Here is a 111,176-nt window from a genome sequence, read left to right as displayed (position 1 = left end):
CTCGATCAGTTCGGCGAACAGGTCGTCCTTGCTCGGAAAATGGCTGTAGAAGGCTGCGCCGGTCAGGCCTATGGTCTTCATCAGCGCATCCACGCCGGTCACGGCAAAACCTTGTTGTTTGGCAGTGGCGCCGCTGCTGGCGAGCAGGCGCTCGCGGGTTTCGGCCTTGTGTTCGGCGGAATAGCGCATGGATGACACCGTTCTATGCTGGGTTGACCTGCCCGTGATCGTAGCATAACGTTCGTTCAGCTAACGATCGTTAGTTAATGGAGGAAGCCATGAACGAGAACAAGAAAATCGCTTTGATCATCGGTGCGGGTGATGCCACTGGCGGCGCCATCGCCCGGCGTTTTGCCCGTGAGGGGTATGTCGCCTGCGTCACCCGGCGCAGCCTCGATAAACTGCAACCGTTGCTGGACGAAATCCGCAGCGAGGGCGGCGAAGCGCATGGTTTTGCTTCCGATGCGCGACGTGAGGAGCAGGTGGCTGAGCTGGTCGAAAGCATCGAGCGCGACATCGGCCCGATCGAGGTGATGGTGTTCAACATCGGCGCCAACGTGCCTTGCAGCATCCTCGATGAAACTGCACGCAAGTACTTCAAGATCTGGGAAATGGCCTGCTTCTCCGGCTTTCTCACCAGTCAGGCGGTGGCCAGGCGCATGGTTACCCGAGGCCGTGGCACCATCCTGTTTACCGGGGCTACCGCCGGCCTGCGTGGCGCTGCCGGATTTGCCGCTTTCGCCGGGGCCAAGCACGGCATCCGTGCGCTGGCGCAGAGCATGGCGCGCGAGCTGGGGCCGCTGAACATTCATGTCGCTCATGTCGTGGTGGATGGTGCCATCGATACCGCCTTCATCCGCGACAGCTTTCCCGAGCTGTACGCCAAGAAGGAGCAGGATGGCATTCTCGATCCCGAGCACATCGCCGACAGCTACTGGTTCCTGCACGCTCAGCCGCGCGATGCCTGGACCTTCGAGCTGGACCTGCGGCCGTGGATGGAGCGCTGGTAGTCTGCACAGAGCGCATAATCACAATAACGAGCGAGTGAAACTGATGAGCAAGACGGTGGAGTTCTTCTTCGATCTGGGCAGCCCCGCGTCCTACCTGGCCCATACCCAGTTGCCTGATCTGTGTCGCGGCGCCGGCGCTGCACTGGTCTATCGGCCAATGCTGCTCGGCGGCGTGTTCCAGGCCACCGGCAATGCCTCGCCGGCGATGATTCCGGCCAAGGGGCGCTACATGATTCGCGACCTGGCGCGCTTTGCCGAGCGCTATGGCGTGCCGATGCGCTTCAACCCGCATTTCCCGATCAATACCCTGACGCTGATGCGTTTGCTGGTGGCCGTTCAACTGCATCAGCCGGAGCGCTTCGAAGACGCCTTGCAGGCGCTGTTCCGGGCGATCTGGGTCGACGGGGTGAACATGGGGGATCCGGCCACGGTGGCAGGCGTGCTGGTCGTCGCTGGTTTTGATGCGACCGCTCTGCAGGCGCAAATCGCCGAGCCGGCGGTAAAGGACGCGCTCAAGGCGACTACCGAGGAGGCAGTCAAACGCGGTGTATTTGGTGCGCCGACCTGTTTCGTGGATGGGGAGATGTTCTTCGGCCAGGATCGTCTGGATTTCGTACGTGAAGCATTGATCAACTGAGGCCTGGCACAATGGCCGGATCATTTTCCGGCCACTCGAGCAACCGATGAACCCCGAAGCACTGAAACTCCTGGTGACCCGCCGCATGCCCTACGGCAAGTATAAAGACCGGCTGATCGCCGACCTGCCGGGCCATTACCTCAACTGGTTCGCCCGCACAGGCTTTCCCAAGGGTGAGCTGGGCCAGCTGTTGGCGCTGATGCAGGAGATCGATCACAACGGCCTCAAACCCTTGCTCGACCCGTTACGCGACCGTTCGTAGCCCGGATGCAATCCGGGGACAATTTCCTATCTCTCCCGGATTCCAGCCGGGCTACGACCCTGCGTCTGGGTTGCCCTCAATGCCAGTTGCGACCGTGATCCAGCTTCTGATCCACCAGCCATTTGCCATGGGCGATGGAGGCGTGCTGGGCCTTGTTCAGGTCATCCATGAAGGCGTAATCCAGCGGCAATGTCTGGCGTTTGCTGGTATTGCCGTCGGGGTCGGTGATCTGGCATCCGCCGGCCCAGGGTGTGGGCAGGCCGGGATGCTCCATGACGCTGGCATGAATGACGTGATCGCGGTGGGTACAGGTAAGCGCGCTCATGAGGCCACCTCGTAGACCAAGGCGCCGCCCTCGGCGTCGACGCTACACCGAGGTTCCAGCCGGGAGCCGGTAGCGGCGCCGCGTGGATGAGTGGTGCGTCTGTTTCCTTACCTTAGCCCAGGTGCCGCGCTTGCGAGCGTTGCCCGACAAACGTACAGGGCCGGCATTGGCCGGCCCTGTGGGGTTGCTTCGGGCGACCCTACTCGGTGGCCTCGCGCACCTTGTCCGCATTTCTCCGTTTCGGTGCAAAACGCGCCGCCAGGCGCATCGAGACGGTCACCAGGCGCTGGTACAGTGCCGGCATGCTGCGCTGCATCCAGTCCAGGGCGTGGGCATCGGTACCGATCAGAATGCGCCGTTTGTTGGCCAGCACTCCATTGACGATGACCTTGGCCGCCTGTTCCGGCGTGGTGCGCAGCAACTGGTCATTGAACTGCTGGCGCGCCTGCTCGGCTTCCTGGCCGGTGACCTTGGCCAGGCTGTCGTTCATCCGCGCGGTCTTGGCGATGTTGGTCTTGATGCCACCCGGATGCACGCAGCTGGCGGAAACCCCGCAATCGGCCATGTCCAGCTCCTGGCGCAGCGATTCGGTAAAGCCGCGCACGGCGAACTTGCTGGCGTTGTAGGCGCTCATGCCGGGCTGGGAGAACAGGCCGAACACGCTGGATACATTGATCACGTGGCCGGCGCCGCTGGCCTTGAGATAGGGCAGGAAGGCCTTGGTGCCGTTGACCACGCCCCAGAAGTTGATATTCATGATCCATTCATAGTCGGCGTGGTCGTTGCCTTCCACGGTGCCGCCCTGCGCCACGCCGGCATTGTTGAAGATGGAGTTGACCCGGCCGAACTCGCTGACGATCTGCTCCGCCCAGGCCTCTACGGCGGCGCGGTCGGCGACGTCGACGCGTTGTCCGCTGACGGTGACGCCGAGCTTGCGGGCCTGCTCGACGGTTTCCTGGAGACCTTCGACATTGACGTCGGACAGCGCCAGGTGGCAGCCCTGGCGCGCCAGGTGATAGGCGAGGGCGCGGCCGATACCGGAGCCGGCGCCGGTGATGGCGGCTACCTTGTTCTCGAAGGATTTCATGCGCTGACCTCCTGCACATCGAGGGTGAGGGCGTTGCTCTGTGCCGGGTGAGCGGCGTGCTTGCGGCTGAAGTGATAGGCGTGCGGATCGAACTGGCGCGTCAGCATGCGATAGCGCCAGGTGAAGCCCGGCCACACCGTGCAGTTGCGACCGCTGACCGGGTGCAGGTACCAGCTCATGCACCCGCCCGAGTTCCATACGGTGCTGCCGAGGGTGCCCTGGATCTTGCGGTTGAAGGCGTCCTGCGCCTCGCGCTTGGGCTCCAGGCTCTGCAGCCGGCCTTCTTCGAGCTGCTTGAGGGCACCGAGCACATAGGTGATCTGTGACTCGATCATGTAGACCATGGAGTTGTGGCCCAGGCCGGTGTTCGGCCCCATGAGGAAGAACAGATTGGGGAAGCCGGCGGTCATGGTGCCCTTGTAGGCTTCCGGGCCTTGCGGCCAGGTGTCGAGCAGGTCGACGCCGCCGCGACCGAACACCGCGCCGCGCGGCAGCGGGTCGCTGGGGGTGAAGCCGGTACCGAAGATGATGGCATCGACTTCACGCTCCTGACCATCGGAGGTGCGTACACCGTGCGGCAGAATTTCGGCGATTGCGTCGGTGATCACCTCGACATTGGCCTGGGTCAGCGCCGGGTAGTAGTCATTGGAGATCAGCACCCGCTTGCAGCCCATGGTGTAGTCCGGGGTGACCTTGGCGCGCAGCACCGGGTCCTTGATCTGCTTCTTGATGTACAGCCTGGCGATGCCCTGGGCCATGCGTAGCAGGCGCGGGGCGAAGGCGAAGGCGATTACCCGGCTTTCGAGGATGCCGTACAGCGCGCCGCGCCATAGCTTCTGCGCCAGCGGAAAGCGTTTGAAGCGCGTGCGTTCGCCCTCACGGATGGCGCGATCCGGTTTCGGCATGATCCACGGCGCAGTGCGCTGGTAGAGATCGAGCCGCGCGACCTGCTGCTGAATCTGCGGCACGAACTGGATCGCCGAGGCGCCGGTGCCGATCACCGCCACGCGCTTGCCGGTCAGGTCATAGTCGTGATTCCACTGCTGCGAGTGGAAGACCTCGCCGCTGAAGTGCTCCAGGCCTTTGAGCTTGGGAATCGATGGGGTGGACAGGGCGCCCATGCCGGAGACCACGAACTGCGCGCTGTAGTGGTTGCCGGCGCGATCGTGCAGATGCCACAGCTCGGCGTGCTCGTCCCAGCGCATCTGTACCACTTCGGTGCCCAGCAGGGTATTGTCCTGCAACCGGTACTTCTCCCAGCAGCCCTCCAGGTAGGCCTTGATTTCCGGCTGTCTGGCGAACATCCGCGTCCAGTTCGGGTTGGGCTCGAAGGAGAAGGAGTACAGGTGCGATTGCACGTCGCAGCCGCAACCCGGGTAGTTGTTCACCCGCCAGGTGCCGGCGACGCCGGCTTCCTTTTCGAACAGCAGGAAGTCCTGCTCGCCCTGCTGCTTGAGACGGATGGCCATGCCGAGGCCGGAAAAGCCGCTGCCGAGGATGGCGATCTTGCAATGGCGGGCAGCGGTAGGGGGGGAAACGGGCGCATTCATGACCGAACTCCTGCTTGTCGTTCTTGTTGGTGTCTATATCTGTACGCCAAGTGACATCAGTTGCCGAAGCCGAGGCGCTCGCGCCAGCGGTTTTCCAGATTCTCGGTGTCGTGATCCTTGGGATGGAAGCCGGGGCGGTAGTAGTCCAGGTACGGACCGAGCAGTCTGGTGAAGAAGCCATTACGCGGGCCGAACAGCTTCTTCAGGCCGAAGCCCCAGCTGCGCCAGTTGAACAACTGACCGTCCTTGCGCAGCAGGTGAATCTGGAACCAGCCGATCACGCCGAGAAACATCACGGTGGTCAGCATCATCACCAGCGTGCGGGTGAAGTAGCCGCCGTAGACCTTCTGGTAGACGTCGTAGCACACGGCCTTGTGCTCGCTCTCTTCGATGGCGTGCCACATCCACAGTTGGTAAAGCTTCGGATCGTTCATCTGGGTGGTGAGGTCTTCGCGCTTGAGCAACTGCTCGGCCATGGTCGCGGTGAAGTGCTCCAGTGCGCAGGTGGCTGCCAGGCGTTGTTTCTTGGTACTGAAGCGGGTCGTCCATTCGAGCAATACCTTGGTGCGCAGCTCCAGGCGCTCCAGGTCGATATCATGCTTTTTGGCGTAGTCGTTGTAGGCCGCGTGCTCCTTGGAGTGCATGGCCTCCTGGCCGATGAAGGCGCTGATGTCCTTCTTCAGTTGCGGCTCGATGACCTGGTCGCGCACGGCGCGCACGCTGTCGACGAAGAACTTCTCGCCGTAGGGGAACAGCGACGACAGGTTGTTCATGAATTGGCTCATGAAGGGGTCGTCGTAGAACCAATATTTCGGTGTCTCGCTGAAACTGAAGTCCATGCGACGCACCGGAAAGCTGGGGTTCGGCTGGGGTAGGGTGGCACTGGCGCTCATCGTTCGAGTCCTCTCATGGGGAGCGGGTGCTCCCGATTGGTTGTGCGGCTCTGGGCGACACGAGCGATCGTGTCATTGAACGATGTAACTATCGGGCGTGCGGGCGCTGCGCGCCGCCAACTTAAGGCGGGTCTGATGGGCAGATGTCAGGGGAGAGGGTACGCAACCCGCCGCGCTAGACGCGGCGGATGCGTTGATGGAGCGGTTTACGGCGCGTTACGGCGAAGCTCGGCCACTTCGCTGCGCAGTGCGCGCAGCTCGTCGAGAATCGCCTGTTCGCGAGCTGCTGCGGCCTGTTCCTCGGCATTTGGCTCGTGGGTGCTCTGCATCGCGTTGACGATAACGGCGATGAACAGGTTGAGCATCATGAATGTCGCGACGAGGATGTAGGGCACGAAGAACAGCCAGGCCAGCGGATGCTGTTCCATTACCGGGCGTACGATGCCCATCGACCAGCTTTCCAGCGTCATCACCTGGAACAGGGTGTACAGGCTGGCGCCGATGTTACCGAACCACTCGGGGAAGCTTTCACCGAACAGCTGGGTGGCCATCACCGCGGCGACATAGAACACCAGCCCCATCAGCATGACGATGCTGCCCATGCCGGGTAGTGAAGCGAGCAGCGCCTGCACCACCTTGCGCATGCTCGGATTGATCGATACCAGTCGCAGTACACGCAGCACGCGCAAGGCACGCAGAACGGCGAAGGGGCCGCTGGCCGGTACCAGGGCAATACCGACGACGAGGCAGTCGAATACCGCCCAGGGATCGCGCAGCAGGCCGATGCCGCGGGCGGTGAAGCGCAGCGCCAGCTCGATGACGAAGCAGGTGAGGATGAAGGTATCGAGGATCAGCAGCGGCGTGCCCCAGTCGGCCATGATCGACGGTGAGGTCTGCAGGCCGAGGATGACGGCATTGATGATGATCAGCAGGGTGATCAGGCGCTGCATGGTGGCGCCGTCCATGAGAGCGCCCAGGCGCTGACGCCAGTCGCTGGATGGGTTCAGTTCGAGTTCGTGCATGGGAGTCTGATCAAGGTTATCGGTGATGCCGGGCATTGCCCGGCTGAATCAAGAACCCACTTCCGGGTCGGCCGGCTGGCAGGTGTTTCTGCTCAGTGATCGCCGAGGGCGAAGGCTGTCAGCGTGAAGGTAGGGATGTCGGCGTCCTGCAGTTTCTGCGAGCCGCCCAGCTCAGGCAGGTCGATGATCGCGGCGGCCTCGAAGACCGTCGCGCGCATGCGCCGCACCAGGTTGGCAGCAGCGATCAGGGTGCCACCGGTGGCGATCAGGTCATCGAAGATCAGCACCGAGTCGCCTTCGCAGAGACTGTCGCTGTGCACTTCGAGGAAGGCTTCGCCGTATTCGGTCTGGTAGGCCTCGCTGAGTACGTCCGCGGGCAGTTTGCCCTGCTTGCGAAAAAGCACCAGGGGTTTGTTCAATTCGTAGGCGATGATCGAACCGATCAGAAAACCGCGCGCGTCCATGGCGCCGATATGGCTGAACTCGGCTTCGACGTAGCGCTGGATGAAGCTGTCGGCAACCATGCGCAGGGCGCGCGGTGATTGGAACAGCGGGGTGATGTCGCGAAAGATGACGCCCGGCTTGGGGAAGTCCGGTACCGGGCGGATCAGGGTCTTGATGCTGAATTCGTCAAAGATCATCGTGGGGTCCTAATGCCTTGAGCCCGCGAAAATCGTGCGAACTCAAACGTCGAGATTGCCGCCGGCCAGAGCACACAGCTCGATTGGGTCGAGGATATGCACTTCCTTGCCTTCGGCTTCGAGCAGCTTGTTCTGTTGGAAGCGGGTAAATACGCGAGACACCGTCTCGACCGCAAGGCCCAAATAGTTACCAATTTCGTTGCGCGACATGGCCAGGCGGAACTGGTTGGCCGAGAAGCCGCGTGCGCGGAAGCGGGCGGAGAGGTTGACCAGGAAGGTGGCGATACGTTCGTCAGCGGTCTTCTTCGACAGCAACAGCATCATCTGCTGATCGTCACGGATTTCACGGCTCATGATACGCATCAGCTGACGGCGCAGTTGTGGTAGCTGCAGAGCCAGGTCGTCGAGGCGCTCGAAGGGAATCTCGCAGACCGAAGTGGTTTCCAGCGCCTGCGCGGAAACCGGATAGCGCTCGCCGTCGACGCCAGACAGGCCGACCAGCTCGCTGGGCAGATGGAAGCCAGTGATCTGTTCCTCCCCGCCATCGCTCAGGCTGAAAGTCTTCAGCGCACCGGAGCGAACGGCGAACACGGAGCCGAAGGTGTCGCCCTGACGGAACAGGAACTCGCCTTTTTTCAGCGGGCGGCCGCGCTTGACGATGTCGTCGAGCGCGTCCATGTCCTCCAGGTTCAGGGAAATGGGCAGGCACAGGGTTGCCAGGCTGCAATCCTTGCAATGGGCTTGATGCTGCGTACGCAGCTTGATGCTCTCGGACATCGTTGGGTTTCCCAGATATACACGCAATGTTCGTAAGGGTACCGCAGGGCTCGGGTGTCAGCCAGTCATATAAAGGCTGACCGAGCGCTCAAGTTTAGCCCTGGGGTGCCGATTAGACTGTAGAACCATAGTCCAACGCAGGGAGCATTGCGATGCGCATATCATCCAGCGGGCCGCTGAATAATCTGGTCCAGGGTGTTCAGCGACAATTAACCGCAGTCGAGAAGACCCCGGAGGAGATGCGCGAGGGGCTGCGTGTGAGCCTGTCCGAGTTGGGCAAGAGCATGTCGGCCAAGCCCGACAAGAACGAGGACATCGACAACAGCGATCTGCCCAAGGCGATCAAGGATCTGCTCAAGATGATCCGCGAGCTACGTGCGCAGATCGCCGAGAAACAGGCACAGATCGACGCGATCATGAGTGATCAGAGCCTGGATGCGGAGGCCAAGCGTCAGCAGATCGAGGGGCTGCAGACCGAGCTCGCTTCGCTCAACAGCGCACTGACGACGGCCAACGCCAACCTGATCAAGCTGATGCGTGAGAATGGCCTTTCCAGCGAGCAGATGCAGGCCGCCACCACGTTGGCGATGAGTTGAGGCAGTGCCCCGTGACGACGTGCATCCGTCACGGGGCGGACCTGTTCAGATCACCCGCGAGAAGCGCTGGCGCACCTGGTCGTTGAGATAGCGGTCGAACAGCATGCACAGCGAGCGCACCAGCAGGCGTCCGGCCGGACGCACCTGAATCCCTTCTGCACTCAGTTCGATCAGCCCATCGCGGTGGAGCTGCTCAAGCTCTGGCCAGAGCGCCTCGAAGTAATCACGGAATACCACGTCGTGGGCCTGTTCGATGTCGGCGAAGCGCAGTTCGAAGTGGCAGATCAACTGCTGGATCACGGCGCGGCGCAGGCGGTCGTCGGCATTGCAGTGCAGGCCGCGGCGCGTCGCCAGCTGGCCGTTGCCCAGGGTTTGCTGATAGCTGGCGATATCGCTGTCGTTCTGGCTGTACAGGTCGCCGATCTGGCTGATGGCAGAGACGCCCAGGCCAATCAGGTCGCAATGGCCGTGGGTGGTATAGCCCTGGAAGTTGCGTTGCAGCGTGCCTTCCTCCTGGGCGATGGCCAGCTCGTCATCGGGCAGGGCGAAGTGGTCCATGCCGATATAGCGATACCCGGCGCGCGTCAGTTGCTCGATGCTGTTCTGCAGCATGGCCAGTTTGTCTGCCGGACTCGGCAGATCGTCGGAACTGATGCGGCGTTGCGGCATGAAACGTTCCGGCAGGTGCGCGTAGTTGAACAGCGACAGGCGATCCGGTTGCAGGGCGATGACCTCGGCCACGGTGCGGGCGAAGCGTTCCGGCGTCTGCTTGGGCAGGCCGTAGATCAGGTCGATGTTCACCGAACGGAACTGCAGGGTGCGCGCTGCCTCGACGATGGCGCGGGTTTCCTCCAGGGTCTGCAGACGATTGACCGCACGTTGCACCTCGGGGTCGAGATCCTGCACGCCGAGGCTGACCCGATTGAAACCCAGCTCGCGCAGCAGGCCCATGGTCGACCAGTCGGCTTCGCGTGGGTCGATCTCGATGCTGTAGTCGCCGGAGTCATCATCCAGCAGGTTGAAGTGCTGGCGCAGGTGCTGCATCAGGCGGCGCAGTTCGTCGTGGCTGAGGAAGGTCGGTGTGCCTCCACCAAAGTGCAGCTGCTCGATCGGCTGGGTCCTGTCGACGTAGCGACTGATGATCTCGATTTCCCGTTCGAGCTTTTCCAGATAGGGCAGGGCGCGACCGCGATCCTTGGTGATGACCTTGTTGCAGGCGCAGTAGTAGCAGATGTGTGCGCAGAACGGCACGTGCACGTAGAGCGACAGCGGGCGTCCGGCCTTGCGGCTGTCGCGTAGCGCATGCAGCAGGTCGAACGGGCCGATATCGTCTTGGAACTGTACGGCGGTCGGGTAGGAGGTGTAGCGCGGGCCGGCGAGATCGTAACGGCGGATCAGGTCGGCATCCCACTGGATGGTGTCGAGCATGGGAAATAATCCTGGACAGGCTGTGTGGCCAGTCTAGGGATGCGCGTGGGTGGCGGCCTTGACCTGAATCAAGGGCGCGTGGGGCATCGGTTGCGTTGTCGCTGCGTAGCCCGGATGCAATCCGGGGATGCTCTGCAGGTTTCCCCGGATTGCATCCGGGCTAGGTGTCAGTGGCCCATCAGCCAGTGCTGGTGGGGGCCAGGCAGGGTCCAGATGCCGAACAGGATGACCAGCAGGCCGCCTGCCATGCGCACGCCGCGCTTGCGTAGCAGCGCGGTGATGCGCTCAGCGGCCAGCCCGGTGGCCAACAGCACCGGCCAGGTACCTAGGCCGAACGCCAGCATCAGCAGGGCGCTGTTGAGCGCATTGCCCTGGCTGGAGGCCCACAGCAGCGTGCTGTAGACCAGCCCGCACGGCAGCCAGCCCCAGAGACCACCTAGCACCACTGCCTTCGGGACGCTTGTGACCGGCATAAAGCGTCGCGTCAGCGGCTGGATATGCCGCCACAAACCGCGGCCCAGCGCTTCGATACGTGTCAGCCCGCTCCACCAGCCAGCCAGATACAGACCCATGGCGATCAGCAGCAGCGCCGCCAGCGTGCGCATGACCACCTCGGCTTTACTGCCGGCAATGGCCCAGCCGGCCAGGCCGAGGAGCAAGCCTGCCAGGCTGTAGCTGAGAATGCGCCCGAGGTTGTAGGCCAGCAGCAGTTGCAGACGCCTGCGGCGTTGCTCGGGCGGAATCGCCAGGGTCAGCGCGCCCATCAGGCCGCCGCACATGCCCAGGCAATGGCCGCCACCGAGCAGGCCGAGAATCAGCGCCGACACCAGCAGCGGTGCCAGTTCAAGCATCAGGTTTGCCCGACTTGTTGTGCTCCTCGGCCTGCTCGATGCCGGCCTTGTGCAGCGGATCTTCGTCGTCGAAAAGAATGCTGTGTGCAGGGCCGTCGAGATCGTCGTACTGACCGCTGTCCACCGCCCAGAAGAACAGCCAGATGGCGAAGCCGACCAGGCCGATGGCAACGGGGATCAGAATATAGAGGGCGGACATGCGGTCTCCGTGGTTGCGTCTGGGTAGGAGCGAGCTCTGCTCGCGAGCAGAGCTCGCTCCTAGATGTTCGGGCTACGCTTGCTTGCAGCTTATCTGCTCAGGCGCAGCGCGTTGAGCACCACCAGCAGCGAGCTGAGCGACATGCCCACCGCCGCCCAGATCGGGGTGATCCAGCCCAGGGCGGCGAAGGGCAGTACCAGGCCATTGTACAGCGTCGCCCAGGCCAGGTTTTCGATGATGATGCGGCGTGTGCGCTTGGCCAGTTTCAGGCCGTCGACCAGGCTGCTCAGACGATTCGACAGCAACACGGCATCGGCGCTGGTTTTCGCCAGGTCGGACGCCGAACCCATGGCCACGCTGATATCGGCAGCGGCCAGTACTGGTACGTCGTTGACGCCATCGCCGAGCATCAGCACGCGACGCCCTTCGCCGTGCAACTGCTTGAGCACCGTCAGTTTGGCATCCGGGGTCAGTCCACCCCGGGCGTCGTCTATGCCCAACTGGCGGGCGACTTCGCCCACCATCGGCGAGCTGTCGCCGGAAAGCAGGTGAATGTTCCAGCCCCGCGCGCGCGCTGCGGCGATCAGATCTGGCGCGTCTTCGCGCAGGCGATCGTCGAGGACGAACCAGGCCAGTGGCCCCTGCTCATCGCCCAGCAGCAGCCATTGGCCGTGCTCGCTGGCAAACGGTGGCACGGCCTGGCCACTCAGGGTGCAGACGAAGCTGGCCTCGCCAATGCGCAACAGGCGGCCATCGACGCTGCCCTGCAGGCCCTGGCCAGGATGACTATCGACGGATTGCGCAGCGCGAGGTGCCTGACTGAACGCACGGGCAATGGGGTGCTCCGAGCGGTTCTCCAGCGCGGCGGCCAGCGCCAGGCAATCGCCCTCGTCGAGATCTCGCAGCGGGTGGATGGCCTTGAGCGTCAGGCGGCCTTCGGTCAACGTGCCGGTCTTGTCCAGCACCAGGGTGTCGATCTGGTTGAGGCCCTCGAGAACATGGCCGCGCGTCAACAGCATACCCAGCTTGTGCAGGGTGCCGGTGGCGGTGGTCAGCGCCGTCGGGGTGGCCAGCGCCAGGGCGCAGGGGCAGGTGGCCACGAGCAGGGCGAGCACGACCCAGAAGGCGCGACTGGAATCGATTTCCCACCAGGCGAAACCGACCACGGCAGCGGCGATCAGGATGAACAGCAGGAACCACTGCGACACGCGGTCGGCGATTTCCGCCAGGCGCGGCTTCTCGCTCTGCGCGCGATCCAGCAGGCGCACGATGGCCGATAGGCGAGTGGCATCACCGAGGGCCTGCACTTCGACGGTCAGCGGGCCTTCGACATTCAGTGTGCCAGCAGTGACGCTGTCGCCGATGCCGCGTGCCAGCGGCAGGTATTCGCCAGTGAGCAATGACTCATCGACGCTGGATTGGCCGGCAAGGATGCGGCCGTCGGCTGGAATCAGCGAGCCGGGCTGCACCAGCACCTGCTCACCTTCTCGTAATTCGCTGAGCAGGATGCGCTGGCTCTGGCCATCGGCGTCCAGGCGCAGACAGGAGGCCGGCAACAGCTTGACCAGCTGCGAGGTAGCAGCGGCGGTGCGTTCTCGCGCCCGGCGCTCCAGATAGCGGCCGGCGAGCAGGAACAGTGCGAACATGCCCACGGCGTCGAAATACAGTTCGCCCTGGCCGGTGATGGTCGACCAGATGCCGGCGACGTAGGCGCCGCCGATGGCCAGCGAGACGGATACGTCCATGGTCAGGTGACGGGTACGCAGGTCGCGCAGGGCACCGCGGAAGAACTGGCCGCAGCAGTAGAAGACGATGGGCGTGGTGAGGAACAGGCTGGTCCAGCGCAGGATCTTGTCCAGCTCGGGTGACAGGTCGATGTTGAATTCCGGCCAGGTGGCCATGGTCGCCATCATTACCTGCATCCACAGCAGGCCGGCCACGCCCAGCTCGCGCATGCGTCGACGGTTTTCTGCGGCCATGCGCTCGGCGGCCTCGTCGGCGTGCCAGGGGTGCGCGGCGTAACCGATGCGGCGCAGTTCGGCGAGCAGCTTGCTCAGCGCGATCTGGCTGTCCTGCCAGCGCACCTGCAGGCGGTGATTGGACAGGTTCAGGTGCGCTTCTGCCACGCCCGGTACGCCGCGCAGATGCTTTTCGATCAGCCAGCCGCAGGCGGCGCAGCTGATGCCTTCGATCAGCAACTGGGTTTCGCTCAGTTCGCCCTCGTGCTGGACGAAGGGTTGCTGCACATCACTGCGGTCGTACAGCGCCAGTTCGTCAGGCAGGGCGGCGGGCAGTGCCTGCGGGTTGGCGGCGTTCTCGCTGCGGTGGCTGTAGTAATGCTCCAGGCCGCCGGCGACGATGGCTTCGGCCACGGCCTGGCAGCCGGGGCAGCACATTTCGCGGGTCTGGCCGAGCACGTCGGCACGGAACTGGCTGCCGGCGGGCACCGGCAGGCCGCAGTGATAGCAGGGAGTGGGGGTGGGCATTGGCTGGGTCAGTAGGAGGGGTTGTCACCGATCATGATGGTCTGGCCACCGGTGATGTTTTCTTCCTCGAACAGACGCCAGTTCTGGCTGCCTTCCTGGCCGAGCAACTCGACGAAGCGGCGACCGCTGACTTCATCGACCATCTGTCCACGGTACTGGCCGTCAGCCGCCGGCTGCAGGATCACGCGGCGGTCGCGCTCCGGCTGGGTCGGCGAGATCAGGTTGAGGACGATCTGCTGCGGTTTGCTATTGCCCTCAAGCGACAGGGTGGCGACACCGGTGGTGTTGTCCAGCACCAGCTCGCCATGCAGTTGCAGGCGCTCGGCCAGCTTCTCGCGTTCCAGTGACTGGTTGATGCCCTTGCCGACGTCGTAGTAGTCGTCGGAGATCAGCCCTGGCGGATTCTTGGTGGCGATGGTGAGCAGGGTCAGGCCCTGCACCACCGAGTAGCCCAGCAGGAACAGGATGAACCAGGGCCAGAACTGCTTGTACCAGGGTTTGACTGGCGATGGGGTTTGCTCGGACATGTCGTTTCCGTTGTCAGCGGACGCTTGGGCCGATGAAGCGGCTGTCGGCGTCGTTCTTGATACTGGGGTCATCCGCGGATTGTACGTGGAAGACGATGTTGTTGGCGCTCGACGGCAGCTTCTCCGGTGCGATGGACAGCTCGACCGGGAAGGAATACACCTCGCCAGCCAGGGCTCGCACTTCGCGCTTGCCTTCGTAGACCAGGCCGTCGAGACCGTCGGCAGTGATCACGTAGGTCATGTCACGCTGCGCCTTGTTCATGATCTTCAGGGTGTAGACGTTCTCGATATGGCCGCGCTCGTTCTCACGAAACAGTACGCGGTCCTTGAGCACGTCCAGCTCCACCAGCGGGCGATTGGCCACGGCCCAGGCGAACAGGCCGATCATGGCGACCAGCGCGACAGCGTACCCGATCAGGCGCGGGCGCAGCAGGTGGGTCTTGCGGCCAGACAGGTTGTGTTCAGTGGTGTAGCTGATCAGCCCCTTGGGATAGTTCATCTTGTCCATGATGTCGTCGCAGGCGTCGATGCAGGCGGCGCAGCCGATGCACTCGATCTGCAAGCCATCGCGGATGTCGATGCCGGTGGGGCAGACCTGTACGCACATCTTGCAGTCGATGCAGTCGCCGAGACCCTGCGCCTTGTAGTCGGCGTCCTTCTTGCGCGGTCCGCGTGATTCGCCGCGGCGCGGGTCGTAGGAGACGATCAGGGTGTCCTGGTCGAACATCACGCTCTGGAAGCGTGCGTAGGGGCACATGTAGATGCACACCTGTTCGCGCAGGTAGCCGGCGTTGCCATAGGTGGCGAGGGTGAAGAAGCCGATCCAGAAATAGGCCCAGCCGCTGGCTTCACCGGTGAAGATCTCGATGACCAGGTCGCGAATCGGCGTGAAGTAGCCGACGAAGGTAATCGCAGTCAGCAGCGACACACCTATCCAGATGCCGTGCTTGGCCGCCTTGCGTCCCAGTTTCTTGCCGCTTATGGGTTGTTTGTCCAGCTTCATGCGTTGGTTGCGGTCACCCTCGGTGACCTTCTCCGCCCACATGAATACCCAGGTGAAGACACTCTGTGGGCAGGTGTAACCGCACCAGACGCGACCGGCGAACACGGTGATGAAGAACAGACCGAAGGCGCAGATGATCAGCAGCCACGACAGCAGCATGAAGTCCTGCGGCCAGTAGGTGGCACTGAAAATGTGGAACTTGCGTTCGGGGAGGTTCCACCAGACCGCTTGACGGCCGTTCCAGCTCAGCCACACCGTGCCGAAGAACAGCAGGAAGAGGAGGGCGCCGCCAGCGAGTCGCAGATTACGAAACAGGCCAGTGAACGCGCGGGTATAGATCTTCTCACGGCTGGCGTAGAGATCGACGCTGGCGTTCTTGGCAGAAGGAGGGGTGACGTCCTGGACGGGAATCTGTTCGCTCATCAATGCATACCAAAGCGGTTGAGTGGCAGCCCGGGCCGATACGTGCCGGTCAGGGTCAATTCACGGTAGCTATATGGTACGCCTGAAAGACAACGCCCGGGTGCGACCAGCGGTCGCGACCCGGGCGTTCATTGACCCTTGTCAAAAGAGTCGTTATGCGATTACTGCTCTTGTGCCTTGTGCGACAGGCTGTACACGTAGGCAGCCAGCAGGTGCACCTTGTCATTGCCGAGGAATTCTTCCTGGGCCGGCATGTTGCCGTGACGACCGTAGCGGATGCTCTGCTGCAGTTGTGCGTAGCTGCTGCCGTAGATGAACGCAGCCGGGTTGGTCAGGTTCGGCGCGCCCATGACGGCCATGCCCTTGCCGTCTGCGCCATGGCAGGCGAAGCAGGTGCCGGCGAAGACCTTCTGGCCCGCTTCGATATCGGCTTCCACGCCTTCCGGCAGTTCACGACCAGCCAGCTCGGTCAGCACGTAGGCGGCGACGTTGCGTACGCCGTCTTCGCCAATGGCCGGGCCTTGAGCCGGCATAGCACCCTGACGACCCTTGAGAATGGTGGTCTTGATGGTTTCCGGCTCGCCGCCCCAGCGCCATTCGGTGTCGGTCAGGTTGGGGAAACCGTAGCTACCCTTGGCGTCGGAGCCGTGGCAGACCGAGCAGTTGGACGCGAACAGACGGCCACCCATTTTCAGGGCTTGCTCGTCCTTGGCCACTTCTTCGATCGGCATGGCCGCGTACTTGGCGAACAGCGGCCCGTATTGCTCATCGGCACGCGCCATTTCCTTTTCCCACTGGTGCACGCCGGTCCAGCCGGAGTGACGCATGGAGCCGTCGGCGATCTGCACGCCAGCAGCGAAAGGCGTTTCTTTTTCGCTGTCGACGTAGTCGTAGCCCGGCAGCAGGCCCTTGAAGTTACCCAGGCCTGGGTAGAGCGCCAGGTAACCGAGGGCGAAGATGATGGTGGCGACGAACAGCATGAACCACCACTTCGGCAGCGGGTTGTCATACTCCTCGATGCCGTCGAAGCTGTGCCCGACGGTTTCCTCGGTGGTTTCCTGGCGCTGGCCCTTGCGGGTGCCGAAGATCAGCCAGGTCAGGGCGAAGATGGTGCCCAGAGACAGAATGGTTACGTACCAACTCCAGAACGTGGTCATTGGTTATTGCTCCTGGAAGAGTCTTGATCGCGCTTGGACTCGGGCTTGGGATCGTCGGCGAAGGGCAGGTTGGCTGCTTCGTCGAAGCTCGATTTGCGCCTGCTGCTGTAGGCCCAGAGCACCACGCCAATGAAGGCGATGAAGACCACCGCCGTGCCGATACCGCGAATCATCCCGATGTCCATAGCGTCTTACCGTTTGTTCTTGATGGAAGTGCCGAGAACCTGCAGGTACGCGATCAGCGCGTCCATTTCGGTATTGCCTTTCACGGCATCACGAGCACCGGCGATATCTTCGTCGGTGTAGGGAATGCCGAAGCCACGCATGACTTCCATCTTCTTGGCGGTGTCGCGACCGTCGAGCTTGTTCTCCACCAGCCATGGGTAGGCGGGCATCTTCGATTCAGGCACGACGTTGCGCGGGTTGTACAGGTGGGCACGATGCCACTCGTCCGAGTAGCGGCCGCCGACGCGGGCCAAGTCCGGGCCGGTACGCTTGGAACCCCACAGGAAGGGGTGATCCCAGACGCTTTCGCCGGCGACGGAGTAGTGGCCGTAACGCTCGGTTTCGGCGCGGAACGGACGAATCATCTGCGAGTGGCAGCCTACGCAGCCTTCACGGATGTAGATATCGCGACCTTCCAGCTGCATTGCGGTGTAGGGCTTGAGGCCTTCCACCGGCTCGTTGGTGACGTCCTGGAAGAACAACGGGACGATCTGGGTCAGGCCACCGATGCTGACGGCAATCACCATCAGCAACGCCATCAGGCCGATATTCTTCTCGATGATTTCGTGTTTCATCAGTGAGCTACTCCGGCGGGAATCTGCGCAGCCGCTTCGTATTCAGCCGGCTTGGCGGCACGCACGGTGCGGTAGGTGTTGTAGGCCATCAGCAGCATGCCGGCGACGAAGAAGGCGCCGCCGATCATGCGCACGACATAACCTGCATGGCTGGCTTCCAGCGCTTCGACGAAGGAGTAGGTGAGGGTGCCGTCCTCGTTGACCGCACGCCACATCAGACCCTGGGTGATGCCGTTGACCCACATCGAGGCGATGTAGAGCACGGTGCCGATGGTGGCCAGCCAGAAGTGGGTGTTGATCAGGCCGATGCTGTGCATCTGCTCGCGGCCGAAAACCTTGGGAATCAGGTGATACAGCGAGCCGATGGAGATCATCGCGACCCAGCCGAGGGCGCCAGCGTGCACGTGGCCGATGGTCCAGTCGGTGTAGTGGGACAGGGCGTTGACGGTCTTGATCGCCATCATCGGGCCTTCGAAGGTCGACATACCGTAGAACGCCAGGGACACCACCAGGAAGCGCAGGATCGGGTCGGTGCGCAGCTTATGCCAGGCGCCGGACAGGCTCATCATGCCGTTGATCATGCCGCCCCAGCTCGGTGCCAGCAGGATGACCGACATGGCCATGCCCAGGGACTGCGCCCAGTCCGGCAGAGCGGTGTAGTGCAGGTGGTGCGGACCGGCCCAGATGTACAGGGTGATCAGCGCCCAGAAGTGCACGATGGACAGGCGATAGGAGTAGATCGGACGCTCGGCCTGCTTGGGTACGAAGTAGTACATCATGCCCAGGAAGCCGGTGGTCAGGAAGAAGCCCACGGCGTTGTGGCCGTACCACCACTGGATCATCGCGTCGGTCGCGCCGGCGTAGGCCGAGTACGACTTGAACAGGCTCACCGGCATGGCGGCGCTGTTGACGATGTGCAGCATCGCGGTGACCAGAATGAACGCACCGAAGAACCAGTTGCCCACATAAATGTGTTTGGTCTTGCGCTTGACGATGGTGCCGAAGAACACGAGGGCGTATGCGACCCAGACGATGCCCAGGAGGATATCGATCGGCCATTCCAGCTCGGCGTATTCCTTGGAGCTGGTCCAGCCCATCGGCAGGCTGATGACGGCGAGCACGATAACCGCCTGCCAGCCCCAGAAGACGAAGGCGGCCAGGCCGTCGGAGATCAGGCGAACCTGACTGGTACGTTGCACTACATAAAGCGAGGTGGCCATCAGGGCGCAGCCGCCGAAGGCGAAGATCACCGCGTTGGTATGCAGCGGGCGCAGACGGCCGAAGCTGGTCCACGGCAGGTTCAGGTTGAGTTCTGGCCACACAAGTTGTGCGGCGATGAACACACCTAGACTCATCCCAATGACCCCCCAGATCACCGTCATAATGGCGAACTGGCGGACCACCTTATAGTTATAAGCAGTCTGACTGATTGCTGTGCTCATGCTAGGGGTTCCACGGTTAATGGATTTTTATGGGGCAAAAATCGGCGGCAAGTATGGAGAAAGCAGGTAGCCATTGCAACGCAAGGTGCCGACACGAATAGGGTTTCAGGGCCTTTCGCGAGTCGTTAGGAACGATCTCGGAAACAGCTCTGCAGCTTTTTGCGCAACCAGTTTGCGCAGCGCTAAGAAAGGATCGCCTTAGAGTTGTGACAGATGGCGACTGAAAGGCAGCTTAGCCCAGATCAAGGAGAATGCAGGGCTATTGGTCGGCAGGTGCGACACTGAGTCGCACACATATAAGGAGGGACCGGCGACCGCGACAGGGTCGCCGGTAAAGCGGGCGTTACTTGCTCTCGCCTTGGCTCAGCTTGAGCACGTAGGCGGCCAGCAGGTGAGCCTTGTCATTGCCGAGGAAGTCACCCTGAGCCGGCATGTTGCCGCTGCGACCATAGCGGATGGTCTGCTGCAGTTGGGCGAAGCTGCTGCCGTAGATGAAGGCGCTGGGCTGAGTCAGATCCGGCGCGCCCATCACGGCCATGCCGGTGCCGGCCGGGGTGTGGCAAGCGGAGCAGAGGGTGGCGAAGATCTGCTTGCCGGCGGCGACGTCGGCCTGTGCATCTTCCGGCAGTTCACGACCGCCCAGCTCGGTGAGGACGTAGGCAGCGACGTTACGTACGCCATCTTCGCCGATCATCGGGCCTTGCGCCGGCATCACGCCAACGCGGCCATGCATGATGGTGGCCTTGATGGCCTCCGGCTCGCCGCCCCAGCGCCAGCTGTTGTCCGCCAGGTTGGGGAAGCCATAGCTGCCCTTGGCATCGGAGCCGTGGCAGACCGAGCAGTTGGAGGCGAACAGGCGTCCGCCCATCTTCAGCGCGCGCTCGTCCTTGGCTACTTCTTCGATGGGCATGGCGGCGTATTTGGCGAAGATCGGGCCGTACAGCTCATCGGCACGATCCATTTCGCGCTGCCACTGGTTGACCTGGGTCCAGCCATCCTCATAGCCCGGCAGCAGGCCCTTGAAGTTGCCCAGGCCCGGGTAGAGCAGCAGATAGCCAACGGAAAACACCAGGGTGCCGAGGAACAGCATGAACCACCACTTGGGCAGTGGGTTGTCATACTCCTCGATGCCATCGAAGGAGTGCCCCATGGTCTGCTCGGTCGGGTTCTTGTGCACTTCGCTCTTGCGGGTGGCGAAGATCAGCCAGAACAGCGCGACCAGCGAACCCACGGTCAGCAGGGTGATGTACCAACTCCAGAAGGTGGTCATGCTTGGGTCCTCGAAACGGCGGGCTTGGGCTCATCAGCGAAGGGCAGGTTGGCCGCTTCGGCGAAGGCGTCGCGGCGTTTGCCGCTGTAGGCCCAGAGGGTGACGGCGGTGAAGGCGATCAGTACCAGCGCGGAGCCTAGGCCGCGCAGGGTGCCGATATCGATTAACTCGAACATGGCGCTCACCTCTTGTTCTTCACGGCGGTGCCGAGCACCTGCAGGTAGGCGACCAGAGCATCCATCTCGCTCTTGCCCCTGACCGCGTCGCTGGCAGCGGCGATATCTTCTTCGCTGTAGGGCACGCCAAGCATGCGCAGAGCGCTCATCTTCTTGGCGGTGTCCTTGCCATCGAGGCTCTGCTCCACCAGCCAGGGGTAGGCGGGCATGATCGACTCCGGCACGACGTTGCGCGGGTTGTACAGGTGGGCGCGATGCCACTCGTCCGAGTAGCGGCCGCCGACGCGGGCCAGGTCCGGGCCGGTACGCTTGGAGCCCCACAGGAAGGGGTGGTCCCAGACGCTTTCACCGGCGACGGAGTAGTGGCCGTAGCGCTCGGTTTCGGCGCGGAACGGGCGGATCATCTGCGAGTGGCAGCCGACGCAGCCCTCGCGGATGTAGATGTCGCGGCCTTCCAGTTGCAGCGCGGTGTAGGGCTTGAGGCCATCGACCGGCTCGTTGGTGACGTCCTGGAAGAACAGCGGGACAATCTGCGTCAGGCCGCCGATGCTGACCGCCAGGATCATCACCAGAGCCATCAGGCCGATGTTCTTCTCGAGAATCTCGTGTTTCATCAGTGGGCTCCTTCTACCGAGAACTGCGCAGCGGCTTCCATCTCGGTGGATTTCGCGCTACGTACGGTCAGCCAGACGTTCCAGGCCATCAGCAGCATGCCGGCGAAGAAGATCGCGCCGCCGATCACCCGCACCACGAAGCCGACATGGCTGGCTTCCAGCGCTTCGACGAAGGAGTAGGTGAGGGTGCCGTCCTCGTTGACCGCGCGCCACATCAGGCCCTGGGTGATGCCGTTGACCCACATCGAGGCGATGTAGAGCACGGTACCGATGGTGGCCAGCCAGAAGTGGCTGTTGATCAGGCCGATGCTGTGCATCTGCTCGCGACCAAACACCTTCGGGATCAGGTGATACAGCGAGCCGATCGACACCATGGCGACCCAGCCGAGGGCGCCAGCGTGTACGTGGCCGATGGTCCAGTCGGTGTAGTGGGACAGGGCGTTGACGGTCTTGATGGCCATCATCGGGCCTTCGAAGGTGCTCATGCCGTAGAAGGCCAGGGACACCACCAGAAAGCGCAGGATCGGGTCGGTACGCAGTTTGTGCCAGGCGCCGGAGAGGGTCATCATGCCGTTGATCATGCCGCCCCAGCTGGGTGCCAGAAGGATCAGCGACATCACCATGCCGAGCGACTGTGCCCAGTCAGGCAGGGCGGTGTAGTGCAGGTGGTGCGGGCCGGCCCAGATGTACACCGCGATCAGCGCCCAGAAGTGGACGATGGACAGGCGGTAGGAGTAGACCGGGCGACCGGCCTGTTTGGGTACGAAGTAATACATCATCCCCAGGAAGCCGGCGGTGAGGAAGAAGCCCACGGCGTTGTGGCCGTACCACCACTGGATCATCGCATCGGTGGCGCCCGCATACAGCGAGTAGGACTTGGTCAAGGTGACCGGAATTTCCAGGTTGTTGACCACGTGCAGGATGGCCACGGTGAGGATGAACCCACCGAAGAACCAGTTACCCACGTAGATGTGGCTGACCTTGCGCTGCATCACCGTGCCGAAGAAGACGATGGCGTAGGAGACCCAGACGATGGTGATCAGGATGTCGATCGGCCATTCCAGTTCGGCGTATTCCTTGGAGCTGGTCCAGCCCATAGGCAGGCTGATGGCTGCCAGCAGGATCACCAGTTGCCAGCCCCAGAAGGTGAAGGCCGCCAGTTTGGGGGCGAACAACGTGGTCTGGCTGGTGCGTTGCACTGCGTAGTAGCTGGTGGCGAACAGTGCGCATCCGCCGAAGGCGAAGATCACCGCATTGGTGTGTAGCGGGCGCAGACGGCCGAAGCTGGTCCACGGTAGGTTCAAGTTCAGTTCGGGCCAGGCCAGCTGGGCAGCGATGAATACGCCGAGTCCCATGCCGACGATGCCCCAAACCACCGTCATAATGGCGAACTGGCGAACCACCCTGTAGTTGTAGGCGGAACGGGTTGTTGTGTTCATGTCTGGGCTTCCATCCACGGTTATGGCAGAGCGGCCGATAACCGTGGCGGCCGCAGGCATGAGCAAGCCACGGACACCACGGATATCGACGCGAGGCAAGCATGAGCAAAGGGCCATCTGGGTTTATTGACGCCGGTCAATGTGAGCAGGGGCTACCCTGCTTGTGGGACGAACCGCCGCAGGCGGCATTGGGCACCTTGATCCTTGCCCACGGTGCGGGCGCGCCGATGGACAGCCCGTTCATGCAACACATGGCGCAAGGCCTGGCGTCACGTGGCGTGCGCGTGGTGCGCTTCGAGTTCGCTTACATGGCCCAGCGGCGGGCGGATGGACGCAAACGACCACCCAATCCGCAGGCGCAACTGCTGCAGCAATGGCGTGAGGTACATGCTCAGGTGCGCCAACGGGTCGCAGGGCCGCTGGCCATTGGCGGCAAGTCCATGGGCGGGCGCATGGCCAGTCTGTTGGCCGACGAGTTGGGCGCTTCTGCGCTGATCTGTCTGGGCTATCCCTTCTACGCGGCTGGCAAACCGGAAAAGCCACGTGTTGCACATCTGGCCGACTTGCGCACGCCAACGCTGATCGTGCAGGGCGAGCGCGATGCCTTGGGTAATCGCGAGGCCGTTGCCGGCTACGACCTGTCGCCCGCCATCGAGCTGCACTGGTTGCAGGCAGCCGATCATGACCTCAAGCCATTGAAGGCGTCCGGCTTCAGCCATGAGCAGCATCTCGAGACGGCAGCGGGATTGATCGCGGCTTTTCTTGGCGCGAAATGACGAAGCGCTTCGTGCGCATGACCGCTGCTTCTCGCAGCCGGATTTCATCCGGGTTACGCACTTTCATTCAGACACTTTTTCCTCGCGTGGTCGGTGCAAAAGCGGTTGCGCTTGACCGGTTGGTCACGCAATGTGACGGCTAAGTGTCTGGAGGCCGCTGCAGGGCGGGCGCTGCAGGCTTTTTGCCTTCACCGCGCACTGCGCCATGGCCAGCGGCGTTTTGCTGTGCCACGCAATGGGGCGGCGTCTCATGACAGAAACATTGCGCTGCACCATTGCGGTGCTTTTTGTTTGGGTGTTGTTAGTATCTATTTGAAATTAAAGGATTAATTGCGATGGCTCGGGCCTTGCAGAGAGACCTGCAAGTCCGGGTGACAAGGAGTACGGCATGGCCCGCACCTTTTATGACGAGATGTACGACGCGAGCGGCGCTATCCGCCCGCACTACCGCGAATTTGCCCGCTGGTTGGCAGAGACGCCGGACGATCTGCTGGCCCAGCGCCGCCGAGAGGCCGACCTTCTGTTTCACCGCGCCGGTATCACCTTCACCCTCTATGGGGATGACCAGGGCACCGAGCGCCTGATTCCCTTCGACATCATTCCCCGCGCCATCCCCGCCAGCGAATGGCGCATCGTCGAACGCGGCTGTATCCAGCGCGTGCAGGCGCTCAACCTGTTTCTCGCCGACCTCTATCATGACCAGCGCATCATCAAGGCCGGCATCATTCCGGCCGAGCAGGTGCTGGCCAACGAGGGCTACCAGATGGCCATGCAGGGTCTCGACCTGCACCGCGACATCTACGCGCACATCGCCGGGGTCGACCTGGTGCGTGACGGCGACGGCAGCTACTACGTGCTGGAAGACAACCTGCGCACCCCCAGCGGCGTCAGCTACATGCTCGAAGACCGCAAGATGATGATGCGCCTGTTCCCCGAGCTGTTCGCCGCGCAGCGTGTTGCGCCGGTGGACCACTATCCGAACCTGCTGCTCGACGCGCTGAAGAGTTCCAGCCCCCTGGACAACCCCACGGTCGTCGTGCTGACGCCGGGCCGCTTCAACAGCGCCTATTTCGAGCACGCCTTCCTCGCCCGCGAGATGGGCGTGGAGCTGGTGGAAGGCGCCGACCTGTTCGTGCGTGACGACAAGGTCTACATGCGCACCACCGCCGGTGCGCGCCAGGTGGACGTGATCTACCGTCGCCTTGACGACGCCTTCCTCGACCCTTTGGCTTTCAACCCCGACTCGATGCTTGGGGTTGCCGGTCTGCTGTCGGCCTATCGCTCACGCAACGTGGTGCTGGCCAACGCCATCGGCACCGGCGTGGCCGATGACAAGTCGATCTACCCCTATGTCGGCGACATGATCCGCTTCTATCTCGACGAGGAGCCGATCCTCAAGAACGTACCGACCTGGCAGTGTCGCAAGCCGGAGGAGCTGTCCCACGTGCTGGCCAACCTGTCCGAGCTGGTGGTCAAGGAGACCCAGGGCTCTGGCGGCTACGGCATGCTGGTCGGGCCGGCGGCGAGCAAGGCCGAGATCGAGAACTTCCGTGCCCGTCTGATCGCCAGGCCGGAGGCCTACATCGCCCAGCCGACGCTGTGCCTGTCGACCTGCCCGACCTTCGTCGAGCGTGGTATCGCACCGCGCCATATCGATCTGCGTCCGTTCGTTCTGACCGGCCGCGAAACCCGCCTGGTGCCCGGCGGCCTGACTCGCGTGGCACTGCGCGAAGGCTCGCTGGTGGTCAACTCGTCGCAAGGCGGCGGTACCAAGGACACCTGGGTGGTGGAGGACTAATCATGCTCAGTCGTACTGCCTCCGATCTGTACTGGATGTCGCGCTATCTGGAGCGTGCCGAGAACCTGGCGCGCATGCTCGACGTCAGCTATTCGCTGTCACTCATGCCGCAGGACGGCCGTGGCGATGGCCTGGATGAGTTGGCCATGCCGCTGCTGATCACTGGCGCCCTGGACGATTACCTGGAACGTCACGGTCCGCTGCACGGCGAGCGCATGCTGCATTTCTTCGCTCTCGATGCGAGCAACCCCGGCAGCATCTACTGTTGCCTGCAAGCTGCACGCAGCAATGCCCATGCGGTGCGCGGGCGGATCACAGCGGACATGTGGGAGAACATCAACGCCACCTGGCTGGAGATGCGCGGCATCGCCGAGCAGGGGCTGGGACGCTACGGTATCAGCCGCTTCTGCGAGTGGGTCAAGGAGCGTTCGCACCTGTTCCGTGGCGCTACCTTCGGCACCATCATGCGCGGCGAGGCGTATCGCTTCATCCGCCTGGGCACCTTCATCGAGCGCGCCGACAACACCCTGCGCCTGCTTGATGCGCGTTATGAAATGCTCGGCGAGGAGATCGACGAGCTGGAAGAGCGCACTGCGCGCAGCTATTACCAGTGGAGTGCGCTGCTGAGAGCGTTGTCCTCGTTCGAAGCCTTCGCCGAGAGCTACCGTGGCTCGCCACGCACGCGCAAGGTCGCCGAACTGCTGCTGCTACGCCCGGATGTGCCGCGCTCGCTGCGTGCCTGCATGGAAGAACTCAATCTGATGCTCGCCGGTCTACCTGGAGAGAACGGTCGTCCGGCGCAGCGCCTGGCCGCCGAACTGGATGCGCGCTTGCGCTACACCAGCATCGACGAAGTGCTCGATGAAGGCCTGCACGCCTGGCTTACCGACTTCATCCTGCTGGTGCGCCAGCTGGGCAACACCATCCATACGTCCTACCTGGAGGTCGCATGAGACTCTCGATCAGCCATGACACCACCTACCATTACGATGATCAGGTGCGCGCGAGCATCCAGTACCTGCGCCTGACCCCGCACGACAGCGAGCGCCAGCAGGTGCTCAGCTGGCAGCTCGACCTGCCGCGCCCGGTGCATGCCCAGCTCGACCCCTACGGCAACATACTGCACGTGTTGACCTTGGACGAGCCGCACGAGTCCATCGTCATTGGCGCCCGCGGCCAGGTAGACATCGACGAAGCCTGCGAGGCCGAGCACGAGCGCCAGTCGGCGCTGCCGTTCCTGCGCTTCACCCGCCTGACCCAGGCCGACGACGCCATCCGTGAATTCGCTGCGCAGCAGAGCAAGGCACGCACGGATCGCAACGGCCTGATCGATCTGATGCATGCGCTCAATGCTCATATCGCCTATCAGCCCGGTATCACCGAAGTGGACACCAGCGCCGCCGAGGCCTTCGCCGGTCGCCGTGGCGTCTGCCAGGATCACACCCATGCTTTCCTCGCCTGCGCGCGCAGCCTCGGCGTGCCGGCGCGCTATGTGTCGGGCTATCTCTATACCGATGACGCCGAGCACCTGGCCAGCCATGCCTGGGCCGAGGCCTGGGTAGGCGACGCCTGGTACAGCTTCGACGTGACCAACTGCCTGGCGCGCCCGGAGCGGCACCTCAAGCTGGCGGTTGGTCTGGATTACCTCGATGCCTGCCCGGTGCGCGGTATGCGCCGTGGCGGAGGCTGCGAGCAGATGCACGCGCAGGTGCAGGTTGCGCCGTTGTTGCAGGTGCGTCAGCAGTAAGGCGTTATCGTAGCTCCGGCGGGTCTTGTGCCGTGGTTGCCGCCGGCTCACCCAACTGGCGGGCGATCTTGCGGAAGATCGCCGTATAGAGCGCCGAATACCGCAGCTCCTGGACCAGCCCCCAGAACTGGTAGAGGAGAACCGACAGGGCGCCGATGGTGACGGCGTGCAGTTGTCCGCTTAGCGCGCCGTAGGCGATGAAGGCGATGCCCGGCGCGATCCAGGGCAGGTGCCCGAGGATGCGTTCGAACTGGCTGTCGCTGCCGCTGGCGACCGCCAGGATGAGGGCGCGTTCTTCGTCCGTGAATTCAGGTCTTTGCATCTGTGCTCGTGTTCCAGTGGTTGGCGTGTTCGTCGAAGCCGGCGCGGTAGGGGCTGCCGACGCAGAAGCGATGACCGCTGGGCGCCTGCATCACCACCCAGGCGTCCTTGCGGGTTACGACCGTGGCACCGAGGTGTTCCAGGCGCACGACTTCATCGCTGATCGAATCGGTGTCGATGTCCAGATGGGCACGGGCTTCATGCCCCACGCGCTGGATGATCACCTGCACTTCTCCTGGCGGGGTCAGTAGCTGGATGAACGGGCTGTCGCCGTCGATTGTCTCCGGCAGCGGATAGCCGAGCGCCTGGCTCCAGAATCGGGCGTCGGCCAGCAGGTCGCCCGTGTTGCAGTCGATGACGATGTTGCCCAGCCTGCTGCGATGCATGCCGTCCTCCTAGCGGGTGATCTTGCGCTGCGCCATATGCTGCAGATAGCCGATCAGTTGCTCCAGTTCCATGGCGCTGAGGGTCTGTTCGCTGAAACCTGGCATGCGCCCCTGTGGCCAGCGCCGCAGGCTTTGCGGGTCGCGGATGTACTGGTGCAGAAATTCGCCGGTGAAGTACTCGGTCGGGTTGTGGGGAATATTCAGGTCGGGTCCGAACTCGGCGTCACCCGCGCCATTGAGGCGATGGCAGGCCATGCAGTTCTTCTGATAGGCGGCGAAGCCTGCCTGGACTTCGGCACTGGCGTCCGCTGCAGGCAGCAGGGCAGGGAAGCGCTGTTCGACCGCGGCGAGCTGGCGAATCCGGGCGACCTGGAAGGGCCACTGCTCCGGGCCGATCTGGCTGGCGGCCGGATCGGTCCAGACCAGATAGAAGGGGCCGGCGCTGGGCTTGCCCTTGGCCAGCGGTGGCCAGGGGTTTTGCGGGTCCTCGATGGCCAGCCACGCCTTGGCACCCTCGCGGGCCAGCAGGGTGGCGGCCGGCAGCTCGGCGGCGAAACCATCCAGGGCTACGGCTTGCAGATGGTCACCTGCGCTCACACCGTCCAGCAGGACGCTTATGGGCACCGCTCGGTAACGCATGGGCCGCTTGTAACTCACGTCTTCGTCTATCTCGATGTCGCGTGCCTGCGGGTGGCTGAGCAACTCGCCGCTGCTCCAGTTGCGTTGGCCGCCGTTCAGATGTATCTCGAGCTGCGTAGCCTGCGCCGTGCCGCCCAGAACCAACAGTGCAAGTAGCAGTGCCTTCACTCCTCGGTCTCCAGCAGAGGTAGCAGATCGTCATAAGCGCCGGCATTGATGACCTGGCGGTAACCCAGCGCTTCCAGGCTTTGCTTGGCAAGGCCCGAGCGGCGGCCGCTGCGGCAATAGAGCACCACGGGACTGTCCTTGTCCGGCGCGATGCTCGCGATCTGCGCAGCGATCTCCTCATGACCGATGCGAATGGCGCCAGGCAGGGCGCCAGCGGAAAATTCCTCGCTGCTACGTACGTCGATCAGCAGGCTGTCGGCCCGTTGCAGGGTGGCCAGAGCGGCAGCCTGATCGACTTCTTCGGCCTGGGCGCTAAGAAAGGTGAGCAGGCCGCTCAACAAGATGAGAAGACGCATGTCCGGCTCCAGGGCAGGGGGCTTTTGCCTATCTTTGCCCGAAGTCAGCGCGCCGTCCACAAGCAAGCGCCCGCCCTGCACTGAGCGCACCACGGCGTCGGCACAGCAGCGGGGAGGGTGGACGTTCAGCTGACCAGACGGGTCAGGTTGGGAAGGATCAGGATGAGTGCCGTGGCGAAGAGGATTACACCAGCCTGGCGATATTTCGGCTGTTTGAACATGGCCGCATGCCTTTTGTTGTTATGGGAGTGGCGTCGGGCGCCTGCATCACTGTCTGACAGTCGCTGCGTCACACCTGGGCGTTACTCTGATTCACCGTCCCGGCATGACCCGGCGACGGCTCCCTGTACCCGTTTTTTTGCACGGGTGTGGAGGTAACTCTAGGGCTGGCGTCACAGCTTCCTTAGATGGTTTGGTTGCTAACGAAGTACTGTTAGGAAGCTGAGGCTATGTACGAGGTCCTCCGCAACAATGCAGGCCTTGAGGCAGACAGCTTGCTTGCCCTTGCAGGTATCCGGTCGAGCAAACGACCGTTCGTCTGAGCTCAGCGGTCAATGGTGCTGAGCGCTTAGGTCATTGAGCGCTGATGTACCGGCGCTATGGTAGTCAGGCTCAATAAGAACAGGCGCGGCCGGTCCGTAATGTTCCGCCAGCGCCGTATCAGTCTCCGAGGACGCCATGACCGAAGCATATATTTTCGATGCGGTACGCACACCGCGTGGCAAGGGTAAGAAGGACGGCGCGCTGTACAGCGTCAAACCGGTTCAGCTGATTGCTGGCCTACTCAATGCCCTGCAAACGCGCAACGATCTGGATACCAGCCAGGTGGACGACATCGTGCTGGGCTGCGTGACGCCCGTAGGCGATCAGGGCGCCGATATCGCCAAGACCGCCGCCATGGTCGCGGACTGGGACGTCAGTGTGGCGGGCGTGCAACTCAACCGCTTCTGCGCCTCGGGGCTGGAAGCGGTGAACATGGGGGCGATGAAGGTGCGCTCCGGCTTCGAGGATCTGGTGGTGGTCGGTGGCGTGGAGTCCATGTCGCGCGTGCCCATGGGCTCGGACGGCGGCGCCTGGGTGATGGACCCGGAAACCAACATCCACACCAATTTCGTACCGCAGGGTATCGGTGCCGACCTGATCGCCACCCTGGAGGGTTTCAGCCGCGCCGATGTCGATGCCTTCGCCCTGCGCTCGCAGCACAAGGCCGCACGCGCCAGCGCCGATGGCTCGTTCGCCAGGTCGCTGGTGCCGGTGACCGACCAGAACGGCATCGTGCTGCTCGACCATGACGAATTCATTCGTGGCGATTCCACCCTTGATGGCCTGGGCAAGCTCAAGCCGAGCTTCGAGATGATGGGGCAGATGGGCTTCGACGCCACCGCGCTGCGCGTCTACAGCCATGTCGAGCGCATCGAGCACGTGCACACGCCGGGCAACAGCTCCGGCATCGTCGATGGCGCGGCGCTGATGCTGATCGGCTCGGCGGCCAAGGGCAAGGAACTGGGCCTGAAGCCGCGCGCGCGCATCGTCGCCACGGCGGTGACCAGCACCGACCCGACCATCATGCTCACCGGCCCGGCGCCGGCCACGCGTAAGGCACTGGCCAAGGCGGGGCTGTCCATCGACGACATCGATCTGTTCGAGGTCAACGAGGCCTTCGCCTCGGTGGTGATGAAGTTCATGAAGGACATGGGCGTGAGCGAGGACAAGGTCAACGTCAACGGCGGCTCCATCGCCATGGGCCACCCGCTGGGCGCCACCGGTTGCGCCATCCTTGGTACGTTGCTCGATGAGTTGGAAAAACGTCAGCTGCGCTACGGCCTTGCCACCCTCTGCGTGGGCGGCGGCATGGGCATCGCCACCATCATCGAACGAATCTGATCGGTAGGGCGGGTGAAACCCGCCATTCGTGTGCTGGCGGGTTGCACCCGCCCTACGCAGCTCCCACAGCTTTGGGAAGAGAATACAAAAATGACTGACGCCATCCGTTACGAAAAAGGCCAGGACGCTATCGTCGTCCTGACCATGGACATGCCCGGCCAGAGCGCCAACACCATGAACGCGGTGTACCGCGAGGCCATGGGCAAGATCGTCGACCGCCTGGAAGTGGAAAGGGATTCGATTGCCGGGGTGATCGTCACCTCGGCGAAGAAGACCTTTTTCGCCGGCGGTGACCTCAATGAACTGATCAAGGTCACCCAGGCCGAGGCCCAGGGCTTCTACGAGATGATCCTGAGGATCAAGGGCCAGCTGCGCCGTCTGGAAACCCTCGGCAAGCCCGTGGTCGCTGCCATCAACGGCGCAGCGCTGGGCGGCGGCTGGGAAATCGCCCTGGCCTGCCACCACCGCATCGCGCTGAACGAGAGCCACGTGCAGCTCGGCTTGCCGGAGGTGACCCTGGGCCTGCTGCCGGGCGGTGGCGGTGTGGTGCGCATGGTGCGCATCCTCGGCCTGGAAAAGGCGCTGCCATATCTGGCCGAAGGCAAGAAGGTCCGTCCGGAGGCAGCGCTCAAGGCAGGGTTGATCCACGATCTGGCCAGCGGTCGTGATGAGATGCTGGCCAAGGCCCGTGCCTGGATCGCCGCCAACCCTGCCGCCAAACAGCCCTGGGACGTGCAGGGCTACAAGATTCCCGGTGGCACGCCGAGCTCGCCGAGCGTGGCGCAGATGCTGGCCATCGCCCCGAGCGTGCTGCGCGACAAGACCAAGGGCTGCTTCCCGGCGCCGGAGAAGATCATGTGCGCCGCCGTCGAGGGCGCACAGGTCGACTTCGACACCGCGCAGATCATCGAGGCGCGCTACTTCACCGAGCTCACCTGTGGTCAGGTAGCGAAGAACATGATCGGTACCTTCTGGTTCCAGCTCAATGAGATCAACGCTGGCGGCTCGCGCCCACAGGGCTACCCGAAAACCCAGACGAAGAAAGTCGGCGTGCTTGGTGCCGGCATGATGGGCGCCGGTATCGCCTACGTTTCGGCGGCTGCCGGCATCGAAGTGGTGCTCAAGGATGTGTCCCTCGAGGCGGCGGAGAAGGGCAAGGCCTACTCGGCCAAGCTGCTGGACAAGAAGGTCGGCAAGGGCCACATGAGCGCCGAGCAGCGTGAGGCATTCCTGGCGCTGATCAAGGCCACCGACAACGAGGCGGACTTCGACGGCTGCGACCTGATCATCGAAGCGGTGTTCGAGGACCGTGCGCTCAAGGGCAAGGTCACCGCTGCCGCCGAGGCCGCAGCACTGAGCGATGCGGTGATTGCCTCCAACACCTCGACGCTGCCGATCACCGGTCTGGCTGGCGCCGTTCAGCGCCCCGAGACATTCATCGGCCTGCACTTCTTCAGCCCGGTGGACAAGATGCCGCTGGTAGAGATCATCCGCGGCGAGCAGACCAGCGACGAGACCCTGGCGCGCGGCTTCGACTACGTCATGCTGATCAAGAAGACGCCTATCGTGGTCAACGACAGCCGCGGCTTCTTCACCTCGCGCGTGTTCGGCACCTTCACCAACGAAGGTCTGGCCATGCTCGGCGAAGGCGTCAGCGCGGCGATGATCGAGAACGAGGCGCGCAAGGCCGGCATGCCGGTCGGCCCGCTGGCGATCAGCGACGAAGTGTCGATGAGCCTGATGAATCACATCCGCCTGCAGACCATCCAGGATCTGGCAGTTGAAGGCAAATCCATTCCCGAGCACCCGGCCTTTGCGGTGATCGATCTGATGCTTAACGAGTACAAGCGCCCAGGCAAGGCGGCCGGTGGCGGTTTCTACGATTACCCGGCAGGCGGCAAGAAGCACCTGTGGCCCGAGCTCAAGGCGCGCTTCGAGAAGGCCGATGCGCAGATTCCGCAGGAGGACGTGCGTGATCGCATTCTGTTCATCCAGGCCATCGAGACGGTGCGCTGCGTGGAAGAGGGTGTGTTGAAGTCGGTGGCCGACGCCAATATCGGCTCGATCTTCGGCATAGGCTTCGCCGCCTGGACCGGTGGTGCGCTGCAGTTCATCAACCAGTACGGGGTGAGGGACTTCGTCGCCCGTGCACAATATCTGGCCGAGCAGTACGGCGAGCGCTTCCTGCCACCGGCGCTGTTGCTGGAGAAGGCCGCCAAGGGTGAAGTCTTCAGATAAAAAAGTCAGGCGGGCTGCTCAGGATGCGCCATGCGCACCGAGAGCGCCGCTGGCAACTCTGCCAGGCAAGCAGAAACGGCCCGCAAGGGCCGTTTCCATTTTGATCAGTCTTCCAACTGGTCGCGAAGCACCTGACCACTCTTGCCGTCGATGCGAAACTCGTAGAGGCGGCCATCCTGTTTCAGGCCTTCGCCTTCCCAGTAGCCATCATTGTCGGCTTCGATCTTGTGCAGTTCGGTATAACCGGCTGCACGGGCCTTGCTCAGGGCATCCTCGATGCTGATCCAGTCGCTGCCGGGGCGATCCGCCAGGGCGTTTCCGGTCAGCAGCAGGCTGCCTGCGAGCAGGGCGATCAGGTTGCATGTACGCATGGGCCAGTTCCTCGTTCCATTGAAGATGCCTGGCGGAGTCTAGACCATGGCGTTTTCACGCCGCATGACACCAGCCCTGGCGGATGCACACGGCTTCGTGAATTGCCAGAATCTCGCTGTGAAGAGTCGGCATGCGCAGGGTCAGCATGCTGCCATCATCGAGCTGCAGGGCGGCCTCGGTCTCGAACTGCAGGCCGCCGTCTTTCAGGTGGACATAGGTGACGCCGTAGGCGTCATGGCTGAGTTGGCTGTGCATGGCTGCTCTCCTGCGCTTGTGTCAGCTCGGACGAACGTCGCGGGCTGCGGGGGCAGTCTGCTCGGGACGAACCGGTGCGGCGGTATGGAAGGCGGAGGCGGCAGCGAAGCTGGCGAGTGCGGCGTAAATGCTCATGATCGATTTCCTTCTGTGCAATGAGGGCGGCTGCCCGATGTGGAGATAGTCTCCCCGGGCGCGCAATCACAGAAGTGAATGGTGTGCATGATAACTATCGAGACGGCTGATAAGGCTTGGGTTCGGCACTCATGCCCTGGCTTGTCAATTTTAATTGACGACTGTGCATGGCGTTGCACAGTGCAAGCCAGGGGCAAAAGTATTTGAAAATCAGGCCCGGCTATTTCTTTGTGCAGATTCATGTGTTAAGTAAAACGCACAAATCCCCCGTCCTCCGTGTTGACCACAGGAAACCTCATGTCACTGCGTATCTGCATCCTGGAAACTGACATCCTCCGCCCCGAACTGGTCGACCAGTACCAGGGGTATGGCCGCATGTTCGAGCAACTGTTCGCTCAACAGCCGGTCAAGGCGGAGTTCAGTGTCTACAACGTGGTGGAGGGGCATTACCCGCCCGATAGCGAAAAGTTCGATGCCTATCTGGTGACCGGCAGCAAGGCCGATTCCTTCGGTAGCGATCCCTGGATTCAGACGCTAAAGGAGTACCTGCTCGAACGCTACAAGCGTGGCGACAAGCTGCTGGGCATCTGTTTTGGCCATCAACTGCTGGCGCTTTTGCTCGGCGGCAAGGCCGAGCGTGCCGAGCAAGGCTGGGGCGTCGGGGTGCACAGTTACCGTCTGGCAGGCAAGCCCGAGTGGATGAGCCCGGCGCTGGACGAGTTGCAATTGCTGATCAGCCACCAGGATCAGGTCACCCGGTTGCCGGAGAAGGCCACGCTGCTGGCTTCCAGCGATTTCTGCCCGATCGGCGCCTACCATATCGAGGATCAGGTGCTGTGCTTCCAGGGGCATCCGGAGTTCGTCCACGATTACTCGCGCGCATTGCTCGATCTGCGCCAGCAGCATCTCGGTGAGCAGATCTATCAGCAGGGCATGGACAGCCTCAAGCATTCGCAGCAGGGCAGCGCTGTGGCTGAGTGGATGATGCGCTTTGTCGCTCAAGGCAAGGAAAGCAAAGCCTGAGCCTGATTCAACCCATGAAAAAGCCCGGTTTTCCGGGCTTTTTCATGTTTGCAGAGTGGGTGCGAAGTAGGGCGAGAGCCTTTCGCTCTTATTCGGTGGCGGGCTGCTCCGGCTTCGCTTGAGGTTTTCGGTCAGATCCAGGTGATGAGCCAGTTTGTGGCAGGATTCGATATTGCGCGCCACGGCACCGGCCGAGCCTTTGCCAATACCGCCGAGTGCGAGCAGTGTGGTCAGCAGGGACAGACTGGCGAGCATCAGCAGGCGAGTGCGTTGGGTTCTGATCATGGCCGTTCACTCATCCCTGCGAGAGCGCGCCGAGCAGAGCGGGCAAATGAGTGATCAGGCTTTGCAGCGGGCCTGGTTGTTCAACGGTTGAAGTGCTTGGCTGCAAGGTGGCGTAACTCACGACCAGCACCGTCGAGGTGCTGATCAGGTACAGGCCGATGGCAGCGAGGGCGCCGTTGCGGGCAGCTTGAGAGAGGCGGGTCATGTTCTGTGCTCCAGGTCAGGAGTGGGTGTGGGCACAGAATCGTCGAAGTCATTTCGATTGAATAATGGATGCTCTGCAGAGTAACTATCGATGGATTTGATAGCAGGCGCGGGTTGCCCGCTTGCTCCGGCATCCCGCGTTACACCTCACGCAGACGCCAGTTCCTTGTCCATGCTGCTGATGCATTCGCTCATGGCCTGTTGGCAACGCTCCATCAGCGCGGGCATGTCGTCCAGGCTCAGGCCGGCAGTGGGGATTGCCGGCAGCGAGCGAATCAGGATGCGGCCGCTGTTCCAGCGATTCAGGCGCATGGCTTTGCTGTAGTTGCTCACGCACACCGGGATGATCGGTACGCCGGCCGTGATCGCCATCTGAAACGCGCCTTTCTTGAACGGCAGCAGGCCTCGGCCAAGGTTGCGCGTACCTTCCGGGAAGACCCAGATCGATGTGTCGCGATTGCGCAGGGTTTCGGTGGTGGTCAGCATCGCGCGCTTGGCGGCCACGGCATTGCTGCGGTCGATCAGCACGTTGCCGGCCAGCCAGTAGAGCTGACCGAAGAAGGGTACCCACCTGAGGCTCTTCTTGCCGATGCTCACGGTGCGCTCCGGTACCACGCGGCCAAGCACGTAGAGATCGAAGTTGGACTGGTGGTTGGCGATGATCACGCAGGAGCGCTGGTGTTCCAGCAGCGGGCGTACGTCGGTCTTCAGCTTCAGGCGCAGCAGGCACAGGGCGGGCAATGAATAGAGACGTGCGCAGAGGCGGCTGTTGTCCGGGTTGAACGGGCGGCACAGGCCGAGCAGCAAACCGAGCAGACCGGCCAGGATGAAATGCACGCCCATGAGCAGCATGCGCAAAACGAAGAGCATTGGGGGAGAACCGTCAGGGAAGGGGCGCGCAGTGTACGGGCGTTCACTCTGCCGGGCAATTGCCCGAAACTACCACTGGGCGTGCGTAACGTCCTGAATTGTCGCAGAAATTGTCGGCTTCCATGGCCATACGGAAAGGGCGCCTCACGGCGCCCTCCATTGCTACTCGGTCTCGGTTCTGGCCGGCTTGCCCGGCAGTAGGCCGTCTGCGCGGAACATTGCCTTGATACCGCGCAGCGCCTGACGGCTGCGGTCCTGGTTCTCGATCAGCGCGAAGCGCACGTGATCGTCGCCGTAGTCGCCAAAACCCAGACCGGGCGAGACGCAGACCTTGGCTTCTGCCAGCAGCTTCTTGGCGAACTCCAGCGAGCCCAGGTGGGCGTAGGCGTCGGGAATCTTGGCCCAGATGTACATCGAGGCCTTGGGTTTTTCCACCATCCAGCCGATCTCGTGCAGGCCCTTGACCAGCAGGTTGCGGCGCTGACGGTACTGTTCGGCGATGTCGCGCACGCACTGTTGATCACCTTCCAGCGCGGCGATGGCCGCTACCTGCAGTGGTGTGAAGGTGCCGTAGTCGTGGTAGCTCTTGATCCGCGCCAGGGCGCTGACCAGCTCCGGGTTGCCGACCATGAAGCCGATGCGCCAGCCGGCCATGTTGTAGCTCTTGGACAGGGTGAAGAACTCCACCGCGATGTCCTTGGCGCCGGGGACTTGCATGATCGAAGGGGCTTTCCAGCCGTCATAGACGATGTCGGCGTAGGCCAGGTCATGAATCACCAGTACGTCATATTGCTTGGCCAGGGTCACCACGCGCTCGAAGAAGTCCAGCTCCACGCACTGTGCGGTGGGGTTGGAGGGGAAGCCGAGAATCATCATCTTCGGCTTGGGAATCGACTCGCGAATGGCGCGCTCCAGCTCGGCGAAGAAGTCCACGCCTGGCACCAGCGGCACGGAACGCACCTGGGCGCCGGCGATCACCGCGCCGTAGATATGGATCGGGTAGCTGGGGTTGGGCACCAGTACGGTGTCGCCATGATCCAGGGTGGCCAGCATCAGGTGCGCGAGGCCTTCCTTGGAGCCGATGGTGACGATGGCCTCGCTTTCCGGATCGATCTCCACGTCGTAGCGGTCCTTGTACCAGCGCGAGATGGCGCGGCGCAGGCGGGGAATACCGCGGGAGGTGGAGTATCCGTGGGTGTCTTCACGCTGGGCGACCTGCACGAGCTTCTCGACGATGTGCGGCGGAGTCGCACCGTCGGGGTTACCCATGGAGAAGTCGATGATGTCCTCGCCGCGACGGCGTGCAGCCATCTTGAGTTCGGCGGTGATGTTGAAGACGTAGGGGGGGAGACGATCGATGCGCGCAAAACGGCGCTTGGCGTTCTCAGCCATGATTTCCTCGGGATACGTGAGCGCCCGGAACCGTCCGAGCGACGTTGGCCACATCTGGCGGCCTGGCGAGAAGATAAGCGCAGCGGGGGATTCTGTCGAGCATTGGCTGAGCCCCCGCAGGGGCTCAGCCAATCATCAGTCGAGGCTGGCCTCAGGGATTGATGACGATGGAGAACTTCTTGGAAACGGTGTTGCCGTTGGCGTCGCGAATCTGCGCGGTGAAGTCATCGGGAATCGACGTGGCATTCTGCGGCTCGCCACTGAGCACGCCGTCGCTGCCCAGAGTCAGGCCGGCCGGCGGGAAGCCGCTGACCAGGCGCCAGGTCGTGCCGCCCACGCCACCGCGCGATTCCAGTTGCACGGAATAGGGGGTGCCTACCGATGCTGGTGGCAGTGCGGAGAGCTGGGTGATGTGCAGCCCTGCAGCGGGATGGCTGGTGGCCAGTCGATAGAACTTGACCAGCGCGCCATCTTCGCTGTTGTCGTTACGGCTGTTCAGGAAGGCGCCTGCCTTGAAGTAGAAGGTTCGGCTATCCCAGGCCGGGTCCAGCGGAACCTGGATGGCAGGGGCACCGTTGATCGAGATGGAGACCTCTGCCACGCCATCCCGATTACGCGCCATGCCCAGGCGGTAGACGAATGCCTGACCCAGTTGAATTCCCTCGGCGAGGTTGTAGCGTTTGGGCTCTTCTGCGCCTTCCGGGCTTTCCTTGACTCTGGCCATGAGGCGCCCGCTCTGAGCGTCCATGTCGTACTGGTAGTACAGGGTGACCAGCGGCATGGCCTCATAAGCATGGATCTGGCCAACGGCGACCAGGCCGTTGCTCACCGGCGCCTGCAGAACGCGCAGGCGTGCGTCCAGGTGCGCGCGGCCCTGGTTGTCCCAGTTCACTGCGTTCGAGCTGGGATCGATCATCTGCCGCAGTTCGGCGCGGGCGTAGTCTGCGCGAGCTGAAAGCGCACCGTTGGCGGGTACCCAGAAGGTCATGGCGCCGTCGGTATCGGTGCGGAAATAGGGAGAGGTATAACCCTGCGGACCGCTGAGTCGGTCGGGATACAGGGTCTGAGCACGACCCTGGTTGTTTCCTTCCTCGTCCACTGGCAAGGTCAAAGACCAGTTCTCCAATGCGAAGTTGCCGCCGGGAGCCAGTTCCGGGCGCAGTTCGGCCTGACTGGTGAAGCTCAATAGAGAGCCCGTCACTGCAGCTCCAATTGCGGCGGCGTAACTACGCTTGCTAGGCGCTACAACAAGATTGTTGTTCATCGTTGTTTTTCCTGAAGTCATGCTCTAGATGACCGGTCGTTCCGTGGCATCAGCGACACGGGTGGACCTGTCCATGGATAGGGTTCTCCGGGCGAGTGGTAACTCCTTGATTCCCCCCGTTGAACCCCAAACATGACCCGTGGCGGCGCGCATGAGTTCAGCCTCGTCCTGCTCCTCCGGCGTGGTTTCAGATGATCGGTCGTTTTGTGATGGCTTCATGGCATCAAAATTGCCAGCTTGCTCAGCCACCCAGCATGTCGTGCATGGCAATGATCTGCTCGGCCACCTGAATCAGCTTCTGCTGACGGCTCATGGCCTGCCGCCGCATCAGGGTGTAGGCCTCTTCTTCGTTGCAGCTCTTCATTTTCATCAGCAGCCCCTTGGCCAGTTCGACGCGCTTGCGCTCAGCCAGTTGGGCGTCGCGCGCCTGGAGCTGGGCGCGCAGTGCCTGATCGCTCTCGAAGCGGGCCATGGCGACGTCGAGGATGGGTTGCAGGCGTTGGGCGTGGATGCCTTCGACGATGTAGGCGCTGACGCCACTCTGGATCGCCTGGCGCATCACGCCGGGGTCATGCTCGTCGGTGAACATGACAATCGGGCGTGGTTGGTCGCGGCTGACCAGTACTACCTGTTCCATCACGTCGCGGCCGGGCGATTCGGTGTCGATCAGGATCACGTCGGGGCGCACGGCCTCGACCCGCTCCGGCAGATCGATGGTCAGCCCGGATTCGTCGATGACCTCGAAACCCGCCTCGATCAGCGCGCATTTCAGGCGCCCGACCTTCTTCGGGGTGTCGTTGATCAGCAGGATACGCAGCATCGGGGACTCTCCAGGGCGGTTACAGGGCGACGGCGGGGCTGTCGGCCAGGGCGTGGAGACGGAAGCTGCGGGCGTAGGCGGCGGGGTCGCTGCCATCCCAGCAACTGCCATCCTGCAGTATGGAGCTACGCATCTGCGCGGGGACGGGGACATCGAGCGCTTCGGCGGCCTGTCGATACAGGCTCAATTGCTGAACCTGGCGGGCGATGCCCAGGTAGTCGGGGTCGCTGCGCAGCAGGCCCCAGCGGCGGAATTGGGTCATGAACCACATGGCGTCGGACAGGTAGGGCATGTTCACAGCGCCCCCGCCATGGAAACGCAGCGGGTGAGCATCCTGCCAGGCCTGTCCGAGGCCATTCTGGTACTGGCCGAGAAAGCGCGGTGTGATGGCTGAGAGGGGGGCGTCAACATAGTCGCTGCCGCTGAGCAATTGGGCTGTACTGCGCTTGTTCTCCTCGCTCTGATCGATGAAGCGGGCGGCGTCGAGTACCGCCATGATCAGCGCGCGGGCGGTGTTGGGGTTCTGCAGGGCGAAAGAGCGGGTGCAGCCAAGCACCTTCTCGGGGTGATCCGGCCAGATTGCCTGAATAGTGGTCAGGGTGCAGCCGAGCTGTTCGTCGACCGCCTTGGCGGTCCAGGGTTCGCCGACACAGAAGCCATCGATGCGCTTGGCCACCAGGTGTTCGATCATCTGCGGCGGTGGCACCACCACGCTGTCGACGTCGCGCAGGGGGTGGATGCCCTGGCTGGCCAGCCAGTAGTAGAGCCACATCGCATGGGTGCCGGTGGGGAAGGTCTGGGCGAAGGTCAGTCTCGCCCCGTTCTGGTGCACGTGCTGGTGCAGTGCTTCGCCGCTGGTCACGCCTGCGGTTTGCAGCGTATGCGACAGGTTGATGCTCTGGCCGTTCTGGTTGAGGCCCATGAGTACCGCCATGTCGGTGGCCGCTGCGCCGCCGAGACCCAGTTGCACGCCATAGATCAGCCCATAAAGGCTATGGGCGGCGTCCAGCTCGCCATTGAGCAGCTTGTCGCGCAGGCCGGCCCAGGAGGCCTGGCGTTGCAGCTTGAGGCTCAGCCCGTATTTCTCGGCAAAGCCCTGGGTGGCCGCGACTATCACCGAGGCGGAATCGCTCAGGGCCATGAAACCGATGTTCAGCACGCTCTTTTCCGGTGCATCGCTGCCGCCGACCCAGGCCAGGGCGTCGCCGCGAGGGATATGCTGTTCGCTCATGTCGCTTCCTTCATCCACGCATTGGGTTCCGAGCCGCCGGCTGGGGTTTGCACGGCTGTGCGGGTGGCCCAGAAAAAAGGCGTCGTACCGATCACCGCCGTAAAGGGCCGCGCGCGGATACGACGCCGTTGTCGTTCGGGCCTTGTCCGTCGCCGGAGAGGCTCACTGCATGGAGAGAAAGCAAGGCATATGCCAGTGCGCAGAATCTGCGCTGTTGGGTGAAGTGTTCAGCGCTCCAGCATCTGCTTCACGCTGCTCTGCGGTATCTGCTGCTTGCGGCCTTCGCTATCGGTGAATTCGAGCATGCCGGTGTCCTTGTCCAGTTCCGGCTTGCCGTCGCTGGTGAGCATCTGGCCATCGGTGGTGGTGATGATGTACTCGCTGCTGCAGCCGGCCAGGCCGAACAGGCACAGGGCGGCGATGATCCATGGCTTCATGACGTGCTCCTGACGGGTGATCGGGGGGGCTCCCCTTTTCAGAAGGTAGACGGTGGCGCACCGGCTGCAAGCCGGGTGTGGCAAAAGACGCTTTGTGCTCGCGCATAAAAAAGCCCCGCACTAGGCGGGGCTCCTTTTACGACGCTTGGATCAGGCCTGAACGACCGGGATCTTGGCGTTCGCTGCCGCTTCGCGGAAGTCGGCGATCTGGTCGAAGCTCAGGTAGCGGTAAACGTCGGCAGCCATGCTGTCGATGTTCTTCGCGTACTCCATGTACTCCTCGACGGTCGGCAGTTTGCCGAGAATCGAAGCGACTGCTGCCAGTTCGGCAGAGGCCAGGTACACGTTGGCGCCGTCACCCAGGCGGTTCGGGAAGTTACGGGTCGAGGTCGAAACGACCGTCGAGTTCGGCTCAACCCGCGCCTGGTTACCCATGCACAGCGAGCAGCCCGGCATTTCCATGCGCGCACCAGCCTTGCCGTAGATGCCGTAGTAGCCTTCTTCGGTCAGCTGGTGAGCGTCCATCTTGGTCGGCGGCGACAGCCACAGACGAGTCGGCAGCTGACCCTTGACCTGATCCAGCAGCTTACCGGCAGCACGGAAGTGACCGATGTTGGTCATGCACGAACCGATGAACACTTCATCGATCTTCTCGCCCTGAACGGTCGAGAGCAGGCGGGCATCATCCGGGTCGTTCGGTGCGCAGAGCACCGGTTCGTTGATGTCGGCCAGGTCGATTTCGATGATTTCGGCGTACTCGGCGTCCTTGTCGGCTTCCATCAGCTTCGGATCGGCCAACCAGGCTTCCATCGCTTGAGCGCGACGCTCCATGGTGCGGGCATCGCCGTAGCCTTCGCTGATCATCCAGCGCAGCAGGGTGATGTTCGAACGCAGGTACTCGGCAATCGCCTTTTCCGGCAGCTTGATGGTGCAACCCGCGGCGGAACGCTCGGCGGAGGCGTCGGACAGCTCGAACGCTTGCTCGACGGTCAGCTCGTCCAGACCTTCGATCTCGAGGATGCGGCCGGAGAAGATGTTCTTCTTGCCTTTCTTCTCGACGGTCAGCAGGCCTTTCTGGATGGCCACGTAAGGGATGGCATGCACCAGGTCACGCAGGGTGATGCCCGGTTGCAGTTTGCCCTTGAAGCGCACCAGTACCGACTCCGGCATGTCCAGCGGCATTACGCCAGTGGCAGCGGCGAAGGCAACCAGGCCGGAACCGGCCGGGAAGGAGATGCCGATTGGGAAGCGGGTATGCGAGTCACCACCGGTACCGACGGTATCCGGCAGCAGCATGCGGTTCAGCCAGCTGTGGATGATGCCGTCGCCAGGACGCAGGGACACGCCGCCACGGGTGCGGATGAAATCCGGCAGGGTGTGGTGGGTGGTGACGTCGATTGGCTTCGGATAAGCCGCGGTGTGGCAGAACGACTGCATGACCAGGTCAGCGGAGAAGCCCAGGCAAGCCAGGTCTTTCAGCTCGTCGCGGGTCATCGGGCCAGTGGTGTCCTGGGAACCGACGGTGGTCATCTTCGGTTCGCAGTAGGTGCCCGGACGTACGCCTTTGCCTTCCGGCAGGCCGCAGGCCTTGCCGACCATCTTCTGTGCCAGGGTGTAACCCTTGCCGGTATCGACCGGGGCTTCCGGCAGTTTGAACAGATCGGTTGGGCCCAGGCCCAGCTCAGCGCGGGCTTTGTCGGTCAGACCACGGCCAATGATCAGCGGGATACGGCCGCCAGCGCGCACTTCGTCGAGCAGAACCGGGGTTTTCAGTTCGAAGGTGGTGATGACTTCATCGGTACCGTGCTTGCAGACCTTGCCGGCATGCGGGTACAGGTCGATCACGTCACCCATGTTGATGTTCGACACATCGAATTCGATCGGCAGGGCGCCGGCGTCTTCCATGGTGTTGTAGAAAATCGGGGCGATCTTGCTGCCGAAGCAGAAGCCACCAGCGCGCTTGTTCGGCACGTACGGAATGTCGTCGCCGAAGAACCACAGCACCGAGTTGGTGGCGGATTTGCGGGAAGAGCCAGTACCGACCACGTCACCGACGTAGGCGATCGGGAAACCTTCGCCGCGCATCTGCTCGATTTGCTTCATCGGGCCGATGGAACCTTGCACGTCAGGCACGATGCCTTCGCGGGCCATTTTCAGCATGGCCAGGGCGTGCAGCGGGATATCAGGGCGCGACCAGGCGTCCGGGGCAGGGGACAGGTCGTCGGTGTTGGTTTCGCCGGTGACCTTGAACACGCGCAGGCTGATCTTGTCAGCCAGGGTCGGACGCTTCTTGAACCACTCGCCATCGGCCCAAGACTGCAGCACGCCTTGAGCGTGAGCATTGCCCGCTTTGGCTTTCTCGGCAACGTCGTGGAAGGCGTCGAACATCAGCAGGGTGTGCTTGAGCTGTTCGGCAGCGACTGCAGCCAGCTCGGCGTCATCCAGCAGCTCGACCATGGTGGCGATGTTGTAGCCGCCCTGCATGGTGCCCAGCAGCTCAACGGCGCGTTGCTTGCTGATCAGCGGGGAAGTGGCTTCGCCCTTGGCGATGGCAGAGAGGAAACCAGCCTTGACGTAGGCAGCCTCATCGACGCCTGGCGGTACGCGGTTGGTGATCAGGTCTACGAGGAATTCTTCTTCGCCAGCAGGCGGGTTTTTCAGCAGCTCGATCAGGCCTGCGGTTTGTTCGGCGTTCAGCGGCTGGGGCACGATACCCTGAGCGGCACGCTCTGCTACGTGTTTGCGGTAGGCTTCAAGCACAGTTATTACCCTCATCAGTGGTCCCAAAGGGTTGTCCGGGACGCGATCCAGATACTCATGACCAGGCGCTTTTCGACTTTATGAGCCGATCAGCCGAGGTTTCATGAGTCTCTTGTAGAAGCTGCTTTCAAAGTTTTACGCCGGCAGGACGGTTTCTGATGAGGGCTGACGCAGACGCTCGGGGGGACTCCAAGTGGCTGCGCCGCCATCGTACCTGCAGGATCGACTGTGCTCGTGACGCTTTGAAAACAGCTTCCAACGGACATTGGCGCCGTAAAAGGCGGGCCGATTCTAATGGAAAGCGCAGATAAAGTTAAGCCGATGTCCCCGTATCGGCAGGCTGCTGAAAAAGGATTGGCAGACAACCCAAGACCGATGGCGGCCCCGCAAAAATGGCCGAAAAAGCGCAATTTAGCTGTTCTAAGTGAGCATTTTGAGGCCGTTTTTAACGCAGTAGTGCCAACGCAGGTAGTTTTCGCTGGCCTGTCGGCAGGGGTGATCTGGATTAGACAAAGGGCTAAGATGCCAGGCCATTCTGCTGTCTATTCTGTTTTGCCATGTCCAATCAGCGCATCAAGACGCCTTGTGTGGGGCTGTGTTCGACCGTTTACGGCGATGTCGTGTGCCGCGGTTGCAAGCGCTTCCACCATGAGGTGATCAACTGGAACAGTTACAACGACGACGAGAAGCGCGCCGTCTGGACGCGTCTGGAAGTGCTGCTGGTGCAGGTGATGGCCGCCAAGCTGGAAGTGTTCGATGAACAACGTCTGCGTGGTCAGCTGGAGCAGCGGCAGATTCGCTTCGTGCCGCAACAGTCGCCTTATTGCTGGGCCTATCAGCTGATCGCGCGGGGCGCTCGGGTGATCAATCAGCTGGAAGCCTATGGCATGGTGCTGCTGCCCGAGTTTCGCAACTGGGCGCTGCCTGAGCTGCGCGATGCCATCGATCGTGAGTTCTTCCTGCTCTCTGAAGCGCACTACGAGCGCTACATCGCGCCGAAGTTTCTGCGCGAAGGGCTTGAGCTGAGGGTCTAGCCTCTGCACAGGTAAAAATGCCGCTCGTTCCGGAGCGGCATTTTCGTTTCAGCCGTTGGCTCAGCGCTGCGCCACCAGTTCTTCCAGATGGGCGATGATTTCGTCCGGCTTGAGTACCAGTACATCACTTTCCAGTGCGTCGAGTATGACTTCGGCCGTGTTGCCGATCAGTGCCCCGGAAAGCCCGGTGCGCGCCACGGTGCCGATCACCGTGACGGCGGCATTGAACTGATGGGCAACCTGTGGAATCACCACGTCGGCTGGGCCTTCGAGCACATGCAGGCGGTCGTCGCTGATGTCGTACTCGGCCTGGAAGCTGCGGCACTGCTCGCGGTAGCGCGCCTCGATGGTTTCCTTGAGCTGGAAGGTCGGGTCGGCAGCCGACAGCATTGGCGTCGGATGCGCGGTGGTCACGTGCAAGGTGCCTTTGGCCAGGCCGGCGATATCATAGCCATGGCTGATGATGCCGGCGTGCAGGGTGCGATGCTCGCCATCGGCGTTGCCCACATCCACGGCGGCGAGGATGTTGCCGCCCGTCCAGGGGCGTTCGGTCTTGACCATCAGTACCGGGCCTGGACAGTAACGCAGCAGTTTCCAGTCTTCCGGGGTGAGCAGGGCCTTTTTCAGCGGGTTGTCCGGCAGATGTTGCTTGATCACCAGCCCGCAGCCTTCGGCCTGCTGTACGGCGATGATGGTCTGATGCGGGTTGTCATGCCAGGACTGCTGGGTGGAAACGCTGAAGCCTTCTTCGCCGAGGGTGCTGCTGAGATCGTTGAGCCAAGCGCTGTGGTCGCCTTTCTTGTCGCAGACCAGCAGGTGCAGATGCGACTGGGTGACTCCCGCTATCAGTTTTGCCCGCTTCAGTGCGAGGCCTTCGGGGTGCTGGGGCTCCATCACCACCAGAATGCTACGGATCGCTTGCATGGTCGTCTCCCTGAGAATGAATAGCGCTTATTCAACTATAGGTGCGTCGTTGCCAGCGGCTTGTTGACCTGCATCAACGGCATGCTGGTCGTCCGGCCTGCCACTCGTATAATGGCCCGCCATTTTCAACCTCGCCAGCACCTAGAGCGCTTCAAATATGATGTCAAATGCCGAGCATGTTCCGACTAACGGTGAGGAACCTGTGTCGATCCTGCAGGAAATTCTCGGGTTTCTCGGTGGCGTCGCCACGCCTGATGCCTGGCTGGACGAGGCCCTGCGCCAGCAGGAAATCCTCCTGCTCGACCATCGCAACCTGGAATACAAGGCGGCGCAGACGGCCCTGAGCCTGATGGGGCGCTACCTGACCAAGACCGAATTGACCGCGAGAATGTCGCGTTTGGCCCGTGAAGAGCTGGTGCACTTCGAGCAGGTGAGCAAGATCATTCGCGGGCGTGGCATCGAGGTTCGCCATGTTTCGGCGTCGCGCTACGCAGCCGGCCTGCGCGCGCTGCTGCGCGGTGGCGAGGTCGAGCGGCTGGTAGACGTGCTGGTGGTCGGTGCTTTCATCGAGGCGCGCTCCTGCGAGCGCTTCGCTGCCCTGGTGCCGAGGCTGGATGCTGAACTGGCCAAGTTCTACGCCGGGCTGCTGGAGAGCGAAGGGCGCCACTACCGGGGTTATCTCAAGCTCGCCTACCTGTATGGCGATGCAGCCGACGTGGACGCGCGTATCGAGGTGGTGCGTGCGGTGGAGCAGGAGCTGATCACCTCGCCGGATGAGCAGTTCCGTTTCCATAGTGGTGTGCCTGTAGAAAGCAGCCGCGAAGCGGTTTTCCAATAATTGTAGGAGCGGCTTCAGCCGCGAACGCGGAGTATAGTGGCCTTCGCGGCTGAAGCCGCTCCTACAAGGTTAGGTCGAGTCGAACAGGGTGGGGCTTTCGTAGCCCGGATGAAATCCGGGGCGAGTTTCGGCAATTCCCCGGATTTCATCCGGGCTACGGTTAGGCGCTCGTCAACTCGAACGGCGCCTGGTTGAACCCCTCGTCATCGACCTGTAACGCCCAGCCCTGACGATCCCAGTCACCCAGGACGATGCGTCGTGCAGGTTGGCCGTTCACGTCCAGTTCGTGCACCGCCGGCCTGTGGGTATGGCCGTGGATCAGCGTACGTACACCGTAAGCGGTCATCAGCTTGACCACTTCGTCCGGTGTGACGTCGACGATCTCGCTGGCTTTCATTCGCGTCTGTGCGCGGCTTTCGTTGCGCAGCTTGCGCGCCAGCTTCTGCCGGGTGCTCAACGGCAGGTTGCGCAGAATCAGCAGCGACAGCGGATTGCGCAGCCAGCGCCGTAGCTTCATATAGCCGACGTCCAGGGTACACAGGCTGTCGCCGTGCATCAGCAGCACGGGCTCACCGTTCATCTGCACCTTGTGCGGATCGCTCAGCAGGGTGCAGCCGGCCTCACGGCAGAAGCGCTTGCCGATGAGAAAGTCGCGATTGCCATGCATCAGGTAGATGCGCGTACCGGCGTCGCTCAGCTCGCGCAGGGCACGGGCGATCTCGTGCTGGAAGGGCGTCATGCCGTCGTCGCCGATCCAGACTTCGAAGAAGTCGCCGAGGATGTACAGCGTCTCGGCCTGGCGCGCGCGAGTGGCGAGAAAATGCAGAAACGCCCGGGTGATATCCGGGCGTTTCTCTTCGAGATGCAGATCGGAGATCAGCAGAATCATCGACTTACTCGGCTACGACTTCGGCCTTCTCGATGATCACGTCGTCGACCGGCACGTCCTGGTGGCCGGATTTCATGGTGGTGGCGACGCCCTTGATCTTCTCGACCACGTCCATGCCTTCGACCACTTCACCGAACACCGCGTAGCCCCAGCCCTGTACGGTCGGCGCGCTGTGGTTGAGGAAGCCGTTGTCGGCGACGTTGATGAAGAACTGCGCGCTGGCCGAATGCGGCTCCATGGTGCGGGCCATGGCGACGGTGCCGACCTTGTTGGCCACGCCGTTGTTGGCTTCGTTCTTGATCGGTGCGCGGGTCGGCTTCTGCTTCATGCCCGGCTCGAAACCGCCGCCCTGGATCATGAAGTTGCCGATTACGCGGTGGAAAATGGTGCCGTCATAGTGGCCTTCCTTCACGTATTGCTCGAAGTTGGCCACGGTTTCCGGGGCCTTGTCGGCGAACAGGTTCAGGGTGATGACGCCGTGGTTGGTGTGCAGTTTGATCATGATCGTATCCGTGATGAGGCAGGTTCGAGCCGATGGCTCTGAGGTGAACAGCGCTTGCCAGGGTGGCATGCACCCTGTCAGGGGCTTGACAGGTTGGTTATGATACGGACTTTGCCCGAAGCGGCCTACCCTGTGCCGCGCCAGTATTGTTAAGGACACCATGAGCAAGCCTACCGTCGAAAAAGCTGCCAACTTCCTGCGCCCCATCGTCCAGGCTGATCTGGACAGCGGCAAGCACGCCAAGATCGTGACCCGCTTCCCGCCGGAGCCCAACGGCTACCTGCACATCGGCCATGCCAAGAGCATCTGCCTGAACTTCGGCCTGGCCGAAGAGTTCGGCGGCCAGTGCAACCTGCGTTTCGACGACACCAACCCGGCCAAGGAAGACCAGGAATACATCGATGCGATCAAGGCCGACGTCGAGTGGCTGGGCTTCAAGTGGGCCGGTGAGGAGCGCTACGCCTCCAACTATTTCGACCAACTGCATGCCTGGGCCATCGAGCTGATCAAGGCCGGCAAGGCCTTCGTCTGCGACCTGAATGCCGAAGAGATGCGTGAATACCGCGGCAGCCTGAACGAACCGGGCAAGAACAGCCCGTTCCGCGAGCGCTCCGTGGAAGAGAACCTCGATCTGTTCGCGCGTATGAAAGCCGGTGAGTTCCCGGACGGCGCCCGTTCGCTGCGCGCCAAGATCGACATGGCTTCGCCGAACATCAACCTGCGCGACCCGATCCTCTACCGCATCCGCCACGCCCATCACCACCAGACTGGTGACAAGTGGTGCATCTACCCGAGCTACGACTTCACTCATGGTCAGTCGGACGCCATCGAGGGCATCACCCACTCCATCTGCACCCTGGAGTTCGAGGATCACCGCCCGCTGTACGAGTGGTTCCTGGAGAACCTGCCGGTACCGGCGCAGCCGCGTCAGTACGAATTCGCCCGGCTGAACCTGAACTACACCATCACCAGCAAGCGCAAGCTCAAGCAGCTGGTCGACGAGAAGCACGTCAACGGTTGGGACGACCCGCGCATGTCGACGCTGTCCGGCTACCGTCGTCGCGGCTATACCCCGGCTTCGATCCGCGCGTTCTGCGACATGATCGGCGTCAACCGCGCCGGTGGTCTGGTGGACATCGGCATGCTCGAGTTCGCCATTCGCGATGATCTGGATGCCAATGCCGCGCGTGCCATGTGCGTGCTCAAGCCGCTGAAGGTGGTGATCACCAATTACCCCGAGGGCAAGGTCGAGAATCTGGAGCTGGCGCGTCACCCCAAGCAGGACATCGGCACCCGCGTGCTGCCGTTCTCCCGCGAGATCTTCATCGACGCCAGCGACTTCGAGGAAACCCCGCCGGACGGCTTCAAGCGCCTGATCCCGGGCGGCGAAGTGCGCCTGCGCGGCAGCTACGTGATCCGCGCCGACGAGGCGATCAAGGACGCCGCCGGCAACATCGTCGAGCTGCGCTGCTCCTATGACGAGAACACCCTGGGCAAGAACCCCGAAGGCCGCAAGGTCAAGGGCGTGATTCACTGGGTGCCAGCGGCCGAGAGCGTCGAGTGCGAAGTGCGCCTGTACGACCGCCTGTTCCGCTCGGCCAACCCGGAGAAGAGCGAAGAGGGCGGCAGCTTCCTCGACAACATCAACCCCGAGTCGCTGGTCGTGCTCACCGGTTGCCGCGCCGAGCCATCGCTGGCCCAGGCGACGGCTGATGATCGCTTCCAGTTCGAGCGCGAAGGCTATTTCTGCCTGGACAAGGATTCGCAGCCAGGCAAGCCGGTGTTCAACCGTACCGTGACCCTGCGCGACTCCTGGGGGCAATAAATGGCGCTCTCCATCTACAACACCCTGAGCAAGGTCAAGGAAGCGTTCAAACCGCTGGAAGGCAATCACGTGCGCATGTACGTGTGCGGCATGACCGTGTATGACTTCTGCCACATCGGCCACGCCCGGGTGATGGTCGCCTTCGACGTGGTCACCCGCTGGCTGCGTCAGCGCGGCTATGACGTGACCTACGTGCGCAATATCACCGATATCGATGACAAGATCATCAAGCGCGCGCAGGAGAACGGCGAGCCGTTCGAGGCACTGGTCGAGCGCATGATCGCTGCGATGCATGAAGACGAAGCGCGCCTGAGCGTGCTGCGCCCGGACATCGAGCCGCGTGCCACCGGGCACATCGCCGGCATGCACCAGATGATCCAGACCTTGATCGACAAGGGCTACGCCTATGCGCCGGGCAATGGCGACGTGTACTACCGCGTCACCAAGTTCGAGACCTACGGCAAGCTGTCGCGCCGCAGGATCGACGAGCTGAAGATCGGCGCACGCATCGAAGTCGACGAAATCAAGGAAGACCCGCTGGACTTCGTGTTGTGGAAAGGCGCCAAACCGGGCGAACCGAGCTGGGATTCGCCCTGGGGCAAGGGGCGTCCGGGTTGGCACATCGAGTGCTCCGTGATGTCCACCTGCTGCCTGGGCGAGACCTTCGACATCCATGGTGGTGGCCCGGATCTGGTGTTCCCGCACCACGAGAACGAGATCGCGCAGAGCGAGGCGGCCACTGGCAAGCAGTACGCCAATGCCTGGATGCACGCTGGCGCAGTGCGCGTCGATGGCGAAAAGATGTCCAAGAGCCTGGGCAACTTCTTCACCATTCGCGAGGTGCTGGAGAAGTACCACCCGGAGGTGGTGCGCTACCTGCTGGTGTCCAGCCATTACCGCAGCCCGATCAACTATTCGGAAGAAAGCCTCAAGGAAGCCAAGGGCGCCCTGGAGCGTTTCTACAACGGCCTGAAAGGTTTGCCGGAAGCAGCGCCTGCCGGTGGCGAGGCGTATGTGGAGCGCTTCGGCGCGACCATGGACGACGATTTCAACTCGCCGGAAGCCTGCGCTGTGCTGTTCGAGATGATTCGCGAGGTCAACCGCCTGCGTGAGTCGGACGTACAGGCCGCTGCTGGCCTGGCTGCCCAGCTCAAGCAATTGGCCAGCGTGCTTGGCGTGCTGCAGCTCGAACCGGAAGCCTTCCTCCAGGCTGGCGCTGCCGGCAAGGTCGATGCGGCGCAGGTGGATGCACTGATCGCCGCGCGTCTGCAGGCGCGCGCCGACAAGAACTGGGCAGAAAGCGACCGCATCCGCGATCAGCTCACCGCCATGGGCGTGGTGCTGGAAGACGGCAAGGGCGGCACCACCTGGCGCCTGGCCGAGTAAGCCGTGTGCTCAACGACAAAGGCCGCTTTCGAGCGGCCTTTGTCGTTTCGGCTGTCTTTTGCGCTGTGATCGGGCGGCCTGGCCCCGTGGCGAGCGATTCACACGGCGGCGGATGAGCGCCGCAAGTGTGGCGGTCAGATTTACGATAATTTTTGCCGATGCGACAGTCAGTTACGCCAGTTCGACAGCTCGTCCGGCAACTGTGCTGCTGAAGGGTGCTTTTCGTTAGTATGCGCGCCTTATCGTGTCCGTGGCGCCACAAGCGCCTGGCGATGCCTGCAGTGGTTCGAGCCAAACGCTCGGGCGACGTTTCCCCGATCCCTCAAGGAAACCCCCGCAACTCTTCGATTTCCTGCTTGTGGTACTTCCCTTTATGACTCGTTTGCAAGGCTCGGACCTCCTGGCCCTCGGCTTCATGACTTTTGCGTTGTTTCTCGGCGCAGGTAACATCATTTTCCCGCCTAGCGCCGGCCTCGCCGCTGGGGAGAATCTGCTTCCCGCGGCACTCGGCTTCCTGCTGACCGGTGTCGGCCTGCCGCTTCTGACTGTAGTGGCCCTGGCCCGTGTAGGTGGCGGTATGGACCTGCTCACCGCACCACTGGGTAAGGTGGCGGGTGCAGTCCTCGCGGTCGCGGTGTACCTGGCCATCGGACCGCTGTTCGCCACGCCGCGTACCGCTGTGGTGTCCTTCGAGATGGGCATTGCGCCGTTCACCGGTAACGAGGGTGCGCCGCTGCTGATCTACACCCTGGTCTATTTCGCCGCCGTGCTGTTTCTGTCACTCAACCCCGGTCGACTGGTCGACCGTATTGGCAAGTTCATCACTCCGGTGTTGCTGGCCGCACTGCTGGTGTTGGGCGGCGCTGCGCTGTTCGCGCCGGCTGGCGAGATTGGCGTGGTTGCCGACAGCTACCGCGAGGCGCCTCTGGTGCAGGGCTTCCTGCAGGGCTACCTGACCATGGATACCCTCGGCGCACTGGTGTTTGGCATCGTTATCGCAAGCGCCATTCGCGACCGCGGTGTCAGTGATGCAGGCCTGGTGACCCGTTATTCGGTGATCGCGGGCGTTATCGCGGCCATCGGCCTGTCGCTGGTGTATCTGGCGCTGTTCTATCTCGGCGCTACCAGCCAGGGCATCGCGGGTGATGCGCAAAACGGCGTGCAGGTGCTGACCACCTATGTGCAGCACACCTTCGGCACCACCGGCAGCCTGCTGCTGGCGGTGGTCATCACCCTGGCGTGTCTGACCACGGCGGTTGGCCTGTTGACTGCCTGCGGCGAGTTCTTCAGCAAGCTGCTGCCGGTTTCCTATCGCACGGTGGTAATCGTTTTCGGCCTGTTCAGCCTGGTGGTGGCCAATCAGGGCCTGACCCAACTGATCAGTTTCTCCATTCCGGTGCTGGTGGGCCTGTATCCGCTGGCTATCGTTCTGGTTGCGCTGAGCCTGGCCAATCGCCTGTGGGTTTCCCAGTCGCTGGTTTTCGTGCCCGTGATGGCCGTTACGCTGATCTTCGGCGTTGCCGACGGTGTTGCCGCTACCCCCTGGGCCGACAAGGTTCCAGCCTGGTTCGGGCAACTGCCCCTGGCCGGTCAGAGCCTGGGCTGGTTGTTGCCGGTGGCGGTGACCTTGGTTCTGGTGGTGGTGCTGGACCGTATCCTGGGGATGCGTCAGAGCGCTACCACTGCGTAAAACGCGCTCGAAACAAAACAAGGCTGCCCACGAGGCGGCCTTTTTTGTCGAACAAGAAAACAGGCAGCCTGGCTATAATCCGCAGCAGTCTTACAAGGAGTTGGCATGCTCAACAGCTATCCGTATCTGCCTCATTTCCTGGCCGCACTGTGGTTCGTTCTGTGTTGGGGCGGCTACACCCGCTATGCCTCCTTGAAGGCGCAAACCACTCCCTGCCTGGCCAGCGTCCTGCACCTGTACCGTGAGGACTGGATGCGCCGCATGCTGCTGCGTGACAATCGCATTGCCGACGCCAACGTGATCGGTAACCTCGAGCGCAACGCCTCGTTCTTCGCCTCCAGCACGCTGATTATTCTGGCCGGTATCCTCACCGTGCTGGGTGCCTCCGACCGCGCCTTGTCGCTGCTGGCCGACATTCCCTTCGTGCAACAGGCCAGCCGGGGTCTATCCGAGATCAAGCTGCTGTGCCTGGGCATCATCTTCGTCTATGCCTTCTTCACCTTCAGCTGGTGCATGCGCCAGTACAACTTCGCAGCGGTGCTGGTGGGTTCGGCGCCGATGGTGGGGGAGCGTCATGTCACCGAACAGGAGCGCAAGGCTTTCGCAGAGCGCACGGCACGGGTGATCTCGATGGCCGCCAACCAGTTCAACTTCGGTTTGCGCGCCTACTATTTCGGTATGGCGACCCTGGCGTGGTTCATCAACCCCTGGTTCTTCATGCTGGTGACTGCCGGCGTGGTGGTGGTGCTGTATCGCCGTGAGTTCCATTCGGATGTGCTGGAAGTGATGGTCTATACCCCAACGCCGGCCGCCGATGTGGCCAAGGAGAAGAGTGAATGAGCATTCCGTTCTGGTGCGTCTTCATCAGCGCCTTGTTGATCTTCATCGCCAAGGCTCCCCTGGCAAAGGCCATGGCCAAGGAGGGTGGTGGTCGGTACGACAACCATCATCCGCGCGCCCAGCAGGCGCGTCTAACGGGTTTCGGCGCGCGTGCCCTGGCGGCGCATTTGAACAGCATCGAGGCCTTCCCGCTGTTCGCGGTTGGTGTGTTGATGGCACACACCACACAGACCTACGGCTTTCTGATCGACATTCTGGCGATTACGTTCGTTATCAGCCGCGTGCTGTACCTGCTGTTCTACTGGTGGGACCTGCACTGGCAGCGCAGTCTGGTATGGGTGGTGGGCCTGGCCTGTAGCCTGCTGCTGATGATCAGCCCGGCGCTGAAATGAAAGAAGGCCCGCATTGCGGGCCTTCGTTTACGCGAGGTTGAACCTTACTGGTTCTGCTCGGGTTGTCCTTCCGGTGAGCTGAGCGGAGCATTGGCACCCGGCTCGTCAGTGTCCGGCATGTCGTCCTGCGGCATCGGCTCATTGGTCTCCGGCAGCGGCGGTTCCGGATTGGGGGCTGCGGGCTGAGCTTCCGTCGCGGGCGCGACTGGAGCCTGGGATTTTTCCTCTTCCTTATTGTCGCAGGCGGCGAGTGCAAGGCCTGCAACCAGAAGCAGGGCAAACGGCAGAGTCTTTTTCATCATTGAGCCTCCATGTATGGCTTCGTCATTCATAGGGCTTTGAACTTCATGTTTTACATTAAGTTCAACTGCTTGGGCAGGCGCGGCTGTCCGCACACCAGACTGCACCGGTGCTGAAGCACAGCGTGGCGCAAGGTATCATGCGCGGCCTTATCGCATTTACCCCCGTCCAGGTCGCAGTCATGTCGGAAAACATCATCCTCGAGCGCGCTCAGCGCTTTCTTTCTGCCTTGCGCCATTGCCAGGTTCTGGGCATGAGCGTGCAGGGGGGCGACAGCCGTGGCCTGACCTTGCGCCTGCCCTATGGCGCGCATATCGTCGGCAACCCGGACACCGGTGTGATCCACGGTGGAGCTATCACCACGCTGATGGACACCACCTGCGGTATCTCCACGGTCTGCGTACTGCCGGAGTTCGAGATCTGCCCGACCCTCGATCTGCGCATCGACTACATGCACCCGGCCGAGCCGGGCAAGGACGTCTTCGGTTTCGCCGAGTGCTATCGAGTCACTCACAACGTCATCTTCACCCGCGGCTATGCCTATCAGGACGACCCCGAGCAGCCGATTGCCCATGTGGTCGGTACCTTCATGCGCATGGGCAAGGCTGGGCAGGGCGGTGGTGATCTGAAACAGACGATCCAGCAAGGCGGTGGCGCATGAGCGAGCTGAATCTGGAGCAATTGGTGGCGCGTGCGCACCAGCAGAACGATTACGACCCGCTGATCAACCTGATTCCCTACGCCAAGCTGCTGGGCATCGAGTGTCTGCGCCTGGGCGATGACATGGTCTTTCGCTTGCCAGCCAACCGCGACTGTATCGGTAACCCGGTGCTACCAGCGCTACATGGCGGTGTAATCGCTGGTTTCATGGAACATGCAGCCATGCTCCATCTGTTGATGTTCATGGGCATTCCACATTTACCCAAAATCATCGACTTCTCGATAGATTACCTGCGCGCCGGCCATTATCGTGACACCTATGCGCAATGCCAGGTCTGGCGTCAGGGGCGTCGGGTGGCCAATGTGGCTATCACCGCCTGGCAGACCAAGCAGGCCGAACCGATTGCCACCGCCCGTGCCCACTTCAAGGTCGATGAGCCCTGAGTCGTTGAGACTTGCCCGGCAGTTGCAGCGGATCGGCAGCGCAGCGAAATCATGACAAGGACCCTGTAGATGGATGCGTTGCTGATAATTGGTGGCCTGGTGCTGATGCTGGCCGGCCTGGTATGGCTGGTCATGCGGGCGTTCGCCACCAGTCTGTTGTGGGGCTGGGGCAGTCTGCTCCCACCGATCACCTTGATCTACGTGGTGCGCCACTGGAGGCGAGCGCGTAGCGCGGTCACTCTGATCGGGCTCGGTGTGATTCCCCTGGTGGTAGGTCTCACCTTGCTGGCCAGCAAGGATGCTGAGCGTCTGGCGGCGATAGTCCGCCTGGATTGGCTCAAGCCCGAGGTGCAGGTGCCGGCAGAACTGGCCATCAATCTGGCCGGTGAGCTCAACGGCCAGCCCTTTCGCCCCCAGCAGGGTGAGCTGATCGATGGTGTGTTGGTACTGCGCGAGGGCCTGGATTTCTTCGCCCTGCGCGAATTGAGCATCCGCCTGCCGCAGCCAGTCGAAGGTCCGGTGCGTATCGACGTATTGCCCCAGGACAGCGGTAACCTGCCAGAGGTCGAACTGAGCTGGCTGTTGCCGGAGCAGGATCTGCCCGAGGCGCGTCGCCTGAGCCGCGGCTACACCCTGCATCTGGACCTGCAGCCGCAGGAACCGAATCGTCTGGTCGGCGATTTCCACCTGGTCATGCCGCCACGCTTCAAGACCAGCCTGAGTGGTCGGGTCGAGCTGTATCGTGATCGCCTGCGCTATGTCGATGGTCAGGTCGATGCGCACTTCGATTCGCACGACACCATCGCCCATCTCCTCCAGGACTACCTGCAACGGCGTTTTGCCACGCGCGATGTGCGTGAACTGAAACTGCCGGTGTTCACCTTCGAGGGCGATACCCTGGAGTTGCAGGTCGACGCGCAGATCGACGGGCGTAGCGAGCGCCTGCCAGTTCGGTTGCACAAGCGCCCCGAGCAAGGCTGGACGGTGGATGGCGATCGCTTCCCGGCATTGCCCTCCGTTGCAGCCAAGCAACCGGCGCAACAAACTGAAACGATCGCTGTCGAGGAGCGCCTGAGTCGTCCGGTCGACCGTCGTCAGCGCTTCAGCCTGGCGCGTTTGCAGCGCAACCCGGAGCAGTACCGCAACCTCAGCATGCGTCTGAGTCGCGCCAGTGGTGGCATGGTGGAGGGGCGTTTCGTCGGTATCGACAGTGATGGCAGCATTCGCCTCAGCCAGCAGATGGGCAGTGGCGGCGGCCAGGCCAGCTTCAGCTTCAAGCCGGAAGAAATCGGTCGCCTGGAACTGCTGGAGCCGTAGGGCGGCTGCAACCCGCCATATTCGGCTTGCGGATGGTTTTTACCTGCCCGAGACGATGATGCGCCTGCTCCAAGCCCTTGAAATTCATCCAGCAGGCCCCATCTGTAGGTCATCGCCGCGATAGCGGTTCCTGTCCTACAGATGGAGTTAGCAGACCATGAGTGTGGAAACTCAAAAAGAAACCCTGGGCTTCCAGACCGAGGTGAAGCAACTGCTTCACCTGATGATCCATTCCCTGTACTCGAACAAGGAAATCTTCCTGCGCGAGTTGATCTCCAACGCTTCCGACGCCGCTGACAAGCTGCGTTTCGAAGCGCTGGCCAAGCCGGAGCTGCTCGAAGGCGGCGCTGAACTGAAGATCCGCCTGTCCTTCGACAAGGATGCCAAGACCGTCACCCTCGAAGACAACGGCATCGGCATGAGCCGCGAGGAAATCATTGCGCATCTGGGTACCATCGCCAAATCCGGTACTTCCGACTTCCTGAAGAATCTCTCCGGCGACCAGAAGAAGGATTCGCACCTGATCGGTCAGTTCGGTGTGGGCTTCTATTCGGCATTCATCGTTGCCGATCAGGTCGAGGTATTCAGTCGTCGTGCGGGTAGCCCGGCCAGCGAAGGCGTGTACTGGTCCTCGAAAGGTGAGGGCGAGTTCGAAGTCGCCACCGTCGAAAAAGCCGAGCGCGGTACCCGCATCGTTCTGCACCTGAAAAGCGGCGAAGAAGAGTTCGCCGACGGCTGGCGCCTGCGCAACATCGTCAAGAAGTACTCCGATCATATCGCGCTGCCGATCGAGCTACCGAAAGAGCACCACGGCGAAGAGGCTCCGGCAGACGTCGAGTGGGAAACCGTCAACCGCGCCAGCGCCCTGTGGACTCGTCTGCGTACCGAGATCAAGGACGAGGAGTACCAGGAGTTCTACAAGCACGTCGGCCATGACTTCGAGAACCCGCTGAGCTGGAGCCACAACAAGGTCGAAGGCAAGCTGGAGTACACCTCGCTGCTCTATGTACCGGGGCGTGCGCCGTTCGATCTTTACCACCGCGAAGCACCCAAGGGCCTCAAGCTCTATGTGCAGCGCGTATTCATCATGGATCAGGCCGATCAGTTCCTGCCGCTTTACCTGCGCTTCATCAAGGGCGTGGTCGACTCCAACGACCTGTCACTGAACGTCTCGCGCGAGATCCTGCAGTCCGGCCCGGTCATCGATTCGATGAAGTCGGCGCTGACCAAGCGTGTGCTGGACATGCTGGAGAAGCTGGCCAAGGACAAACCGGACGACTACAAGACCTTCTGGAAAGCCTTTGGTCAGGTGCTCAAGGAAGGCCCGGCAGAAGACTTCGCCAACAAGGAGAAGATCGCCGGCCTGCTGCGTTTCGCCTCCACCGCCGGCGAAGGCGACGAGCAATCGGTTTCGCTGGCCGACTACCTGGGCCGCATCAAGGAAGGTCAGGACAAGATCTACTTCCTCACTGGCGAAAGTTTTGCCCAGATCAAGAACAGCCCGCACCTGGAAGTCTTCCGCAAGAAAGGTATCGAAGTGCTGCTGCTCACCGATCGCATCGACGAGTGGTTGATGAGCTACCTGACCGAGTTCGACGGCAAGCATTTCGTCGACGTGGCCCGTGGCGATCTGGATCTGGGTGAACTGGACTCGGAAGAGGACAAGAAGGCCCAGGAAGAAGTCGCCAAGGCCAAGGAGGGGTTGATCGAACGCCTCAAGGGGGCGCTGGGTGAGCAGGTGGCCGAGGTTCGCGTGTCTCATCGACTGACCGACTCGCCGGCGATTCTCGCCATCGGTGAGCAGGATCTCGGTCTGCAGATGCGCCAGATTCTCGAAGCCAGTGGGCAGAAGGTGCCGGATGCCAAGCCGATCTTCGAGTTCAACCCCGCACATCCGCTGATCGAACGCCTGGACGCCGAGCCGGACGAGGATCGCTTCACCGATCTGTCGCACATTCTCTTCGATCAGGCCGCTTTGGCTGCTGGCGACAGCCTGAAAGACCCTGCCGCATACGTGCAGCGTCTGAACAAGCTGTTGGTGGAACTCTCTGCCTGATTGGCTAAGCTGTAGAACAAGCCCGCTCCGGCGGGCTTTTCTATGGGTGCGATAGATCGGCTGGATTTGACAAGCCCGGCCCCGTCGTTTCAGATGCTGGCAATTAGCCGGCTTTCTGCCGGTGCCCTGGGGCTGTATGTCGATTTTCGAGCTGTTCTTCTTGATGGGCGCGGACCCGAGTGTCCTTGTGCTCAGTAGTTACGACACTTCCCTGGTGCTGCTGTCACTGGCCATCGCCGTATTCGCTGCCGGCATGGCACTGCAGCTGGCCGGCGAAGCACGAGACAGCTCGCATCCGCTCGCCAGGCAAATCACCATCTTCACCGGCTCGCTCGCCCTCGGCGGCGGCATCTGGTCCATGCATTTTCTCGGCATGCTCGCCTTCGAGTTGTGCGCGACGGTGCGTTTCGATCTGGGTATCACGCTGCTGTCGATGGTGCCGAGTCTGGCCGCTTCGTGGGTCGCGCTGAGCCTGCTGGCGCGGCGCGACCTCAGCCTGTTGCAGCTGTGTGTTGGCGGGGTGCTGGTCGGTGCTGGTATCGGCACCATGCACTACAGCGGAATGGCGGCGATGCAGATGGCGCCGCTGCTGCGCTATGACCCCTGGATGTTCGCCCTGTCCATCGTGGTTGCCGTTGCCCTGGCCATTCTGGCGTTGTGGGTGCGCTTCGGTCTGGAGGGGCGTTTGCCGACGCTCTGGGCGCTTGCGCTCAGCGCCCTGGTGATGGGGCTGGCGATCAGTGGCATGCACTACACCGGCATGGCTGCGGCGCGTTTCGTCGGCACGCCGGAGTCCGAGGTTCCGATGGCAGTAGTCGACAGTGGTTATATCGCCATTGCCATCACGCTGCTGACCGTCGCTCTGACGATCTTCGTCGTGGCGGCCAATACGCTGCTGCGTTATCGCCGCATGAGTCATCAGCTCAAGGCCAGCGAGCAGCATCTGCGCTCGATCTTCGATACGGCTCTGGATGCCATCATCACCGTCGACCATACCGGCACCTTGTGCTCGGCCAATCGTGCGGTCTCGCGTCTATTCGGCTGGACGCCGCAAGAGCTGGTGGGCATGCACATGCGCTCACTGATGCCTGCTCGGCATGTCGAGCAGGTGGAAGTGGCGCTGGCCAACTACCTCCGAACGGGGCGCCTGACGATGCCGGCCGGCGAGCAGGAACTGCTGTGTGTGACCCGTGACGGCGAAGAGAAATCGGTGCGCATCAGCGTTGGCATCACCCATTCCGGCAGCCGTCCGCTGTTCGTGGTATTCGTCGCCGATATCAGCGAAAGACAGGCCATGGAGAAGGCCCTGCGTGACAGCGAGCAGCAGTACCGCTCGTTGATCAGCAACATTCCCGGGGTGTCGTTCCGCTGCACGCTGGATCAAGACTGGACCATGATATTTATCAGCGATGCGGTGCAGCCCCTCACCGGTTGGAGTGCAGAGGATTTCATCAGTCGCCGCTGTTCGATTGCCGATATGTATCACCCGGACGACTATCAGCGAGTCGCCGCTGAGGTGATGCAGGCTATCGAGCAAGGCCGCAACTACGCCGTCGAATATCGCTTGTTCGACCGTGATGGCGCGGAACACTGGATATGGGAAAGTGGTAGCGCGGTTTGCGACGAAAAGGGTGTGCCGCGCTGGATCGATGGCGTTCTGCTCGATCAGACCGAAACCAAGCGGCGCAACGCAGAATACCAAGGCAAGGTGACGGCGATCAGCAAGGCCATGGCGTTGCTCGAATTCGACCTCGACGGCAATATCCTCGATATCAACGACAACGCTCTGGCACTGTTTGGTTACGACAAGGACGAAGTGGTCGGTCATCACCATGCCATGTTCTGCGCCCCTGAGCTGGTTGCCAGCGACGCCTATCGCCAGGGTTGGGCGGAGCTGCGTGCGGGGAACTTGCGTACGGGCGAGTACCGGCGCATCGGCAAAGGCGGCCGGGAGGTGTGGATTCAGGCCAGCTACAACCCGATCCTCGATACCGATGGCAAGCCGTTCAAAGTGGTCAAGCTGGCGACCGATCTGACCCCGCGTCGCGTGATGGAGCAGGATCTGCGAGCTGCCCGTGACCGCGCCGAAGCCGCCGCTGCCGCACGCAGCAGCTTCCTGGCCAACATGAGCCATGAGATCCGTACGCCGATGAACGCCATCATCGGCTTCACCGATCTGCTGCTGGAAACGCCGCTTTCCAGCGAGCAACGTCGCCATCTGAGCACCGTGCAGCATTCGTCGCGTTCGCTGTTGGGCTTGCTCAATGACATCCTCGACACGGCCAAGCTCGACCGGGGTGCCATCGAACTGGAACAACTGGATTTCTCCCTGCGCGAACTGTGCGAGCAGGTGCTCGCAACGCAGCGGCTGACGGCTGAAAGCAAAGGCTTGCAGCTGCATCTGGACTACCCGGCAACGACCAATGAGTTCTTCTGTGGCGACCCGCTGCGTTTGCAACAGGTCCTGACCAACCTGCTCGGCAATGCGGTCAAGTTCACCTTGCACGGCGAGGTTCGCCTGAAAGTGACGGGGGAGCCGGGCGCGATGCGTCTGGCGGTGAAAGACACCGGCATCGGTATCGCAGCCGATCGCCTGGAGAAGATCTTCGAGCCTTTCGCTCAGGCTGATGCCTCGATGAGCCGACGCTTTGGCGGTACCGGCCTCGGTACGACGATTTCCCGGCAACTGGTCGAGTTGATGGGCGGTCGCTTGCGGGTTGAGAGTACCGAAGGGCAGGGCAGCTGCTTCAGTGTCGAGTTACCGCTGCAAGCCGGCAAACGCCTGGCCTCGCAACAGCGTGCGGTGCTGCCGGAGCTGGGCCTGCTGAACATCCTTGCAGCCGATGACGTGCCGCAAAACCTCGAGCTGCTGCAACTGACCCTGGAGCATTTCGGCCATCGTGTGCGCTGCGTCGCCGATGGTGGGGGCGCGCTGCAGGCGTTCACCGAGGAGCGCTTCGATCTGATTCTGATGGATGTGCAGATGCCGGGCGTCGACGGTCTGGAAGCCTCGCGACGGATTCGTCAGTGGGAGGCGGCCGAGGCGCGAGAGCCGATTCCGATCATTGCCCTGACCGCCAGTGTGCTCGATCAGGATCGTCAGGCCGCGCTGGATTCGGGGATGAACGGCTTCGCCTCGAAACCGCTGGATCTCAACGCACTGCTGTGGGAAATCGCCCGTCTGCTCGGCCTGACCGATGTGCCCAGCGCAGTGGTCAGTGCCACCCGTGCTGCCGACGCTGGGCTGTTCGACTGGGTACGCGGCAGCAGCCTGTGGGGCGGGCCGTTGCGTATGGCTCAGGCGATCAGCGCTTTCATTGGCGAGCAGCATGATCTGGCGTCACGTCTCACCCAGCTGCTCACCGCACGCGACTGGCGCGAGGGCGAGGCCCTCGCACATCGCCTGCACGGCGCGGCCGGTAACCTGGCCATGACCAGCCTGGCCAGCCTAGGGCAGTCGCTCGAGCGGGCGTTCGAAGCCCAGGACGAGCAGGAGCTGCGCGCATTGCTCGCGCAGCTCGAACAGGCCTTACAGACTGTCAAGGAGGTGGTGCCGCAGGTGCCGCAGGCCGTATCTTCGGTCGCAAGCTCGGCTGTCGACTTGCGCTCGCTGCGTGAGCAGGCCAGTCAGCTGCGGCAGACGCTGCAGCGCGGCGGCCTGGACGATGAAACCCTGGCCATCATGGAACAGGCCACCAGGGGCACAGCCTACGGCGCCGTCCTGAAGGATATGCGTCAGGCGCTGGATGACTTCGATTTCGATCAGGCCCTGCTGGCGCTCGATCAACTGTTGCTGCAACTGCAAGACGAGGAAACGACCCCATCATGACCCTGGCTGCCGATACTCGCCCGCTGTTGCTGCTGGTCGATGACGAACCCACCAACCTGCAGGTGCTGCGCCATATCCTGCAGGAAGACTATCGCCTGCTGTTCGCCAAGGAGGGGGCGCGCGCGCTGGAAATGGCCGAGCGTGAACGGCCCGACCTGATCCTGCTCGATGTGATGATGCCAGGCATGACCGGCTACGAGGTATGTCAGCAGCTCAAGGCCAATTCTCTGCTCAAGACGATTCCGGTGATCTTCGTTACCGCACTCGGCGATGTCGACGATGAAGCACGCGGTTTCGAGGTCGGTGCGGTGGACTACATCACCAAGCCGATCAGCCCGCCCATCGTGCGGGCCCGTGTGCGCACTCATCTGTCGCTGGTACGTGTCGATGAGCTCAAGCAGACCCGCCTGCAGATCGTTCAGCGTCTGGGCATGGCCGCCGAGTACAAGGACAACGAGACCGGTCTGCACGTCATTCGCATGAGCCATTTCTCCAAGGTGCTGGCGCTGGCCGCCGGCTTCAGCGAAAGCGCTGCCGAGGAACTGCTCAACGCGGCGCCGATGCACGATGTCGGCAAGATCGGCATCCCCGATGCGGTGCTGCGCAAACCGGGCAAGCTGGACGAGGACGAGTGGCAGGTGATGCGTCAGCACGTGGAGATCGGCGCGCGGATCATTGGTGAACACAGCTCGGGGCTGCTGCGCACGGCGCAACGCATTGCCCTGTCGCACCATGAGAAGTGGGATGGCAGCGGTTACCCCAACGGCCTGCGTGGCGAAGATATTCCCCTCGAAGGCCGAATTGTCGCCATCGCCGACGTGTTCGATGCGCTGACCAGTGTGCGCCCCTACAAGCCGGCCTGGCCCGTGGAGGAGGCGGTCGCGTTCCTGCGTGAACAGAGTGGGCGCCACTTCGATCCGCGCCTGGTCGAGTTGTTCATCACTTGCCTGCCCGAGATTCTGCAGATCAGGGAGCGCTGGGCCGAGCAGCCTGCCGCTTGAAACCTCCTGTCTAAAACCTGCCTCATCTCGACTTGGTCATTATCGACAGCGGGGCTATTGTTAGGGGCCTACCATTGCCAAGTGCAGGCCTCACCATGCAGAAGAAGACACTGGTCCCCTTGTTGTGCGCCGCATTCGCCGGCCTTGCCGAGGCGGCCGTCGTGACCAAGACGATTCCCTATGAAATCGACGGCGAAGCCTTCGAGGGCGTGCTGGTTTACGACGATTCGGTCACCACGCCGCGTCCGGGCCTGCTCGCCGTTCCCAACTGGATGGGCGTGAATGAAGACACCGTGGCCAAGGCCGCTCATGCTGCGAGTGACAAGTACGTGGTGTTTCTCGCCGACATGTACGGCAAGTCCATTCGCCCCAGCAATGCCGAAGAGGCGGGGGCCGCGGCCGGTGCGGTGCGCGCAGATCGTCCGCTGATGCGCAAGCGTGCTCAGGCTGCAGTCGAGGTGCTCAAGGCGCAGAGCAGCGAGGTGGCGCTGGATCTGAACAAGTTGGGTGCCATCGGCTTCTGCTTCGGTGGCGGTACGGTGCTGGAACTCGCGCGCTCCGGGGCGCCGCTCAAGGGCTTCGTGTCCTTCCACGGCAATCTGGATACACCCAACCCGGCCGATGCCACGAACATCAAGGCGCCGGTACTGGTGCTGCACGGGGCCGATGATCCCGCCGTACCGCAGGCACAGGTCGACGGCTTCATCGCCGAGATGAAGGCGGCCAAGACCGACTGGCAATTGGTGAGCTATGGCGGTGCGGTGCACTCGTTCACCAATCCCAAGGCCAACGTGCCGGGACGTAACGAATACCACCCGGTGGTGGCCGCGCGGGCATTCAAGGCGATGAACGATCTGTTCGATGAGGTATTCGCCGAGCAGTGATGCCCGGGTTCATCAAGCATTGAACGAAAGGCTGCGCCCGATGGGCGCAGCCTTTTTGTCTTACTTCGCGGGCAGCACGGCGATATCGATGATGCCGTCCGGCAGGTCGGCGACGTCACCCAGGGTGGTGGGTTTGCCGCTGGCCAAATCCAGCTGGTGCAGGGTCTTGCCGGTCAGCACGTAGGCGGTGTTGCCGCCTTTACCGTCGCTGGCGATGTCCATGGCGGCGGCGTCGAGACCGTCGGCGACCTTGCCGACCAGCTGCTGTACGCCATCGTTCGGCGGGTTCTGCAGCATCAGGCTGCTGCTGGCCAGGTCGATGTTGTACAGCGCCGTGCTCTGTGTGCCGGCATAGGCGTTGGTATAGGCGCCTGCAACCACCTTGGGTTGCTTGCCTGCGTAGGGGCCGTCGGTGGCATAGGCGACCTTGCCGTCTACGGCCACTTCACCGGTATCCACATTCACCCGCAGGCTGGTGCCGTCCGGGCCGAGCAGGCGCAGGCGGTCAGCAACCGGGTTGAAGTCGACGACGGCCTGGCCGCTGCCAGTCAGCGCGGTTTGCAGTTTGCTGCCGGCAGTCGCGGCACCGGTGGCGGCATCCAGGGTGTAGAGCTGATCGCCGCCGCCGAGGGCGTAGAGCTGACCACTGGCCGGGCGTACGTCCAGACCACGCACGTCGCTGGCGCCGCTGATAGCCATGCTGGCAGTGACCTTGAGGCTGGCGACATCGACCTTGAACAGCTTGCCGTCGGCGCTCAGCGCGAGCAGTTCGGTGGCGCTGGCGGCACCTGCGCTCAGAGTCAGCAGGCCGGCGGTGCAGAGGGTAGTGATGCGTTTCATGGTTGTTCCTCATAAAAGGTTTCAGCATCGAGACGAAACCGGCTGGCCGGCTTCGCAGGTGCCTCGACGAAACACCTGTGAGCTATACCCGCGAGGAACGCGGTTGGATGTCGGCGGATGAAATTTTTTTTCGAAGGCTGATCAGGCCTTTGCAAGGTTGCCGGCCGTTGGGCCGGCAACCCACTCAGTTGGCGCTGGCCAGCACGGCTCGACCGATATACAGCACCGGGCCGCTGGGGCGGTTGTATGGCGAGCCGCCTGCCGGCTCCAGGGTCAGCTCGAACAACTGGCCGGCCTGCACGGCGCCGATCTGTTCGGCAGGCAGGCGCAGTGGCTGGCCGGCTTCGACCAGGCCCAGCGAGCGCGGGCCGTCGGCTGGGTCGATCAGCGTCCAGAACTGCAGGGCGCGGCCCTCGGGGACCTGATCGGCGACCAGCGGGTCGAGCGAAAGCGTGCCATCGCTGCTGACCTGGATCACCCAGCCGGGCTTGGCCGCTTCGCCTGGCTGCTGCAGCACCACGGTATAGCGTTCGCCAGCGAGATCCGGGGCGCGCAGTACTGGCATCAGCACGGCAACCAGCAGGGCGACGGCCAGTGCGGCGGCCGTCAGGCGCCAGGTCAGCAGGCTGTTCCACCAATTGGTCAGCGGACCCGGACGTGGTTCGTCGCGCAGCCCCAGGCTCTGCCGAATACGCGCCCAGAGTGCCGGGGAGGGTGCGTGTGCCGGTAGCCGGTCGCTCAGTTCGAGAAAGTGCCGCTCCCATTCCAGGGCCATACGGGCGGCACTCTCATCCTCTTCGAGCAACTGGCGCACCTCGGCCGCTTCATGCTCGTCGAGCAGGCCGAGCAGGTATTCGCCGATCAGGGCGCGGCGTTCTTCGGGATTGTGCGGAATCATGCTTGCAGACACTCCTGCAGCGCGCGCAGGCCGGCGCGGATACGGCCTTTGATGGTGCCCAGCGGTGTACTCAGGCGGCTGGCGATCTGCTCGTGGGTCAGGCCACGGTAGAACGCCAGCAGAATGGGATGGCGGCGCGGCTTTTCCAGGCGCTGCAAGCAACTACGCAGCAGGCGCTGCTCGGATTGCTCCAGTGCCTGCGCTTCGGCCTGCGGGCTATCGTCCAACACACGCTCGATGAAGTCATCGTCCACCTCGGCATGCCGGTTGCCACTGCGCAAGGCATTGAGCACACGGTAGCGCAGGATGCTGTGTACCCAGGCGCGGCCGCTGCCCAGTTCGCGCCGATAGCGCGCGGCGTGCTGCCAGATGCGCACGAACGCGTCGTGCAGGCAGTCCTCGGCAATGTCACGGCGGCCGAGCATGCTGATGGCCAGGCCGAGCAATTGACCGGCCTCTTGCCGATAGAGCGTCTGGAAGGCACGTTCGTCGCCGCGTGCGCAGGCTTCCAAGGTACTTTCGTAATCGAACTCGCGATCTGCCATGGGTCATCCGTTGGCCTGAAAAATCCGCATGCAGCTTATACCCGGCTACTGCGCTTCCGGATCACGCACAGGTAACAAAAAACTGCGACGTTCTTGGGCGCAGCCAGTGGCGCGCTTCAGGGCTGACCCTGGGCATAGGCCTCGTCGAGGGAAACCCAGCGCTCCAGCGGGCCTTTGCGCGAGGCGTAGCGAATCTGTAGCCAGCGTCCCTGCTGATCCAGTACCTCGCAGACGTCCCCTGCGATCAGGTAAGCCTTGCTCCGGCTGGTTTCTTCCGGTCGTTCGTGAAGGTGAAGGCGTGGGGCGGGCACAGTCCAGGTGAGCGGCTGGTCACCATCGTCGAGCGCGCGGCTGGCGATGATCCGGCCCTGAGGGTCGAGTGTCTTCTCGAACACAGGGAAAAACACAGGTGCATCCGGATCATAGTCGTGACGTACATGCAGCGTCTTGTACAGCCAGGGGGCGCCGGACTCATCGAAGCGGTAGGCGTCGTAGTACCAGCGCGGTCCGCTGCGGCAGTGGCTGTAAAGGGCGCGCTGTGCCTTGTCGGGTTGCAATTGCGAAAGCTCCGAGCAATTGGCGCGCTCCATCAGTTCGGACGGCATGTGCAGCCGCTCGAAGCGGCGCAGTACGGGGCGATACAGGTAGAGGTGGTAAACGGAATTGACCATTCCCACCGGCACGCGGATGGCCAGATCGGGGTGACCATCGAAATCGTAATCGTCGACCTCGAAGCTCGGTGCCTCTATCTCGTTGCCTTCGGGGATGCTCAGTGCGAGCGGGTTGCCGTCTGGTTGCAGCAGAACATAGCGCTCGCCGTGTTTTTCAACCAGGCTGCGTAGTCCGGGTTCCGGCTCGAGCTCGGGCAGTTCGGCCGCGGCGAAGAAGGGCAACAGCAACAGGCCTGCGAGGGGGCGATACAGGGGCAAGATGGCAATCCTTTGCGAACGGCAGGCGCCTTTCAGCGCCTGTGTTTGAACGGTAGTCTCAGCGCGGCAACTCGAGGCGAGTGGTTTCACCGGGCACCTGCGGCCAGTCACCTGCGGCCCAGCGCTGGCGCGCCTGGTCGATAAGCTCCGGGGTGGTGGCGACGAAGTTCCAGTTGATCCGTCGTGGACCGATGGCCTCGCCGCCGATCAGGGCCAGGTGGCATTCGCCGCAGGCACTGAGTACGGGCGTTTCACCTGCCGGGATAACCGCCATGGTGTGCCGGGGAAGGAGCTCGCCATCCAGCTCCGCTTCGCCATCTATGAGGTACAGGGCGCGTTCGCTGTGCTCGGCCGGTATCAACAGATTGGCACCCGCGGCCAGGCGCAGATTGGCATAAAGAGTCGATGAGCGAACCGGCACTGGCGATTCGAGGCAGAAGCCGCTGCCGGCGATCAGGGTGATCTGCACGCCCATGGCCTCGCTGCGTGGCAGCGAAGCGGCGGGGTGATGGCTGTAAGCCGGCTCGCACTGTTCCTCGGCTTCCGGCAAGGCCAGCCAGACCTGCAGGCCGTGCGCTCGCTTGTTCTGCCCGAGTTGCCCGGGCGGTGTGCGCTCGACATGGGCGACGGCGCGCCCTGCGGTCATCCAGCTGACATCGCCGGGGCCAACCAACTGATCCGAACCCAGGCTGTCCTTGTGCTGCAACTGGCCTTCGAACAGGTAGGTGAGGGTGGACAGGCCGATATGCGGATGCTGGGCAATGTTTATGCCTTTGCCAGCCGGATAGTCATGCTCCAGCATGTGATCGAAGAAGACGAAGGGGCCGATGCTGCGAAAGCTTGCCGAGGGCAGGGGGCGCAGAATCGGTTGGCCGGAAATGTCCTCGGCGCGTGGGCGGATCAGCTGCAGCTCGCTCATGCCGGGGCTCCTGCCAGGCGGGTTTCGACCTGGATGTCGGTGGTGGTCATCAGTTTGTGGATCGGGCACTTGTCGGCGACGCGCAACAGTTGCTGACGCTGTGCATCGTCCAGCGGGCCTTTGAGCGACAACTCGACGACAAGGCGGTAGTTGCCTTCGCGTTCTTCGCTGTCGTCACGCTCGACGTTGACATCGATGCCTTCCAGCGGCAGGCCGCGCTGACGCGCATAGAGCAACAGCGTCATGGCCTTGCAGGTCCCGAGCGAGGCGTCGAACAGATCGTGCGGATCGGGGCCGGCGCCTTCGCCACCGAGCTCGGGCGAGACGTCGCCAAGTAGCTGGTGCGAGCCGATTTCGATCTGCTGCTGCAGCCCCTTGTTGTTATGAACACGGATCATGGCGTTTCCTTGTAGGCGTGACGGCAATGCCCGTCAGCCTAGCCCAGGCAGGCCAGATTACACCAGTGCCGACAACCGTACATCGGCGCCCAGCACCCGCAACAGAGCGCCCTGACCATCGACGATAGGTACCGACACAGTGAAGCAGAAGTCATCGGTCGCCGAAGAGCGATAGACCTGGGTGATATGGCCTGCCATCTGCTCGACCACGGCGCGGAACCAGGGGCGCTGGCTCCAGTCGCGGCCGCGACAACTGGCGTTGTCAGCGTGCGCCACGTCGGCGGCGAAGACGTTCTCGGAAACCTGCACGCCGCGGTTGTCCACCAGGTAGAACAGCTCGAAACGACTGTCGCGCGCCAGCGTATCGCTGAGCAGTCGTTCGGCTGCTGACACCTCACCTGCCAGCTCGGGGCGCGTCGCCAGTTGCTCGACGCTGGCGCGCACGGCCGCGTGGATCTCCAGGCGGAAGTCGCCAAGCCCGGCGAGCAGGCGATCACCGTCTTCGCGTACGGCCTTGCTGTGATGCAGCACCTGACCGGCCTTGCCAAGCAGCTCGCCAGCGACCTGGGCGATGCTTTGCACATCGCCATTGATCGAGCGCACGGCCTGGCCGATCTGCTCGGTGCCTGCGGCGATCTGGCCGACCTGAGCGTCCAGCCGATCCATGGCCTGGCGCGTGCTGTCCAGCCCGCCGCTGACGGCGAGAATGCCGGCGCGGCCGTCGGCTACCGCCTGGTTCATGTGCTGGCCGGCACTGCCGAGTTGCTGCATGCCCTCGCGGAAACGTTCGATGATACCGCTGACCTGGCCGGTGGCATCGGTGGTATGGCCGGCCAAACGCCGCACTTCCTCGGCGACCACGGCAAAGCCCCGACCATGTTCACCCGCGCGTGCGGCCTCGATGGCGGCGTTCAGGGCCAGCAGATTGGTCTGTTGCGAGATACTGGCAATCACGCCGATGACCTTGCTCACCTCATCGAGCTGCCCGGCCAGTTGCTGGATCACCTGAGTCAGTTGCGCCTCGCTGGCGTCGATCACCTCGACCTGGCGCAGCACGGCCTGGCCACTTTCCTGGCATTGGTGCAGGGTGGCAGAGACTTCGGCGGACAGCCGTGCGACTTCGCCTGCGCCGGGCACCAGTTCGGCGTCCAGCGTGGTGGTGACCTGCTCGCTGGCGCTGGCGATCAACTCCGAGGACTGCGCCAGCGTTTGTCCGCTCTGCTGGTTGGCTGCGGCGATACGCGCCAGTTGTGGCGCATGGGCCGCGATACCGACAGCGGCACCGAGGCTGGCACGGATGCGTTGTTGGAGGCCCGCGCTGAAATCGTTGAGACGTGCCATCCACAGATAGTGTTCCGGGAGGCGAATGGTGAGGTCGTGCTGTTGGAACAGAGCGTCCAAAGCGGCCTCGTCCTGGGCCTTGCGGGTTGGCTTGCGCAGCAACTGCAACATGATGATTCCCCTGTCTGGTCTACCTCAAGCGTTGCAAGCGAAGTGCCATCATTGGCGGGCGTATCCATTGCCGTCCCGGGCTGTTGGCCCGCCAGCGATGAGCTGGTTTGGTGCGTTGGCAGATTGCACGCTCCAGCGAGGCGCGCGAGGCGGGTTACCGTTCGTCGAACTTGCTTGGAAGGTCGGGGGTCTATGCTGCTCGTACTGTCAGGAGGACCCGCCTTGCTCATATCCCGATTGATGCCATGGATACTCGCGCTCAGCGCCGTGATCGTCTGCAGCGCCCAGGCCCGCGAATACCGTTACAGCGACGCCCACCTGCACTATGTCGACTTCTTCCAGGAAAGCGCCGGCATGGACGAACTGCTGGAGAAGATGGCGGAAAACAACGTCGATCACGTGATGTTCTCCGGCATTCCGGTGGCCAAGAAGTGGGACGAGGACGAGCCCAAGCGCCCACGCTATTACGCCGGTGATGACGCCAACGCCTACTGGTACAGCGCCACCGACGTATTCATCGCTGCCGCCTACAAGCGCCTGCCCGCCGAGCAGCGCAAACGCTTCCATCCGTTTCTTTCCGGCTTCAATCCCAACGACAAGAATGCCGATGCCCACATCCGCCGCATGCTGGAACTCGATCCCGGCCTGTGGCAGGGCATCGGTGAAATTTTCACCCGTCATGACGACCTCACCGCGCTGATTCACGGTAGTGCGCCGCGTGCCAACAACGAAGCACTGGCGCGCGTGTTCCATCTGGCCGCCGAATATGATCTGCCGGTGATGCTGCATTCGAACATCACCTCCAAGCGTGAGCGCGAGCCGATCTATCTGCAGGAAATCGAGGCCCCGCTGCGCAACCATCCGCATGTGCGTTTCATCTGGGCGCATGCCGGCACCAGTGCCGAGATTCATCGTCATCAGGAGAAACTCGACTTCCTGCTGGACACGGTCGAGCGCATGCTCGGTCAGTACCCGAATCTCTATATCGATCTGTCCTGGACCATGCTGCGCCCCTATCTGCTGGACGAGAACGGCAAGCCTGATGCGAAGTGGGTGCATCTGGTCAGCAGCTATCCGGAGCGCTTCATGCTGGGCTCGGACGTGGTCGGGCGCTTCGGCAACCTGGGCGAGTACATGAAGGGCTTCGATCCCTTCCTCGATGCATTACCCGAGGACGTGGCGCACAAGGTTGCGCGCGACAACTTCCTCTCCGTGCTGCCGCGCAAGGTGCAGGCCGAGCTGGATCCTTAGCGTGGAGGTCGCGCAGTGACCACCTTCTATGTCCTTCTCACTCGGGGAGCAGGTGGCGCGTAGCGCCGGATGAGGCAAGACCTGTCGCGAAGGCTTCCATTATCCTGGGTGGCTCTCGCGGCATGTCCGTTAGCGGGGCTGTCATCAGGCTGTCACTCGGGCGTCATAGGCTCGCGCTCATCTCAACGAGGAGCGCACCATGCATTACACCCGAGTGGCCATGATGGCCGGTCTATTCGCCTGGGCTGGCCTGAGCCAGGCTGACGTCCGTGTCGAAGGGCCAGTGGAATACGGCATCTTCAGCAGCCAGTATCAGGACTACCAGCCAGGCGAGCGGGTACTGACTCGCAGCAACCAGGAGATCGAGCGCACCGAGCAGATCCCCGCCAAGCTCGGTACCAAGTTCGGCATGCGCTATAGCCTGGCCGGCAAGCGCGAGGGTGACACTCCGCTGACGCTGCTGTACCTCACCCCGGGTGTGGTGACCCCGGATGGTCTGCGTCATGACAAGTTTGAAGTGCAGCAGAAGCTGGTGGTCGGTGCGCCGCAGGACGTGATGGCCTTCGAATTCACCGAACACCACGAAGTGGTGCCCGGTGAGTGGCATTTCATCGTTTTTCAGGGCGACCGCAAACTGGCCGAGCAGCGTTTCATGGTGCGTTGATCAGAGCAGGATGGCCATTTTCGCCGTCCATGTTTGAGGCCCTTGCCTACTGGGGCCCTATACCCAGATCGACGGCTGGCGTTGATGACCCTGGTCCACCCCGGGAATCGATCAGCACATGCAGGTGTGCCTGACGCCGGTAGCGCAAGTAAGCGTCGGGCATGGCGCCAGCCTGCCGATTCCACTGGCCCATGTTGCGCCACGAGGCGCTGACCACCCCTCTACGCGGCAAGCGGGGTGAAGGCCAGGCCACTGTCTCTGCGGACCTTGGCGAGCAAATTCTTGGCGTAGCAGCCATGCCCTCATTCATCCTGGTGCAGACACGCCACAGTCACGCGCCAGGCGTTGCAGCATGCTTTGATTGAGCTGCGGCGTAAGCACCTCGCCATATTACCGTTGCACGGCTGCACCTCGGTGACCCGCTGTCCCTGGCAAGTCTCAGCCTGTGTCCGGGCTGACTCGTGGACGCTATTCGACGTGCGAATGCACAGGCGTTCGTCGGAGGTGAGCGTGCCCAGCGTATCTGTGGTCGGGGGCACAACGGGATGAAGAGTGACGCGCTCAACAGCGGTGCCAGCACGTCGACCAGGCGCTGGGCACGGCCACTGCGGTGTTAGAAATTTCTCTTTCTTTATCAAGAGCGTCGGAATGGCGTCGATAAGAAAGAAGGGATTAGCGCAATCTCTTAAGGTTCTTTGCCAAGTACGGCAAAGGATGTCTCGATTTCTGCGCGCAATGGGAGTTGCAAAAATGTCGCTGCGTAATCTTTCTATCGCCCCCCGGGCGGCTCTGGGGTTCGGCCTGGTCGCTCTGCTGGTAGTACTGCTTGGGATATTTTCATTGACGCAGATGGGCGAAATGCGTGAACAGTCCGATGAGATCAACGAGAACTGGTTGCCAAGCGTCTTGGCCATTGGCGATGTGTCCAAGGATGTGTTGCGTTTGCGTGCCATTACCCTGCGTTCGATGCTCAATCGCGATTCTGCCCAGGTGCAGGCCAATCTGCGCCTGGTTGAGGAATTACGCTCATCCCTTGTCAAGAATCAGGAGGCTTACGAGCAACTGATTTCCAGTTCCGAGGAAAGGGCCCTCTATGACGAGTTCAAGCGCTCTGAGGCAGCTTACTTGCAGGAGCAGGGTCGAATATTGGCGTCGGTTCGCCAGGGTAATTTCGATGCTGCCATCGAGGTGGCTGGTGGTGTACTCAATCAACACGCCGATGCCATGTTGCAGGGCCTCGTCAAACTGACTGAACTGAATCGTGTGAGCGCTGTGGCAGCGGGCGAATCGGCCAAGGAGGTGGCGGAGTCTTCACGTATCTGGGTCATCGCCATGATGGTTCTGGCGACTCTGGCTACCGTCGTGCTGGCGATGCTGTTAACGCGCAGTATCGTCGCTCCGCTGAGCGAAGCTGTGCGGGTGGCTGAGGTGGTGGCATCTGGCGATCTGACCCAGGCGATTCATGCTGAAGGTAGCGATGAGCCGGCGCGCTTGTTGGTGGCGTTGAAGAGCATGCAGCAGAGTCTGCGCGGCACCATCCAGAGCATTGCCGACTCGTCCAATCAACTGGCGTCGGCATCCGAAGAGCTGCATGCGGTGACCGAGGATTCGACCCGCGGCCTGCATCAGCAGAACACCGAGATCGAACAGGCGGCCACGGCTGTCAATGAGATGACCGCAGCGGTCGAAGAGGTGGCGCGCAACGCTGTGAGCACCTCCGAGGCATCGCGCGAATCCAATGCTACGGCGTTGCAGGGGCGCGAGCAGGTGCGCCAGACCGTCGACTCCATTGGCCAGCTGGCTGCCGATGTCACCACCACCTCGGGAGAGGTGGAGCAGTTGGCGCAGCGTGTACACGAAATCAGCAAGGTGCTCGACGTGATTCGCTCCATTGCCGAGCAAACCAACCTGCTGGCGCTCAATGCGGCCATCGAGGCGGCTCGTGCCGGTGACGCCGGTCGCGGCTTCGCCGTGGTGGCCGACGAGGTGAGGGCGCTGGCGCATCGTACCCAGCAGTCGACTCAGGAAATCGAACAGATGATCGGCGGCATTCAGAGTGGGACGGATCGCGCTGTCAGTGCCATGCAGAACAGCAATGGACGCGCCCGTTCGACGCTGGAGGTGGCGCAGGCCGCAGGTGTAGCGCTGGAGCAGATTACCCAGGCGATTTCCTCGATCAACGAACGCAACCTGGTGATTGCCAGCGCGTCGGAAGAGCAGGCTCAGGTGGCGAGGGAAGTGGACCGCAATCTGGTCAATATTCGCGACCTGTCGCTGCAGAGTTCGGCAGGCGCCAACCAGACCAGTGCCGCGAGTCAGGAACTGTCGCGCCTGGCGATCGACCTGAACAACCTGGTAGCGCGCTTCAAGGTCTGAGGCAAGCCAGAAACGAAAACGGCGCCCGAAGGCGCCGTTTTCTTTACCAAGGCAGCAATTACTTGTCGGCCCAGCGCTTGAGCAGCAGAGTGGCATTGGTGCCGCCGAAGCTGTTGCTCATCACGGTACCGCTAGATCGTCACCTTTGTCCGGCAAGACGTTGCGCCATTGGGTCATAAGGCTGCATCAGCAGTCGGCTTGTAAACTGCTTGTGGGCAAGCCACTTCTTTAGATACAGGAAAAGTCAGTTGTGTCTGAAATTCATTCGGCTTTTCTCAGGTCTGAACTTCCTAGGTGTGGACTTACATACAGCTATGTTTGTTTGGGTGTGCGCGTTGTAGTTCTTGCTGTTGTTTATTTGGCTATTCGTATTAGTTCTGATTTGCATAGCAAGTCGTACGTCTTGAGTACTCATTCATTTTGTCTATAGAACCTCTGAAGATAATGCTGCTTCTTCAGTTGCATGGGGGTAGTGTCAGCAAGACATCCGTCACTCGCAGTATTTCAGTGCGGCCGATCCTCTGCGACTTGTGCGGCAGCTGGTCAGACTTCTTTCAAAGTGCGACTCGTCCATGTTGATTTAAGAATGCCGCTTTTACATGTATGAAGTCGTATGAGTGTGTTTGCATAAATGCCCGATGAATGATTTGTTAATACATTTACCGCTGCGATCAAATTAACTTCTTCTATGCTTGCTTTGAAGCATTCGTCTAGCTGTCTGCAGGCGAGTTTTAACCGATGTTTACTGCAAAAGACGGGAAGAGGCGGGCGCAGTCTCCTCGGCATTGGTTCTTCGCCAATTGCATCTCATCAATCGTGCGCACGAGGAGTAGACGATGTCGCTGCGTAATTTATCTATCGCCACACGGTCGGGACTCGCTTTTGGTCTAATCGTGATTTTGGTGATCGTGCTCGGGGCAGTGAGCCTCGTTCAAATGTCTGGGATGAGGGGGTCTGCCGCAGAGGTGGAAACGAACTGGGTGCCCAGCATCACCGCACTCCAGGATATCTCTAAAGACATCTACCGGTTGCGCGCCACGACGCTACTGATACTGGCGGACAGGAAACCGCCGACAACACAGCAGACCTTGGAGCGCGCTACGGTCCTCCTGAACCAGATAACCGAGTCGGAGAAAGAATACGAGAAACTGATATCCAGCCAGGAGGAGCGAGCCTTATACGACGAGTTGCACAGGGCACAGGCGCTTTACCTGACCGAACGTGAGGCTGTGCTGAAATTTGCCAAGGAAGGGGATTACGATAGCGCCGTCGCGCGTTTTGGCACTGGTGCCTTGAGCCAGACAGCAGACACGGTCGCCAAGCTGCTGGAGGATTTGGGCCATTTGAACGAGGCAGGTGTCCAGTCGGCGGTGCATGAGTCAGCGGATATCTATGCCAGTGCCCAGCGTACGGTAATAGGTCTATTGGTCTTGGTCGCGGCATTGACTGCGGTGCTGGCGTTGGTGATCACCCGCAGTATCGTGACGCCACTGGGCGAGGCCGTTCGGGCCACCGAGGTAGTGGCGGCCGGTGATCTGACTCAGGACATAATCGTGGTTGGGCGTGACGAGCCAGCACGTCTTCTGGCCGCGCTGAAAACCATGCAGCAGAGCCTGCGTGGCACCATCCAGAGCATCGCCGATTCGTCCAATCAACTGGCCTCTGCATCCGAAGAGCTGCATGCGGTGACCGAGGATTCGACTCGCGGCCTGCATCAGCAGAACACCGAGATCGAACAGGCGGCTACGGCGGTCAATGAGATGACGGCGGCTGTGGAGGAAGTGGCGCGTAATGCTGTCAGCACCTCTGAGGCCTCGGGTGAATCCAATGCTACGGCGTTGCAGGGGCGCGAACAGGTGCGCCAGACCGTCGACTCCATTGGCCAGTTGGCTGCCGATGTCACCACCACCTCGGGAGAAGTGGAGCAGCTGGCGCAGCGTGTACACGAAATCAGCAAGGTGCTCGACGTGATTCGCTCCATTGCCGAGCAAACCAACCTGCTGGCGCTCAATGCGGCCATCGAGGCGGCCCGGGCCGGTGACGCCGGTCGCGGTTTCGCCGTGGTAGCCGACGAGGTGAGGGCGCTGGCGCATCGTACCCAGCAGTCGACTCAGGAAATCGAACAGATGATCGGCGGCATTCAGAGTGGGACGGATCGCGCTGTCAGTGCCATGCAGAACAGCAATGGACGCGCCCGTTCGACGCTGGAGGTGGCGCAGGCTGCAGGTGTAGCGCTGGAGCAGATTACTCAGGCGATTTCCTCGATCAACGAGCGCAACCTGGTGATTGCCAGCGCGTCGGAAGAACAGGCTCAGGTGGCGAGGGAAGTGGACCGCAACCTGGTCAATATCCGCGACCTGTCGCTGCAGACCTCGGCCGGTGCCAACCAGACCAGCGCGGCGAGTCAGGAGCTGTCGCGCCTGGCGATCGACCTGAACAACCTGGTGGCGCGCTTCAAGGTCTGAGGCGAGCCAGAAACGAAAACGGCGCCCGAAGGCGCCGTTTTCTTTACCGCGGCAGCTGTTACTTGCCAGCCCAGCGCTTGAGCACCAGGGTGGCGTTGGTGCCACCGAAGCCGAAGCTGTTGCTCATCACGGTATCGAGCTTGGCGTTCTCGACGGTGCTGAGCTGGATCGGCATATCGGCCACTTCCGGGTCGAGTTCGTCGATGTTGGCCGAAGCGGCAATGAAGTTGCCTTCCATCATCAGCATGCAGTAGATCGCTTCCTGCACGCCGGCAGCGCCGAGGCTGTGGCCGGACAGGCTCTTGGTCGAGCTGATGGCCGGAGCCTTGTCGCCGAACACGGCGCGCACACCTTTGATCTCCGCAACGTCGCCAACCGGCGTGGAGGTGCCGTGGGTGTTGAGGTAGTCGATCGGGGTGTCGACGGTGGCCAGAGCCTGCTGCATGCAGCGGATGGCGCCTTCGCCGCTTGGGGCGACCATGTCGTAGCCGTCGCTGGTGGCGCCGTAGCCGACGATTTCTGCGTAGATCTTGGCGCCGCGGGCCAGAGCGTGTTCCAGCTCTTCGACCACGACCATGCCGCCGCCGCCGGCAATGACGAAACCGTCACGCTTGGCGTCGTAGGCACGCGAGGCCTTCTCCGGGGTTTCGTTGTACTGGGTGGAGAGGGCGCCCATGGCGTCGAACAGGCAGCTCTGGCTCCAGTGTTCTTCTTCACCGCCGCCGGCGAAGACCACGTCCTGCTTGCCCAGCTGGATCTGCTCCATGGCCTGGCCGATGCAATGTGCGCTGGTGGCGCAGGCCGAGGAGATGGAGAAGTTGACGCCCTTGATCTTGAACGGAGTCGCTAGGCACGCCGATACGGTGCTACCCATGGTGCGGGTCACACGGTATGGGCCGATGCGCTTGACGCCTTTTTCGCGCAGGGTGTCGATGGCTTCCATCTGATTGACGGTGGAAGCACCACCGGAACCGGCGATCAGGCCGGTACGCGGGTTGGAAATCTGCTCTTCGCTGAGGCCGGAGTCCTTGATCGCCTGTTCCATCGACAGATAGGCGTAGGCCGCAGCGTCGCCCATGAAGCGGAACAGTTTGCGGTCGATCAGTTCTTCCAGATTCAGGTTGACCGAACCGGAGACATGACTACGCAGACCCATTTCGGCGTAGGAGGGGTTGAAACGGATGCCTGATTTGCCCGCGCGAAGGCTGCCGGCAACGGCTTCTTTGTCATTGCCCAGGCAGGAAACGATGCCCAGACCGGTGATCACTACACGACGCATGTGCAAGTCCTTCAGAAACTGTCGGTGGAGGTGAACAGGCCGACGCGCAGGCCTTCGGCGCTATAAATTTCGCGACCGTCGACGGCTACGGTGCCATCGGCGATGCCGAGGATCAGCGAGCGGCTGATGGTGCGCTTGATGTGAATGTTGTAGGTGACCTTCTTGGCGGTCGGCAGCACCTGACCGAAGAATTTCACTTCGCCGCTACCCAGGGCACGGCCGCGGCCCGGGTTGCCTTGCCAGCCGAGGTAGAAGCCGACCAGCTGCCACATGGCGTCGAGACCGAGGCAGCCCGGCATTACCGGGTCGCCCTCGAAGTGGCAGCCGAAGAACCACAGGTCCGGATTGATATCGAGCTCAGCGACGATTTCGCCCTTGCCGTACTTGCCGCCGGTTTCGCTGATGTGAGCGATGCGATCGATCATCAGCATGTTTGGGGCGGGCAGTTGCGCGTTCCCCGGGCCGAACAGTTCGCCGCGGCTGCAGGCGAGCAGATCTTCCCGGGTGTAGGCGTTTTGTCTTGTCATGCGAGCTCCTCAATTGTCCCCACGCTTCTAAGGCTGGGCGAATCGTCCTGGCCGGCCACGTCTGGATAGGCGTCTGCCGGCAGCCTAGTCATAGACTGTTGCGTTGTGGTGAAAGTCACAGCGCAGTGAGTACAGTTGTACTCTGCTGGTATTGGAATGTCACAGGCACAGCAGTTTCCCCTTGTAACGCCAGCTTGTCACGGGCGCTACTCGCCTATGGTCGGGCTGGCAGCCAGCGCAGCAGAATGCGTTGCAAGTCTGCTCGTTTGAACGGTTTTGCCAGGTAATCGTTCATTCCCGCTTCCAGGCAGGCTTCGCGGTCACCCTGCAGGGCGTTGGCAGTCAGGGCGATGATCGGCACCTGCTGGCATTGCTGGAGCTGGCGGATCTGCCGCGTCGCCTCGTAACCGTCCATCAGTGGCAGCCTGCAGTCCATCAGAATAGCGGCATAGTCGTGCCGGCTGCAGTTCTGTACGGCCTGCTGACCATCGCCGACCAGACTGACCTGATAGCCGAGGCTGCGCAACATGGCCTCGATGACCGTCTGGTTGACCGGGTTGTCCTCCACCAGCAGCACTGCCTGACCCTCGCCGCTGGCCAGGTTCTGCTTGTCACTGCTTTGTACGGGCTTGTTGCAGGCCTGAAAGGGTAGCGGAATTTCCAGGGTGAACACCGAGCCTGTGCCCAGTTGGCTTTCCGCGCGCAGGGTGCCGCCCATGCGTTCGGCCAGGGTGCGGGCGATCGGCAGGCCGAGGCCGGTACCGCCATAGCGGCGGGAAATCGAGGTGTCAGCCTGCTGGAAGGCGTCGAACATGTGCTCCAGGCGCTCATCGTCGATGCCTATGCCGCTGTCGCGTACCGCGCAGGTGAACCACAGCACCTGGTCGTCCAGCTTCTGCCAGCGGGTTTCCACGCGAATATGACCTTCTTCGGTGAACTTCAGTGCGTTGCCGATCAGATTGACCAGAATCTGCCGAATGCGCGTGGGGTCGCCGCGCACCTCCAGCTGGTCCAGGCCTGGTTGCGTTTCCAGCAGCAGTTGCAGGCCACGTTGCTGAGCGCTGTGCTGGAATACCTGCACAGAGCCTTGCAGCAGCTCCAGCAGGCTGAAGGGGATGGCTTCGAGCTCCAGTGCGCCACGTTCGATCCGTGAGAAGTCGAGAATGTCGTTGATCACCTTGAGCAGATGTTCGGTGGATTCGGTGGCCAAGGCGGCGTATTCATTCTGCTCGTCGTTCAGGCTGGTGGTTTCCAGCAGTTGCAGCATGCCCAACACGCCATTCATGGGCGTGCGCAGTTCGTGGCTCATCATGGCCAGGAAGTCGGATTTGGCGCGGTTGGCCTGCTCGGATTCCTCGCGGGCCTGGATCAATTCGGCAATCGCCTGCTGCTGCTCGCGACCGCTCTGATCGAGGGCGCAGGCGAGGTTGTTGATATGCCGGGCGAGGTCAGTCAGTTCGTCATTGCCGCGTTCGATCAGCGAGGGGCGATAGTCGCCGCTCTGGATGCGTTCCAGCGCCTGGCCCATGGCGCTCAGCTGGCCGATATGACCCTGCTCCAGGCGCAGGTCCTGCAGGCGGGTGAAGGTGAGAAAGCCGGTCAGCAGCAGGGTCAGCAGCAGGGCAGGGCCGACACTGATCAGCTGGGTGCGGGTGTGAATGTTCCAGCCGCGACGCTGGTTCATGGCTCTACCGTCCCTGGAAAGCGGCGCTGCGGCCTGACGAGAGGCGCAGGGCGGGGGCAAGGGGCTGCCTGTGGGCACGAATCGTCCTTGGCAATTAACGTCGATCCGGCATGTTAACCGACCCGACGCGCTTTGCCAGTGTCAGGCGCGTGCACTCTGCGGTAATTCTCGTTTGCCCCGCTGCGGATGGTCAGCACTGAACTTTTGCCCTGGCCGGGTACTCTCGGCTCCGTATAATGCCCGCAGACCGCCATCACGCATGGCCTCATTCGGAAGACCTATGACACAGCTCCAACCCATTGCCGTACTCGGCGGCGGCAGCTTCGGTACCGCCCTGGCCAACCTGCTGGCGGAGAACGGCCAGCGCGTCCTGCAGTGGATGCGTGACCCCGATCAGGCCGAGCAGATGCGTCAGAGCGGCGAGAACCCGCGCTATCTGAAAGGCGTCAAGCTGCATTGCGGTATCGAGCCGACCAGTGATCTGAGCGGTGTGCTGCAGCAGGCCGAGCTGGTGCTGGTGGCGCTGCCTTCCAGCGCCCTGCGCGATGCCTTGCAACCGGTGGCGGCGCAGTTGGCGGGCAAGATGCTGATCAGCACCACCAAGGGCATCGAAGCCAAGACCTTCAAGCTGATGAGCCAGATTCTCGAAGAGATCGCCCCCGACGCACGAATCGGCGTGCTGTCCGGGCCGAATCTGGCCAAGGAAGTGGCTGATCACGCCCTGACCGCCACGGTGATTGCCAGTGAGGACGAAGAGCTGTGTCTGCGCGTACAGCAGGCTCTGCATGGCAGAACCTTCCGCGTCTACGCCAGTGCCGACCGTTTCGGTGTCGAGCTGGGCGGCGCGTTGAAGAACGTCTACGCCATCATGTCCGGTATGGCGGCGGCACTGGGCATGGGCGAGAACACCAAGAGCATGCTGATCACCCGCGCCCTGGCGGAGATGACCCGGTTCGCGGTCAAGCTCGGCGCCAACCCGATGACCTTCCTCGGCCTGGCCGGCGTCGGCGATCTGATCGTCACCTGTTCGTCACCGAAGAGCCGCAACTATCAGGTCGGCTTCGCCCTGGGTGAAGGTCTCAGCCTGGACGACGCGGTGCAGCGCCTCGGCGAAGTCGCCGAAGGGGTCAATACGCTCAAGGTCCTCAAGGCCCGGGCCGAAGAACTGGACGTGTACATGCCGCTGGTCGCTGGCTTGCATGCCATCCTCTTCGAGGGGCGTACGCTGGCCCAGGTCATCGAATTGCTGATGCTCGGTGAGCCCAAGACCGACGTCGATTTCATCCCCACTGCGGGTTTCTGAACCCGGCAGACATTCAAGGAGAGTGAGTCATGAGCGATGAAAAGCAGGAATTGGAGCGTGAATCGATTCTGTTGCGCATTCTGTGGATGGTGATCTTTCTCATCGTCTGGCAGTTGGCCGAGCTGCTGCTCGGCGCCGTTGTGCTGCTGCAGCTGGGTTACCGCCTGTTCTACGGCGCGCCGAACGCCGGCCTGCTGGGCTTTGGCGACAGCCTCAGCCAGTACCTGGCGCAGATCGGTCGTTTCGGCACCTTCAATACCGATGAAAAACCCTGGCCGTTCGCCGATTGGCCGACGCCGCGTGCCCCGGAAGGCGAAACCGCGCACAGCATCCCGCCGGCACCGCACCCGGTGCGTGACGAGGAGCCCAAGCTGTGAGGCTATGGCTGCTGCGCCATGGTGAGGCCGAGCCGCAGGCCGCGAGCGATGCTGCCCGCGAGCTCACCGCCCACGGTCGCAAGGAAGTGCAGCAGGCCGCCGCTCAGCTCGCCGGTCGGCCCCTGACCGCCATCGTCGCCAGCCCCTACGTGCGTGCTCAGCAAACGGCCGAGCTGGTGCGCAGCGAGCTGGGGTTCACCGGCAAGATAAACACCGTGACCTGGCTGACGCCGGACAGCGACCCGCGTGATGCCCTGAAGTATCTCGATGAGCGCGAGCGTGCCGAGGTGCTGCTGGTCAGCCATCAGCCGCTGATCGGCGCGCTGGGTGGGCTGCTGGTGCACGGTCACCGGCAGGAGCCGCTGCCCATGCGCACCGCCAGCCTGGCTGAACTGGAAGGCGATATCCCGGCTGCCGGGCTGATGGAGCTGCTGGCGCTGATTCACCCTCGCTGAGCCATCACGCTGTGGCGCCCTGGCGGCGTCACAGGCGTCCTGTCCGATGTAGCGCCTGCAAATGTTCCAGGCGAGAAACATTTCTTAACTTGCACCTCATTTGTCTGCGTGGAATAGTCAACCAAGCAAGTGCTTGGTTGATTCCTACAAAAACAACAAAGGAGGAAGCCCTGTGGCTGATGCAATCCGTTTGCCGCTCGAGCTGTTTTACGAACGTGAAGCAAGGCACCCGAACAAACGCTACATGGTGCAACCTCTGGGGGGCGGCCAGCTGCTGGAGCTGAGCTGGGCCGATGTGGGCGAGCAGGCCCGTCGCACAGCCAGTTGGCTGCGTAGCCGTGAATTGCCGCAGGGCAGTCGCATCGCCATCATCTCCAAGAACTGCGCACACTGGATAGTTGCCGATCTGGCGATCTGGATGGCGGGCCACGTTTCGGTACCGCTCTATCCCAACCTCACCGCCGACTCCATGGGCCAGGTGCTGGAGCATTCCGAAGCAGCCCTGGCCTTCATTGGCAAGCTCGATGACTGGGCCTCGATGGCGCCGGGCCTGCCGCAGGGTTTGCCGACCGTCAGCCTGCCGCTGCATCCGCAGGGCAGCTTCGACTACAGCTGGGATGACCTGCAGCGCAGCGCGCCGATTCAGGACGACCCCAAGCCCGCAGCGAACCAGCTGGCCACCATCATCTACACCTCCGGCACCACCGGTACGCCCAAGGGCGTGATGCACAATTTCTCCAATTTCGGTTTCGCCGCCAGCAACGCCATCAAGCTGTTCGGCGTGGGCGAGGATGATCGGCTGATCTCCTACCTGCCGCTGTGCCACGTGGCCGAGCGCATGTTCGTCGAGTTGGCTTCGCTCTACGCCGGGCAGACGATCTTCTTTGCCGAGAGCCTGGATACCTTCCTCGAAGACCTCAAGCGCGCGCGGCCGACCGTGATGTTCGGGGTGCCGCGTATCTGGACCAAGTTCCAGATGGGCGTGTACAGCAAGATGCCGGCGCAGAAGCTCGACCGGCTGCTGCGGCTGCCGATCATCGGCCGCTTCATCGGTCGCAAGGTACTCGCCGGCCTCGGCCTGGACGCCATTCGCTACGCGTTGTCCGGCGCCGCGCCAGTGCCCGAGACACTGCTCAACTGGTATCGCCGCCTGGGCATGGAGATTCAGGAGGTCTATGGCATGACCGAGAACTGTGGTTATTCCCATGTCTGCCTGCCGGGCAAGTTCAAGCAGGGCTGGATCGGCCAGAACAATCCGGGGGTCGAGGTGCGTATCGCCGAGGACGGCGAAGTCCAGGTGCGCAGTGGCGCCACCATGCAGGGCTACTACAAGGATCCGCTCAAGACCGCCGAGACGTTGACGGACGATGGCTTCCTGCGCACCGGCGACAAGGGCGAACAGGATGCCGAAGGCAACCTGCGTCTCACCGGCCGCATCAAGGAAATCTTCAAGACCAGCAAGGGCAAGTATGTCGCGCCTGCACCGATCGAAAACCGCATCGGTGAGCACTCGCGTATCGAGCAGGTGTGCGTGGTCGGCGACGGCCTGCCGCAACCCATAGCCCTGTGCGTGCTATCCGACGTGGGGCGCCAGGAGGCGGCCAATGACAGCCGCGATGAGCTGGAAAGCAGCCTCAAGGCCTTGCTCGCCGAGGTCAATGGTCGTCTGGATCATCATGAGCAACTGCAAGGCCTGGTGTTGGTCAAGGAGGTCTGGGCGGTGGAAAACGGTTTCCTGACTCCGACCCTGAAAATCAAACGTGCGGTGATCGAGGGCACTTACGGCGAGCGCTTCGCCGAGTGGCAGCAGCGCAGTGAAGCCGTGCTCTGGCACGATTGACAGGCCGTTGAAACATGAGTGGGCCGGGTTGACCGGCCCTGTCTTCAACGCACAAGGAACGCTTGCATGGCACTGTGGCAACGAACGCCCGATATCGATGCACTCAACGCAACCCTGAAGAACAGCATCGGCGAGGTGCTGGACATCCGTTTCGAAGCCTTCGACGACGAATCGCTCAGCGCCAGCATGGTGATCGACTCGCGTACTCACCAGCCCTATGGCCTGCTGCACGGTGGCGCCTCGGTGGTGCTGGCGGAAACCCTCGGCTCCACCGCCAGCTACCTGTGTATCGACAGCAGCCGCTTCTACTGCGTCGGCCTCGAGGTCAATGCCAACCACCTGCGTGGCCTGCGCAGCGGACGCGTGCATGCGGTGGCGCGGCCGGTGCATCTGGGCCGTACCACCCACGTCTGGGACATTCGCCTCAGCGGCGATGACGGCAAGGCCAGTTGTATCTCGCGGCTGACCATGGCCATCGTTCCTCTGGGTGACCAGCCGCCGAAATTTTAAGTTTCTGCCTGCAATTTCATCCAAGATTTGCCCGAACCATGGCGCTACAGTACGCGCCATGGACCAGATCACTCATATCCAGAGCAGCTTGCCCGGCGTTCGCCTGATCGATGCCGAGTACCGCCGCTTCGCCTTTCCCCGGCATTTTCACCTGGAGTACCACGTCGGCCTGCTGATACAGGGGCAGCATCGCTACGCCTATGGCGGTGAGCGTCGCCACGTGGGGGCAGGGGATGTGCTGCTGATGGCGCCGGAGGGGATTCATGATGGCGCCTGCCTGGAAGGCCAGAGTTATCGCATCCGGGTGATGGCCTTCGACCCCTTCTGGCTGGATGAGGCCAGTCGTACCCTGAGTGACGGCCGTCAGGGCGCGCCGAGGCTGACCACCAGCAGCCTGCGCCACCCTCTGCTGTCACAGCATCTGCAGCGCTTTCATGCAGCGATGCTGGGCGGTTCGCCGCTGGCGCAGGAAGAGGCACTCTGGCAGGCGCTGGCCCATCTGCTGGAAATGGGCTCGACATTGCGCGTCAGCGAGCCGGATCGCGCCTTCGATCAGCGTACCTGGCAGCGCCTGCGCGACTGGCTGGAGAGCCGCCTGGACGATCCGCCCTCGCTGGAGGAGATCGCCGCTTTCTGCGCCATGAGCCCCTGGCAGGCGTTGCGTCGCTTTCGCCAGCACAGCGGTTTGCCGCCGCATCAGTGGCTGACCCAGTTGCGTCTGCAGCGGGCGTTGCCCCTGGTACTGGCGGGTGAGCCCCTGAGCGAGATCGCCTTACGCCTGGGCTTCTACGATCAGGCGCATTTCTCGCGGCTGTTCCGCCGCACTTACGGTCTGCCACCGGCGCGTCTGCGTCAGGGCTGATCCAGCCGCCTGTCTCACCTTTTTCATTTCCTGGAGATCACCATGCAGGAGACGTCCGTCTTGCTGTCGCTGGCTGCCGTGTTCGCGGTGGCTCTTATCAGCCCCGGCCCCGATGTGGCGCTGGTGGTGCGTACTGCTCTGCATCAGGGGCAGCGTGCAGGCTTGCTCAGTGCGCTGGGTCTGGCCTGCGGCATTCTCCTGCACGGCACCCTGGTGCTCAGCGGCGTGGCCGTGCTGCTCAGTCGTACCGAGTGGTTGTTCGATCTGGTGCAGATCGGCGGTGCACTCTACCTGGGCTGGCTGGGTATCGGCGCGGTGCGTGCCTGGTGGCGGGGCAGCGCTGGCCCGAGGCGGCTGGATGGCGAACTGACGCCTTCGCTGTTCGGCCCCTGGTTGCGCGGTGTGTTCACCAACCTGGGCAACCCCAAGGCTCTGGTGTTCTTCCTGGCGCTGCTCAGCAGCCTGGTGCCGGCGGACATGTCGCTGCCCGGCAAGGTGGCCTGTGCGGCGTTGCTGTTCGGCCTCAGCCTGTTTTGGTTCAGCCTGCTGGGGTTGACCCTTGGCCGCCCGCTGATGCGTCAGCGGCTGCTGCAGGTGGCGCCGACCATCGACTTCGTCTGCGGCCTGGTATTTCTGCTGGTGGCGGTGGGTATCGTCGGGCGTCTGTTGCTATAGCCCTGACCATTGCGCCGCCATCAATGGCCGTTACGGTCATTGCCGCGCGTCGGCGGCTGCCGGAGAATCCGGGCATATTCGCCTTTTCGAGTTTGATGCATGCCGCAGTCGATCTTCTTCGCTCACGCCAACGGCTTTCCGTCGGCCACCTACGGCAAGCTGTTCGCCGCGCTGGCGCCGGACTTTCAGGTGCAGCACCTGGAACAGCATGGCCACGACCCGCGTTTTCCGGTCAACGACAACTGGTCGAACCTGGTCGATGAGCTGATCCATCACCTCGAGGGTGGTGACGAGCCGGTCTGGGGCGTCGGTCATTCCCTCGGCGGTGTGCTGCACTATCACGCCGCCTTGCTTCGCCCCGAGCTGTATCGCGGGGTGGTGATGCTCGATTCGCCGGTACTGACCCTGGCCGACCGCATGGTGATCCGCGCCGCCAAGCGCTTCGGCTTCATCGATCGCATCACGCCGGCCGGCCGCACCTTGGGACGCCGTGAAGCATTCGCCGATCTGGTCGAGGCGCGGGACTACTTCGCCGGCAAGAGCCTGTTTCGACGTTTCGACCCCGAGTGCCTGGACGCCTATGTCAGCCACGGCCTGCAGCTGGGCGAGCAGGGGTTGCGACTGAAATTCGATCCGGCCACCGAGATCAGCATCTACCGCAGCGTGCCGCACACTTCGCCGGGCCGGCCGCAGCAACTGGCGGTGCCGCTGGCGATGGTGCGCGGTCGCCATAGCCGGGTGGTGCTACCGCATCATGCGCGCCTGCTACGGCGCATGCCGCGCGCGGAATATCACAACCTGCCAGGCGGCCATATGTTCCCGCTGGAGCGGCCACAGGCCACCGCCGAGCTGCTGCGTCAGCTGTTCACTCGTTGGGTCGGCAGCCAGGAGCAACCTACATGAGCACGGGTTTCGAGGAAGTTCGTCTGAGCCTGGCGCATATCGAATTGGCCGCTCATCTCTATGGCCCCGAGGATGGTGTGCCGGTTCTGGCGCTGCACGGCTGGTTGGACAACGCGGCGAGCTTCGCGCGGCTGGCACCGAAACTCGAGGGGCTGCGCATCGTTGCCCTGGACTTTGCCGGCCATGGGCATTCCGAGCATCGTTCGGCAGGCGCCGGTTACGCGCTGTGGGACTACGCCTACGACGTACTGCAGGTCGCCGAGCAGTTTGGCTGGGAGCGTTTTTCCATCCTCGGTCATTCCATGGGGGCGATCACCGCGGTGCTGTTGGCTGGCGCGATGCCCGAGCGGATCGCACGCCTGGCCCTGATCGACGGCCTGGTGCCCTATACCGGCGAAGCCGAGCAGGCGCCGCAGAAGCTGGGCGAAGCATTGCGCGCCAGGCTGTCGCTCACTGACAAGCGCAAGCCGGTGTACGCAGAGATGGCGCGTGCGGTCGAGGCGCGGATGAAGGGCGTGGGCGCCGTCAGCCGTGAGGCGGCCGAATTGCTGGCGCAGCGTGGGCTGATGCCGGTGCCGGGCGGTTACACCTGGCGTACCGACAGCCGCCTGACCCTGCCGTCGCCGCTGCGCCTGACCTGGGCGCATGCCCAGGCGTTCGTCCGTGCACTGCAATGCCCGGTCAGCCTGGTACTGGCGGAGCAGGGCATGATGGGCGCACAGTCGGCTGTACGAACGTTGCTTCAGGACTTGCCGTTCGAAGTGCATCGCTTGCCCGGCGGGCACCATCTGCACCTGGATGATGAAGCCGGCGCCCAGCTCGTAGCGGATTGTTTCAATCCATTCCTGCGCTTGCCTTGACTTGCCTGCGGCCCTAGGGAAAGGTGTGGCGGTCTGCCATGGAGGATCGCATGATCGACCCGTTCAACGTCGCCACCCACTGCTTCGCAAGCCCGCCTGCCGTTTCCCTTCAACAGGTTTCCTCTCTATGACGAGGCGTATGAAGCTGTTTTCTGCAGCGCTTGCTACCCTCTGCAGCGGTGCCGTGCTGGCGGCCGATCTACCCGGCAGTCGTGATCTCGAGGTACTGCCGCGTTTCCCTGCCAGTCATATCGTCGCATTCAAGGAAGCACCCGACGTCGAGCGTATCTATCCGCAGGGCTCCATTCGCCGTATCAGCGGGCGCTTGCGTTACGAGCGGGAGGTTCTGGTGCAGGGCCAGCATAGCGCGGTGACTTATGAGCTACCGCGCACCCACAGTGCCGATCAGGTGTTCACTGCGGCGCGCGAAGCGCTGCTGGAGCAGGGCGCCGAGCTGCTCTACTGGTGCCAGGGCCGTGAATGCGGCGCCAGCAGCCTGTGGGCCAACTCGGTGTTCGGCAATGCCACGCTGTATGGTTCCGACGATCAGCAGGCCTACGCCCTGCTGCGCCTGGCCGAACCGAATCACGAAAGCCTGCTGGCGCTGTACAGCATCACCCGTGGTAACCGCCGTGCCTATCTGCATGCCGAACAGCTGGATGCCGAAGCGCCTCTGGGCGTATTGCTGCCGACGCCCGCGACCCTGTTGCGTCAGCTGCGCACCGATGGTCAGCTGAAACTGCCCGATGAAGCCAAGGCCGACAGTGCCTGGGTGGAGGTGCTGGCGCGTAGCTTGAACCTCGACAGCACCCTGCGCGTCACTCTGGCCGGCAACCAGGCCGAGGCCTGGCGCGAGGCACTGATCGAGCAGCGCGTGCGCGAAGCGCGCCTGGAGTTGGGTGAAAGCGCCGATGAAACACTGAGCGTGCATTTGTTGCGTTAAGCTATCGCTCGCAATCGCCTGTTACAGAGCGCCCTTCATGGGCGCTTTGTCGTTTCGTCGAAGGGAGTTTCGCTTGATGGCCACTAATGATCGTCTGCTGGTGCAGATTCTTCTGCTCGGCCTGCTGGCTGCCAGCCTCTGGGTGCTGGCGCCATTCTGGTCGGCGCTGTTCTGGGCTGCCGTGCTGGCCTTTGCCAGCTGGCCGTTGATGCGCTTGCTGACGCAGCTGCTCAATGGGCGCATGTCGCTGGCGGCGGGCATCCTGACCGGTGTCTGGGTGATCATGGTGGCGGTGCCGCTGGTGTGGCTGGGCTTCAACCTGGCCGATCACATCAAGGACGCCAACGCCCTGGTCAAGGATCTGCAGGTCGAAGGCCTGCCGCCGCCGCCGAGCTGGCTGGCCAGCATTCCGCTGGTGGGCGAGCGCCTGGTGGAGCTGTGGCGCACCATCGACCAGCAGGGCGCTGCCTTCTTCGACACGCTGCGACCCTATCTCGGCCAGGTCGGCAACTGGCTGGTGGCGCGCAGCGCGAAGATTGGCGCGGGCATGGTCGAACTGGCCCTGAGCCTGGTGCTGGTGTTCTTCTTCTACCGTGACGGCCCGCGCCTGGCGGTGTTCGTGCACAGCCTGCTGGAGCGACTGATCGGCGAGCGTGCCGATCATTATCTGGAACTGGTAGCCGGCACCGTGCAGCGCGTGGTCAACGGCGTGATCGGCACCGCCGCAGCGCAGGCCGTGCTGGCCTATATCGGTTTCGTCATCGCCGGAGTGCCGGGGGCGCTGGTGCTGGGCCTGCTGACCTTCGCCTTCAGCTTCATCATGATCCCGCCGCTGATCTGGGGGCCCGCCGTGGCCTGGCTGGTGTGGCAGGGAGAGATCGGCATGGCGATCTTCCTGGGTATCTGGGGCTTCTTCATCATCAGTGGGGTGGACAACATCCTCAAACCCTACCTGATCAGCCGTGGCGGCAACCTGCCGCTGGTGGTGGTGCTGCTCGGCGTGTTTGGCGGCATCCTGGCCTTCGGCTTCATGGGCCTGTTCCTCGGTCCGACCTTGCTGGCGGTGGCCTACAGCCTGCTCAGCGACTGGGTGGCGGACAAGACGCCGCCCGCCGAAGCCTTGGTGGACAAGCCACTACCGGGCGAGGACCCACGCGGCTGATCAGCCGCGTTCGCTTTCGTATTTGTCGAGGGTGTCGCGAGCGATCTGCCGACCCAGCATGATCAGCTCCGGCGCCTTGTAGAACTCGAAGAAGCGGCAGGCCCGCTTGGGCACGTTGATCAGGATGTCCGGCGGGTAGCCAGCGATCTTGTACTGCGCCAATGAGGTCTGCATCACCTCGAAACTCTGGTTGACCAGCTCCAGCAGCGATGCCGGCCCGCTGAACTCGGCTACCCGTGAGCCGCTGGCGGATTTCGGCGCGGGTTCATCATCCTCTTTGCGGCTTGGCGCCGCGGCCGGGCTGATGTCATCGGCGAGTCGCTGTTCCTCGGCAAGCAACAGGGCTTCGTCGTCGCTCTTGCGGCGAAAGCTTGGCAGACGTGAGCCGAGCGATGTCATCAACTGGTCGATGCGTCCCTTGAGGGCTGCGGGGCGCTCGATTACCGGCAACTGGTAGTGATTCTGGTTGGTGGCGTTGAGGTTGACCGCGATGATCAGGTCGCAGTGGCTGGAGACCACCGGCACGATTGGCAGCGGGTTGAGCAGACCGCCGTCGACCAGCATGCGCTTACCCTGGATGACTGGCGTGAACAGGCTGGGAATCGCCGCTGAGGCGCGCATCGCCTGGTGCAGGCAGCCTTCCTGGAACCAGATTTCCTGCTGGTTGGTCAGGTCGGTGGCGACGGCGGTGAAGGGAATGTCGAGGTTTTCGATGTCCACGTCGCCGACGATTTCCTGAATGCGCCCGAATACCCGCTCGCCACGGATGGCGCCGAGGCGGAAGCTGACGTCGAGCAGGCGCAACACGTCGAGATAATCCAGGCTTTCCGTCCATTCGCGGTATTCGCGCAGCTTGCCGGCAGCGAAGATGCCGCCGACCACGGCGCCCATCGAGCAGCCGGCGATGCAGCCGATTTCGTAACCGCGCTCCTGCAATTCCTCGATCACGCCAATGTGCGCATAGCCGCGCGCACCTCCTGAGCCCAGCACCAGCGCCACTTTCTTGCTCATTAACAGATTCCCCCAGTGAAGGTTCGACCTTACTCGCACGGTAGCGCTGAGCCAAGGCAGTCAATGCAGTCTTTGCTAGAATCCGCCGCCAGTTATCGCGGTGAGAGAACAACCATGAGCGAACCCATTCGTTTGACCCAGTACAGCCACGGCGCCGGCTGCGGCTGCAAGATTTCGCCGAAGGTCCTCGAGGTGATTCTCGCTGGCAGCGGCGCGCAGAATCTCGATCCCAGACTCTGGGTGGGCAATGCCTCGCGCGATGACGCGGCGGTATACGCCATCGACGAGGAGCGCGGCGTGGTCTCCACCACCGACTTCTTCATGCCGATCGTCGACGACCCTTACGATTTCGGTCGTATCGCCGCCACCAATGCCATCAGCGACATCTACGCCATGGGCGGTGATCCGCTGATGGCCATCGCCATCCTTGGCTGGCCGGTCAACGTCCTGGCGCCGGAAGTTGCCCGCGAAGTGATCCGTGGCGGTCGCGCGGTGTGCGACGAAGCCGGCATCCCGCTGGCAGGTGGGCACTCGATCGATGCACCGGAGCCGATCTTCGGCCTGGCCGTGACCGGCCTGGTGAGCAAAGCCAACATGAAGCGCAACGACACCGCCACGGCTGGTTGCAAGCTGTATCTGAGCAAGCCTCTGGGCATCGGCATTCTCACCACGGCGGAGAAGAAGGCCAAGCTGCGCAGCGCAGACATCGGCCTGGCGCGTGACTGGATGTGTACCCTTAACAAGCCTGGCAGCCGCTTTGGCAAGCTCGCCGGTGTGCGCGCGATGACCGACGTGACCGGCTTCGGCCTGCTTGGCCACCTGGTGGAAATGGCCGATGGCAGCGGCCTCAGTGCCCGTGTCGAGTTCGGCCGGGTGCCACGCCTGGACAGTGTCGAGCACTATCTGGAGCAGGGCTGCATACCCGGTGGCACCTTGCGCAACTTCGACAGTTACGGTGACAAGATCGCGCCATTGCCCGAACTGGCCAAGCTGCTGTTGTGCGACCCGCAGACCAGCGGTGGCCTGCTGATTGCCGTGGCGCCGGAGGGCGAGGCCGAGTTCCTCGCCGTGGCCGCCGAGCTGGGGCTGGATCTGGCCCCTATCGGCGAGATGGTCGAGCGACAGCGTTACGCGGTCGAGGTGCTCTGATGCGCGACAACTGCACCGACTACCGCGATCTGTTCCTGCATGACCGGCCGATGATGGATACCCGTGCCCCGGTCGAATTTCTCAAGGGCGCTTTCCCCGGCGTGATCAACTTGCCGCTGATGACCGACATCGAGCGGCAGAAGGTTGGCACGTGCTACAAGCAGCAAGGCCAGCAGGCGGCCATCGAGCTGGGCCATCAACTGGTCAGCGGCCATACCAAGAACGAGCGCATCGAGGCATGGGCGGCCTTTGCCAAGGCCAACCCTGAGGGTTACCTGTACTGCTTTCGCGGTGGCCTGCGCTCGCAGATCGTTCAGCAATGGCTGAAAAGCGAGGCGGGCATCGACTATCCGCGCGTGGTCGGTGGCTACAAGGCCATGCGCACCTTCCTCCTGCAGACCACCGACGAGGCGGTACAGGCGTGCGATTTCGTGCTGGTGGGCGGGATGACCGGCACCGGCAAGACCGAGGTGATCAGCCAACTGAGCAACAGCCTGGATCTGGAGGCGCACGCCAATCACCGAGGCTCCAGCTTCGGCAAGCGCGCCACTGGCCAGCCCGAGCAGATCGATTTCGAGAATGCCCTGGCCATCGATCTGCTCAAGCGCCGCGCTGCGGGGCAGCAGCAGTTCGTGCTGGAAGACGAGGCGCGTCTGATCGGCCGCTGCTCCCTGCCATTACCGCTGTATCAGGCGATGCAGCACCATCCCTTGGTGTGGCTGGAGGACAGCGTGGCCAACCGTGTGGAGCGGATTCTGCAGGCCTACGTGGTCGAGTTGTGTGCCGAGTTCGTTGCGGCTCAGGGCGCCGAGGCAGGCTTCACCGCATTCGCCGCGCGCCTGCGCGAGAGCCTGGCCAATATCACTCGTCGTCTGGGGGGCGAGCGTTACCAGCGTCTGGCCGCGATCATGGATCAGGCGCTGCAGGAACAGCAGGCCGACGGCCAGGTGGATACGCATCGCGGCTGGATCGAAGCCTTGCTGGTCGAGTACTACGATCCTATGTACGTGTTCCAGCGTGAGAGCAAATCCGGGCGAATTGAATTCGCCGGGGAGCAGCAGGCTGTGGTGGAATACCTGCGTAAGCGAAGCGGCGGGTGAGGCGGGCACTTTCCTTCTGCCGTAGCGTCATAGACTGGGCCTAGCAGGCCGTTGAAAACTACCTGCGTTGCCATTGCTGCGTTAAAAACAGGCTCACAGTCGCAGGCTGAACGCGCTTTAGCGCGGCCCCGAAGGGGTGAGCGAAGCGAATCAAGTGCTCATTTACAACACGTAAATTGCGCTTTTTCGCCTGTTTTTGCCTTGCACTGGCTGCCTCGCCTACGTTTTCAACAGCCTGCTATACGTAGTCATATCCGTTCGAGGAGTGTGGTCGATGAAACACTGGATCTGTTTGCCGCTGCTTGCGGTGGCGCTCACCGGCTGCGCCGGCAAGACCGTCTACCGTGAGACCTGTGCCAATCAACTGGATGCCGCCTGGAAAGAGTTGAGCATCGCCGAGGCCGAAGGCTTCGCCGGTACCGTGAGCTATTCCAAGGCATTTTCGCTGCTCACCGCTGCCAAGACCCAGCAGCAGTTCGAAGCCTACGAAGGCTGTACCAGCAAGGCCGAGCGTGCGCGCTTTTACATCCGTGAATCGCGAGCGGGGCGTTGATGCAGCTCGATTTTTCCGATCTGAGCCCGCTCGAGGCGTATCGCTGGCTGGCTTCCACTGTCACTCCACGGCCCATTGCCTGGGTCTCGACCCGTTCGGCCGAAGGCGTGGCCAACCTGGCGCCATTCAGCTTCTTTCAGGTCATCAGTGACAACCCGCCGACCTTGCTGGTCAACGTCAACACCCGCGACGATGGCAGTCTCAAGGACAGCCTGCGCAATGCCCAGACCAGCGGCGAACTGGCGATTCAACTGGTCAGCTTCGCCCAGGCTGAGGCGATGAACGCCAGCGCCGCGATCCTGCCTTATGAGGTCAGCGAGTTTGCCCACTGCGCCATTGCCAGCCAGCCTTGCGAGCGCATCGACGTGCTGCGTGTCGCCGGCGCTCCGGTGACCTTCGAGTGCCGTGTGGCGCAAATCCAGCCCTATCCGGCGCAACGACCGACCTGCCATCTGATCTTCGCCGAGGTGTTGCTGGCGCACATCGACGACGCGGTACTCAACGAGCAGGGGCGTATCGACCCGCTCAAGCTCGATCTGGTTGCTCGCCTCGGTGGCAGCGCCTATTGCCGCACGCGTGATCTATTCCAGATGCAGCGGCCCTGAACCCGTTCTGAAAACGACCTCCAGTTAACTCTCCCGGCCATCTTGCTGTCTGCTGGCTTGTCGCCAGTAGCGCTGCGCTCCTATGTTCCACAATTCGGGGCTGGCTGCAGTAGGCAGGGGGATGTCATGGGTGGCTCATTGGGCAAGCGGCTGGCCAGTCTGAGTACGGCCAGCAAGTTGATGCTGGGTTTTGCTCTGGTATTGATTCTGACCGCTCTGGTAGCGGCCACCGGTCTGCTGGCGTTGCGTGACGTCAGTGCCGGCGCCGAGTTGCAGCAACGCATGAGCGCGCTCGGCGAGCAGGTGCTGCGCATGCGCCAGAGCGAGCAGGCGTTCGCGCTGAGCGGCGACAGTCAGCACGCCGAGCGTCTGGCCGAACAGGCCGAGGCCATTTTGCAAGCCGGACAGGTGCTGCAAGGTGAGCTCGATAGCGACACAGCCGCGATTCTGGCGCAGGTCGAGCCGGCACTGGCCGCCTACCGCAGCGCCTTTGCCCGCTACGTTGAACTCACCGACAACATGCAGCTGTCCTTGCAGGCCGCCGACTGGCTGGTGGTCAGCGCGGCCAACAGTCTGGATCTGCTGCAGGAAGGGCTGGCCGAAGACGGCGTCGACCTGCTCAAGAGCTCCCAAGGCGAGCAGGGCGGTGATTCAGTCCTGCAGGCCGGCAAGGTCGGCAAGATTCATCAACTGCTGTTGCAGGCGTTGGATCAGGCACGCCAGCGGCTGGAGGCAAGCCGGCGCAGCGATAGCAGTGAGCAGGCGGACATTGCCCAGGCAGGCGAGGCGCAAGCCCTGGCTGCCGAGTTGCGCGATGCGCTGGACGATCCCGGCTATGCTGCGGTGCTCGGCGAGGTGGTGGTCAACGTCGACTCCTTCAATGAGCGCCTGAAGGACTACGCCACCCAGCTGCAGCAACAAAAGCAGGTATACGGGCAACTGGTCGCTCAGGTCGAACAGTTGCTGCAGCGGGTCGAGCTGGCCCTGGACACGCAACGCCAGGCCATGCATGCCGAGCGTCAGGCCAGCAGCGGTCTGATCATCCTGACAGCGACCCTGGCGCTGTTGTTCGGTCTTGGCGCGGCGATCATGATCAGCCTGGCCATCGTGCGTCCGCTCAAGCGGGTGATCGGCCTGGCTGAATCCATTGCCAGTGGCGACCTCAGCGTGCATATCGAACAGGATCGTCGCGACGAGATCGGTCAGCTGCTCGCAGCCATGCAGGGTATGTCCGCTAACCTGCGAGATATGGTTGGCCGCCTGCAGGGCGGTGTGGCGCAGATTTCCAGCTCCGCCCAGACCCTTTCTTCCACGGCCGAGCAGACGCGCCAGGGGGTCAATGGCCAGAAGCTGGAGACCGATCAGGTCGCCACTGCCATGAGTCAGATGACAGCCACGGTGCACGAGGTGGCGCGCAATGCCGAGGCGGCAGCGGCTTCCACCGAACAGGCTGACCAGCGTGTCGGTGCCGGTAGCCAGGTGGTGCGCCAGACCCTGCAGCGCATCGAGCAGTTGGCCAGTGCCATGGATGCTACTACCAAGAGCATCCAGCGCCTGAGTCAGGATACTCAGCGCATCGATGCAGTACTCGACGTGATCAAGAGCGTTGCCGAGCAAACCAACCTGCTGGCGCTCAATGCGGCCATCGAAGCGGCGCGCGCCGGAGAACAGGGGCGCGGTTTCGCGGTGGTCGCCGATGAGGTAAGGGCGCTGGCAAAACGCACTCAGCAATCCACCGCGGAAATCGAGTCGCTGATCGCGGCCCTGCGCGAAGGCAGCCGCCGCGCTGTGGCGGACATGGAGCAGAGCGCCAGTCTGGTGGGCCTGACGGTGGGCGACGCCAACCAGACCGAGGGCGCCCTGGCGGCCATTGCCGAGGCGGTGAGCCTGATCTCGGAGATGAACCAGCAGATCGCTGCAGCGGCCGAGCAGCAGACTGCCGTGGCCGAGGAAATCAATCGCAGCGTCACCTCGATCCGCGATATCGCCGATCAGTCAGCCACGGCCATGGATGCGACCGCTGCGTCGAGCATCCAATTGGCTGAACTGGGGCGGGAGCTGCAGGGTATGGCGGGGCACTTTCGTCTGACATAGCGTCTGCCCTCACAGTTTCGTGAGCAAACTTTGCATAGAGCTATGCCACGCCCCGGCACCCCAGTAGCATCGGCGTTCTGCATAAGGAGCGAACGATGCGAACCAAACTCGATGCCTGTCTCGACTCGGTCAATCAGGTATTGCTGGGCAAAGAGGCGCAGGTGCGCCTGGCGCTGACCTGCCTGCTGGCGCGTGGTCACCTGTTGATCGAAGACCTGCCGGGCATGGGCAAGACTACCCTCAGCCATGCCCTGGCGCGCGTGCTGGGGCTGAGCTTCCAGCGCATCCAGTTCACCTCCGACCTGCTGCCGGGCGACATTCTGGGTACCTCGGTGTTCGACAAGGACAGCGGGCAGTTCGTCTTTCACCCGGGGCCGATCTTCGCCGAGCTGGTGCTGGCCGATGAAATCAACCGTGCCACCCCCAAGAGCCAGAGCGCGCTGCTCGAAGCCATGGAGGAGGGCCAGGTGACCATCGAGGGCGCGACGCGGCCGCTGCCCGAGCCATTTTTCGTCATCGCCACGCAGAACCCGGTCAGCAGTGGCGGCACCTTCGCCTTGCCCGAATCCCAGCTCGATCGTTTTCTCATGCGCCTGTCGCTGGGCTATCCGGCGCAGGCTGCGGAACGGGCGCTGCTACTGGGCGATGCCCGGCGCGATCTGTTGCCGCGCATGGAGCCGATTCTCGATCATGCCGAACTGGCACGGCTGCAGGCGCAAGTGCCCAAGGTTCGTGCCAGCGATGCGCTGATCGACTATGTGCTGCGCCTGGTCGAGGCGACGCGCAGCCAGCCGCAGTTCGCCTGGGGCTTGTCGCCGCGCGCCAGTCTGGCGTTGCTGGCCGCTGCACGGGCCTGGGCGTTGCTGGCCGAGCGTGATTACGTGATTCCCGAGGATGTGCAGGCGGTGCTGCCGTCGGTGGTGGGGCATCGCCTGCGCGAGCGCGCCGATCCCACCGGCCACGGTGGCGGCAGTCTGGTGCAGTGGTTGCTGCGCGAAGTACCGGCGCTCTGATGCGTGCAGCGCTGAAGTCGCTCTGGCGGCGTTGGCTGGCCAGGCGCATTCCGCCTGCGGCCAGCGTGCGCTTGAATCAGCGGCGCATTTTCATTCTGCCCAGTCGGGTGGGGGCGGTCTTTGCGGTGGCCCTGCTGCTGATGCTGCTGGTGGGTATCAATTACCAGAACAGCCTGGCCTACGGCCTGACCTTTCTGCTGGTATCGGTGTTCGTCGTGACCATCCTGCATACCTATCGCAACCTGGCCGGGCTGGTGCTCAAGGCGGGCGGCGGCGGAGCGGTGTTCGTCGGCGAGCAGGCGCGCTTTCGCGTACGTCTGGAGAGTCGTGAGCGCGAGCACCAGGCCGTGGCGCTGGGCTGGCCACCGTCTGATCTGGTGGTGCGCGACGTGCCACGCCAGGGGCAGACCGAAGTGGATCTGAGCCTGCCCGCAGCGCGGCGCGGCTGGTTGCGGCCCGAGCGCCTACGGGTGGAAAGCCGCTTCCCGTTGGGTTTGCTGGTGGCCTGGAGCTGGGTCGATCTGGATCAGGCTATGCTGATCTACCCGCGGCCGCTGGAGGGTGATTTGCCGCTGTCGGCGGGCCTGGGCGACGACGAGGAGGAGGGCATGCGTGCCCGCGGCCAGGGCGCCGATGACTTCCAGGGCCTGCGTGAGTATCAGCCGGGTGACTCGAAGCGGCGCTTGGACTGGAAGGCCTATTCACGTGGCCAGGGCCTGTTGGTGAAGGATTTCGCCATGCTCAGCGGCCGCGACCTGTGGCTGGACTTCGACAGCCTGGGTGGCGACAGCGAAATGCGTTTGTCGCTGCTCTGCCACTGGGTACTGCAGTTCACCGAACGACAACAGGCGTTCGGCCTGCAACTGCCTGGGCAGGTGATCGCACCGGACTACGGTGAAGGTCATCGTGATGCCTGCCTGCGTGCCCTGGCGTTGTTCGGAGCGCGCGCATGAGCAGCCTGCCGGGTATCCCGAGGATCGCCCTGACCTGGTTGCTGGTCGCCCAGGTGCTGGTGATCGTGCCGCACCTGGTGCATTTGCCGCTGTGGATGATCGCGCTATGGCTGGGCGCTGCTGGTTGGCGCGTGCAGATCTTCCGCATGCGTGCGCGTTATCCCAATGGCTGGGCCAAGGGTGGCCTAGTGCTGCTGGTGCTGGCTGGCATCCTGCTTTCGCGCGGCACGCTGGTGGGGCTGGATGCCGCCTCGGTGTTGCTGATCGCCACCTTCACCCTCAAGCTGCTGGAGATGCGCACGCGGCGTGATGCGCTGGTGCTGGTCTTCCTCGGTTTCTTCTGCGTGGTGACCGCCTATCTGTTCGAGGACGGCATTCTTGCCGCGCTCTACAGCCTGCTGCCGGTCACGGCGCTGCTGACCGCGCTGGTCGGCCTGCAGCACAGTGGTTTTGCCGAACGTCCCTGGCCGCCGCTGCGCCTGGCTGGAGGCCTGGTGCTGCAAGCGATACCGCTGATGCTTCTGCTGTTCGTGTTCTTTCCGCGTATGGGGCCGTTGTGGTCGCTGCCACTGCCCAGTGACAAGGGGGTCACCGGCCTGTCGGACAGCATGGAGCCGGCCGATATCGCCGAGCTCAGTCGTTCCTCGGCACTGGCCTTTCGCGCCAGTTTCGAGGGTGAGGTGCCGCCGAGAGGGCAGCTGTATTGGCGCGCTCTGACGCTGGAACGCTTCGATGGCAGGCGCTGGTCGCAGTCCGGTTACGCTGATGTGCCCGTAGCGCCGCAGTGGAGCAAGGCCGGCGAACCGCTCGATTACAGCATCATCATGCAGCCCAGCGGCAAGCGCTGGCTGTACGCCCTGGACGTCGGCGAGATGGCGCAGGACAGCGGGCGGATGATGAGCGACTTCCGTTGGCAGAGGCTGCGTCCGGTAGATCGGCCCCTGCTGTACCAGGTGCGCTCATGGCCCGAGGCGGCGCGTGAGGCGCTGGCCGAGCCACCTGGCCTGCGCCAGGCGCTGCAGCTGCCCGAGCAGGGCGACCCGCGTAGTCGCGCCTGGGCGGCTGAACTGAAGGCGCAGCACCCGCAGAGCGACGCGCTGGTGGCGGCAGTGCTGCAGCACTTCAACCGTGAGCCGTACGTGTACACGCTGCGCCCGCAGCCACTGGGCAGCGACAGCATCGACGATTTCCTGTTCAACACTCGGCGCGGTTTCTGCGCCCACTATGCCGGCGCCATGACCTTCGTTCTGCGCGCCGCAGGCATTCCCGCGCGGGTGGTCGCCGGCTATCAGGGCGGCGAGTTCAACCCCAACGGCAACTACATCCAGGTGCGCCAGTTCGACGCCCATGCCTGGGTCGAGTACTGGCAGCCGGGCCGCGGCTGGCGCAGCATCGATCCGACTTTCCAGGTCGCCCCCGAGCGTATTGAACAGGGGCTGGAAGAGGCCTTGGCCGCGGAGGATGGCTTTCTCGATGACCAACCGTTCTCGCCGCTGCGCTACCGCGAGCTGGCCTGGCTCAATCAGTTGCGCATGAGCTGGGATAATCTCAATTACGGCTGGCAGCGCTGGGTGCTGGGTTACCAGGGTGAGCAGCAGATGAAACTGCTGCAGAACTGGTTCGGCAGCCTCGATTGGCAGCGTCTGGCGCTCGCTCTGGTGGGCACTGGAGCTCTTCTGCTCGGCCTGCTGGCGCTGTGGTTGCTCAAGCCCTGGCAACAACGGCCCGATCCGCAGCGCCAGGCCTTTCGCACGTTCGAGCGGCTGCTGGCACGTCACGACGTGCGTCGAGAAGCAGGTGAGGGCGCACGCTCCTTCGCGTTGCGCGCTGCGCGGCAGTTGCCTGAGCAGGCGGCGCAGATCGAGACATTTGCCCGTTGCTTCGAGCAGCAGCGTTATGCCGGCGAGCCAGCTTCGCGCGATGCTCTGCGGCAGGCGTTGAGTGATTTGCGCAGAGCATTACCCTGGCGCTTGTCGCGTTAGCGACCATTGGTCACTTGTTTGACTGGGGGGCCAGGCTGTTAGCTTGACGTACCGTCGTTTGGGAGGAGCGAGCATGAGCGATTTCATCGAACATTGCCTGGGGCGCGTCCTGGCTCTGCAGGTGCGGCTGTACGCCTGTCAGGCGCGGCTGGCCGACTGTACCGACACCGAGGCATTGCACGACCTGCGCATCGCCTTGCGGCAATTGCGCAGCCTGTTGCGTCCGCTGCGCGGTCTGCCGGCTGTGGATGCTCTGGAACAGGGAGCTGCGGTGCTGGGCCGCCTCAGTGGGCCGCTGCGTGATCGTGAAGTGCTGGTGGCCGAGCTGGCGCGTCTGGGCCTGGTGCATCTGGCGCCTGCCGATGAGGCGCAGCGCGCCGCAGGTTACGCTGCCATTGCCAGCAGCCGTGAGCTGGTGGATCTGATGCTGTTGCTCGACGGCTGGCCGGCGAATTGGCGCGAAGCTGCCAGGCAAGGCCAGTTGAGCGACGTGGACAAGCGCATCCGGCGCCGCCTGCGGCGCCAGCAACGGCAACTGGCCCGCGCGTTGCGCGATCCGGCGCATGATCGTCACCGCCTGCGTTTGCTGATCAAACGCGTACGCTACGCCGCTGAAACCTACCCGGCACAGAGTCGTTTGAGCAAGGCGGCGCAACTCAGACTCAAACGTGCGCAAAGTGCGCTGGGCGACTGGCACGACCACCTGCAGTGGCTGGCGCAGGCCGACGCGATGGCATCGCTGGGCCCTTGCCGGGCAATCTGGCTGCAGGCTCAGCAGGCCGCTGAGCGGCGCGCTGATGGAGCCTTGCTGGCGCTGTATGGCGATTTTCCCAATGTGGAATAAGACGACATTTTCGCCGCAGATATGACCGAATAGCCATTGTTGCGGGCTATCGTTCAGTTACCGCCATCCCCTAAGATCGTCGCCATCGATGAATGCCGAGGTGCCTATGATCTTTTCCGAAATGCTCGAAGCGGTGCGCCGCGATGCCGATGCCGTGGTGATACCGGCCGAATGGGGGCAGGGTCGCGCCAGTTTCGGCGGCCTGGTGGCGGCACTGGCATTCGAGGCGATGCGCGCCAAGGTGCCGCGGGGCCGACCGGTGCGCTCGCTGGCCATCACCTTCGTCGGGCCGGTGGCGCCGGATGTTCCTGTCAGTTTTCAGGCCGAGGTACTGCGCGAGGGCAAGGCAGTCAGCCAGATGTCTCTGCGCGCGGTGCAGGACGGCCAGGTGGTGACCGTGGTGCAGGGTAGCTTTGGCGCGTCGCGTCCTTCGACGATTGCCGTGGAGGCGCTTGCCGCGCCGCAGATCACGCCGGTCGAGCAGTGCCAGGAGTTGCCCTATGTGCGCAACGTCACGCCGGAATTCACCCGTTTTCTGGCCATGCGTTGGGGGATTGGCGGCATGCCTTTCAGCAACACGCCGTCGCGGCAGATGGGCGGCTGGGTGCGCTTGCGCGGTGAGCGCGAGCCGCAGGCGCTCAGCGAGGCGCATTTGCTGGCACTGGTCGATGCCTGGCCGCCAGCGGTGCTGCCGCATCTGAAAAGCCCGGCGCCGGGTAGCTCGCTGACCTGGACCATCGAGTTCGTCCAGCCACTGCACACCCTCAGCAGCGAAGACTGGTGCCTGTATCGCGCGGAAATCGAACATGCCCGCGATGGATACGGCCACGTGGCGGCGGCGATGTGGACTCCGGCAGGTGAACTGATCGCCTTGAGCCGGCAGACCGTGACCGTCTTTGCCTGATTCAGTGGCGCCGGCGTTGGCGCCAGGCGCGCCACCATGCGCCGCTGAAAAGAAAGCGCGGGAACGTCACGCACTGCTCCAGCAGCAGGCGCTTCAGCGCATCGCTGTTGCTGGCGAAGGGTTCTGCTGGCTGTTGTTCCAGTCTGTGGCCGTGAGCTTGCAGCGCCAGGGAGGCGATCAGGCCGATGCTGCCCAGTGCCAAAGGCACGAATCTGAGCTGCCATAGGCCGATCAGCAGCAGAATCAGCGCTAGCAGGAACAGCGGCACGGCGATCAGGTGCAGCAGCAGATTGGTGGGATGCCGATGCTGGCTGGCATAATGACGCCATTGCCAGGCCAGCAGGTTGGGGTGACGTTTGCTCATGGGGCGACCCTCGACTCAATGAACCGAGTCTAGGGTCGTCGCCACTGCAGAGCGAATTGCTCCTGGCTATGGCGCAGATAGGCTTATGCCTAAACGGTGCCCCTTACAGGCGCAACTGGCGGATGGCCTTGCTCAGCTCGCCCGCCAACTGGGCGAGTTGCTGGCTGGTGGCGGCCGATTCGAGGGTCTGCCCGACGGTCTGTTCGGTGACGTCACGGATGCCCACCACCGAGCGGCTCATCTCTTCGGCAACCTGGCTCTGCTGTGTAGCGGCCACGGCGATCTGCGTATTGCTGTCGCGCATCAGCGCCACGGCGGCGGTGATCGCCGCCAGCGATTCGCCGGCTTCTTGCGCCAGTTGCACGCAGTGGTTGGCGTTCTCCGAGCTTTCGCGCATGAACTCCACGGCGTCGCGGGTGCCGCCCTGCAGGTTGCCGATCATCTGGGTGATTTCGTCGGTGGAGTCCTGCACGCGCTTGGCCAGGTTGCGCACCTCGTCGGCCACCACGGCGAAGCCGCGGCCCATTTCGCCGGCGCGGGCCGCCTCGATGGCGGCATTGAGGGCGAGCAGGTTGGTTTGTTCGGCGATGCCGTGAATCACGCCGACCACGCGGCTGATGTGCTGGCTGTCTTCAGCCAGGCGCTCGATGCTGGCGGCGCTCTGACGCACGCCTTGCGACAGGGCGGCGATGGATTGCTCGACGCGTTCGACCACCTGCTGGCCAGCGCGGGCCAGGCGATCTGCATTGAGCGACTGATCGCGGGTGGTGCCAGCGTGATCGGCGATGTGCTGAACGGTCGCCGACATTTCGTTGATCGCGGTGGCGGCCTGATCGGTTTCGCTCTGCTGGCTGAGCATGCCCTGACGCACCGCACCCATGCGCTCGGCCATGTCGCGGGTGCCACTGTTCAGCTCGCCCGCCACCTGGCCGACGGTGCCAACCACGCGCTGATAGCCGGCTTGCATGGCGTTGAAAGCGGCGGCCATCTGGCCGACCTCGTCGCGACTGCTCAGCGGTACACGCAGGGACAGGTCGCCGCTGCGCTCGGCTTGCAGTATCACGTCCTTGAGGGTGTTGAGGTGGCTGAGCAGAAAGCGGATCAACAGCTGCGAGGCAGCCAGCAGCAACAGCATGAGTACGGCGACCGCGACGGCATAGGTCAGCGCGTGCTGGGCGAACAGGTCGAGCAGGCTGGGCGCGTGAGCCATGATCGCCAGTTGGCGTCCATCGCTGAGGGTGGTGCGTTGTGCACCGATTACCGGCGAGTCGCCGAACCAGGCGTCGTGCTGCACGGCCTGCCAGCCGCTGGCATCAGGAGTGCCCTGAACACCCGGCAGGCTGTTGCCTTGCAGCACCTGGACATTGGCTGCGCTGGGCAGCGCAGCCTGCTGCGGCCACTGCTGGAGCAGGCGAGCCTGCTCGATTGCGGCCTGCTTGGCATCGGCGCTGCGTGCCTGCTGCTCGGTATGCAGGGCGAACAGCACCAGCATCAGGCTGATGACGAAGGCAACGGCGTTGACCGCCCAGAATTTGTATTTGAGAGAAAGATCGCTGATCCAGGCGCCCATGCTGTGATTGTCCGTCTCGCTGCGTTCACTGTTGGCTATGTGCCAGCAGTATGCCTTGGGTGGCAGCCAGAGTCTTGACGTCAATCAAGACTCTGCTGCCGCTTCATCCAGTATGGCCGGCATCTCAAAGAACCTCCTGGCGCAGGCTGTGGTTTGTGCGGCTAGCGCTTCTTGGCTCTGACCGCGGTGCAGAGCCACTTCTCGTAGTACCTCGCCGAGATAGGCTGGCTCGTTACGCCCGCTCTTGGGCTTTGGCCGCAGGCTGCGCGGCAGCAGGAAGGGCGCATCGGTCTCCAGCATCAGGCGCTCGCCGGGGATATCCTTGAGCAGCGGATGCAGATGCGTGCCGCGACGTTCGTCGCAGACCCAGCCGGTGATGCCGATATGCAGGTCAAGATCGAGATAGGCATAGAGTGCAGAGCGTTCGCCAGTGAAACAGTGCACCACAGCCGCTGGCAGCCGGTCGCGATAGTCGCGCAGGATTTCCAGCAGGCGCTGGCTGGCTTCGCGTTCATGTAGAAATACCGGCATCTGCAATTCGACGGCAAGCGCCAGTTGTTCTTCCAGGGCTTTTTCCTGTGCCGGGCGTGGCGAGAAATCGCGATCGAAGTCCAGCCCGCATTCACCCACGGCGCGTACTTGTGGTTGCGCCAATAACGCCTTGAGGGTGTTGCTGCTGGCACCGTTCCACGAGCTGGCGTCGTGCGGATGAACCCCGGCGGTGCTGAACAGGCGCTGGCCGCTGCTATCCAACTGTCGGCAAAGTGCGAGGCTCGCCTCGCTTTCATTCAGACTGGTGCCGGTCAGCACCAGCTGACACACCCTGGCTGCATAGGCACGTTCGAGCAGCGCCTCGGCCTGCACGGCGAGGCTGGGGTGGGTGAGATTGACGGCAATATCAATGAGTTGCATGGTGCCACCTGTTGAGCGCGAAGAGGCAGAATAGCAGATGCCATCCGTTCGTCAGGAAGTCGATTTAAAACAATAAGTTGGTCGCTGTTTTTAAGGTTGATGCAAGGTTGTGGGGTGGCGCGGCAGCGCTCGGCTGTGCCAATCTCCGCGCCCCTGCCGGCCTTGGAACTTGTTTGGCGGGTTTACGGTCAGTAGTCGTCTGTCGCGCATCGGCGTACAGCAGCCACCAACCGGATGAGGCTTCGGCGGCCTACCGCCATCCCTGGAGAGTCGATGTCGCGATTGCTGCTGATCCTGTGCCTGTTGGCCGCGCTGCCGTTGTCGGTCAGTGCGCGCGTGGCTGGCCCGCCGGAGGTCGGCAGCCAGGCCCGCAGTGCTCGCGATCTGCCGACGATTCGCAGCAGCGGCGAACTACGGGTGCTGGTCAATCAGAGCCGTAACAGCTCGGGTTCGGTCAAGGGTCAGAGCATCGGCGTCGAGTACCACCGCCTGCGCGCATTCGAGCAGTACCTCAATCGCAACGCCCGTGATGGCCGCAGCCTCAGGCTGAAGATCATCCCCAAAGCCAAGGATCAGTTGCTCGGCGCATTGCAGCGCGGCGAGGGCGATCTGGTCGCGCCCGGCGAACTGCTCAATGTGCGCACCGGGCACGATGTCAGTGCCAGCACGGCGATTCGTCGCGAGGTGCCACTGGTGCTGGTGTCCAAGCAGGGCAACCGGCATTACCGCAGCCTCGAACAGCTGGCCGGACGCAGTCTTTCATTGCCCGCGGGCAGTGCGGTGGGAGAGGCGCTGCGGGTGATCAACCAGCAGCTGGCTGATCGCAAACTGCCGCCCATCGTGGTCGAGTGGGTCGATCCCAGCCTGGCCGTCGAAGATGTACTGGAAATGGTCCAGGCCGGCATCTTCGAACGTACTGCGGTAGAGCTGCCGATAGCCGAACGTTGGGCCAAGGTGATGCCCAAGCTGCGCGTCGACAAGCATCTGATCCTGGCGCGCGATGGCGACATGAAATGGTTCGTGCGCCCCGATGCGCCGATGCTGCGTGCCAGCATCGACCGTTTCTTCAGCAGCTATCAGAGCCCGGCCGACCAGGATGTGGCGTTCCAGCGTGTCTATCGCCGGCTGTACAAGGTGCATTCGCCACTGGGGCGCACCGAACGACAGCGCCTGGAGAGGGTGCGTCCGGTGCTGCAGCAGCATGCCGAGCAGCAGGGGTTCGATTGGCTGATGCTGGCCGCGCTGGCCTTCAAGGAGTCAACCTTGAACCCGTCGGCGCGCGGCGCCAGTGGTGCGACCGGGCTGATGCAGATCACCCCGGCGGCGGCGCGCAGTGTCGGGGTGAGCAACATCCAGAACCTCGATGGCAACGTTCAGGCCAGCAGCAAGTACCTGGCGATGATCCGCCGCAATTTTTTCAATAGCCCGCAGCTCAACGAGCGCGAGCGCATGGCCTTCGTCCTGGCCGGGTACAACCTGGGGCCGCAGCGGGTGCAGAGCCTGCGCGCCGAGGCGCGTCGTCGCGGCCTCAATCCCAATCAGTGGTTCTTCCAGGTCGAACGTGTGGCCATGGAGCAGATGGGCATGGGCGTGGTGAGTTATGTGAATGCGGTGAATAAGTACTACCTTGCTTATGACCGTGAGCGCTATCTGCTCGAACCACAAAGACAGCGCCTGACGGCTAACTAGATATTTATTTCTTCGATATTAATTAGCGGCTTTTTGCTGTTTTTGAATCGAATGAATTGGTTATTCTGTGCGCCATTAACTCCCACACACGAAGGAAACGCTGTAATGAACAACCTGATCAAAAGCATCACCGCCACCCAGGCGAGCTTCGGCATCACCATTCTGCGTATCGTCGCCGGCATCACCTTCGCCGCCCATGGCGCGCAGAAGCTGTTCGGCTGGTTCGGTGGTTATGGTCTGGCGGGTGTCGCACAGTGGATGGAAAGCATCGGTCTGGCTCCGGGCTACCTGATGGCGCTGGCGGCCGGTAGCGCCGAGTTCTTCGGTGGCGTGGCGCTGATCATCGGCTTGCTGGTGCGCCCGGCTGCAGCGGTACTGGCAGTGACCATGCTGGTGGCCATCTTCACCGTGCACTTCGCCAATGGTTTCTTCATGAGCAACAACGGTTACGAGTTCGCCCTGGCTCTGCTGGCCATCAGCGTAGCGCTGGTGTTCGAAGGCGCTGGCAAGCTGTCGGTCGATAGCAAACTCGCTCGCTGATTCAATCCGGCAACAACGAGAAGGCCCGCGAATGCGGGCCTTCTTGCGTTCAGCTGCGAGCTATCAGGCCGTAGCGGCTTGCTCGGCCTTCTTCTCCTGTGCAGTGACCTGCTGGGCCAGCTCGATCATCTGTTCGCGCATCCAGCGGTTGGCCGGGTCCTGATCGGTGCTTTCGTGCCAGTACAGGTGGGTTTCCAGTGCCGGCACATCACCGACCGGCAACGTCACATGATGCAGGTTGTGGCGGCGGGCGAAGCGCTCCGGCACGGTCATCACCATGTCGGTCTGCTGCAGCACGCTGCTGGCCATCAGATAGTGCTGCGAGCGTAGGGCAATCTTGCGCTGGATGCCCATCTTGCCCAGAGCCAGATCCACATAGCCGAGGCCACTGCGGCGGCTGGAAATGTGGATGTGGCTCAGCGACAGGTAGTCGTCGAGGCTGATCTTTTCCTTGGCCAGCGGGTGCCCCTGGCGCATGGCGCAGACGTAGCGATCATCCAGCAGCTTGACGTGGCGCACCTGCGGGTCGGTATTGAGTGGCGCGTCGACGGCAAAATCGAGACGGCCGGCGGCCAGCTCCTTGGTGGTTTCGCGGCGCTTGGCCAGGAAGCTCTCGATGCACACGCTCGGCGCCAGACGACGCAGGCGCTGGAAAAGCGGCGGCAGGAGGATCTGCTCCGACAGGTCGGTCATGCTGATGCGGTAGGTCTTGCCGGCCTGCTGCGGGTTGAAGGTCCGGCTTTCCTGCACGGAAACGCGCAGCAACTGCAGGGCGTTGCGCACCGGGCTGATGATGTTCTGCGCCATCGGTGTCGGCACCATGCCCTGGGCGGTGCGCACGAACAGTGGGTCGTTGAAGGTTTCGCGCAGACGGGCGAGGGCGTTGGAAACCGCCGGCTGGGTAATGCCGACGATCTGTCCGGCACGGGTCAGGTTGGCCTCGGTGTAGATGGCGTCGAAGACGATGAAGAGGTTCAGATCCACCTTGGTCAGGTTCATGCCGGCAGTGCTCCAGGGGCGTCGATATCAGTCGATCATATATCGGTTATGAATGTTCATACACGCTGAAAATAGGTTAGATAAATCTTAAGCGCTGTTCTAGCATCATTTCCACAACCTCTCACCCTTTATCACAAACAGGTAATTCCATGGATTTCGCCTATTCCCCGAAGGTTCAAGAGTTGCGTGAGCGCGTCAGCGCATTCATGGAAGCGCACGTCTACCCGGCCGAAGCGGTGTTCGAGCAGCAAGTGGCCGAAGGCGATCGCTGGCAGCCGACCGCGATCATGGAAGAGCTGAAGAGCAAGGCCAAAGCCGAGGGCCTGTGGAACCTGTTTCTACCCGAGTCGGATTACGGCGCCGGCCTGACCAATACCGAATACGCACCGCTGGCAGAGATCATGGGGCGCTCGCTGATCGGCCCGGAGCCGTTCAACTGCGCCGCGCCGGATACCGGCAACATGGAAGTGCTGGTGCGCTACGGCAACGAGGCGCAGAAGCAGCAATGGCTCGAGCCGCTGCTATCCGGCGAGATTCGCTCCGCCTTTGCCATGACCGAGCCGGGCGTGGCATCGAGCGACGCCACCAACATGCAGGCCAATGCCCGCCGCGAAGGGGATGAGTGGGTCATCAATGGGCGCAAGTGGTGGACCTCCGGTGCCTGCGACCCGCGTTGCAAGGTGATGATCTTCATGGGCCTGACCAATCCGGACGCGCCGCGCCACCAGCAGCACTCTATGATCCTGGTGCCGATGGATGCGCCAGGCGTCACCGTGCTGCGCCCGCTGCCGGTGTTCGGCTACGACGATGCACCGCATGGCCACGCCGAGGTGCTGTTCGAGAACGTGCGGGTGCCCTACGAGAGCGTGCTGCTTGGTGAAGGGCGTGGCTTCGAGATCGCCCAGGGCCGTCTCGGCCCTGGCCGTATCCACCACTGCATGCGCTCGATCGGCATGGCCGAGCGCGCCCTGGAGCTGATGTGCAAGCGCGCGGTGAGTCGGACCGCCTTCGGCAAGCCGCTGGCGCGCCTGGGCGGCAATATCGATCACATCGCCGATTCGCGCATGGAGATCAACCAGGCACGTCTGCTGACCCTGAACGCTGCCTACATGATGGACACCGTCGGCAACAAGATCGCGGCGAGTGAAATCGCCCAGATCAAGGTGGTGGCGCCCAACGTCGCGCTCAAGGTGATCGACCGGGCGATCCAGATGCACGGCGGCGCCGGTGTTTCCAACGACTTCCCGCTGGCCTACTGGTACGCCATGCAGCGCACCCTGCGCCTGGCTGACGGCCCGGACGAGGTGCACCGCGCAGCTATCGGCAAGTTCGAGATCGGCAAGTACGTGCCGCGTGATGTGATGAAAGCCAGCCGCTGAGCCCGCAACTGAAAACAAAGAGGCCCGCATCTGCGGGCCTCTTTGTTCATGAGCCGTCGACTCTGACGCTCGATCAGCTCCGGCACCGCCGTTTCAGTGTTCCGGGGCTCGCCGGTCGCGGGTATGGAGCAGCGACAGAATCACCCCGCCTGCCAGCAGCCCCAGGGTGACGCCAAGCGAGAGGAGGGCGGGAACCTTGACCAGGTCGTGCAGGAAGATCTTGCCACCGATATACATCAGCACCAGCGCCAGGGCGTACTTCAGGTAGATGAAGCGGTGCATCAGTGCGGCCAGGGCGAAATACAGCGCCCGCAGGCCGAGAATCGCGAAGATGTTCGAGGTGTAGACGATGAACGGGTCCTGCGAGATGGCCAGCACGGCCGGCACGCTATCGACGGCGAACACCAGGTCGGCCAGCTCGATCAGCACCAGCGCCAGCAGCAACGGGGTGGCATACAGCAGCGGCTTGCCGCTGACCTGATCCTTCAGGCGGACCAGGAACTTGCCTTCGTGCAGCTCGTCCGTGACGCGAATGTGCTTGCGCACGAAGCGAATCACCGGATTCTGCGCCAGGTCCGGGTGTGACTCCTCATTACCGCCACTGCGCAGCA

At 62.8% G+C, this 111,176-nt stretch carries 111 protein-coding genes (2 of these 111 running past the window's edge); 53 read left to right on the top strand and 58 right to left on the bottom strand.

Annotated elements, in window-relative coordinates; genetic code table 11:
- A protein-coding gene (locus tag BLR77_RS14445) for a TetR/AcrR family transcriptional regulator (protein WP_074678891.1) crosses the window boundary here: on the bottom strand, positions 1 to 189 show its 5' end (the start). The gene continues 378 nt to the left of window position 1, outside the view; only the first 189 of its 567 coding nucleotides appear in the window; the start codon lies at positions 187 to 189; its stop codon lies off the left edge, out of view.
- A gap of 89 nt (positions 190 to 278) precedes the next feature.
- Between BLR77_RS14445 and BLR77_RS14440 the strand changes: the two genes are divergently transcribed.
- The 3 genes from BLR77_RS14440 to BLR77_RS14430 are packed head-to-tail and all read left to right on the top strand — an operon-like array spanning position 279 to position 1,909.
- Positions 279 to 1,010 (top strand): SDR family oxidoreductase, encoded by a 732-nt coding sequence (locus BLR77_RS14440; protein ID WP_074678889.1) that lies wholly within the window; start codon positions 279 to 281, stop codon positions 1,008 to 1,010.
- 43 nt (positions 1,011 to 1,053) lie between these two features.
- Positions 1,054 to 1,647: a 2-hydroxychromene-2-carboxylate isomerase gene (locus BLR77_RS14435; RefSeq protein ID WP_074678887.1), complete on the top strand. Its 594-nt coding sequence runs from the start codon at positions 1,054 to 1,056 to the stop codon at positions 1,645 to 1,647.
- 46 nt (positions 1,648 to 1,693) lie between these two features.
- Positions 1,694 to 1,909 (top strand): DUF3820 family protein, encoded by a 216-nt coding sequence (locus tag BLR77_RS14430; RefSeq protein ID WP_003243834.1) that lies wholly within the window; start codon positions 1,694 to 1,696, stop codon positions 1,907 to 1,909.
- A gap of 76 nt (positions 1,910 to 1,985) precedes the next feature.
- Here BLR77_RS14430 and BLR77_RS14425 read toward each other — a convergent pair whose 3' ends face one another.
- From BLR77_RS14425 to fnr, 7 genes are all read right to left on the bottom strand, one after another.
- Positions 1,986 to 2,234: a hypothetical protein gene (locus BLR77_RS14425; RefSeq protein ID WP_074678885.1), complete on the bottom strand. Its 249-nt coding sequence runs from the start codon at positions 2,232 to 2,234 to the stop codon at positions 1,986 to 1,988.
- A gap of 199 nt (positions 2,235 to 2,433) precedes the next feature.
- Positions 2,434 to 3,321, bottom strand: coding sequence for an SDR family NAD(P)-dependent oxidoreductase (locus BLR77_RS14420; protein WP_074678883.1), 888 nt, complete (start codon positions 3,319 to 3,321; stop codon positions 2,434 to 2,436).
- Positions 3,318 to 4,871, bottom strand: coding sequence for a flavin-containing monooxygenase (locus tag BLR77_RS14415; RefSeq protein ID WP_074678881.1), 1,554 nt, complete (start codon positions 4,869 to 4,871; stop codon positions 3,318 to 3,320). Before BLR77_RS14415 ends, BLR77_RS14420 begins: the two co-directional genes overlap by 4 nt.
- A 56-nt stretch (positions 4,872 to 4,927) precedes the next feature.
- Entirely contained in the window at positions 4,928 to 5,764 is an 837-nt protein-coding gene (locus BLR77_RS14410; RefSeq protein ID WP_074678879.1) for a metal-dependent hydrolase, read from the bottom strand.
- Between the two features lie 206 nt (positions 5,765 to 5,970).
- Positions 5,971 to 6,786: an ion transporter gene (locus BLR77_RS14405; protein ID WP_074678941.1), complete on the bottom strand. Its 816-nt coding sequence runs from the start codon at positions 6,784 to 6,786 to the stop codon at positions 5,971 to 5,973.
- 92 nt (positions 6,787 to 6,878) lie between these two features.
- Positions 6,879 to 7,427 (bottom strand): adenine phosphoribosyltransferase, encoded by a 549-nt coding sequence (locus BLR77_RS14400; protein WP_074678877.1) that lies wholly within the window; start codon positions 7,425 to 7,427, stop codon positions 6,879 to 6,881.
- A gap of 42 nt (positions 7,428 to 7,469) precedes the next feature.
- Positions 7,470 to 8,204, bottom strand: coding sequence for a fumarate/nitrate reduction transcriptional regulator Fnr (fnr, locus tag BLR77_RS14395; protein ID WP_074678875.1), 735 nt, complete (start codon positions 8,202 to 8,204; stop codon positions 7,470 to 7,472).
- A gap of 152 nt (positions 8,205 to 8,356) precedes the next feature.
- Here fnr and BLR77_RS14390 point away from each other — a divergent pair, with 152 nt between their 5' ends.
- On the top strand, positions 8,357 to 8,800 hold the full coding sequence (locus tag BLR77_RS14390) for a hypothetical protein (RefSeq protein ID WP_074678873.1): 444 nt from the start codon (positions 8,357 to 8,359) through the stop codon (positions 8,798 to 8,800).
- A gap of 45 nt (positions 8,801 to 8,845) precedes the next feature.
- Here the strand turns inward: BLR77_RS14390 and hemN are convergent, their stop codons facing one another.
- The 14 genes from hemN to ccoN (BLR77_RS14320) all read right to left on the bottom strand — a co-directional run bounded on the left by hemN (position 8,846) and on the right by ccoN (BLR77_RS14320) (position 22,615).
- Positions 8,846 to 10,228, bottom strand: coding sequence for an oxygen-independent coproporphyrinogen III oxidase (gene hemN, locus BLR77_RS14385; protein WP_074678871.1), 1,383 nt, complete (start codon positions 10,226 to 10,228; stop codon positions 8,846 to 8,848).
- A 167-nt stretch (positions 10,229 to 10,395) separates the two neighbouring features.
- On the bottom strand, positions 10,396 to 11,079 hold the full coding sequence (locus BLR77_RS14380; RefSeq protein ID WP_074678869.1) for a sulfite exporter TauE/SafE family protein: 684 nt from the start codon (positions 11,077 to 11,079) through the stop codon (positions 10,396 to 10,398).
- Complete coding sequence (ccoS, locus tag BLR77_RS14375) at positions 11,072 to 11,278, bottom strand: cbb3-type cytochrome oxidase assembly protein CcoS (protein ID WP_074678867.1); 207 nt, start codon at positions 11,276 to 11,278, stop codon at positions 11,072 to 11,074. The genes BLR77_RS14380 and ccoS overlap by 8 nt, the downstream gene beginning before the upstream one ends.
- Positions 11,279 to 11,367: 89 nt before the next feature.
- Entirely contained in the window at positions 11,368 to 13,764 is a 2,397-nt protein-coding gene (locus BLR77_RS14370; RefSeq protein ID WP_074678865.1) for a heavy metal translocating P-type ATPase, read from the bottom strand.
- Between the two features lie 8 nt (positions 13,765 to 13,772).
- A complete protein-coding gene (locus tag BLR77_RS14365) occupies positions 13,773 to 14,291 on the bottom strand; it encodes a FixH family protein (RefSeq protein WP_074678863.1) in 519 nt (172 codons plus the stop codon).
- Between the two features lie 13 nt (positions 14,292 to 14,304).
- Entirely contained in the window at positions 14,305 to 15,717 is a 1,413-nt protein-coding gene (gene ccoG, locus BLR77_RS14360) for a cytochrome c oxidase accessory protein CcoG (protein ID WP_074678861.1), read from the bottom strand.
- A 161-nt stretch (positions 15,718 to 15,878) separates the two neighbouring features.
- The gene (ccoP, locus tag BLR77_RS14355; protein ID WP_074678859.1) at positions 15,879 to 16,874 is read right to left on the bottom strand and encodes a cytochrome-c oxidase, cbb3-type subunit III; all 996 of its coding nucleotides are present in this window, start codon (positions 16,872 to 16,874) and stop codon (positions 15,879 to 15,881) included.
- Positions 16,871 to 17,059, bottom strand: coding sequence for a cbb3-type cytochrome oxidase subunit 3 (locus BLR77_RS14350; protein WP_074678857.1), 189 nt, complete (start codon positions 17,057 to 17,059; stop codon positions 16,871 to 16,873). Before BLR77_RS14350 ends, ccoP (BLR77_RS14355) begins: the two co-directional genes overlap by 4 nt.
- A gap of 6 nt (positions 17,060 to 17,065) precedes the next feature.
- Positions 17,066 to 17,674: a cytochrome-c oxidase, cbb3-type subunit II gene (ccoO, locus tag BLR77_RS14345; RefSeq protein ID WP_017677204.1), complete on the bottom strand. Its 609-nt coding sequence runs from the start codon at positions 17,672 to 17,674 to the stop codon at positions 17,066 to 17,068.
- Entirely contained in the window at positions 17,674 to 19,116 is a 1,443-nt protein-coding gene (ccoN, locus tag BLR77_RS14340; protein ID WP_074678855.1) for a cytochrome-c oxidase, cbb3-type subunit I, read from the bottom strand. The genes ccoO (BLR77_RS14345) and ccoN (BLR77_RS14340) overlap by 1 nt, the downstream gene beginning before the upstream one ends.
- 343 nt (positions 19,117 to 19,459) lie before the next feature.
- Complete coding sequence (gene ccoP, locus BLR77_RS14335) at positions 19,460 to 20,386, bottom strand: cytochrome-c oxidase, cbb3-type subunit III (protein WP_074678853.1); 927 nt, start codon at positions 20,384 to 20,386, stop codon at positions 19,460 to 19,462.
- Entirely contained in the window at positions 20,383 to 20,562 is a 180-nt protein-coding gene (locus tag BLR77_RS14330) for a cbb3-type cytochrome oxidase subunit 3 (RefSeq protein ID WP_083366073.1), read from the bottom strand. The genes ccoP (BLR77_RS14335) and BLR77_RS14330 overlap by 4 nt, the downstream gene beginning before the upstream one ends.
- A gap of 5 nt (positions 20,563 to 20,567) precedes the next feature.
- Positions 20,568 to 21,176 carry a cytochrome-c oxidase, cbb3-type subunit II gene (gene ccoO / locus BLR77_RS14325; RefSeq protein WP_074678851.1) on the bottom strand — a complete coding sequence of 203 codons (609 nt, stop codon included), beginning with the start codon at positions 21,174 to 21,176 and terminating at the stop codon, positions 20,568 to 20,570.
- Positions 21,176 to 22,615 carry a cytochrome-c oxidase, cbb3-type subunit I gene (ccoN, locus tag BLR77_RS14320; RefSeq protein ID WP_074678849.1) on the bottom strand — a complete coding sequence of 480 codons (1,440 nt, stop codon included), beginning with the start codon at positions 22,613 to 22,615 and terminating at the stop codon, positions 21,176 to 21,178. Before ccoN (BLR77_RS14320) ends, ccoO (BLR77_RS14325) begins: the two co-directional genes overlap by 1 nt.
- 101 nt (positions 22,616 to 22,716) lie before the next feature.
- Between ccoN (BLR77_RS14320) and BLR77_RS14315 the strand changes: the two genes are divergently transcribed.
- The 4 genes from BLR77_RS14315 (at position 22,717) to BLR77_RS14300 (ending at position 26,936) form a co-directional block, all read left to right on the top strand.
- Positions 22,717 to 23,391, top strand: a complete 675-nt coding sequence (locus BLR77_RS14315; RefSeq protein WP_238380573.1) for an alpha/beta family hydrolase — start codon at positions 22,717 to 22,719, stop codon at positions 23,389 to 23,391.
- Positions 23,392 to 23,779: 388 nt separating this feature from the next.
- Positions 23,780 to 25,189, top strand: a complete 1,410-nt coding sequence (locus BLR77_RS14310; protein WP_074678845.1) for a circularly permuted type 2 ATP-grasp protein — start codon at positions 23,780 to 23,782, stop codon at positions 25,187 to 25,189.
- 2 nt (positions 25,190 to 25,191) lie between these two features.
- Complete coding sequence (locus tag BLR77_RS14305) at positions 25,192 to 26,142, top strand: alpha-E domain-containing protein (protein ID WP_074678843.1); 951 nt, start codon at positions 25,192 to 25,194, stop codon at positions 26,140 to 26,142.
- Positions 26,139 to 26,936 carry a transglutaminase family protein gene (locus tag BLR77_RS14300; protein WP_074678841.1) on the top strand — a complete coding sequence of 266 codons (798 nt, stop codon included), beginning with the start codon at positions 26,139 to 26,141 and terminating at the stop codon, positions 26,934 to 26,936. Before BLR77_RS14305 ends, BLR77_RS14300 begins: the two co-directional genes overlap by 4 nt.
- Positions 26,937 to 26,940: 4 nt before the next feature.
- On the opposite strand, the gene BLR77_RS14295 is transcribed toward BLR77_RS14300, so the two are convergent.
- Genes BLR77_RS14295 through BLR77_RS14280 form a run of 4 tightly spaced genes read right to left on the bottom strand, consistent with a single transcriptional unit; the run spans position 26,941 to position 28,806 of the window.
- Positions 26,941 to 27,258, bottom strand: a complete 318-nt coding sequence (locus BLR77_RS14295; RefSeq protein ID WP_074678839.1) for a hypothetical protein — start codon at positions 27,256 to 27,258, stop codon at positions 26,941 to 26,943.
- On the bottom strand, positions 27,245 to 27,643 hold the full coding sequence (locus BLR77_RS14290; RefSeq protein WP_074678837.1) for a VOC family protein: 399 nt from the start codon (positions 27,641 to 27,643) through the stop codon (positions 27,245 to 27,247). Before BLR77_RS14290 ends, BLR77_RS14295 begins: the two co-directional genes overlap by 14 nt.
- Before the next feature lie 9 nt (positions 27,644 to 27,652).
- Positions 27,653 to 28,450: a c-type cytochrome gene (locus BLR77_RS14285; RefSeq protein WP_074678835.1), complete on the bottom strand. Its 798-nt coding sequence runs from the start codon at positions 28,448 to 28,450 to the stop codon at positions 27,653 to 27,655.
- A complete protein-coding gene (locus tag BLR77_RS14280) occupies positions 28,447 to 28,806 on the bottom strand; it encodes a rhodanese-like domain-containing protein (RefSeq protein ID WP_074678833.1) in 360 nt (119 codons plus the stop codon). The genes BLR77_RS14285 and BLR77_RS14280 overlap by 4 nt, the downstream gene beginning before the upstream one ends.
- Before the next feature lie 678 nt (positions 28,807 to 29,484).
- Here BLR77_RS14280 and BLR77_RS14275 point away from each other — a divergent pair.
- The gene (locus tag BLR77_RS14275) at positions 29,485 to 30,690 is read left to right on the top strand and encodes an acetyl-CoA C-acetyltransferase (RefSeq protein WP_074678831.1); all 1,206 of its coding nucleotides are present in this window, start codon (positions 29,485 to 29,487) and stop codon (positions 30,688 to 30,690) included.
- Positions 30,691 to 30,780: 90 nt separating this feature from the next.
- Positions 30,781 to 32,928, top strand: coding sequence for a 3-hydroxyacyl-CoA dehydrogenase NAD-binding domain-containing protein (locus BLR77_RS14270; protein ID WP_074678829.1), 2,148 nt, complete (start codon positions 30,781 to 30,783; stop codon positions 32,926 to 32,928).
- 104 nt (positions 32,929 to 33,032) lie between these two features.
- Here BLR77_RS14270 and BLR77_RS14265 read toward each other — a convergent pair whose 3' ends face one another.
- From BLR77_RS14265 to BLR77_RS25900, 3 genes are read right to left on the bottom strand one after another with little or no spacing between them, the layout of a single operon-like run.
- Positions 33,033 to 33,299: a PepSY domain-containing protein gene (locus BLR77_RS14265; protein WP_074678827.1), complete on the bottom strand. Its 267-nt coding sequence runs from the start codon at positions 33,297 to 33,299 to the stop codon at positions 33,033 to 33,035.
- 55 nt (positions 33,300 to 33,354) lie between these two features.
- Positions 33,355 to 33,555: a type III secretion system co-regulatory protein PtrC gene (gene ptrC, locus BLR77_RS14260; protein ID WP_074678825.1), complete on the bottom strand. Its 201-nt coding sequence runs from the start codon at positions 33,553 to 33,555 to the stop codon at positions 33,355 to 33,357.
- A 21-nt stretch (positions 33,556 to 33,576) separates the two neighbouring features.
- A complete protein-coding gene (locus BLR77_RS25900) occupies positions 33,577 to 33,690 on the bottom strand; it encodes a PA2485 family small membrane protein (protein ID WP_280522797.1) in 114 nt (37 codons plus the stop codon).
- Positions 33,691 to 33,987: 297 nt separating this feature from the next.
- On the opposite strand from BLR77_RS25900, the gene BLR77_RS14255 reads away from it, so the two are divergent.
- Entirely contained in the window at positions 33,988 to 34,713 is a 726-nt protein-coding gene (locus BLR77_RS14255; RefSeq protein ID WP_074678823.1) for an amidotransferase, read from the top strand.
- Positions 34,714 to 34,755: 42 nt separating this feature from the next.
- Here BLR77_RS14255 and BLR77_RS14250 read toward each other — a convergent pair whose 3' ends face one another.
- The 9 genes from BLR77_RS14250 to acnB form a co-directional block, all read right to left on the bottom strand.
- Positions 34,756 to 34,998, bottom strand: coding sequence for a hypothetical protein (locus BLR77_RS14250; RefSeq protein ID WP_074678821.1), 243 nt, complete (start codon positions 34,996 to 34,998; stop codon positions 34,756 to 34,758).
- A 10-nt stretch (positions 34,999 to 35,008) separates the two neighbouring features.
- Positions 35,009 to 35,203 (bottom strand): hypothetical protein, encoded by a 195-nt coding sequence (locus BLR77_RS14245; protein WP_074678819.1) that lies wholly within the window; start codon positions 35,201 to 35,203, stop codon positions 35,009 to 35,011.
- A gap of 146 nt (positions 35,204 to 35,349) precedes the next feature.
- Positions 35,350 to 36,072, bottom strand: coding sequence for a 1-acylglycerol-3-phosphate O-acyltransferase (locus tag BLR77_RS14240; RefSeq protein WP_072424172.1), 723 nt, complete (start codon positions 36,070 to 36,072; stop codon positions 35,350 to 35,352).
- Between the two features lie 162 nt (positions 36,073 to 36,234).
- The gene (gene alaC, locus BLR77_RS14235) at positions 36,235 to 37,464 is read right to left on the bottom strand and encodes an alanine transaminase (protein ID WP_074678817.1); all 1,230 of its coding nucleotides are present in this window, start codon (positions 37,462 to 37,464) and stop codon (positions 36,235 to 36,237) included.
- Between the two features lie 151 nt (positions 37,465 to 37,615).
- Complete coding sequence (locus tag BLR77_RS14230) at positions 37,616 to 38,665, bottom strand: polysaccharide lyase family 7 protein (protein WP_238380572.1); 1,050 nt, start codon at positions 38,663 to 38,665, stop codon at positions 37,616 to 37,618.
- A gap of 304 nt (positions 38,666 to 38,969) precedes the next feature.
- Positions 38,970 to 39,548, bottom strand: coding sequence for an ANTAR domain-containing response regulator (locus BLR77_RS14225; protein WP_036999951.1), 579 nt, complete (start codon positions 39,546 to 39,548; stop codon positions 38,970 to 38,972).
- A 19-nt stretch (positions 39,549 to 39,567) separates the two neighbouring features.
- Entirely contained in the window at positions 39,568 to 40,779 is a 1,212-nt protein-coding gene (locus BLR77_RS14220) for a CmpA/NrtA family ABC transporter substrate-binding protein (protein ID WP_074678813.1), read from the bottom strand.
- A 227-nt stretch (positions 40,780 to 41,006) separates the two neighbouring features.
- On the bottom strand, positions 41,007 to 41,216 hold the full coding sequence (locus BLR77_RS14215) for a YgdI/YgdR family lipoprotein (RefSeq protein ID WP_072424168.1): 210 nt from the start codon (positions 41,214 to 41,216) through the stop codon (positions 41,007 to 41,009).
- A gap of 150 nt (positions 41,217 to 41,366) precedes the next feature.
- Positions 41,367 to 43,991: a bifunctional aconitate hydratase 2/2-methylisocitrate dehydratase gene (acnB, locus tag BLR77_RS14210; protein WP_394328056.1), complete on the bottom strand. Its 2,625-nt coding sequence runs from the start codon at positions 43,989 to 43,991 to the stop codon at positions 41,367 to 41,369.
- A gap of 542 nt (positions 43,992 to 44,533) precedes the next feature.
- On the opposite strand from acnB, the gene BLR77_RS14205 reads away from it, so the two are divergent.
- Positions 44,534 to 45,010, top strand: a complete 477-nt coding sequence (locus BLR77_RS14205) for a DUF1289 domain-containing protein (protein WP_074678810.1) — start codon at positions 44,534 to 44,536, stop codon at positions 45,008 to 45,010.
- Between the two features lie 60 nt (positions 45,011 to 45,070).
- Here the strand turns inward: BLR77_RS14205 and BLR77_RS14200 are convergent, their stop codons facing one another.
- Entirely contained in the window at positions 45,071 to 45,934 is an 864-nt protein-coding gene (locus BLR77_RS14200) for a universal stress protein (RefSeq protein ID WP_074678808.1), read from the bottom strand.
- A gap of 157 nt (positions 45,935 to 46,091) precedes the next feature.
- On the opposite strand from BLR77_RS14200, the gene miaE reads away from it, so the two are divergent.
- A complete protein-coding gene (miaE, locus tag BLR77_RS14195; RefSeq protein WP_074678806.1) occupies positions 46,092 to 46,772 on the top strand; it encodes a MiaE family protein in 681 nt (226 codons plus the stop codon).
- Between the two features lie 160 nt (positions 46,773 to 46,932).
- Here the strand turns inward: miaE and lpxH are convergent, their stop codons facing one another.
- Together lpxH and BLR77_RS14185 are read right to left on the bottom strand one after the other, a co-directional pair.
- Positions 46,933 to 47,661 (bottom strand): UDP-2,3-diacylglucosamine diphosphatase, encoded by a 729-nt coding sequence (gene lpxH, locus BLR77_RS14190; protein WP_074678804.1) that lies wholly within the window; start codon positions 47,659 to 47,661, stop codon positions 46,933 to 46,935.
- Between the two features lie 4 nt (positions 47,662 to 47,665).
- On the bottom strand, positions 47,666 to 48,163 hold the full coding sequence (locus tag BLR77_RS14185; protein WP_074678802.1) for a peptidylprolyl isomerase: 498 nt from the start codon (positions 48,161 to 48,163) through the stop codon (positions 47,666 to 47,668).
- A 160-nt stretch (positions 48,164 to 48,323) separates the two neighbouring features.
- On the opposite strand from BLR77_RS14185, the gene BLR77_RS14180 reads away from it, so the two are divergent.
- From BLR77_RS14180 to BLR77_RS14160, 5 genes are all read left to right on the top strand, one after another.
- Positions 48,324 to 49,988: a glutamine--tRNA ligase/YqeY domain fusion protein gene (locus tag BLR77_RS14180; protein ID WP_074678799.1), complete on the top strand. Its 1,665-nt coding sequence runs from the start codon at positions 48,324 to 48,326 to the stop codon at positions 49,986 to 49,988.
- Entirely contained in the window at positions 49,989 to 51,374 is a 1,386-nt protein-coding gene (gene cysS, locus BLR77_RS14175; RefSeq protein ID WP_074678797.1) for a cysteine--tRNA ligase, read from the top strand.
- Between the two features lie 373 nt (positions 51,375 to 51,747).
- Complete coding sequence (brnQ, locus tag BLR77_RS14170; protein ID WP_074678795.1) at positions 51,748 to 53,064, top strand: branched-chain amino acid transport system II carrier protein; 1,317 nt, start codon at positions 51,748 to 51,750, stop codon at positions 53,062 to 53,064.
- A 105-nt stretch (positions 53,065 to 53,169) separates the two neighbouring features.
- Positions 53,170 to 53,904, top strand: coding sequence for a DUF599 domain-containing protein (locus tag BLR77_RS14165; protein ID WP_074678793.1), 735 nt, complete (start codon positions 53,170 to 53,172; stop codon positions 53,902 to 53,904).
- Positions 53,901 to 54,296, top strand: a complete 396-nt coding sequence (locus tag BLR77_RS14160; protein WP_074678791.1) for an MAPEG family protein — start codon at positions 53,901 to 53,903, stop codon at positions 54,294 to 54,296. The genes BLR77_RS14165 and BLR77_RS14160 overlap by 4 nt, the downstream gene beginning before the upstream one ends.
- A 44-nt stretch (positions 54,297 to 54,340) precedes the next feature.
- Here BLR77_RS14160 and BLR77_RS14155 read toward each other — a convergent pair whose 3' ends face one another.
- Positions 54,341 to 54,595 carry a hypothetical protein gene (locus tag BLR77_RS14155; protein ID WP_074678937.1) on the bottom strand — a complete coding sequence of 85 codons (255 nt, stop codon included), beginning with the start codon at positions 54,593 to 54,595 and terminating at the stop codon, positions 54,341 to 54,343.
- Positions 54,596 to 54,777: 182 nt separating this feature from the next.
- On the opposite strand from BLR77_RS14155, the gene BLR77_RS14150 reads away from it, so the two are divergent.
- The 7 genes from BLR77_RS14150 to BLR77_RS14120 all read left to right on the top strand — a co-directional run bounded on the left by BLR77_RS14150 (position 54,778) and on the right by BLR77_RS14120 (position 64,787).
- Entirely contained in the window at positions 54,778 to 55,257 is a 480-nt protein-coding gene (locus tag BLR77_RS14150; RefSeq protein ID WP_074678935.1) for a PaaI family thioesterase, read from the top strand.
- The gene (locus BLR77_RS14145) at positions 55,254 to 55,700 is read left to right on the top strand and encodes a PaaI family thioesterase (protein WP_074678789.1); all 447 of its coding nucleotides are present in this window, start codon (positions 55,254 to 55,256) and stop codon (positions 55,698 to 55,700) included. Before BLR77_RS14150 ends, BLR77_RS14145 begins: the two co-directional genes overlap by 4 nt.
- 69 nt (positions 55,701 to 55,769) lie before the next feature.
- Positions 55,770 to 57,017, top strand: coding sequence for an MFS transporter (locus BLR77_RS14140; protein WP_074678787.1), 1,248 nt, complete (start codon positions 55,770 to 55,772; stop codon positions 57,015 to 57,017).
- Between the two features lie 157 nt (positions 57,018 to 57,174).
- Positions 57,175 to 59,073 (top strand): molecular chaperone HtpG, encoded by a 1,899-nt coding sequence (gene htpG, locus BLR77_RS14135; RefSeq protein WP_074678785.1) that lies wholly within the window; start codon positions 57,175 to 57,177, stop codon positions 59,071 to 59,073.
- Between the two features lie 187 nt (positions 59,074 to 59,260).
- On the top strand, positions 59,261 to 62,902 hold the full coding sequence (locus BLR77_RS14130; protein WP_238380571.1) for a PAS domain S-box protein: 3,642 nt from the start codon (positions 59,261 to 59,263) through the stop codon (positions 62,900 to 62,902).
- Positions 62,899 to 63,903 carry a response regulator gene (locus tag BLR77_RS14125; protein WP_074678781.1) on the top strand — a complete coding sequence of 335 codons (1,005 nt, stop codon included), beginning with the start codon at positions 62,899 to 62,901 and terminating at the stop codon, positions 63,901 to 63,903. The genes BLR77_RS14130 and BLR77_RS14125 overlap by 4 nt, the downstream gene beginning before the upstream one ends.
- A gap of 95 nt (positions 63,904 to 63,998) precedes the next feature.
- Entirely contained in the window at positions 63,999 to 64,787 is a 789-nt protein-coding gene (locus tag BLR77_RS14120) for a dienelactone hydrolase family protein (RefSeq protein WP_074678779.1), read from the top strand.
- Positions 64,788 to 64,847: 60 nt separating this feature from the next.
- Here the strand turns inward: BLR77_RS14120 and BLR77_RS14115 are convergent, their stop codons facing one another.
- From BLR77_RS14115 to BLR77_RS14085, 7 genes are all read right to left on the bottom strand, one after another.
- Positions 64,848 to 65,627: a DUF4394 domain-containing protein gene (locus BLR77_RS14115; RefSeq protein ID WP_074678777.1), complete on the bottom strand. Its 780-nt coding sequence runs from the start codon at positions 65,625 to 65,627 to the stop codon at positions 64,848 to 64,850.
- 184 nt (positions 65,628 to 65,811) lie between these two features.
- Positions 65,812 to 66,525: an anti-sigma factor gene (locus BLR77_RS14110; RefSeq protein WP_074678775.1), complete on the bottom strand. Its 714-nt coding sequence runs from the start codon at positions 66,523 to 66,525 to the stop codon at positions 65,812 to 65,814.
- Positions 66,522 to 67,070 carry a sigma-70 family RNA polymerase sigma factor gene (locus tag BLR77_RS14105; RefSeq protein ID WP_074678773.1) on the bottom strand — a complete coding sequence of 183 codons (549 nt, stop codon included), beginning with the start codon at positions 67,068 to 67,070 and terminating at the stop codon, positions 66,522 to 66,524. The genes BLR77_RS14110 and BLR77_RS14105 overlap by 4 nt, the downstream gene beginning before the upstream one ends.
- 116 nt (positions 67,071 to 67,186) lie before the next feature.
- Positions 67,187 to 67,999, bottom strand: coding sequence for an XAC2610-related protein (locus BLR77_RS14100; protein ID WP_074678771.1), 813 nt, complete (start codon positions 67,997 to 67,999; stop codon positions 67,187 to 67,189).
- A 58-nt stretch (positions 68,000 to 68,057) separates the two neighbouring features.
- Positions 68,058 to 68,918, bottom strand: a complete 861-nt coding sequence (locus tag BLR77_RS14095) for a pirin family protein (protein WP_074678769.1) — start codon at positions 68,916 to 68,918, stop codon at positions 68,058 to 68,060.
- The gene (locus BLR77_RS14090; protein ID WP_074678767.1) at positions 68,915 to 69,316 is read right to left on the bottom strand and encodes an OsmC family protein; all 402 of its coding nucleotides are present in this window, start codon (positions 69,314 to 69,316) and stop codon (positions 68,915 to 68,917) included. Before BLR77_RS14090 ends, BLR77_RS14095 begins: the two co-directional genes overlap by 4 nt.
- Before the next feature lie 57 nt (positions 69,317 to 69,373).
- The gene (locus tag BLR77_RS14085; RefSeq protein ID WP_074678765.1) at positions 69,374 to 70,768 is read right to left on the bottom strand and encodes a methyl-accepting chemotaxis protein; all 1,395 of its coding nucleotides are present in this window, start codon (positions 70,766 to 70,768) and stop codon (positions 69,374 to 69,376) included.
- Positions 70,769 to 71,008: 240 nt separating this feature from the next.
- Between BLR77_RS14085 and BLR77_RS14080 the strand changes: the two genes are divergently transcribed.
- The 4 genes from BLR77_RS14080 (at position 71,009) to BLR77_RS14065 (ending at position 77,524) form a co-directional block, all read left to right on the top strand.
- Entirely contained in the window at positions 71,009 to 72,019 is a 1,011-nt protein-coding gene (locus tag BLR77_RS14080) for an amidohydrolase family protein (RefSeq protein WP_074678763.1), read from the top strand.
- A gap of 199 nt (positions 72,020 to 72,218) precedes the next feature.
- Positions 72,219 to 72,683 (top strand): DUF3859 domain-containing protein, encoded by a 465-nt coding sequence (locus tag BLR77_RS14075; protein WP_074678761.1) that lies wholly within the window; start codon positions 72,219 to 72,221, stop codon positions 72,681 to 72,683.
- Between the two features lie 750 nt (positions 72,684 to 73,433).
- On the top strand, positions 73,434 to 75,059 hold the full coding sequence (locus tag BLR77_RS14070; protein ID WP_074678759.1) for a methyl-accepting chemotaxis protein: 1,626 nt from the start codon (positions 73,434 to 73,436) through the stop codon (positions 75,057 to 75,059).
- Between the two features lie 836 nt (positions 75,060 to 75,895).
- Positions 75,896 to 77,524, top strand: a complete 1,629-nt coding sequence (locus tag BLR77_RS14065) for a methyl-accepting chemotaxis protein (RefSeq protein ID WP_074678757.1) — start codon at positions 75,896 to 75,898, stop codon at positions 77,522 to 77,524.
- 58 nt (positions 77,525 to 77,582) lie between these two features.
- Here BLR77_RS14065 and fabB read toward each other — a convergent pair whose 3' ends face one another.
- The 3 genes from fabB to BLR77_RS14050 form a co-directional block, all read right to left on the bottom strand.
- Positions 77,583 to 78,803, bottom strand: coding sequence for a beta-ketoacyl-ACP synthase I (gene fabB, locus BLR77_RS14060; RefSeq protein WP_017677145.1), 1,221 nt, complete (start codon positions 78,801 to 78,803; stop codon positions 77,583 to 77,585).
- A gap of 11 nt (positions 78,804 to 78,814) precedes the next feature.
- Positions 78,815 to 79,330, bottom strand: a complete 516-nt coding sequence (gene fabA, locus BLR77_RS14055) for a 3-hydroxyacyl-[acyl-carrier-protein] dehydratase FabA (protein WP_003240795.1) — start codon at positions 79,328 to 79,330, stop codon at positions 78,815 to 78,817.
- Between the two features lie 214 nt (positions 79,331 to 79,544).
- Positions 79,545 to 81,092 (bottom strand): ATP-binding protein, encoded by a 1,548-nt coding sequence (locus BLR77_RS14050; RefSeq protein WP_083366072.1) that lies wholly within the window; start codon positions 81,090 to 81,092, stop codon positions 79,545 to 79,547.
- A 202-nt stretch (positions 81,093 to 81,294) separates the two neighbouring features.
- Between BLR77_RS14050 and BLR77_RS14045 the strand changes: the two genes are divergently transcribed.
- The 11 genes from BLR77_RS14045 (at position 81,295) to BLR77_RS13995 (ending at position 90,904) form a co-directional block, all read left to right on the top strand.
- The gene (locus tag BLR77_RS14045; protein WP_074678753.1) at positions 81,295 to 82,317 is read left to right on the top strand and encodes an NAD(P)H-dependent glycerol-3-phosphate dehydrogenase; all 1,023 of its coding nucleotides are present in this window, start codon (positions 81,295 to 81,297) and stop codon (positions 82,315 to 82,317) included.
- 29 nt (positions 82,318 to 82,346) lie between these two features.
- On the top strand, positions 82,347 to 82,694 hold the full coding sequence (locus BLR77_RS14040) for a DUF4389 domain-containing protein (protein ID WP_074678751.1): 348 nt from the start codon (positions 82,347 to 82,349) through the stop codon (positions 82,692 to 82,694).
- Entirely contained in the window at positions 82,691 to 83,149 is a 459-nt protein-coding gene (gene sixA, locus BLR77_RS14035; RefSeq protein ID WP_074678749.1) for a phosphohistidine phosphatase SixA, read from the top strand. Before BLR77_RS14040 ends, sixA begins: the two co-directional genes overlap by 4 nt.
- Positions 83,150 to 83,321: 172 nt before the next feature.
- The gene (locus BLR77_RS14030; protein WP_074678747.1) at positions 83,322 to 84,989 is read left to right on the top strand and encodes an AMP-binding protein; all 1,668 of its coding nucleotides are present in this window, start codon (positions 83,322 to 83,324) and stop codon (positions 84,987 to 84,989) included.
- A gap of 66 nt (positions 84,990 to 85,055) precedes the next feature.
- Complete coding sequence (locus BLR77_RS14025) at positions 85,056 to 85,499, top strand: hotdog fold thioesterase (RefSeq protein WP_074678745.1); 444 nt, start codon at positions 85,056 to 85,058, stop codon at positions 85,497 to 85,499.
- A gap of 58 nt (positions 85,500 to 85,557) precedes the next feature.
- Positions 85,558 to 86,361, top strand: a complete 804-nt coding sequence (locus BLR77_RS14020; protein WP_074678743.1) for an AraC family transcriptional regulator — start codon at positions 85,558 to 85,560, stop codon at positions 86,359 to 86,361.
- A 42-nt stretch (positions 86,362 to 86,403) separates the two neighbouring features.
- Positions 86,404 to 87,036 carry a LysE family translocator gene (locus BLR77_RS14015; protein WP_074678741.1) on the top strand — a complete coding sequence of 211 codons (633 nt, stop codon included), beginning with the start codon at positions 86,404 to 86,406 and terminating at the stop codon, positions 87,034 to 87,036.
- A gap of 99 nt (positions 87,037 to 87,135) precedes the next feature.
- A complete protein-coding gene (locus BLR77_RS14010; RefSeq protein WP_074678739.1) occupies positions 87,136 to 87,939 on the top strand; it encodes an alpha/beta fold hydrolase in 804 nt (267 codons plus the stop codon).
- Complete coding sequence (locus BLR77_RS14005) at positions 87,936 to 88,799, top strand: alpha/beta fold hydrolase (protein WP_074678737.1); 864 nt, start codon at positions 87,936 to 87,938, stop codon at positions 88,797 to 88,799. The genes BLR77_RS14010 and BLR77_RS14005 overlap by 4 nt, the downstream gene beginning before the upstream one ends.
- A 139-nt stretch (positions 88,800 to 88,938) precedes the next feature.
- Positions 88,939 to 89,742, top strand: coding sequence for a DUF4892 domain-containing protein (locus tag BLR77_RS14000; protein ID WP_074678735.1), 804 nt, complete (start codon positions 88,939 to 88,941; stop codon positions 89,740 to 89,742).
- 76 nt (positions 89,743 to 89,818) lie between these two features.
- Positions 89,819 to 90,904: an AI-2E family transporter gene (locus BLR77_RS13995; protein WP_074678733.1), complete on the top strand. Its 1,086-nt coding sequence runs from the start codon at positions 89,819 to 89,821 to the stop codon at positions 90,902 to 90,904.
- Here BLR77_RS13995 and BLR77_RS13990 read toward each other — a convergent pair whose 3' ends face one another.
- The gene (locus BLR77_RS13990; protein WP_074678731.1) at positions 90,905 to 91,915 is read right to left on the bottom strand and encodes a patatin-like phospholipase family protein; all 1,011 of its coding nucleotides are present in this window, start codon (positions 91,913 to 91,915) and stop codon (positions 90,905 to 90,907) included.
- Between the two features lie 114 nt (positions 91,916 to 92,029).
- Here BLR77_RS13990 and selD point away from each other — a divergent pair, with 114 nt between their 5' ends.
- The 10 genes from selD (at position 92,030) to BLR77_RS13940 (ending at position 103,112) form a co-directional block, all read left to right on the top strand.
- Positions 92,030 to 93,064, top strand: a complete 1,035-nt coding sequence (gene selD / locus BLR77_RS13985; RefSeq protein ID WP_074678729.1) for a selenide, water dikinase SelD — start codon at positions 92,030 to 92,032, stop codon at positions 93,062 to 93,064.
- Positions 93,064 to 94,164: a tRNA 2-selenouridine(34) synthase MnmH gene (gene mnmH / locus BLR77_RS13980; RefSeq protein WP_074678727.1), complete on the top strand. Its 1,101-nt coding sequence runs from the start codon at positions 93,064 to 93,066 to the stop codon at positions 94,162 to 94,164. The genes selD and mnmH overlap by 1 nt, the downstream gene beginning before the upstream one ends.
- A gap of 274 nt (positions 94,165 to 94,438) precedes the next feature.
- Entirely contained in the window at positions 94,439 to 94,717 is a 279-nt protein-coding gene (locus BLR77_RS13975; protein WP_074678725.1) for a hypothetical protein, read from the top strand.
- Complete coding sequence (locus BLR77_RS13970; RefSeq protein ID WP_074678723.1) at positions 94,717 to 95,322, top strand: flavin reductase family protein; 606 nt, start codon at positions 94,717 to 94,719, stop codon at positions 95,320 to 95,322. The genes BLR77_RS13975 and BLR77_RS13970 overlap by 1 nt, the downstream gene beginning before the upstream one ends.
- Positions 95,323 to 95,448: 126 nt before the next feature.
- Entirely contained in the window at positions 95,449 to 97,416 is a 1,968-nt protein-coding gene (locus tag BLR77_RS13965; RefSeq protein ID WP_074678721.1) for a methyl-accepting chemotaxis protein, read from the top strand.
- A 95-nt stretch (positions 97,417 to 97,511) separates the two neighbouring features.
- The gene (locus tag BLR77_RS13960) at positions 97,512 to 98,429 is read left to right on the top strand and encodes an AAA family ATPase (RefSeq protein ID WP_074678719.1); all 918 of its coding nucleotides are present in this window, start codon (positions 97,512 to 97,514) and stop codon (positions 98,427 to 98,429) included.
- Positions 98,429 to 99,382, top strand: coding sequence for a DUF58 domain-containing protein (locus BLR77_RS13955; protein ID WP_074678717.1), 954 nt, complete (start codon positions 98,429 to 98,431; stop codon positions 99,380 to 99,382). The genes BLR77_RS13960 and BLR77_RS13955 overlap by 1 nt, the downstream gene beginning before the upstream one ends.
- The gene (locus tag BLR77_RS13950; RefSeq protein WP_074678715.1) at positions 99,379 to 101,364 is read left to right on the top strand and encodes a transglutaminase TgpA family protein; all 1,986 of its coding nucleotides are present in this window, start codon (positions 99,379 to 99,381) and stop codon (positions 101,362 to 101,364) included. The genes BLR77_RS13955 and BLR77_RS13950 overlap by 4 nt, the downstream gene beginning before the upstream one ends.
- Positions 101,365 to 101,437: 73 nt before the next feature.
- Positions 101,438 to 102,208, top strand: coding sequence for a CHAD domain-containing protein (locus BLR77_RS13945; RefSeq protein WP_074678713.1), 771 nt, complete (start codon positions 101,438 to 101,440; stop codon positions 102,206 to 102,208).
- Between the two features lie 106 nt (positions 102,209 to 102,314).
- Positions 102,315 to 103,112, top strand: coding sequence for an acyl-CoA thioesterase (locus tag BLR77_RS13940; protein WP_074678933.1), 798 nt, complete (start codon positions 102,315 to 102,317; stop codon positions 103,110 to 103,112).
- Between the two features lies 1 nt (position 103,113).
- On the opposite strand, the gene BLR77_RS13935 is transcribed toward BLR77_RS13940, so the two are convergent.
- From BLR77_RS13935 to BLR77_RS13925, 3 genes are all read right to left on the bottom strand, one after another.
- The gene (locus BLR77_RS13935; RefSeq protein ID WP_074678711.1) at positions 103,114 to 103,476 is read right to left on the bottom strand and encodes an Mpo1-like protein; all 363 of its coding nucleotides are present in this window, start codon (positions 103,474 to 103,476) and stop codon (positions 103,114 to 103,116) included.
- Positions 103,477 to 103,579: 103 nt separating this feature from the next.
- Entirely contained in the window at positions 103,580 to 105,046 is a 1,467-nt protein-coding gene (locus tag BLR77_RS13930; RefSeq protein WP_074678709.1) for a methyl-accepting chemotaxis protein, read from the bottom strand.
- Positions 105,047 to 105,130: 84 nt separating this feature from the next.
- The gene (locus BLR77_RS13925; protein ID WP_074678707.1) at positions 105,131 to 105,958 is read right to left on the bottom strand and encodes a TatD family hydrolase; all 828 of its coding nucleotides are present in this window, start codon (positions 105,956 to 105,958) and stop codon (positions 105,131 to 105,133) included.
- Positions 105,959 to 106,231: 273 nt separating this feature from the next.
- On the opposite strand from BLR77_RS13925, the gene BLR77_RS13920 reads away from it, so the two are divergent.
- Positions 106,232 to 107,647: an MltF family protein gene (locus BLR77_RS13920; RefSeq protein WP_074678705.1), complete on the top strand. Its 1,416-nt coding sequence runs from the start codon at positions 106,232 to 106,234 to the stop codon at positions 107,645 to 107,647.
- A gap of 105 nt (positions 107,648 to 107,752) precedes the next feature.
- The gene (locus tag BLR77_RS13915; RefSeq protein WP_074678703.1) at positions 107,753 to 108,187 is read left to right on the top strand and encodes a DoxX family protein; all 435 of its coding nucleotides are present in this window, start codon (positions 107,753 to 107,755) and stop codon (positions 108,185 to 108,187) included.
- A 63-nt stretch (positions 108,188 to 108,250) separates the two neighbouring features.
- Here the strand turns inward: BLR77_RS13915 and BLR77_RS13910 are convergent, their stop codons facing one another.
- Entirely contained in the window at positions 108,251 to 109,186 is a 936-nt protein-coding gene (locus BLR77_RS13910) for a LysR family transcriptional regulator (RefSeq protein ID WP_074678701.1), read from the bottom strand.
- Between the two features lie 149 nt (positions 109,187 to 109,335).
- On the opposite strand from BLR77_RS13910, the gene BLR77_RS13905 reads away from it, so the two are divergent.
- Positions 109,336 to 110,565, top strand: a complete 1,230-nt coding sequence (locus BLR77_RS13905) for an acyl-CoA dehydrogenase (RefSeq protein ID WP_074678699.1) — start codon at positions 109,336 to 109,338, stop codon at positions 110,563 to 110,565.
- A gap of 93 nt (positions 110,566 to 110,658) precedes the next feature.
- Here BLR77_RS13905 and BLR77_RS13900 read toward each other — a convergent pair whose 3' ends face one another.
- Positions 110,659 to 111,176: the 3' portion of a TerC family protein gene (locus BLR77_RS13900; protein ID WP_074678697.1), read on the bottom strand. Its footprint extends 475 nt past the window's final position; only the last 518 of its 993 coding nucleotides appear in the window; its start codon lies beyond the right edge, outside the window — the gene reads right to left on this strand; it ends in the stop codon at positions 110,659 to 110,661.

This window comes from Ectopseudomonas alcaliphila (assembly GCF_900101755.1).
GTDB lineage: Bacteria > Pseudomonadota > Gammaproteobacteria > Pseudomonadales > Pseudomonadaceae > Aquipseudomonas > Aquipseudomonas alcaliphila.
Note: the sequence above shows the minus strand (reverse complement) of the source record. Positions and strands in the feature narration are given on the sequence as shown.

Coding starts and splice junctions, on each gene's coding strand:
- BLR77_RS14440 (WP_074678889.1), top strand. CDS start 279: ATGAACGAGAACAAGAAAATCGCTTTGATCATCGGTGCGGGTGATGCC.
- BLR77_RS14435 (WP_074678887.1), top strand. CDS start 1,054: ATGAGCAAGACGGTGGAGTTCTTCTTCGATCTGGGCAGCCCCGCGTCC.
- BLR77_RS14430 (WP_003243834.1), top strand. CDS start 1,694: ATGAACCCCGAAGCACTGAAACTCCTGGTGACCCGCCGCATGCCCTAC.
- BLR77_RS14425 (WP_074678885.1), bottom strand. CDS start 2,234: ATGAGCGCGCTTACCTGTACCCACCGCGATCACGTCATTCATGCCAGC.
- BLR77_RS14420 (WP_074678883.1), bottom strand. CDS start 3,321: ATGAAATCCTTCGAGAACAAGGTAGCCGCCATCACCGGCGCCGGCTCC.
- BLR77_RS14415 (WP_074678881.1), bottom strand. CDS start 4,871: ATGAATGCGCCCGTTTCCCCCCCTACCGCTGCCCGCCATTGCAAGATC.
- BLR77_RS14410 (WP_074678879.1), bottom strand. CDS start 5,764: ATGAGCGCCAGTGCCACCCTACCCCAGCCGAACCCCAGCTTTCCGGTG.
- BLR77_RS14405 (WP_074678941.1), bottom strand. CDS start 6,786: ATGCACGAACTCGAACTGAACCCATCCAGCGACTGGCGTCAGCGCCTG.
- BLR77_RS14400 (WP_074678877.1), bottom strand. CDS start 7,427: ATGATCTTTGACGAATTCAGCATCAAGACCCTGATCCGCCCGGTACCG.
- fnr (WP_074678875.1), bottom strand. CDS start 8,204: ATGTCCGAGAGCATCAAGCTGCGTACGCAGCATCAAGCCCATTGCAAG.
- BLR77_RS14390 (WP_074678873.1), top strand. CDS start 8,357: ATGCGCATATCATCCAGCGGGCCGCTGAATAATCTGGTCCAGGGTGTT.
- hemN (WP_074678871.1), bottom strand. CDS start 10,228: ATGCTCGACACCATCCAGTGGGATGCCGACCTGATCCGCCGTTACGAT.
- BLR77_RS14380 (WP_074678869.1), bottom strand. CDS start 11,079: ATGCTTGAACTGGCACCGCTGCTGGTGTCGGCGCTGATTCTCGGCCTG.
- ccoS (WP_074678867.1), bottom strand. CDS start 11,278: ATGTCCGCCCTCTATATTCTGATCCCCGTTGCCATCGGCCTGGTCGGC.
- BLR77_RS14370 (WP_074678865.1), bottom strand. CDS start 13,764: ATGCCCACCCCCACTCCCTGCTATCACTGCGGCCTGCCGGTGCCCGCC.
- BLR77_RS14365 (WP_074678863.1), bottom strand. CDS start 14,291: ATGTCCGAGCAAACCCCATCGCCAGTCAAACCCTGGTACAAGCAGTTC.
- ccoG (WP_074678861.1), bottom strand. CDS start 15,717: ATGAGCGAACAGATTCCCGTCCAGGACGTCACCCCTCCTTCTGCCAAG.
- ccoP (WP_074678859.1), bottom strand. CDS start 16,874: ATGACCACGTTCTGGAGTTGGTACGTAACCATTCTGTCTCTGGGCACC.
- BLR77_RS14350 (WP_074678857.1), bottom strand. CDS start 17,059: ATGGACATCGGGATGATTCGCGGTATCGGCACGGCGGTGGTCTTCATC.
- ccoO (WP_017677204.1), bottom strand. CDS start 17,674: ATGAAACACGAAATCATCGAGAAGAATATCGGCCTGATGGCGTTGCTG.
- ccoN (WP_074678855.1), bottom strand. CDS start 19,116: ATGAGCACAGCAATCAGTCAGACTGCTTATAACTATAAGGTGGTCCGC.
- ccoP (WP_074678853.1), bottom strand. CDS start 20,386: ATGACCACCTTCTGGAGTTGGTACATCACCCTGCTGACCGTGGGTTCG.
- BLR77_RS14330 (WP_083366073.1), bottom strand. CDS start 20,562: ATGTTCGAGTTAATCGATATCGGCACCCTGCGCGGCCTAGGCTCCGCG.
- ccoO (WP_074678851.1), bottom strand. CDS start 21,176: ATGAAACACGAGATTCTCGAGAAGAACATCGGCCTGATGGCTCTGGTG.
- ccoN (WP_074678849.1), bottom strand. CDS start 22,615: ATGAACACAACAACCCGTTCCGCCTACAACTACAGGGTGGTTCGCCAG.
- BLR77_RS14315 (WP_238380573.1), top strand. CDS start 22,717: ATGAGCAAAGGGCCATCTGGGTTTATTGACGCCGGTCAATGTGAGCAG.
- BLR77_RS14310 (WP_074678845.1), top strand. CDS start 23,780: ATGGCCCGCACCTTTTATGACGAGATGTACGACGCGAGCGGCGCTATC.
- BLR77_RS14305 (WP_074678843.1), top strand. CDS start 25,192: ATGCTCAGTCGTACTGCCTCCGATCTGTACTGGATGTCGCGCTATCTG.
- BLR77_RS14300 (WP_074678841.1), top strand. CDS start 26,139: ATGAGACTCTCGATCAGCCATGACACCACCTACCATTACGATGATCAG.
- BLR77_RS14295 (WP_074678839.1), bottom strand. CDS start 27,258: ATGCAAAGACCTGAATTCACGGACGAAGAACGCGCCCTCATCCTGGCG.
- BLR77_RS14290 (WP_074678837.1), bottom strand. CDS start 27,643: ATGCATCGCAGCAGGCTGGGCAACATCGTCATCGACTGCAACACGGGC.
- BLR77_RS14280 (WP_074678833.1), bottom strand. CDS start 28,806: ATGCGTCTTCTCATCTTGTTGAGCGGCCTGCTCACCTTTCTTAGCGCC.
- BLR77_RS14275 (WP_074678831.1), top strand. CDS start 29,485: ATGACCGAAGCATATATTTTCGATGCGGTACGCACACCGCGTGGCAAG.
- BLR77_RS14270 (WP_074678829.1), top strand. CDS start 30,781: ATGACTGACGCCATCCGTTACGAAAAAGGCCAGGACGCTATCGTCGTC.
- BLR77_RS14265 (WP_074678827.1), bottom strand. CDS start 33,299: ATGCGTACATGCAACCTGATCGCCCTGCTCGCAGGCAGCCTGCTGCTG.
- ptrC (WP_074678825.1), bottom strand. CDS start 33,555: ATGCACAGCCAACTCAGCCATGACGCCTACGGCGTCACCTATGTCCAC.
- BLR77_RS25900 (WP_280522797.1), bottom strand. CDS start 33,690: ATGAGCATTTACGCCGCACTCGCCAGCTTCGCTGCCGCCTCCGCCTTC.
- BLR77_RS14255 (WP_074678823.1), top strand. CDS start 33,988: ATGTCACTGCGTATCTGCATCCTGGAAACTGACATCCTCCGCCCCGAA.
- BLR77_RS14250 (WP_074678821.1), bottom strand. CDS start 34,998: ATGATCAGAACCCAACGCACTCGCCTGCTGATGCTCGCCAGTCTGTCC.
- BLR77_RS14245 (WP_074678819.1), bottom strand. CDS start 35,203: ATGACCCGCCTCTCTCAAGCTGCCCGCAACGGCGCCCTCGCTGCCATC.
- BLR77_RS14240 (WP_072424172.1), bottom strand. CDS start 36,072: ATGCTCTTCGTTTTGCGCATGCTGCTCATGGGCGTGCATTTCATCCTG.
- alaC (WP_074678817.1), bottom strand. CDS start 37,464: ATGGCTGAGAACGCCAAGCGCCGTTTTGCGCGCATCGATCGTCTCCCC.
- BLR77_RS14225 (WP_036999951.1), bottom strand. CDS start 39,548: ATGCTGCGTATCCTGCTGATCAACGACACCCCGAAGAAGGTCGGGCGC.
- BLR77_RS14220 (WP_074678813.1), bottom strand. CDS start 40,779: ATGAGCGAACAGCATATCCCTCGCGGCGACGCCCTGGCCTGGGTCGGC.
- BLR77_RS14215 (WP_072424168.1), bottom strand. CDS start 41,216: ATGAAGCCATGGATCATCGCCGCCCTGTGCCTGTTCGGCCTGGCCGGC.
- acnB (WP_394328056.1), bottom strand. CDS start 43,991: ATGAGGGTAATAACTGTGCTTGAAGCCTACCGCAAACACGTAGCAGAG.
- BLR77_RS14205 (WP_074678810.1), top strand. CDS start 44,534: ATGTCCAATCAGCGCATCAAGACGCCTTGTGTGGGGCTGTGTTCGACC.
- BLR77_RS14200 (WP_074678808.1), bottom strand. CDS start 45,934: ATGCAAGCGATCCGTAGCATTCTGGTGGTGATGGAGCCCCAGCACCCC.
- miaE (WP_074678806.1), top strand. CDS start 46,092: ATGATGTCAAATGCCGAGCATGTTCCGACTAACGGTGAGGAACCTGTG.
- lpxH (WP_074678804.1), bottom strand. CDS start 47,661: ATGATTCTGCTGATCTCCGATCTGCATCTCGAAGAGAAACGCCCGGAT.
- BLR77_RS14185 (WP_074678802.1), bottom strand. CDS start 48,163: ATGATCAAACTGCACACCAACCACGGCGTCATCACCCTGAACCTGTTC.
- BLR77_RS14180 (WP_074678799.1), top strand. CDS start 48,324: ATGAGCAAGCCTACCGTCGAAAAAGCTGCCAACTTCCTGCGCCCCATC.
- cysS (WP_074678797.1), top strand. CDS start 49,989: ATGGCGCTCTCCATCTACAACACCCTGAGCAAGGTCAAGGAAGCGTTC.
- brnQ (WP_074678795.1), top strand. CDS start 51,748: ATGACTCGTTTGCAAGGCTCGGACCTCCTGGCCCTCGGCTTCATGACT.
- BLR77_RS14165 (WP_074678793.1), top strand. CDS start 53,170: ATGCTCAACAGCTATCCGTATCTGCCTCATTTCCTGGCCGCACTGTGG.
- BLR77_RS14160 (WP_074678791.1), top strand. CDS start 53,901: ATGAGCATTCCGTTCTGGTGCGTCTTCATCAGCGCCTTGTTGATCTTC.
- BLR77_RS14155 (WP_074678937.1), bottom strand. CDS start 54,595: ATGAAAAAGACTCTGCCGTTTGCCCTGCTTCTGGTTGCAGGCCTTGCA.
- BLR77_RS14150 (WP_074678935.1), top strand. CDS start 54,778: ATGTCGGAAAACATCATCCTCGAGCGCGCTCAGCGCTTTCTTTCTGCC.
- BLR77_RS14145 (WP_074678789.1), top strand. CDS start 55,254: ATGAGCGAGCTGAATCTGGAGCAATTGGTGGCGCGTGCGCACCAGCAG.
- BLR77_RS14140 (WP_074678787.1), top strand. CDS start 55,770: ATGGATGCGTTGCTGATAATTGGTGGCCTGGTGCTGATGCTGGCCGGC.
- htpG (WP_074678785.1), top strand. CDS start 57,175: ATGAGTGTGGAAACTCAAAAAGAAACCCTGGGCTTCCAGACCGAGGTG.
- BLR77_RS14125 (WP_074678781.1), top strand. CDS start 62,899: ATGACCCTGGCTGCCGATACTCGCCCGCTGTTGCTGCTGGTCGATGAC.
- BLR77_RS14120 (WP_074678779.1), top strand. CDS start 63,999: ATGCAGAAGAAGACACTGGTCCCCTTGTTGTGCGCCGCATTCGCCGGC.
- BLR77_RS14115 (WP_074678777.1), bottom strand. CDS start 65,627: ATGAAACGCATCACTACCCTCTGCACCGCCGGCCTGCTGACTCTGAGC.
- BLR77_RS14110 (WP_074678775.1), bottom strand. CDS start 66,525: ATGATTCCGCACAATCCCGAAGAACGCCGCGCCCTGATCGGCGAATAC.
- BLR77_RS14105 (WP_074678773.1), bottom strand. CDS start 67,070: ATGGCAGATCGCGAGTTCGATTACGAAAGTACCTTGGAAGCCTGCGCA.
- BLR77_RS14095 (WP_074678769.1), bottom strand. CDS start 68,918: ATGAGCGAGCTGCAGCTGATCCGCCCACGCGCCGAGGACATTTCCGGC.
- BLR77_RS14090 (WP_074678767.1), bottom strand. CDS start 69,316: ATGATCCGTGTTCATAACAACAAGGGGCTGCAGCAGCAGATCGAAATC.
- BLR77_RS14085 (WP_074678765.1), bottom strand. CDS start 70,768: ATGTTGCAGTTGCTGCGCAAGCCAACCCGCAAGGCCCAGGACGAGGCC.
- BLR77_RS14080 (WP_074678763.1), top strand. CDS start 71,009: ATGCCATGGATACTCGCGCTCAGCGCCGTGATCGTCTGCAGCGCCCAG.
- BLR77_RS14075 (WP_074678761.1), top strand. CDS start 72,219: ATGCATTACACCCGAGTGGCCATGATGGCCGGTCTATTCGCCTGGGCT.
- BLR77_RS14070 (WP_074678759.1), top strand. CDS start 73,434: ATGTCGCTGCGTAATCTTTCTATCGCCCCCCGGGCGGCTCTGGGGTTC.
- BLR77_RS14065 (WP_074678757.1), top strand. CDS start 75,896: ATGTCGCTGCGTAATTTATCTATCGCCACACGGTCGGGACTCGCTTTT.
- fabB (WP_017677145.1), bottom strand. CDS start 78,803: ATGCGTCGTGTAGTGATCACCGGTCTGGGCATCGTTTCCTGCCTGGGC.
- fabA (WP_003240795.1), bottom strand. CDS start 79,330: ATGACAAGACAAAACGCCTACACCCGGGAAGATCTGCTCGCCTGCAGC.
- BLR77_RS14045 (WP_074678753.1), top strand. CDS start 81,295: ATGACACAGCTCCAACCCATTGCCGTACTCGGCGGCGGCAGCTTCGGT.
- BLR77_RS14040 (WP_074678751.1), top strand. CDS start 82,347: ATGAGCGATGAAAAGCAGGAATTGGAGCGTGAATCGATTCTGTTGCGC.
- BLR77_RS14025 (WP_074678745.1), top strand. CDS start 85,056: ATGGCACTGTGGCAACGAACGCCCGATATCGATGCACTCAACGCAACC.
- BLR77_RS14020 (WP_074678743.1), top strand. CDS start 85,558: ATGGACCAGATCACTCATATCCAGAGCAGCTTGCCCGGCGTTCGCCTG.
- BLR77_RS14015 (WP_074678741.1), top strand. CDS start 86,404: ATGCAGGAGACGTCCGTCTTGCTGTCGCTGGCTGCCGTGTTCGCGGTG.
- BLR77_RS14010 (WP_074678739.1), top strand. CDS start 87,136: ATGCCGCAGTCGATCTTCTTCGCTCACGCCAACGGCTTTCCGTCGGCC.
- BLR77_RS14005 (WP_074678737.1), top strand. CDS start 87,936: ATGAGCACGGGTTTCGAGGAAGTTCGTCTGAGCCTGGCGCATATCGAA.
- BLR77_RS14000 (WP_074678735.1), top strand. CDS start 88,939: ATGAAGCTGTTTTCTGCAGCGCTTGCTACCCTCTGCAGCGGTGCCGTG.
- BLR77_RS13995 (WP_074678733.1), top strand. CDS start 89,819: ATGGCCACTAATGATCGTCTGCTGGTGCAGATTCTTCTGCTCGGCCTG.
- BLR77_RS13990 (WP_074678731.1), bottom strand. CDS start 91,915: ATGAGCAAGAAAGTGGCGCTGGTGCTGGGCTCAGGAGGTGCGCGCGGC.
- selD (WP_074678729.1), top strand. CDS start 92,030: ATGAGCGAACCCATTCGTTTGACCCAGTACAGCCACGGCGCCGGCTGC.
- mnmH (WP_074678727.1), top strand. CDS start 93,064: ATGCGCGACAACTGCACCGACTACCGCGATCTGTTCCTGCATGACCGG.
- BLR77_RS13975 (WP_074678725.1), top strand. CDS start 94,439: ATGAAACACTGGATCTGTTTGCCGCTGCTTGCGGTGGCGCTCACCGGC.
- BLR77_RS13970 (WP_074678723.1), top strand. CDS start 94,717: ATGCAGCTCGATTTTTCCGATCTGAGCCCGCTCGAGGCGTATCGCTGG.
- BLR77_RS13965 (WP_074678721.1), top strand. CDS start 95,449: ATGGGTGGCTCATTGGGCAAGCGGCTGGCCAGTCTGAGTACGGCCAGC.
- BLR77_RS13960 (WP_074678719.1), top strand. CDS start 97,512: ATGCGAACCAAACTCGATGCCTGTCTCGACTCGGTCAATCAGGTATTG.
- BLR77_RS13955 (WP_074678717.1), top strand. CDS start 98,429: ATGCGTGCAGCGCTGAAGTCGCTCTGGCGGCGTTGGCTGGCCAGGCGC.
- BLR77_RS13950 (WP_074678715.1), top strand. CDS start 99,379: ATGAGCAGCCTGCCGGGTATCCCGAGGATCGCCCTGACCTGGTTGCTG.
- BLR77_RS13945 (WP_074678713.1), top strand. CDS start 101,438: ATGAGCGATTTCATCGAACATTGCCTGGGGCGCGTCCTGGCTCTGCAG.
- BLR77_RS13940 (WP_074678933.1), top strand. CDS start 102,315: ATGATCTTTTCCGAAATGCTCGAAGCGGTGCGCCGCGATGCCGATGCC.
- BLR77_RS13935 (WP_074678711.1), bottom strand. CDS start 103,476: ATGAGCAAACGTCACCCCAACCTGCTGGCCTGGCAATGGCGTCATTAT.
- BLR77_RS13930 (WP_074678709.1), bottom strand. CDS start 105,046: ATGGGCGCCTGGATCAGCGATCTTTCTCTCAAATACAAATTCTGGGCG.
- BLR77_RS13925 (WP_074678707.1), bottom strand. CDS start 105,958: ATGCAACTCATTGATATTGCCGTCAATCTCACCCACCCCAGCCTCGCC.
- BLR77_RS13920 (WP_074678705.1), top strand. CDS start 106,232: ATGTCGCGATTGCTGCTGATCCTGTGCCTGTTGGCCGCGCTGCCGTTG.
- BLR77_RS13915 (WP_074678703.1), top strand. CDS start 107,753: ATGAACAACCTGATCAAAAGCATCACCGCCACCCAGGCGAGCTTCGGC.
- BLR77_RS13910 (WP_074678701.1), bottom strand. CDS start 109,186: ATGAACCTGACCAAGGTGGATCTGAACCTCTTCATCGTCTTCGACGCC.
- BLR77_RS13905 (WP_074678699.1), top strand. CDS start 109,336: ATGGATTTCGCCTATTCCCCGAAGGTTCAAGAGTTGCGTGAGCGCGTC.